Origin of the sequence: Fundicoccus sp. Sow4_H7 (assembly GCF_052115865.1) — a bacterium.
Taxonomy (GTDB): domain Bacteria; phylum Bacillota; class Bacilli; order Lactobacillales; family Aerococcaceae; genus Fundicoccus_A.
Genome location: NZ_JBQKME010000011.1, coordinates 1 through 82,403 on the forward strand (window position 1 = coordinate 1; position 82,403 = coordinate 82,403).

The following is an 82,403-nucleotide window of genomic DNA, read 5'->3' on the forward strand; positions in this document are numbered from 1 at the left end:
TGTTAAAGAAGATGGCCTAATAGAACGAACTAAATTATAGTACAAAAATAAGCCAGTATGCTTGAAACATACTGACCTAGTTTTGTTACCAACATCAAAAATTGAAGAACCAAAATACTAGCGAATATTTATTAATTTATTCGCTAGTTTTTTATTTTATTTAATTAATTATTATCCTAATTTTGTAATAAGGTTCATATGAGCGTCAACCGCTGTTTGTAAGAACGTTACTGTATCTTCACGAACTAATTTACCATTCTCATCAAATAAATCTTGAGAATTTGCTAAGTATACTTCTGGTTGTTGTACAGTTGGCATATTTAAGAAAGCTAATGATTGACGTAAGTGGTGGTTCGCACCAAATCCGCTAATACCAGAAATTGATTGGCTAGCCACTAATGCAGGTTTACCTGACCAAACATTTTCACCCCAAGGACGTGACGCAACGTCTAATGCATTTTTTAATGCAGCTGGAATTGAACGGTTATGTTCTGGTGTTACAAATAAGATTGCATCTTTTTCTGCAACTTTAGCACGAAAATCTTTGTAAACTTGTGGGCTATCTTGATCATAATCTTGGTTATATAATGGTAAGTTTGCAATCTCTAAAAATTCTACCTCTACATCTGATGGGTATAAATCTGCTATTGCTTTTGCTACCATACCTGAGAAACTGTTATTACGGATACTACCTACTACTACACCTAATTTTGTCATATGAAAAACTCCTTTTTCGCTAAATTACAAATATCATTCAAATACTTGTTGTAGTATTATCATACATCATACAATTCCATAAAACAAGAAAAATGTTTCTAATTCTAAATAATTTTTGTTAAGTTTTTATTAAGCCGATTATGCAACTTGATAATCCTATATTACTAGTTTTTATTGAACTTACTTAAATATTCACTAATTATTCTCATTTATTTTTAATAAATCGTTTGACATTTTAATTTACTTTGATATTATTTAACTCAAGTAATAAATTTGGGGGGTAAGATATATGGAAAAGCAGCAAAACATAAAATGTTACTTACATAATATTCAAACTCAATTATATTACTTTAGCTATTTTAGATAGTTTGTATTTACATTCATTGTAGATACAGGCAAAACTCTTCGTTTGTATCTATGATGGCTAAAGCACATTTGCTTGTCCCCAGCCACATAGAATATCATATTCTAAATGGCTGAAGCGTAGATATTTATTTATACACTAACACGCTCATTTAGTATGATATTACTGATTGAGCGTTTTTTTGTTGTTGCTAAGTTACTTGTTAATTAGGAAAGGTGAAGAAAATGTTAAAAAATACTAAAAAAATTTTATTTAGCCTGATAGGAATTATTTGTATATTTTTAAGTTTCAATTTTTTACATCAAACGGTTGAAGCTCAAGATGTTATAACGATTGGTATTTCTGGACAAACGAAACCACTAAATTATTTTGAAGATAATGAACTCACTGGTTTTGAAATTGATATGTTAAATGAAATTAATCAGCGGTTAGATTCCGTCGAGTTTGAATTTGTGACGACAGAATTTGCATCCCTATTTGCTGGACTTGATTCTGGTCAATTTGATATTGTGGCTAATAATCTGGGTGAAAATGATGAGCGCCGTGAGAAATTCTTATTCTCACTCTATCCTTATGTCATTACACATAATGTGATTATCACACAAACTGATCAGGCAGATAATTTAACAATGGAAGATATGGCTGGTATGTCATTTGGTGTTGTAACAGCCTCGCCACAATCGATGTTCCTCGAAGCATGGAACCAAGAAAATCCCGACTTAGCTGTTGATATTCGCTATGTTGATTCTGACCCATCAAATATTATCCGAGATGTGCATAGCGGCCGCTTTGACGCTACCATATACGCGACAACCTACTTAAATGATGTTCAACAAACCTTTGGTATTGAGTTGAAATCTCACTTTATTGAAAATGAGGATGCTATCAATCCTCCGGGATCATACTTAATGTACCGTAAGGAAAATTTAGATTTACGTAACGAAATCGATAAAGTACTTGCCGATATGCGTGAAGATGGTACATTATCAGAAATCTCATTGAAATACTTTGGCCAAGATGACACCGAATTATCACAGGCAATCATCGATAAAAACGATAAGATAAATCGAGTAAATATCACTGAATCAACCCCAGTTGGGGAAGAAAAAGTAGTAACGGTAGGGACATCTGGTCAAACAAAACCGTTAAATTATTTTGAAGATAATAAACTAACTGGTTTCGAAATTGATTTATTAACAGCTATTGACGAACGTTTAGACAACATTACTTTTGAATATGAAATTACAGAATTTGCGTCACTATTTGCAGGTCTAGATTCAGGCCAGTTTGATTTAGTGACGAATAACCTAGGTGAAAATGAAGAACGAAGAGAAAAATTCCTCTTCTCACTTTATCCTTATGTAATTACGCATAATGTCATAATCACCAACACAGAACAAGCTGATGATTTAACGATGGAAGATATGGCAGGCATGTCATTTGGAGTTGTTACAGCCTCTCCTCAATCCATGTTTCTTGAAGCGTGGAATGAAGAAAATCCAGACCTAGCAGTCGATATTCGTTATGTGGATTCAGATCCGTCAAATATTATTCGTGATGTTCATAATGGACGCTTTGATGCAACAATTTATGCAACAACTTACTTAAATGATGTTCAAGAGACATTTGGAATTGAATTAAAATCTCACTTTATTGAAAATGAAGATGCAATAAATCCTCCTGGTTCTTACTTTATTTATAGACAGGATGAAGTAGAATTAAGGGATCAAATGGATGCAGTGATTGCAGAGTTAAGAGAAGATGGAACATTGGCTGCTATTAGCCAAAAATACATGGGACAAGATGATACGCAATTAACGGACGGGATTATCGCACGTAATGATCAATTCGAAGAAGAACGGTTAGCCCAAAGTGATATCGAATCAACGCAATTGGTTAATCAATCTGTATCAAACACTTCGACTACTGATGGTAAAATTTTTGCGCCAGAAATTATTCCAGAAATTTTGCCAACTATTTTAGAAAAATTACCTATTACCTTATTAATGACTTTGGTTTCTATGATTATTGGTTTAGTCTTAGGCTTCCTTATTGCCTTAATTAAGATATACGATATACCTGTCCTAAAACAATTAGCATCAATATTTGTATCCTTTATGCGCGGAACGCCACAATTGGTACAGTTATTCCTAGCATATTATGGTTTCCCATTGATTGTTGCTTGGTTAAATCAACAAATCAATACAAACATTAATGTCAACAACATCCCTGCCCTACTTTATGTCTTTATAGCATTTGGACTTAATGAAGCAGCTTATAATTCGGAAACTATACGTGCTGCTATACTATCTGTTGATAAAAGTGAAATCGAAGCAGCTAAATCCATTGGACTTACGAATCGTCAAACCATGACCCGGATTATTTTACCGTCTGCTATGATTGTCGCTATTCCAAACTTAGGAAATAGCTTAATTAGCTTATTAAAAGGTACATCATTAGCCTTTACTGTTACGGTTATCGATATTATGGGACAAGCACGTATCATTGCCGGAAGTAACTTACGTTTCTTCGAAGCTTATATTGCGGTATCACTCATCTACTGGCTATGTTGTATCGTTATTGAAAACATTGTCAAATGGATTGAGAAAAAATTAAATGTCAACATGATTGATGAAAGCAGTATTCAACATGATGATGATAATTTGATTGTAACGACAGAATCAAAATAGGAGGAGTTCTTTATGTTAAAACTAGAAAACTGGTCCAAAAGTTATGGGAATCACTTAGTATTAGATGATATTAATATTGAAGTACCGACTGGAAATGTCTTAACCATTATTGGTTCGAGTGGATCGGGTAAATCTACCTTGCTCAGAACGATAAACTTCTTGGAAAAACCAAATAAAGGCACCATTCATATAGGAGACATCAACCAAGAAGTGAGCCATATACCTGAAAAAGAGATATTTAAAATTCGCAGACAAACAGCCATGGTTTTTCAAAATTATGCCCTGTTTTCAAAAAAGACTGCTCTTGAAAATGTTATGGAACAATTACTCATGGTTCAAAAGCTCCCTAAAAATGAAGCGAAAGAATTAGCCGAAAATTATTTAGAATTAGTTGGTATGTCTGATAGAGCCAACTACTATCCCAATCGCTTATCGGGTGGTCAACAACAAAGGGTAGGTATTGCACGAGCCTTAGCCATTCAGCCCGAAGTGATTTTGTTCGATGAACCAACCTCAGCCCTAGACCCCGAAATGGTTAGTGGAATACTCGAGTTAATCCATAAAGTAGCTCATCAAAAAACCACGATGATATTGGTGACCCATGAAATGAATTTTGCCAAACAAGTTTCTGACCAAGTTATTTTCTTAGATAAAGGCGTTATTTTAGAACAAGGAACACCTGAACAAATTTTTGACAACCCGCAAATGGAACGTACGCAACAATTTATTCGTGGTTTTGGTGAAACGAGTTTTGCCATTTAATGACTGATAAAAAAATAACAGCTTCTCGCCACTAAAGGTTGAGAAGCTGTTATTTTTAATTTAAATAGGTATCGGCATCTAATATTTGATCAGGAAAACAAAATACATAACCTTGTTCTTTTAAATATGGGATGATGTAATCTAAGGTTTCAACATTTTCGAAATAAATATCATGCATTAAAACAATGGAACGCTGCTTAATTGTATTTATAATCTCATTGATAGTTTGATCTGAGTTTCGGTAATGCCAATCCAAAGAATCAATATTCCAAAAAATAGTTTGTAAGTCAGGAAACATATTTACGACCCGCATGCCACCATTTCCATAAGGCATTCGATAAAGAACTGGCATTTCTCCAGTCGCATTAAAAATAGCATCTTGTGTTCTATTCATTTCATGTCTGACTTCGTCATCCGATATCACACTAAAATTAGCGTGTGAATATGAATGATTACCTATTCTGTGACCTCTATCCAGAATCATTTGACTAATTTCAGGATATTTAACGACCTGACTCCCCAATTGAAAGAAAGTCCCTGGAACATCATGCTTATCCAAAATATCTAATATTGGTAAAGTTGCTTCACTCGGTCCATCATCAAAGGTTAAAGCAATTAAAGGACGATGATCAACTTCAGACCCTAATAGTTGAGCGGCTAGATCTTCATTTGAAAATATCTTATCATTCAAAGTTGTATCTTCATTTACGTAATCAACATTTTCATGGACAACTTCAGTAATTTGTTGAACAATGCCGTCATATTGCTCTTTTAACTCCGGCGTTTGTGGTTGATCTGCAATTTCTTCCAATAATGGTTGAACATTTGTTATTTCCTCCAAGGTCTGATGAATGGACTCAGTCGAAACATTTTGATCTATCTCACTAAAAGTCGAGTCAATCTTTTCAATTGTGGCAAGGGTATTTTCAGCATAGGCATATTTTTCATGCGCAGCTTTTAATAGGCGGTCTTCATTAAGCTTGTCACTATCAAAATAGTTTGGACACTCAAGATTGGATAGCGTTAACTCTGGATTTAGTTGATGATGGTCACTCACTTGATTGCCTACAATCATTGGCTCTTCAGCTGAGTAAATAGTGTTTAAATTTTCAATCATTGTATACTTTTTTTGAACATCATCAATGATACTACTAACTTCGTCGTCTTCTATATCAGAATACTTATTAGCTTTTTCATCGATTAGTTCCTGTGTAATATTGGCAGCAAGAAAATCATGTTGTTCATCAAAATATAATTGATTAATATCAGCTAAAGCATTTGAAATTAAATCTTCTTGTTCAATCGCTTTAACATCATACCATAAGTAAAAAAGCAGTAGTAAGTTAAGCACAATTAATAATAATCCAAAAATATATTTGTTAAGTTTATTCATTGATTTCATTTGCTAACCTTCTTTAATTACATATTTCTAATATATTTCCTTTTTCATCTTAGCATTCACTTGTCATAAATACTATGGAATAAAAAAAACATCATATAAAGTTCTAAAAATATTCATATACAACAATTGGTTGACTAAAATAGACTTAATTGATCTTCATCTGGTAAACCATTCAATACACCGTGTTCAGTTAAATATTCGATGATAGTTTTAGAAACTTTCCCTCTTTTTTGAACATCTTCCTTAGATAGAAATGGGGCTTCTTCTCTAGCTTTAATAATTTGTTGAGCAACAGATATACCTAAGCCAGGAATAGCTCTAAATGGTGGAATCAGAGTGTCCCCTTCAATGATAAAGTTTTCTGCATCTGATTTTTCGAGACTTACCATTTGGAACTTAAACCCTCGTTCAAGCATTTCATTCGCTACTTCTAATACAGTCACTAAGGTTTTTTCTTTTGGAGAAGCGTCTAAACCTTTACCATGAATTTCGCGAATTCTTCTTTTGACCATCTCTTTTCCTTGCGACATAGCAACTAAGTCAAAATCAACGGCACGAACAGAAAAATGAGCTGCATAGTGATATAAAGGATAATGGACTTTAAAGTAAGCAACACGTAAAGCCATTAAAACATAAGCAGTCGCATGAGCTTTCGGGAACATATATTTAATCTTTAGACACGATTCAATATACCATTCAGGCACCTTATGTTCACGCATAATCGCCTGCCAATCATCTGGAATCCCCTTCCCTTTACGGACACTCTCCATAATTTTAAATGCAACACCATCTTCAATACCATAATGTTGTAAAGTAACCATAATATCATCACGACAACCAATTACTTGCGCTAAAGGTGCAATTCCTTTTCGAATCAATTCTTGTGCATTCCCTAACCAAACGTCTGTACCATGAGATAGACCAGAAATTTGAAGTAATTCTGCAAAATTTTTCGGTTTAGACTCGGCTAACATTCCCCTTACAAAGCTTGTTCCAAATTCCGGAACACCTAAGGTCCCTGTTTCAGAAAAAATCTGCTCAGGTGTTACACCTAAAATCTCTGTTCCGCTAAAGATTTTCATAACATCTGGGTCTGTAGGAGGCAGTGTTTTCGGGTCAATGCCACTTAAGTCTTGTAACATACGAATATGGGTCGGATCATCGTGTCCCAGAATATCAAGTTTTAAAACATTATCATGAATCGAGTGGAAATCAAAGTGGGTCGTTTTCCATTCGGAATTAACATCATCAGCAGGATATTGGATAGGTGTAAAATCATAAACATCTAAATAGTCTGGAATAACAATAATTCCACCCGGGTGTTGCCCGGTTGTTTTTTTAACCCCTGTAATTCCTTTAGCTAAACGTTCTTTTTCAGCTTGTGGAATTTGTTGCGGTTCCACTTCTAAATACCCTTTTACATAACCAAAGGCCGTTTTTTCTGCAACAGTTGAGATTGTCCCAGCTCGATAAACATAATCTTCACCAAATAAATCCTTCGTGTAAGCATGAGCTTTTGGTTGATAATCGCCTGAGAAGTTCAAATCAATATCGGGTACTTTATCACCATAAAAACCAAGGAAGGTCTCAAACGGAATATCTTGTCCCTCATTTGATAATATATGACCACACTTAGGACAAGCCTTTTCCTCTAAATCATAACCTGATTTTACACTACCATCAGTGAAAAATTCACTAAATTGACAATGCGTACAATAATAATGCGGAGGTAAGGGATTAACTTCAGTAATACCTGTTAAAGTCGCGACTAAACTAGACCCAACCGAACCACGTGAACCAACCAAATACCCATCTTCATTACTTTTATGAACTAACTTTTGTGAAATCAAATAAATAACTGAGAATCCGTTAGAAATAATACTGTTTAATTCTTTTTCAATTCGATGCTCAACAATCTCAGGAAGTTCTTCCCCATACATTTCATGAGCCTTATCATAACTCAGTTTGCGGATTTCTTCGTCGGAACCTTCAATAATAGGTGTATAAAGTTTAGATTTAATTACTTCAACTTCATCAATTAAATCTGCTATTTTTTGCGTATTTTTGACAACTATTTCATAAGCTTTTTCTTCACCTAGAAAACTAAAATCCTCCAACATTTCATCCGTCGTTCTAAAATGAACTTCTGGCATCTCTAATTTTCGGTTAGCGTTAACTTTCATTGAACGATGCAAGATTTCACGATAAATACTGTCTTTTTCATCGAGATAATGTACATTTCCTGTCGCAACGACTGGTTTATTTTTTTCTTCACCTAAACGAATCATATTTTTAAGAATTTTTTCTAAATCTGCTTCATTACTAATCGTTTCATCCGCTATCAAAGGTTCATATACTGATTTAGGCTGAACTTCGATATAGTCATAATAATCGACTAGCTCAGCAGCTTCTTCGTAACCTTTTTGCATCATGGCAGTAAAGACTTCACCATCGTGACAAGCAGTTCCCACTAAAAGATTTTCTTTGTATTTATTTAATAAGCTACGAGGCACGCGTGGAACACGGTAGAAGTAATCTATATTTGATGCCGAAATAATTTTAAACAAACTTTTGAGTCCTTCTTGGTTTTTAGCTAAAATCGTCACATGAAAAGGACGTGATTGCTTATAACTTCCATTGCGTCCCATTTGATCATTTAATTGATTATGATGCGTCATATTAAAATCATTACGAGCTTGTTCAAGCAACTTCAGTAATATATAACCTGTCGTTTCAGAGTCATAAATAGCTCGGTGATGTTGTTCAAGAACAATATTATAGTGCTTGGCTAAAGTGTTTAAGCGATGAGTTTTTAAATTTGAGTTTACTAACCGTGATAACTCCAAAGTGTCGATCACACCTTCAGTAACTGGATCTAAACCAAGTTGTTTGTAACCTTGGTTGATAAAACCAATATCGAAAGTAGCGTTATGGGCAACCAAAATCGTATCTTTTGAAAATTCTGCAAACTTTGGTAAAACAGCATCGATTGTTGGTGCATCGGCTAACATAGCATCTGTAATACCGGTTAATTCAGTCGTAAAGGCCGCCAAGGGATGGCCAGGATTTACAAAACTTTCAAAACGATCGATAACCTCGCCATCTTTCATTTTTACAGCGGCTAACTCGATAATTTTATCATAAACTGATGATAAACCGGTCGTTTCCACGTCAAAAACCACATAAATAGCATCTTGTAAATCGGTTGGCTGTAAATTAAATGCAATAGGTTCACCATCATTAACCACATTTGCTTCAATACCATATAAAACTTTCACACCGTATTCTTTCCCTGCTGCAAATGCTTCAGGGAAGGCTTGGACCCCAGCATGGTCAGTAATAGCAATGGCTTTATGACCCCATTCGGCTGCTCTTTTCACTAAATCTTTAGCTGAGTTTGTCGCATCCATTGTACTCATTTGCGTATGGGTATGCAGTTCTATTCTTTTATCATTATCTGGAGCCTTATCTATTTTTTTAGCTCGCGATATTTTTCGGATACTCCGTGGTTTAAATTCAAGCTCAGAAGTGTAATAGTCTGGTTGCATATCTCCTTCTAAACGAATCCATTCACCGACATGAAATTGTTCTAAAGATTCTTTTTTGATGCCACGACCAGAAAGTATTTTAACCGTCACAGAACTTGTATAGTCTGTTATTTTCATAATTAAAATAGACATGCCACTTTTTGTCACACGAATTTCCAAATCAAATATATAGCCTTCAATTGTTTGGCGGTACTGGTCGGTGAGTAAATTAACAATTGGCGTAATCGCTGTATGCGGAATATCCTTTCCAATCGGTAGGACTTCATCCATTTCTTCTTGAACTTTTTGTTGACTTTTACGGGCTTCTTGAACTTCCAGAGCCTCAGTCAAGCTTTTTTCTTCTTCTAAACTTTGTCTTTTCTCATGGAATTGTTGCTCTTTTTCTAAAAGTTCTTGATCCACGTAATAGTGAAATTCTAATTCATGAATTCCTACTTGCCCAAGCCTTTTAATAAATAACTCGTGATATTTATTTTGAACTGTATCTACTTGATGTTGTGAAGCTAATCCTACGGATAAAGTTTGGCCTTCTAAATTGTAGTTAGCTTGTATCATGGCAGCTTTTAAAAATGGCTTTTCAGCTGCTAATACTGAATAAATGGCGAACCAGTAGTGCGAAATGACATCAATATCAATCGAATCATTATCAAAGTTCCACCACACCTCAATTTGAGCAATTTCTTCAAAAGCTTTATGAATGTGATGCATAAAAATTTGATAGGCGTCTGGATGAATCCGTTTATTTCCTACTAAATAGAAATGCCATTGATTGGTTTGGGCAAAGACATCGACATGATCAATTTCTATATCTTTTAAATGAGCTAGTATATCTTGATCTGTAATCTGAATGTGTTCTAATAATATTTCAAATAGTTGACGTTGATCAGCCATCTTACTCCTCCTCAACTAAAAAGGATGTCCTTCATTAAGAAGTCATCCTTAAATGTTTTTTAAAATGTTGCAATGAAAGCAAACTCTAGAAAAATGCACGCATAATATCATTCCAAGTAACAGCAATCATAAAGACAAACATGATACCTACCCCAATTAAGGTAATGATACCCTCTTTTTCTTGATCTAAAGGTTTTCCACGAACCGCTTCAATGAGGTTTAATAAGATTTTCCCTCCATCAAGCGCTGGGATTGGTAATAAATTTAATAAACCTATATTGGCACTCAACATAGCTAAAAAGCTAACAATAACAACAAATCCATAATCGACTACTTCGTTTGTCATTTGTGCCATTGCAACAGGACCACCAAATTGATTAATATCAAAGCCATTGGTAATCATACCGCCTAAAACACCTAAAATACTTGTGATAACCCGCCAAGTTTCAGTAAAACCATAGGCAATACGATCGATGAAGCCATTTTTAACTGCAACTGAAACACCAATTTGACCAATTGATTCTCCTGCTTCATTTGTCACTGTATTTACTTGCACAGGGATATCCAATACTTCATCGCCACGTTCTATTTGAAAATTCAATTCTTCTCCCGCGGAAGCTGCAATAAACTGCTGTAAGTCTACCCAACTATCTACTGTTTCATCATTTATCGCTATGACGTGGTCGCCATCTTGTAAACCAGCAGCCTGGGCGGGACTATCTTCAATAACCGTTCCAATAGTACTTGAATTAGATGGAATGCTTGGAACTAAAAAAGCAAATAAAGCAAAAAAGATAATTGAAAGAATAAAATTATTTACTGGACCTGCAATGTTCGTTAAGATTTTATTTCCGACTGATGCAGATTCATAACGACTTTCAATAGGTGCAACCATCACATTCGTACCATCTTCTTCAATAATACGGCAATCTTTCGCAACACTAAAAACTTTTGGTTCGTCATGACCAGGTTGATAAACACGCATGGACATCTCACGAGCTAAATCAACTTCATCGACTTGTGCGGGCATTTCATTTGGTTCTGCTTTTTCACTTGTATTAATGATACTAACTTGGTTGTTCTCATTAAAGGTAAGACCGACTTCCATTCCTGGACGAACATTATCTTCCTCATTTAAGCCAGCAAGACGAACATATCCACCTAAAGGTAACATTCTTATTGTATAAGTTGTACCGTCTTTGCCTTGTTTAGCAAATAATTTTGGCCCCATTCCTAAGGCAAATTCACGGACTAAAATCCCAGCTCGACGTGCAAAGTAAAAGTGTCCAAACTCATGAAAGACGACTATGATAGAAAAAATAATTAAAAATGTAATTAATGTTTGCAAATTTTATAACACCCCTACCTAAAAAAGTTTAACCATATCATTAACATAAAACTAGCAAAAATCGTACTATCAAATCGGTCTAAAACTCCACCATGGCCTGGAATAAGTTTCCCCGAATCTTTAACGCCAAAATGTCGTTTGTAAGCCGATTCAACTAAGTCGCCTAATTGACCGACTAAGGATAAGGCTATCGTTAGAATCCAAACATGGTTTGCTCCACCAAGATTAGGTTTTACGAACCAAACATAAAGTGAACTTACTATAAAAGCCGATACTGTACCGCCAATAAAGCCTTCAACAGTTTTATTTGGACTAATTTCAGGCGCTAATTTTCTTTCACCAAATACCCTTCCAAAAAAATATGCCCCAATATCCGTTGACCAGATAACAGCAAATTGATAAATAATCGTTTTTAAACCCAGATCTCTAATAGATATTAAAAAGCGAAAACCAAAGCCGACATATAAGATACTAAAAACCAAAACGGCAGCATCTTCAAAGTTAAAAGTATTGTGTCGTGCTACCGTTAAAACAAGTAATACGATACAGTAAATATAAAAAATAAATTGTTGGTTACCACTACCTAAAAATTTAAATAAATAATTTTCTGGTAAAATAATAAGAGCTAAAGCCAAGGTAGATAAGACACCAATAATGTTGTTATAATCAATTTGTTTCATACGGGCTAATTCAAATAAACCAATAGCACCGAGCACTAACATAAAATAAGCAAAGTAATGGCCACCAGCCAAGATAAAAGGTAGGAAAACGGCTAGCGCTAATATAGCACTGATAATTCTTATTTTCATATCATCACCTTTTAGCCCTTTACTTTCCCAAAGCGGCGATCACGCTGAATGTAACTTTCAATAGCAGTATCTAAATGACTAGAATCAAAATCAGGCCATAATACGTCTGTAAAATAGAATTCACTATAAGCAGCTTGCCACAGTAAAAAATTACTTAATCGCTGTTCTCCAGAAGTCCGGATTAACAAATCAGGTGCAGCTAATTCTCCATATCTTGCGGTTGTTAAAAAACTTTCGATGAGTTCAGCTGAAATACTTTCAACATCTAATTCATGATGACTGACAGCTTTAGCAATTTCAACGACAGCATCCGTAATTTCTTGTCTTGCCCCATAATTTAAAGCAAAGTTTAGAACCATGCCTTGGCAGTGTTTAGTTCTTTCTGCCGCTGACACCACAATATCATATGTTTTTTGAGGTAAGGCAGTAATATCACCAATCCATTCGACACGAACATCATTTTTGATCAGCTCAGGTAAGAATGAATCGAAGAAATCTTTAGGTAACTTCATTAAATAATTGACTTCATCTTGAGGACGACCCCAATTTTCTGTTGAGAAAGCATAAACCGTCAGAATTTTAATACCTAATTCATTTGCCCGAATGGTTACTTTTTTTATCGTTTCAACACCTTTACGGTGACCTGCGACGCGAGGTAAAAAGCGTTTTTTTGCCCATCTACCATTGCCATCCATAATAATGGCTACATGTTTAGGCACACGTTCTTTATCTATTGCCATAACAATCTCCTTTAATCCTCTGTCATTTATTCTTACTAATTATAACAAAAGCAATCCATGATACCTATTGTTTTCTCAAGAATTAACTTCTTTAGAACATTTTTAATCATTGTCCTAAGAAAAAGCAAAAAGAACATTCAGAATCGCAAACTTTCATCCAACCAGTTAGCTTTTCTAAATGTTCAATTTAGGCTAAAAATTTTAGTTATTTAAAATTTCGTCTTCTTTTACTTTGGTTATTTTTTCAATTTCTGCAATAAAGTCATCGGTTATTTTTTGGATATCGCGTTCGTAATCGCGAACATCATCCGTCGTTAATTCATTATTTTTTTCCATCTTTTTAGCTGTATCAAGAATATCACGTCGGATATTACGGACAGCAATTTTAGCATTTTCTTGTTCTTTACCAACAACTTTAACTAATTCTTCACGACGTTCTTTTGTTAAAGCTGGGATAACAAGTCGAATAACATTGCCATCGTTGGATGGATTAATCCCAATATCACTTTGTAAAATAGCTTTTTCAATATCGCTAAGACTATTTTTATCATAAGGAGTAACCAGTAACATGCGCGCTTCTGGAATTGTGATACTTGCTAATTGGTTTAATGGTGTCGGAATCCCATAATATAAAACATTCACGCGGTCTAATACACTTGCGTTAGCAACGCCTGCACGGATTGTTCCTAATTCTCTTTGATACGCCTCGACTGATTTTTCCATTCTCGAACGAGCGTCTTTTAACAAATTATCTGATGCCATTTTTGTAAATCCTCCTGTGAAATACATTTATACTTAATATTATAACATAAGACATATTCTTACGATAGCCATTAGAAAAATTGTGACTATTACAAAAAAATTTTTAAAACTACTTGCATCTTGAAAATATTTTGCTAAAATAAAACTGATTTAAAAGAAAGACCTCTTTCGAATAAATCACTAAGCTTTGAATTACCTAGAGTAGATAATACTTTTAATGGCCATACGGACAGCCAGGGTCAATGCCGACTTAGCGATATTCGTATCGTGTTGTTATGGATGAAAATCCAGAAGTTTTTGTAAGTTTTTACTTACTTAGATGCATTCATGGAGTCTCATGAATAGTCAACACACTCATATAGAGGATTTACTTTCTTTTATGCGCAGAGAGAAAGTATATAGATGATTGATTATTTTTTTAACTCCTATCTTATAGGAGTTTTTTTGATTTTATGAATAAATCACCATCATAGGAGGTATCACATGAAGAAAAATATCTTTATAAAAAAATTATTTGTTTCCCTAACTACTCTCTCTCTTTTACCTGTAACTAGAATTTTTGCACAAGAATCTGAATCAACATTTGAAAACATTAACCAGTCATACTTAGAAGTGATTGACACAAGCTATGGTTATAATATTGCCATTGAGTTAGGAAAATTTGGCACACATGAAAGCCTAGGCTATCGTCCTGCAGGATCACAAGCAGAACATGATGCAGCAGAGTATTTATTTAATGAAATGGAATCGTTAGGATTGGCTAACGTTTCTAAAGACGTTTTCTCAGTAGATGCATGGACTTTTGAAAAAGCAGATTTAAGCTTTACTGATGTTGATGGCAATGAATACCAAGCCATGTTAGGCGGCTATCAAGTTAATTTTAATACAGAAGGTCCAAAAGAATTTGACATTATTTATGCTGGCAAAGGGACAGAAGCAGAATTAGCTGAATTAGATATCGAAGGGAAATTTTTACTAGTAGACATTAATCAAAGAGAAGAATGGTGGGTAACCTACCCGGCGCTACAAGCAAAATATAAAGGAGCAGCTGGTGTTATCGTTGTCCAAGAAGCTAGCTTTGGAGAAATTAGTCCTGATTCATTAAATGCTAATGATTTTTGTGGGCCAGATGATGCACCTGCTTTTTCAATGTCACAAACTGATGCTAATGCGTTAAAAGAAGTATTAGCAGCCAACGATAATCAAACAACCATAACATTAGATGCTGTTTCTACGGTAGACCAAGATGCAGAAGCTTATAATATTATTGGAGAAATTCCAGGTAAAAATACCGAAGAATCAATTATTATTTCAGCGCATTACGATGCTTATTTTGAGGGCTTCCAAGACAATAGTATTGCAGTCGGTTTAATGCTAGGTATTGCAAAAGCAATGTTAGACAGTGATTATCAACCTGAACGTAATATTATTTTCTTTGCAGTAGCTGCTGAAGAATGGGGAGCAGTTGATACTCGTTACGACTGGTCAAACGGGGCTTACAACCAATTATTCAGTATTCGTCCTGAATGGCAAGATCAAGCAATGTTTAATATTAACTTTGAAATGCCGGCGGTTGATTTCTATGACCACCATCAATTACTAACCGTTACTGAAATGACACCATTTATTCAAACTTTTATTGATCAGTTACCAGAACTCAATGAAGCTTCAGCTAAAGGAGTTGAAATTGTTAGTCCATTAACCACCTGGGCAGATGACTGGTCATTCTCAATTGCAGGTATTCCTTCTGTGCGTAATGATTTTACTGATGCAGACTTTGGTATCACCACTTATCATACTGAATTTGATAACAAAGAAACCTATGACGAAACTATTTTTGAATTTAACCATATGTTATACGGATTGTTAGCTTTACACTATGACCGTACAGCCGTTTTACCTGTTGATTTCAATCAAACATTAAACCTTATGGAAGCATCTATTCAATCAGATGTTTATCAAGATTTTTCTAATGATGAAAATAAAGTTCAAGCATCTGTTGATGATTTGCGTCCATTAATTGATGAATTAAACACCCTAGTTTCAACTCAAAATGAAGCTTATTATCAAGCCTTAAATAATCAACAGTTAGATGAAGCACAAACCATCTACAATGAAACACGAGAATTAAACAAGGGGATTAAATCAATTTACCGTTATGTTCAAGATAATTTTGCTAAATTAACTTGGGAAGATGTTCAAAAATTTCCACATGAATTAGCTGCTAGCAATTTGGAAAACTTGATCCAAAGTAAAACAGCCTTAGAAGATAGCAATCCAAATGTAGCTTTAGATGACCATTTATGGTTAGTTGACAATAACTGGTATGCCTATCATTTTAGCCGTGAAGTTTATGACCATACAACCAATTATGTCATGGAACAAGATGATGAACGTCTGTTCTGGGGTGCTGGTCGTGTCGTAGGACACCTTGATTTATATGATTTAATCAAACAATTACAGCAAAAAGCGAATGATTCAGAAGCTGATTTTTCAGCAGAAATCAACACATTGGATGAAGCAATCACAAGCCAAACTTCACTTTTACAAGAGCTCGTTCAAAAAGAAGTAACCGACTTAGAAACAATTAAAACCATGGTTTCAGAACTTTTGAACTAAAATAAATATCCCTGAAGCAAACGAAATGTGTGCTTTAGGGATATTTTTTATTTGATGGGAAAGTTATAAAATCGATTCAACTCCGCAAAAGTTTCACCCACTGGTGCTTCAATATACAAATCAACATTCAATTGATCAACCGCTAATTTTTCAGTATTAATAATAACAACGCGTCGACCTTTAAACTCATAAATCAGTCGATTGGCTGGAAAAACCGTTAATGAAGTTCCAGCTATTATGAGTAAATCTGATTTTTGAATGGTTGTTTTTGTTTTTTCTAAGTTCTCTGGTTGAACATTTTCACCAAAAAATACAACACCTGGCCTTACAATCCCATTATCGACGTAACATCGAGGCACATTATCTTTATCTCTTTGAAGCTCACTCGGTAAATAAACACGTTGACAATCCATGCAATACCAAGAACGTCCACTTCCATGTAACTCAAGTACCCAGCGGTGGCCTGCTCTTTGGTGTAAACCATCCACATTTTGTGTAATGACCCGGATATCATGCCCACTCTTTTCAAATTCAGCTAACATTTTATGTGCTAGATTCGGTTCAATGATACGTCGTTCAGGTTCTGGTCGATTAAAAAATTCTACCGGATTACTTTGTATATATCGACGATTCATAATCTTTTTGGGATCTTGTCGATTCTCTTCCATTTTGGTGTAGGTTCCTTCACTTGAGCGATAGTCCGGTATACCTGATTCAGTCGAAACACCTGCTCCTCCAAAAAAAGTAATAATCTTTGCTTCTTCAATATATTGTTGCAATCGCTTAAGATGTTTCTCTTTCAAATTTACCCTCCTTTCTCTGCTTCAAATAATAGCTAATCATTCTAATTATAGCCTAGACACAATGTAATGACATCTTTTCGGATTTGAGCATCAAAAAAGGAATTAATCCAAAGTTGAATTAATTCCAATATTTATTAATGACCTTGAACGATAGTACCAATACTTTCACCTAGAACGACACGTTTAATGTTACCAGGTTGGTTTAAATTGAAGACAATTAATGGAATATCATTATCCATACTCAATGAGCTAGCGGTTGAATCCATCACTTTTAATCCTTTAGCAATCACGTCCATATGGCTTAAGTTATCATATTTTACTGCATTAGCATCTAATTTTGGATCAGCATTATAAACACCATCAACATTATTTTTTGCCATTAAGATAACATCTGCATCAATTTCAGCCGCTCTAAGAGCTGCTGTCGTATCGGTCGTAAAGTAAGGATTTCCGGTACCACCAGCAAAAATGACCACACGTTTCTTTTCTAAATGTCTAATGGCACGACGGCGAATAAATGGTTCTGCAATTTGACGCATGTCAACTGAAGTTTGGACACGTGTAGGAACATCGTTGTTCTCAAGAACATCTTGTAAAGCTAAAGCATTCATTACAGTTGCCAACATGCCCATATAATCAGCTTGTGCCCGTTCCATCCCCATCTCTTCACCAATGGTACCACGCCAAATGTTTCCACCACCAACAACGATTGCAATTTCAACGCCTAATTGATAAATTTCTTTGATTTCAGCAACCATTTCTTTGATGACAGTAGGGTTAATCCCAAATCCTTCTTCACCGGCCATAGCTTCACCAGATAATTTTAAAATAATGCGTTTGTATTTAATTTCTTCCATGTCGCTCACTCCTTTGTGTAAATTATGCTTTAAAAAAGCCCCGAAAGGGGCTTAAATTTATCTATTATTTTTTCATTTGAGCGGCTACTTCATCAGCAAAGCTTTCAGAACGTTTTTCCATTCCTTCGCCAACTTCATAACGAACGAATTTCTTAACTTTACCATTGTTTGAGCCTACATACTGAGCGACAGTTTGATCTGCATCTTTAACAAATGGTTGATCGTTTAATGAGATTTCAGATAAGTATTTATTCATACGACCTTTAATCATTTTTTCAACGATATTTGCTGGTTTACCTTCGTTTAAAGCAATTTCAGTTTGGATTTTTTCTTCGTGAGCATATTCTTCGTCTGAAACTTCAGAACGGTCTACATAGCGTGGGTTGATAGCTGCAACGTGCATCGCAACGTCTTTAGCTTTTTCTTCATCAGTATCACCTTCAACTAATGTAAGAACTCCAATACGTCCACCCATGTGTGAATACTCACCAAAAGCATCTGCATCAGATTTTTCAAGGATTTCAAAACGACGTAATGATAATTTTTCACCAATTACGTTTGTTGCTTCTGAAATAATGGTTGAAATTGATTTTCCTTCAACTTCCATTGCTAACGCATCTTCTAAAGTTGCAGGTTTACCTGCAGCAATTGCTTTAACAACATCTGCTACTAATTGTTGGAATTTCTCGTTTTTAGAAACAAAGTCTGTCTCAGAGTTCATTTCGATGATTGCAGCTGTATTACCATCTACATGGCTAGCGGTCATACCTTCTGCAGCAATACGGTCTGCTTTTTTAGCAGCACTTGCTAAACCTTTTTCACGTAAGTAGTCAATTGCTTTATCTTGATCGCCATCTACTTCTACTAAGGCTTTTTTAGCATCCATCATACCAACACCAGTGATATCACGTAATTCTTTTACCATTTTTGCAGTAACTTTAGTCATATTATTGCATCCTCCTTGGTATTTCTCTCTTTAAAAAACTGTCCTAAGTCAGTGGCCAGACTTTTTGAGCCTATGGTTAATCTGAATTAAGACAGTTGACTTATTAAATATACAATATTGTTAATAGTTTAGTGAAGAATTAAGCTTCTGTGATCTCTTCTTCTTCAGTTTCGTTTACTTCAAATAAGTTATCAAAAAATTCTGTATCTGTTACTTCATCTTCTGATTCACTTGCACCTTGATTTGATTCAATAATTGCATCTGCCATTGCAGTTGTAATTAATTTAATCGCACGAATCGCATCATCATTTGAAGGGATAACTACATCAATTTCATCAGGATCACAGTTAGTATCCACCATCGCTACGATAGGGATATTCAATTTGTGTGCTTCTTGAACAGCAATGCGTTCTTTTCTTGGATCTACAATGAAAATAACATCAGGAATTCTTGGCATATCTTTAATTCCGCCAAGGAATTTTTCTAGACGTTCTTGTTCTTTGCGGATTTCTAAAACTTCTTTTTTAGGTAGAACATCAAATGTTCCATCTTCTGCCATTTTTTCGATATTTTTTAGGCGTTTAATACGTCCTTGGATAGTATCCCAGTTAGTTAATAATCCACCTAACCAACGATGGTTAATGTAGTATTGACCTGCACGTTTAGCTTGTTCTTCAATCGCTTGTTGTGCTTGTTTTTTAGTACCAACAAACAATACAACACCTTTGTTAGCTGATGCTTCACGCATATAATTATATGCTTCATCAACTAATTTTACTGTTTTTTGTAAGTCAATAATGTAGATACCGTTACGTTCAGTAAAGATATATTTTTTCATTTTTGGGTTCCAGCGACGTGTTTGGTGTCCGAAATGTACACCAGCTTCTAACAATTGTTTCATTGAAATAACTGCCATGTTTTTTTCCTCCATTTGGTTTTAAATTTTCCTCCGATTATTTCATATAACATTTAGACTCCCGTGAGAAAGCACCCTAAACCTTATCCATAATCGTGTGAATTTGGTTTTTACACCGTTTATAATTGTACATGATTTTTATACGGTTGGCAAGAGCTAACTTTTGATGTTTATGAGTGGGGATTTCCGTTTTAATTGTTACTTAAATACCCCAATCTTTTATTCTCAATTTCTACTTTTATCATCTTGCTTTGTTAGCTAATTTCTTCAGTTGTCAAATCGAGTTCTTCAGCTAAAACAGCTAACAAACCATCAACGAATGCCTCAACTATTTGTAATTGGAATAACAACAAACTCGTTCTGCGCACAAGAAAATCACCTACATCATATACAGCTTCTTCTTCAATACAGTAGATTAAGGCAAGAACTAGATGCAAAGGCAAGCGATATTTATTTAAGTAGTCATTGGCTTTATCTAGATTCTTCAACAAAGCAGATGTATTGCTACCAAACAATTTCACTAGCCACATTGCTTCTTCATTCGCTAAATCCAGTGATTTTAATAGTTCTAATTGCTCATTGATTACTTGGTGATAATCCTCAACTTCAAATTCACCGCCTGAGACTTTTAATGTTGCTGAATCAATAGCAGGGATATTTATTTGATGGTTTAACAGTTGTTCTCTAACAGCTTCCATCACTTCAGTGGCCATTTGGCGAAAATCAGTGAGTTTTCCACCCGCAATCGTAATCATGCCCGAAGGACTGATGCTCAACTGGCTCCCTCTAGATAAATTCGACGGACTGTTATTTTGCTTAAATAAATTCATCTGCAACAAGCTTTGTTCAATTTCAGTACGTGTTTTACGATTTTCTCGATAAGCTGCAAATAATTCATCAAGCGCATTAAAGTTTTCATCATCCACACTTTGACGATGGTTACCATTATAGTCAACGTCTGCGTTTCCTAGAAGCGGACGCAAACCTGCCCAAGAACTTTCAATGTCATTCAACGTAATCCTTGCTTCTGGAAAACGTGTATTGATTATATTAATCAGATAGTCAGCATCTTCTTGAGTTGGTAAAGGTTGGCTTAAATCACCTTGATAATCGGTATCCGTCGTCCCAAAATAAGTCTTACCCCCTTGAGGTAGAACGAAAAGCATCCGTCCGTCTCCTAAGCCGGTATCAAAATAGACTGGTTGTTTCACAGGCAACTTCTCTTGGCTAACGACCAAATGCACCCCTTTTGTTAACCGCATTTGTTCAGGCGTATGATCAACATCATCCAGTTTACGAACAAGATCACTCCAAGGACCAGTTGCATTCACCACAACTTTAGATCTAACAATAAATATCTCTTTTGTTAACTGGTCTTCCACTTTCACGCCATTAATCCGTTCGTCTTTATATACAACATCTATCGCTTTTACATAACTTGCCAAAACGGCTTGGTTTTTGTGGGCCGATTTCAAATGTTCAATGACCAAACGACTATCATTATTGCGGTAGTCTAAATATAGGCCACCACCTATTAATTTATCGTGATTAATATTAGGCAGTAAATCTATCGTTTCTTCTCGGCTTAAAACACGATGTTGCCATTGTCCATCTTTGACTCCTGCGAGATTATCATACAGCTCCATTGCTGTTTCAATTTCTAGCATGGAAAAGGGTGCACCAGCTTCGTCATAAATTGGCATGACCATCATCGATGGAATTGGAATGTGTGGGGCAATTTGTTGTATAACAGCCCGTTCTTTAACCGTTTCGGATACAACATCAATATCAAACTGTTTTAAATAGCGAATTCCGCCATGAACCAATTTTGTAGAACGGCTGCTTGTTCCTTCTGAAAAATCTTGCATTTCAATCAGAGCTGTTTTTAGTCCACTTGCACTTGCTTGGTGTGCAATTCCAGCTCCGGTAATTCCTCCACCAATGATTAAAACATCAAACTCTGTAGCTTTTAAACCTTCAATTGTTTCAACTCGCTGCTTTAGTGAAAAACCCATCCATTAATCTCCTTATTCTGATTGATCATCTTGTACTAACTGAGCATAAAATTCGGTCGCTTTAACGGCTCTCTTCCAACCTTTGATTAATTTTTCACGGTCTATATCTGTCATTTTCGATTCATATTTATCACCGGTAGACACAAATCGCAATAAATCTTCACGGTCTTTCCAAAATCCAATCCCTAATCCGGCTAAATAAGCTGCACCTAGTGACGTTGTTTCTAAATTTTTTGCCCGTGTTAATTTTACTCCCGTTATATCGGCTTGAAATTGCATTAAAAATTCATTCATTGAAGCCCCGCCATCGACACGTAACTCCTTTATTTCTATTTCAGAATCTAAACGCATGGTATCAATAATATCATTTACTTGATAAGCAATTGATTGTAAGGTCGCCTTAGCCAAATCCGCTTTGCTTGTTCCTCTGGTCAGACCAAATAAGGAACCGCGAGCATTTGAATTCCAATATGGTGCTCCTAATCCAGTAAAAGCAGGGACTAGATACACTTGGTCCGTATTACCAGAATGCAAGGCTAAAACTTCAGTTTCCGCCGAATCTTTAATTAATTCTAAACCGTCTCTAAGCCATTGAACCGCACTGCCCGCTACAAAAATCGAACCTTCTAACGCATAAGTGACTTCTCCGTTAATCACATAGGCAATCGTCGTTAATAAATTATGTTGAGATAAATAAATATCTGAACCTAAATTCGCAATAATAAATGACCCTGTTCCATAAGTACTCTTAACCATACCCGGTTCAAAGGCTAGCTGTCCAAACAAAGCAGCTTGTTGGTCGCCTGCCATAGCAGTAATAGGGATTTCATAATCAAAAAACAGATAACTTTTTGTCTTACCTAAATATTCCGAACTTGATTTTACTTCTGGCATCATCGAGCGAGGGATATTTAGTATATTTAAAATATCTTGATCCCAATCTAAAGTATGAATATTAAATAACATCGTCCGCGAAGCGTTGGTGTAATCCGTATTATGAACCTCACCACCTGTTAATTTAAATAATAGCCAGCTATCAATCGTTCCAAAAATTAAATCTCCCGCTTCTGCCTGAGCTTGTGCACCTTCTACATGATCTAAAATCCAACGAATTTTAGTCGCTGAAAAGTAAGCATCAATAACTAAACCTGTTTTATTTTGTATCAGTTCTTGATGCCCCTCTTTAATTAATAGATCAGCAATAGCTGCTGTTTGTCGAGACTGCCAAACAATCGCATTATAAATTGGTTTTCCTGTATGTCGATTCCATACAACCGTTGTCTCCCGTTGATTGGTTATACCAATAGCCAAAATTTGTTTGGGATGAATTTCACTATCAATAAATGCCCCTGCAATCACTTGTTGAACATTATTCCAAATTAGATTTGGATCATGTTCAACCCAGCCAGCTTGAGGATAAAATTGCTTGAACTCTGCTTGACTTTTTCCAACAATCTGTCCATCATGATTGACAATGATAGCGCGCGAACTTGTTGTCCCTTGATCAATTGACATAATGTATTTCTCTGATAAGTTTTTCAAGGCTTCACTCCTCTACTATTTTATGGTTTAATGAGCTTATTACAATGGACGATGGAGGTTTATATGGCAACACTCTTTAATTATCTTCTACGATATAGCGATAAATCATTTGATGAAATGTATTTAAATGAAATTGATGTTCTCTTACTTAATGAATTAAGTTACTTTCCTTTTGACAATTATGTCACCCAAGCCTTTGACCTTGAACAAGCCTTTGGTTTAAGTAAATTATACCAAGTCATTGGACCTAGCTTACCAAGGATGCACCAATTTCAAACCATGATTTTAACTAAATACCGTATTGAATTATTTCAAATAATGGCAAACTCGCCTCGTTATTCTAATATTAAACTGTATGCCTTTCATAATCAAATATCATTAGACATTGAACTACAATTTTCTGCCTTATGTTTTGATATTCCCAATCACTACACACTTGTTTCTTTTAGAGGAACAGACGATTCCATTATTGGGTGGAAAGAAGATGCCTACATGGCTTTTCAACCAACAATCCCTGCACAACAAATGGCTGCTAACTATTTAAACTTAATGCCCACTCAACAAGATAAACCATTAATTCTAAGTGGACATTCGAAAGGCGGCAATCTTGTGGTATTTGCTGCTTCAAAAGCCAAAACTGAATTACAAGAACACATCCAAATCATCTTTTCCTTTGATGGTCCCGGCTTTCAGCCTTTGATTAATATCTCAGAAGATATGCATTTAATAGAAGACCGAGTTGTTCATATTATTCCCGAAGATAGTATCGTCGGCAGAATGTTAGAATATAATATCCCTCCTGTCATCATAAAAAGTAGAAAGACAGCTTTTTCTCAGCATGAACCAATTAATTGGGTTATAGAAGATAATCATTTTCAAGTTATTGAAAAAACTTCTGATTTTAGTCAGCTAGTCGATTTATCCATTAAAGCATGGACAGCCGAGCTAAGTCCTTCTGAAATGAAAGAGTTTGTAGATATTTCGTTTGATTTAATCGATTTAACGAAAATCAAACATCTTGAAGAAATTAATCAAAATAAACTTGGCTTTTTCCGTCATTTACGCTCTCAAATTCATAATTTAGATGAAGACTCTCGCCAAATGATTAAACAAGTCTCATTACGCCTGATACAAATTTTTCGAGACATGTTCAAAGAATACCGCAATGAATCGTTACTCACTATAAAAGACCAAGTCGAACAATGGTTTAAGATAACATAAAAAAAGTCTGGAAAAAGAAGGTGTGTGCTTTATATGTTTGATAGTTGAAGTTCTGAGGGGCATTAAGAACTTTTATTGTCTGTGAACGAAACTCTTCAACAACATTAAAACTCGTTTATGTATGTCAACGGAATGGTTCACTGACATTAAAAACGGTTATTGTATGTGAATGGAACTCTTCAACGACATTAAAACTCGTTTATGTATGTGAACGGAACTCTTCAACGACATTAAAACTCGTTTATGTATGTGAATGGAACTCTTCAACGACATTAAAACTCATTTATGTATGTGAATGGAACTCTTCACTGACTTTAAAACTGGTAATTGTATTTTTTTATCTATTTAGTTGGCAATTAGACAGTTTGCTCGCCAAATTCGTCTAATCAGATGGCAATCGGACGGATTTGTGCACCAATTTCGTCTAATCAGATGGCGTTCGGACGGATTTGACCACCAATTTCGTCTAATCAGATGGCGTTCGGACGGATTTGACCACCAATTTCGTCTAATCAGATGGCGTTCAGACGGATTTGACCACCAATTTCGTCTAATCAGATGGCGTTCAGACGGATTTGTGCACCAATTTCGTCTAATCAGATGGCAATCGGACGGATTGGCACACCAATTTCGTCTAATCAGATGGCGTTCGGACGGATTTGACCACCAATTTCGTCTAATCAGATAGCGTTCGGACGGATTTGTGCACCAATTTCGTCTAATCAGATGGCGTTCGGACGGATTTGTGCACCAATTTCGTCTGATCAGATGGCGTTCGGACGGATTTGAGCACCAATTTCGTCTAATCAGATGGCAATCGGACGGATTAGATAGTCAATTTCGTCACTTTCGTCTATTTAGGTCCTAAATAAACAGTTGGACATGATAAGAGTCAACTTGTTACACTAGTCAACTCTTATATAGAGGATTAGGGACTACGCAACTTATTCAATTTACATAAATTTTTGGACTTGATCGGCAAAAACTCCTTAACCAAATAGCGTTAAACAAAAACACCTTAAATCCTATATAAACAGGGTTTCAAGGTGTTTTTAAATAAAGATTATTTACTTACAAAAGCTAGATTTTACTTTTCTTTACAGCTCTTGGATGATCCATGATTTCACCAATAATTATTCCTTGACGTAAAGTCATGGGATTAATCATTTGATAATGTCTGCGCCGTCTTCTTCCCTTAACTGGCTTTGAAGGAGTTTCCAACGGCATGATACCATCATCTACGACAAAGAAATCAGGTTCTTCTTCTTCCATCTCATTATAATAAGCTTCTACTTCATTGAGCTCTGTTTCAAAATCTCTTGAGTCATAATCAAAATCATCTAATGAATCAAAAGAAGTTTCAGTAGACAGCGATGAAGGTAAATAAGCATCATCCATGGACATTTTCGCTGGCTGCTTTTGTTTAACCTTTTGTTCATTGCGTCTGGTTCTTTTCTTCTTAGGTCTTTCATTATTCCGATTTTGCATTTCTTCTTGAACTTCATTAAGTGATATCGTCAACCGTTCTGCTAAGGCTGATTTTTGACGTTTTTCACTTTGATTGAGATTAGACTCCCAGCTTTGGACAGAAGTGGTTTTGTTTTTTGGTGATCTTTGACGCGCTTCTTTACGGGTCACAACAGGCGTTTTTCGGTTTCTTCCAATCAAGGAACTAATGATGGCTCGAAAGCCGACAAAAAACATCAGAAATATTAAATAGATTAGAAATTCCAATTGCTCACCCCTTTACATTTTTTTTGAGGCGACTTGACTTAATTCTTGTTGGCCATTAATTTAAAATTATTTTACTCTAATTCTTCACCATTTGTTTGTGGAGAATCTTTTGCTATTGAATCGCGCATGGCTGTATCAGACTTAATATTTTCTAAATTATAGTAGTCTAATACACCTAAGTTACCTCTTCTAAATGCTTCAGCTAAAGCTAATGGTACTTCTGATTCTGCTTCAACAACTTTGGCACGCATTCTTTGTACTTCTGCGATCATTTCTTGTTCTTGTGCAACCGCAAATGCACGACGCTCTTCGGCCTTAGCTTGAGCGATTTTCTTATCTGCTACCGCTTGATCAGCTTGTAATTTCGCACCAATATTTCGACCGACATCAACGTCCGCAATATCAATCGATAGGATTTCAAAGGCTGTACCTGAGTCAAGACCTTTTCTTAAAATCGTTTGCGAGATAGAATCTGGATTTTCCAAAACTTCAGTATGATATTTGGCGCTACCTACTGTGGTAACAATCCCTTCACCAACACGGGCAATAATTGTTTCCTCACCTGCACCACCGACTAGACGTTCAATGTTAGCGCGCACGGTAACTTTCGCTTTGGCTTTTACTTCAATACCATTCATCGCGACCCCTGCAATAATAGGCGTTTCAATAACTTTTGGGTTAACTGAGAATTGAACAGCTTCAAAAACATTACGTCCCGCTAAGTCAATCGCTGCAGCTTGTTCAAATTCTAAATCAATATTAGCTCTTTGGGCTGCAATCAACGCGTCAATTACTAGATTGATATTCCCACCCGCTAAATAGTGAGCTTCCAGTTGATCGGTACTAATGACTAAGCCAGCTTTAGTTGCTTTTATCAATGGATTAACAATATGCGATGGAGTTACACGACGTAATCGCATCCCAACTAGATTCCCGATACTCACTTTAGCACCTGAGAAGTAAGCTGTAATCCACAAGCCGACAGGTACGAAACGGAAAAATAATATAATTAAGATTAAAACAACGATCGCTATTATTACAGCAGGTATAATGTTAAAATCAGAAAATGAACTTGAACTAGAATATGAGTTTGAAAACATATTATCCCTCTTTTCTTACATAAATTTTTGATCCTTGTACTCGCTCAACATAAATAGGAGTGTTTGCTGGAATCATATCTTCATTACTAATAACTTCAAAAAATTCATCATTGAAATTTGCGCGTCCAACAGGTCTTAATGATGTAACTGTTACCCCATTTTGATTAACCAAGTAATCTAAAGTCTTACTACTTGTATAACCACTTTCAGTATTCATGGAGGTATTTAAAACAAACTGCGGGCTTAATTGCAACTCCCTACCTAAAGCTAGATTAAGTGCTCCAACAATGAAAATTGATGCTAAAAGCGCAATGGTTGCGATTAAAACGGAGATAAAATCAATGTGAATCAAATATAAAGACGTCACAATAACTACAAAACCAGCTATTCCTGTTATACCAAAATCTGGCACATAAAATTCGACAACAATTAATACAATCCCAAGGACAAAAAGTAAATAAATTAGCCAATTATCTGCTGGAAGACCAAAATACGCTCCAAATGTTATGAGACTGAGTCCAACATAAATGATCGAATATTTAGAAAATGCAGCTGTTGTAATAATAGCTGCTCCTAACATCAGAATAGCAATATTCAAAAACATTTTAACTCCCCCTTTCTACTTCCATTATACCATTACCGTACTTTCTAACATAGAAATAATTGAAATATCAGTCAAAAGTATGATTGTTCTATAAACCTCATTATTTGTTATAAATCCGCATTTTTCTTAGCTAAAAAACTAGCTTTTGTTTTTTCTGCTTTTTCTTCACGTCGATTCATATCAAATTTCATTAATTTATAAATAGTTGCTCCCAATGGCACTCCGATTAACATTCCTGGAATCCCCATAACTCCTCCACCGATGGTTACTGCAATTAATACCCATAAGCCTGGTAAACCTAATGAATTTCCAACGACTTTTGGATAAATAATATTTCCTTCTATTTGTTGTACAATAATAATAAATAATAAAAACATGAAAGCTTGTGTAGGCGATTGAACAATAATCAGTATAAAACCAATTGCCCCTGATAAATAAGCTCCAATTAAAGGTATTAAAGCCGTCACACCTGTCAGCACACCGATCATCGCTGCATATGGCATTTGGAAAATCCACATACCTATTGTAACCATTGAACCTAAAATAAATGCTTCCATTACTTCACCTGTAATAAAATGCTCGAATGATTCATCCGCAACAGATATCACATAGAAAAATTTATTATAGAACGATTCAGAGAAATAAATTCGGATAACGCGTTTAAATTGCGCACCAAGTGTTTCCTTTGAAAACAAAACATAGATTGCAATCATTAGTGATAACAAACCGTTCACAATAAATGAGAATAACGAACCTACTGTTGACAGGGTTGAACCGACTAAGCTGGTTGAAATATTATTCAGTACATTCACAATATTTCGGACCATATTCGACCAATTAATATCTAAGGCATCAATAATCCCATTTAATTGCGGGAAATACTCGCTATATTCATTCGCCCAATCTTCTATTGCTGTAATTAAAACAGGGATGGAGTCAATTAAACCTAAAATAACAGAAACTAACTGTGGTATGATAATACCTGAAATAATGACCAAAACAGTTAAAATTGTGATGATCGCTAATAAAATACTCATTGGCCGACGAAGTTTAATGAGTGTTTGATTTTTTGTTTTAGGAAACCATATTTTCTCAAATCGCATCATTAAAATATTCAGTATATAAGCCAAAACACCACCAATGACTAATGGTAAAGCTACCCTCCAAGCCATCTGTAAAAAGCTTACAACGGTAGTCCAATTTAGGACAGCTAAAAATAATAGCGCTACAAAAACAGTATAACTAATAATCTTTTTATCCTTGTCTGTCATTACTCACTTCCTCTCTAGTGTGCTAATTATAGCATTGACTATAAAAGATTTAAAATAAATTGGTCAGTGATATTTAATTAGAGTAAGATTTCATTTAACTTTCATATCATCTTTAAAGTATCTATAATAGTGTATAACTATGTTTGGAAGTAGGAGAACAAGATGTCAACCATTCTCAAAATGTATTTAACCTTGATGCCGGTTATTTTTGCAGGCATTGCCAATATGGTGTTTTGTAAAAGTGATTTATTTCAATCTTTAGCTTTTCCGATGGATCGTGGAAAAATATTTCTGGACGGAAAAAGACTACTAGGTGATAACAAGACCTGGAAAGGTTTCATAGGAATGATTGCTTTTGGAATAATCTTTCAAATTTTATGGTCATTGCTCTTTCAGCTTATACCACAATTGAATCAATGGCACTATATTTATCCTATTTACGGAAATTATTTTAAACTAAACCTTTATTTAGGATTTTTGTTAGGTTTAGCTTATGTTCTTTTTGAACTTCCCAATAGTTTTATCAAAAGACGTTTAGATATTCCACCTGGGAAAAGTAGCGCTCAAAAGTTTTTAAAAGTGATATTTATTGGGGTGGATCAAGCTGATTCATTAATTGGATGTACACTAGTGATTGCATGTTTTGCTCCATTGACAGTGATTGAATTGTTAGGTTTTATCTTTTTTGGTTCCCTAACTCACCTAATCATTAATAGCTTTCTGTTTTATTTTAAATTAAGACGTAATCGATTTTAGTAAAGGAGGTCTGGACATGATATCAGAATTAAAGCATATTAAGAAACAGGATTCTTTGTTTGGTGGTAAGGTGAACGGACTGGTTCGTTTGCAACAATTAGGCTTTGAAGTGCCGAACGGACTTGTAATGGATGCAGACTTACTAAATGATTATCTATTACAAGCTTTCCCTAATTTTCCAGATGATATTCACCAATACATAGAGCTAGACCCGTCTGAAACCCTAGCACAGCTTGATGCTGTTGCTTTCCCTAATAATATCATCACTGCAATTAATACTTTTTTTGATAAAAATAAAGTTTACATTGTTCGTTCTAGTGGATTATTGGAAGATGGATTAAAAACATCTTTTGCTGGCATCTTTGATTCAATCAGTGATTGTCATTCCCTTGAAGAAATTATGAGTGCCATCAGACAATGCTTAGTTTCTTTGTTCAAAGCTGAAGTCATACAGTATTTCCAAAATAATCGACTTCCTTTTGACCAATTAAAAATGGCGGTTATTATACAAGAACAAATACAAGCAGACATTTCAGGTGTCGCATTTTCAATGAACCCTGTCCAAAACACTGACCAAGAGATGATGATTGAATACATCCACGGATCAAATGAACAATTAGTTCAAGGAAAAGTAACACCTAAAAAAATCAGCTTACTTTGGAACATAATAAATATCCCTACAATTTTTGATTTTCCAATAGAAAAACTCGAAGAACTGCATCAAGTCGTATTAAAACTCAATCAAAATTTTGGTTACCCTATTGATATAGAATTTTGCATTCATGCCGATACTTTATATTTATTACAAGTACGTCCTATCTCTAGCATTTCGTCCATTGTTCCAGAAGGAAGTTGGACTAATGCAAATTTCCGGGACGGAGGTGTAGCTGCTCAACCGATTCCTAATTTAATGTGGTCACTTTACTATGCTTCATGGCAAAAATCACTGAGTTCATTTTTCATTGATAACCAACTTTTAAAGGAAGAAGATGTGCCTGAATTAATGTTGCGTCAGTATGCCTATCCCTATTGGAATATTGGCATTGTGAAATCTGTCATGCAACATATTCCTGGTTTTATTGAAAAAGAATTTGATGAAGAATTAGGAGTACAAAAAAATTACTTGGGTGATGGCAGAAAAAGTTCGATTTCTTTAAGTAGTTTATGGTATAGCATTAAAGTAGCATTCCAATTGAATCAAACAACCAAGCGACATTTTAAGGCTGCCGAGTCAATAAGGGCAGATTTATTGGACAGTTATAGCCTTCATTTAGAGGCCATCAACGCATTATCGGATAAGTCTCCTCGCGAAGCCATTGAACTACTTTGGATCACATTGATTGAAGATGCATATATGGAAGCTGAAAGCACTTATTTTAAGCAAGTATTTATTAATACCGTGCAGTTATCGATGAAAAAGAATTCTCTACTGAAAGTTTTAACGACTGAGCAGTTATTTCAGTTACTAAGTCATATTGGCAATATTTCTCATACAAAGCCAATTGATGCTTTACAAGCTATTCTTCACATCATCCAAGATAACGAAGTTCTTTTAAAGGATTGGAAAAATTGTTCTCCAGAAGAACTTATAAAATGGTTTTCGAGTCATCCTGAACATTCTTTAACACAAGTCTTATTAAATTTTCAAAATGAATTTGGCTATCATTCTCAACGTGAATTATATTTGCTTGAACCATCCTATAGCGAATCTTTAAAACCAATCATTGAAATGATTCAGTGGTATATATCAAATCCAACTAGTCTAGATTTAGAATTGCAAGCAGCTTTCGATCAATCAGACATAAAGCAAATCCTAGAAACGATGGTCAAACCATCAAAAATAAATAAAATCCAAAAGCAAATAATGTATTTACGTCATATGATGTGGTGGCGTGAAGAATTTAAAGATATTTCAACCCGTTATTACCATTTAATTCGTCAAATCAGCTTGAAATTAGGTCAGCGATATCAGTCATTGGGCTACATTAATGACAAAAATGACTTATTCTTTGCCACAAAAGAGAGCACTATTTCCTTTATTAAAAATGCCATCTCCATTGAAGATTTGCAAAGAGAAATAGCCTACAATCAACTATATACCCAGTCCTATCGTCACTTTCAACCTGCAGGCGATCTATTTGAATCGATTCAAACGCCGCACGATAGTGGTAAATTGACCTTAAGTGGCTTAGGTGCAAGTAATGGAATTGTCACTGGAAAAGTTAAAGTCTTGAAGGATGTGAGTGATATCCATTCTTTAGAAGCAGGCGATATTTTAGTAACCACTTTTACGGACACCGGTTGGTCGTATGCCTTTAGTATGATTGCAGGTTTAATTACTGAAACAGGTGGTGTCTTATGTCACGCTTCTATTGTTGCTCGTGAATTTGATATTCCAGGGATTGTTGCTGCAACTGGCGCTTGTTCCCAACTTAAAACAGGCATGACCATTACTATGAATGGAAGTAATGGTGAAATTATTATTCATAATTAAGTAGGTGATTTTATGTTTATAGGTGAAAATGGTAAGTTTGTCATCATTACTTATTTAGGTGTTTTCTTCTCACTGTCAGCCATCGCTTTTGTCTTAAATCAACAGCTGACATTAGCTATGATGGCATTTATTTTAACCGGTATTTGTGATTTGTTCGATGGCAGCTTTGCGAGAATGTTTGATCGAACAGTCGCTGAAGAACAGTTCGGAGTTGAAATTGATTCTCTAAGCGATATGATTAATTTTGTAGCCTTCCCTAGTGTGATGCTACTTTCACAATATTCCGCGTCTTTTTTTTCGTTAATAGTAGTAGTGGTTTATGCTCTTTGTGCCATTAGTCGCTTAGCCCATTTTAATCGCTTGGCTAAAAACGAAGGACCCTCTCATTATTTTGTGGGTATGCCTGTTACTTATAGTGCTTTGTTTTTCCCACTACTTTATTTATTTGATCAATGGGCAAACCTAGGACAGTATCAGTTAATCAGTCATCTAACAGCTTTGGTATTAGGATTTTTATTCATCTTAAATATCCGCATCCCCAAACCGAATCGTTGGGCTTATATCTTCTTTGCCGTTTTAGCTGTATTGACTTTAATTGGTTTAGGTATGGTCCAATGGTAGATATTTATTATCGCGATCGTCAAACGGTTGATCATCCTATTGAGTTTAATTCCGATTTAGTTGAATTATTATATGGGCGTTCTTGGGGACAAAAATTGTTGCCTATTGTGACCCAGCCATTATTTTCAAAGCTCTATAGCTTGATGGATTATTTGCCGATGTCAAAGCGAAAAATTGATTATTTTGTTGAAACTTTTCACATCGATTTGAACCAATATGAACAACAAAAGTATAAGCATTTTGCTGATTTTTTTACAAGAAAATTAAAACCAACTGCCCTTAAATTGCCTTCTTCTTCTGAAGTTATGGCAGTGGCTCAAGCTAAATTACAAGTTTTCACCATTGATAAGTCTTTAACCGTTGAAATTAAAAATCAAACTTATCAACTAACTGAGCTTATTCAAGATAACCAATTAGCGCCTAAGTTTGATGGCGGAATCTTATGTGTTTACCGACTAGCTTTAGAAGATTATCACCGCTATTTAACGGCTGAAAGTGGAAAAATTCTTTTTCAAAAAAATATCACTGGAAAACTTCATTCCGTACGCGAACTAGCACAAACAAAGGCAGCCATCTTCAAAGAAAATAAAAGAGTTGTGACTGCTATTGAAACAGCCCATTTAGGAATAATTTTACAGATGGAAATTGGTGCTTTGCTAGTCGGAAAAATAAATAATTACAAACGCAAACAAGTATATAAAGGGCAAGAAAAAGGATGGTTTTCTCTTGGTGGTTCAACAATTGTCGTGGCTTATCCTGCCAACACCATTCAAATCGATCAAGATATATTGGATTACTCTAAATTAGGTATTGAAACGCAAGTTCAAATTGGCGAAAGGATTGGTAGCTACCATGATTAAAAGACTGCATATTTATTTTAAAGAAATGTATCCACTTATTTCTCGTTTCTTTTTAGCGATTATTTATTTCTTTGAAATCTATTTTCTATTATTACTCAATAAAAATATCTATGATTTCTCCATTGGAATTCAAGAGTGGATTGGCGTACTAACAGTTTTCATTTTTTTAATGGTATTGAGAATTGCGGACGATTTTAAAGATTACGAACATGACAAACGTCTTTTTTCTCATCGCCCCCTGCCTTCTGGTCAGGTTTATAAGAAAGACTTAGCAATTACTTTAGTGTTTGTTGTTGGCTTATCCTTCATATTAAATCTCGTCTTTATGAATAATTTTGCTTGGTATTTATTTTTATTTATTTATGGGACATTAATGTCTTTATGGTTTTTTCAAAAAGATAAGATTCAAAACTCACTTCCATTAGCATTGATTACACATAATCCTGTTATGATGGTATTGAATATTTATATACTTTCATTTGTCTGCTTTAAATACGATCTGCCACTAGTTTCTTGGACAACTTTTTTACTCGCCTTTACCATGTATTTCCAAAGTTTAATTTGGGAAATTTCACGCAAAATTCGAGCCCCCAAAGACGAAACAGAATATGTGACCTATTCACAATTATTTGGTTATGAAAAAGTCACGCGCTTTGTACGAAATTTAACGTTAATCGATATTATGACAAATATTCTCTTACTTTGGAATCTTTCGAAAATCGGTGTGGTGTTTATTGTGCTTAATGTGATTTGGATGATGGTTCAATTTCAACAATTTATTAAAGATCCAAATCATTTTAAATTAGTAGACCGTGTTGAGCGTTATACTTATATTACAGAGATTACGATGGTTGCATCTGTAATTGTTCACTTAATTCAAATGAGGTTAAATTTATGATAAGAGAAGATAAGATAAATTCGTCAAATGGAAACAAAGCATATCATTCGTATATCATGCAAAAAGCTGGTTTAAATGTACCAGCTTTTGCTGTTTTTCGTTATGAATTGTATTCAAAAACTGAAGTAAAGAAACAATTACAAGAATTTCAAGAAAGATATAATAAGCAAGAATTATCTTTAGAGGAACTTAGTCATCAATTAAAATCATTTGCAAAAGTTGCATTTGAAGAAGAAGATATGGATGAAGTATATGCGTATACACAAAGCTTTAGTAAACAAACTTCTTTTGCGATTCGTTCTTCGGCCAATGCCGAAGACCAAGCAAGGCAATCTTTTGCTGGACAGTTTAATACACAGAGTAACGTCAAGCCAGATCAGCTAGAAGTCGCTTTATTAAATACTTTATTATCTTTATATGAGCTATCAGCTCTCAATTATTTTTTAACACAAGCTATCAGCCTTGATGAAATCGAAATGATTGTGATGGTTCAAGAGATGATTGTAGGCGAAATATCAGGTGTGTATTTTACTGCCAATCCACAAGGGATACTCAATGAGCATGTTATTGTTGCCGGCTTTGGTTTAGGGAGTGGCATTGTCGAAGATAAGGTACCAACAAGCATGACAATCTTGCATCCCGATAGAGATGAAAACAAAGACATCCAACCCAATTTAGATGTCGCTTATAGTGAATTAAATCCAAACGCCCCTCATTTGAACCACAATCAAATTACTCAGTTGGTTGATATGGCTTACCAAGTTATGGGCTTGTTTGGGGATTTTTTAGACATAGAATTTACTTTCAAAAACAATAGATTGTATGTTTTACAAGCACGGCAAATTACAACCTTGCCAGAAGGTCCGATATTTATCTTAGATAATAGTAATATTGTTGAATCTTATCCCGGTATCTCGACTCCTTTGACTATTAGTTTTGTGAAAGAAGCCTATCGACAAGTCTTTAGAGGTCTGGCAAAAAGAGTATTGCGACAATCAGATGAACAGATTAATCAATACGATAGCATTTTTTCGAATATGTTGGCAGATGTCAATAGTCGGATCTATTATCAAATTCATAATTGGTATGAACTCTTGCATATGTTACCTTTTTCAAAAAAGATTATTCCTATTTGGCAAGATATGTTGGGCGTTCGTAATCTGGAACAAGTTGCTCCAACCGTTAAGCTGTCTTTTATTGATAAATCACGCGTGATTTTTGGAATAATCCGGGCGTTTGTTAGGTCTCCACGAGCAATGGCCAAATTAGATGATGATTTTATACATATACAACAGCATTTTGAGTCTAACTATTCAAAACAGGCAAGTATAAAAGAGCTGAGAAATTTATTTACAGAAATTAAAACGGCTATTCTCGAACAATGGGATATCACACTCATCAATGACCTTTATGCATTTATATTTACTGGACTTTTAAATAAATCACTTCAGCAACAAGCTGTACCTTCTGAAATTGCTGGCGTTTCACAGATTGAATCCATGAAACCGATGCATGCGTTGAATAAAATTATTGAAGAGATTTCTTTAGAGAAAAATAAAGCTTATCAAGAGAAATTGTTTAATTTAAACGAAGATGAATTAGATGTGTTTTTAGCTAGAGACCAGCATCAGATGACACAAATGATTGTTCATTTTATTGATGAATTTGGCGATCGAGCGCCAGGAGAACTAAAGTTAGAGACCGTAACTTACCGCGTTCAACCTATTAAACTGATTCAAATGATTAAACAACAAACTACTAAACACCTATCCCAGCAGACTAAGTTACCTAACAATATAAAGAAAGATGAAATAAAGCTACCATTCTTAAGTCGCTTTTTTAGAGAACATGCCATACTAGGAATTAAATACCGTGAAAGTTCTCGTATGAATCGAACGAGAATTTATGGAATGGTTCGAACCATATTTTTAACCATTGGTCAAAGATTTGTTGAAGCAAACATACTTGAAGAGGTTAGGGATATTTTTTATTTAACAATGGAAGAAATTTTCTCGATAGATGAAGATTTAAGTGTCAAATTATTGGTTGAGAAAATTAGGGATCGAAAACAACAACTAAAAGTTGACCAGCAACTTCCGGCATTTAATCGACTGGTATTTGTGGGAGAAGTTTTTAACCGCTACCCTTCAACCATCCAAAACATTGACCAAGACGAAGCTTATGAAACGGTATTACAAGGGATAGGCTGTTCAACTGGTAGGATTAAAGCAGAGGTGATTGTGATTAATGATTTGCAAGCAATTGGCGATATTGATGTTCAAGGAAAAATCATTGTAACAACCATGACCGATCCTGGTTGGGTGTATTTATTAACACAGGCCATAGGCATAATTGCTGAAAAAGGGTCACTCTTGTCCCACACTGCCATTATTTCTAGAGAGTTAAAGATACCATCCATTGTCAATGTTAAAAATGTCACGCAAAGACTTAAAACAGGTGAAGTCATTGAAATGGATGGTTTAAGTGGTCAGATTAAAAGAGTCTAAATTTAGCTTTGCATTGGAGGAATCATCAATGGAGATTAAACAAGTTTTTGCAAATACAAAAGAAGCGCTTGATTTTCTTTTGTTGCCGTGGAGATTATATCCGGCAAATGAACGCATGGAATCAACTGCTGAAATTGAAGCACTTTTGGCAGGAACACATGTGCTCAGTCCTACTTTTTCCTTTCAAGCATATATTGCCTATGTTGACCAAGAAGCTGTCATCCGTTCTGCCTTAATCTATAATCGAACAAACAATGAAAGCTTTCTAGGCTTTTTTGAAGCGGTTAACTTACCCCAAGTCATGGAAAAATTTATGGATTTTATTTTTGAGCAAGCTAGATCACTTGGTGCCAAAAAACTTATCGGGCCTGTCAATGGAAGTTTTTGGTTGGGTTATCGAATGAAACTTTCAAATTTTGATTGTGCTCCATTTACTGGCGAGCCTCACAATTTGGATTATTATCCCGATTTATGGCAAACAATTGGTTTTGAATTAGTTGAACAATATCAATCACATTTTTACACACAATCGCCCTTGGGCTTCCAAGCCGAAAGACTTAAAAAACGTTACAGGCATTTTATTGATCGAGGTTACCAATTTGTACATCCTAAAAAAGATGATTGGTCCAAGGTGTCATTGGAAGTCTTTTATTTATTGAAAAAACTTTATGCAGACTTTCCTGTATTTCAATCCATTACTGACAGTCAATTTTCAGAAATTTTTGCCGCCTACAAACAAATTCTTGACTTTTCAATGGTAACTTTAGCTTACTATGAATCCAAACTCGTTGGCTTTTTTATCCCACTCCCCGACTATGGAACGATTGTTTATCAAAAGCTCACGCCACTTAACATCTTTAAAATACTGACACGACGTAAAAAAGCTAAGCGATATATTTTGTTATATTTAGGTGTAGATGCGGATCACCTTGGTTTAGGGTCTGCCCTTTCATATATTGTATTTAAAAATATTAAAAAGAGAAAGGCTTTATCAATCGGAGCTCTTATCCATCAAGGCAAAATTACCAACCATTATGTCAAAGAATTACAAACGGCACATACTGACTATGGACTTTTTGAAATAAAACTTTAAATAACGACCAGCTATTGGAAAGTAATTCATCCAATAGCTGGTCGTTTATGATATTTATTTAATGGCTTCAACGGCAATTTGTACTTTTGCTCCTCGAAGTAGTTGTCCACCAAAAGTAAGACGGGCAGGATAAGGTTCATAAAAATATTCGGCATAAATTGCATTAAATGCATCAAAATCATTCATGTCACTTAGGATCACAGTAGTTTTGACCACATGCGACAGATCCATTTCTTCTTCATGTAAGATTTCATTAATATTGGTCAAACACTGGACCGTTTGTTCCTTTATATCAGCCGCAATCTCATTTGTAACAGGATTTATCGGCAATTGACCTGACACATAAACTATATTACCAGATATAATGGCTTGCGAATATGGACCAATCACTTTTGGTGCTTCATTTGTTTGAATTACTTTTCTTCTACTTCTTGTCATGACAACACTTCTTTCATATATAATTTATTTTTTCTGCTCTCAAGATTCTTTCCATTTCATCTATCGCATCTGTATAATAGCTTCGACCAAATTTATGTAAGTGGACCATTAATAGATATAAACGATAAAATCGTAATCTGAATTCATAGCCAGATTTTAATGGATACTCGGCTTGATAAGCCTCATAAAAATCATGGTTAAATCCACCAAAAACAGTTGTAATCCCAATATCAAATTCACGGTCACCGTATAATGGCGAAGGATCAAATAAAGCAGGCTCTCCATTTTTGAGAAACATAAAATTCCCGCTCCACAAGTCTCCATGTAAAAGTGACGATTCACTTTCATGTTGACTTAAACTTTCTACGATTATTTTTCTGACGTCTTTAAACGTCTCCACATCTTGTCTATTCCACAATCCTTTATCGATTAGTTCTTCATTTAGAACATCTAATCGCTGATTCACAAACAACACAAGCCATGAATTTGTCCATTCATTTTCAAAACAAATACTACCGCCTTGATACGGAAATTCAAAACCAAATTGCTTGTTTTCTTGTTGAATCCGGTGCATCTTAGCTACTAATTTTCCTAAATCTTTTTGACTTCCTTGCCCTTCTTCTAAAAACTCCAACAGTAAATAAGGGTGGTTTTCAATAACACCATGAGCAATTATTTCTGGTGTCCTTATGCCATTGTCAGCAAATAACTCCAAGCCTTTAATTTCAGCTGCATAAAAATCAGTTGTTTGATCAGGTCGTAGCAATAAAAAGTAGGTTTTTTCATTGGATACAACACGATACATATGTTTTGCATTCGCTTGACTCAATGTTTCAATTGAATCAATTGATTGAAGAGGAATATTTTTGAACCATTCATTGTTCAATGAAACCAATCCTTTCTTATGTAATTATAATCTAGAAATCTCTTTCTTAACAAGTTTATTTTTTTATTTTATCATATATTTTGGAATTTATATTATTTGCATCAATAAATAATATAGTTTAAAACTATCATTTGATACCAAAAATACCACTATAAAAACCAAAAAATTCCGAAGCACTCTAAATTGAGTGTCCGGAATTTCATAAAAAATTTTTTTTTTCTAAGCTTTATATTCGTGTAAAATTACTCCTTGAACAACACGGTTGACAGTCCCTGTTGGAGATGGTTTATCTGGATTGTTACCCACTTTTATCGCAGCCAATAAAGACAAGGTTTGAGCAAAAATAACAAATGGTAAGCTCAAGTAGACATCTTCGATATGGCTATATTTTGCATCAAAGTTATATTGTTTGTTATCAATACCTTCGATAGAATCAACGGAAATCGCCACTACTTGACGTGCAATTTGATCATGGTAAACTTCATTGATTAAATCAGCATCGTATTGACGGCTGTATGGATTGCTTGAAACAAAATTAATCACCAATGTATTTTCATCAATTAGAGATTTTGGACCATGACGGAAGCCGAGTGGTGTTTCATACATTGTCGCAATCTTACCAGCTGTTAACTCTAAGATCTTTAATTGCGCTTCGCGAGCTAAACCAAAAAAACCGGCAGACCCTAAATAAATAACTCTATTAAAATCTAAATCAATAATTTCTTGTACGAATGACGCATCTGCTAACATTTGTTGACCCATTTCAATCAAGTCAGAAACAACTTTTTCTTTATCCGTATTGGCATCAAACACTAATAAAGCAGTTAATAACATACAAGTAAAGCTACCTGTCATTGCAAAACCGGCATCATTTGAACGACTAGGTTGCAACAATAACAAGTTCTCAGCATCACCTTCTGCAGCTTTAGCTAACTTCCCTTCAGCAGCACAAGTAATGGTAATTTGATAAAAATCCTTAACCAGTTGCTTAGCTAAGTTAACGGTTGCCACACTTTCAGGTGAATTTCCACTACGAGCAAATGAAACTAAAATTGTTGGGATATCTTCTTGGAAAATATAGTCTGGAGCCGCCACAATATCTGTTGTAGCTACAGCTTGGAAACGAATTTTCTTTTGATCATGAATTTTATTTAAATATGGACTAATTGTTTCCCCAACAAAAGCTGATGTACCTGCTCCTGAAAAAATTACTTGAACAAACTCATGTTTAGCTTGTATTTTTTCTAAATATGTAGTAATTTCTTCGGCTTTGGCTTGATAGTTATCCAATACTTCTTGCCATAATTCAGGTTGCTGCTTAATTTCACGTGTTGTAATTTCTGCACCGAGTTCGGTCAATTGTGCAGTATCCATTTCAAACATGTTATTCCTCCTAATTATTTTTTAAAGCAGAGATATTTATTTGATTAATGAATCACTTCAAAGTCGTTTGTCCAAGGTGTGGCGGTTTCTTTAAGGGCATCATTTAGGGATTCAATATTAGCGCGACCGGTTGTTTGAAGCCACTCAAGAGTTGCCTCTTCGCCCTTTTCAACGTAAACATTGACAGCATCTTTCCATGTTGCACGTCCGCAAAGCACGCCATTGAAAACTGCTCCTGCTTCTTTTGCCAGGCATAATGTTTGATTAAATAACTCCATGCTAACCCCAGCACTTAAGAAAATATATGGAATGTGAGTCGCATCACTTTGTTCTTTAAAGTATGCCATGGCTTCTTCACGCGTGTAGACTGGTTCTTGCCCTTCTTTTGTATAACCTTGAACAAAGTTCATATTAACAGGTACTTCCACTTTTAAGACATCAACTTGGTATTTTTCTTTCGAAAATTCTTTCATTGCAGCAATAACTTTGGCTGGTTTAACTTTCGCAAAAGCTTCACCTTTTTCGTTGTCGCCATTGGCATCATAGGTTAAAATCTCTAAGAAAAATGGCATGTCAAGTGCTTTACATTCTTGCCCCAAACGTTCCATGTAAACATGCTTAAACTCATTGATTGCTTCATCTTCATCTGCATCATAATATAAAAGGAATTTAACAGAATCTGCTCCGGCTTCTTTAAGACGATAAACAGACCATTCCGTTAATAAATCAGGTAAACGTCCAACTTCAGTAGCATCGTAACCTGTTTTTTCATAAGCAACTAGTAAGCCAGCTGACGCATCTCTAAGTTCTGCAGCAGGTAAACCATATTCTGGATCAAGTAAAATTGAACTTGCGTATTTAGTTAGTTCTGCAGAAACTAATTTTTTGAATTCTACAATCGTTTCTTCTGGATCCGTTACATTGGCGCCTTCTGCTAACATTTTCTTTAAAGAACCACGTTGATCGATTGCTAATGCAGCAATAACATTTTGTTCATTTGATAAGCGTTTGATTGCTTCAAGTTTTTCTGCTGATAATTTCACTTTACCCAAAATAATTCCAACTTTCTTTAGATTATTATTCACAACTGGTAGTAACCACTTTAATTATAAAAGATATTCATAGAAAGTCAATGGTCGTTATTCATTCACTGAGTGATTAGTTTCGATTGATATGAACCATCCGATAAGAAAATTTATCTGCTCGGGCAATACTCTTGGTGTATTCAATCAATTCGTTTTTAGAACTATAAGCTTTACGCGTTATTTCCAGCACAGGACTATCTGCAGTAATTTCAAGGTGGTCTGCAGCTTCATTTGTAGCAAGATTAGCAAAAATTTCTTCCTCAGCTTGTTTGATGACAGTCTGATAATCTTCACGCAAAATATCGTACAAGGCACGACTTTCAAAATCTTGATCGATTAAGCCAGGAAACATTTTCCTTACTAAAAAGGTCTCTTCAATCATCATCGGTATTTCATCAGCCAAGCGTTTACGATACAAATAAATAATTTTATCACCCTCTTGTGCTGGTAAGAAAGCTGCCAGTTCTTCATTGCAAAGAATAATTTTTTTCGCAATGATTTCTGTTTGAGGTTGCCTGCCGAGAGCTTTCATATGTTCGGTAAAGCTATACATAGACCCAATATTGATGGCTTGTTGAAAATGATCAGTGATCATACTTCCTATTCCAGGTCTTGCTTTGATATAGCCTAGTTCTTCAAGCTGTTTCAATGCTAACCGAACCGTGGTCCGACTAATTTGATATTGTTCCGCAATTTTTCGCTCAGACGGTAAATAATCACCAGCTTGTAAATGTTGATTAATATATTGAATCAGCTGTTCACTTAATTGTATATAAATAGGTTTTTCAGTCATAAGACCCCTCCAGTCATTTTCGATAATCCAATCATAGTGTCAATTAGCTCAACTTACAAGTTCTTCTTTCAAATCTTTTTAATAAATATCTCTGACCATGTAAAAACACAGTACCATTTAATAGCACTGTGTTGATATAGAGGTATTTATTTAAAATTAGTGTTCATTTGGATCATCAATCGCATCTTGGTGCGTTTCATGAACTGTGCCCGCTAAATGATCAGGACCTGCATATACGGTATATAATTTTAAAGGTTCGCCTGAATTATTTTCGACATTATGCCAAACATCTGCTGGAACAAAAATCGCATCATCAGCATAAACTTCTTGAGTAAAATCTAAATTGTCTTCCGTTGGCCCCATTTTACAAATCCCTTGACCACTAACGATGTGAAGAAATTGATCGATACCTTCATGAATCTCCAAGCCAATATCATCACCAGGTTGGATTGTCATAGTGGTTACTTGAAGTTTTTCACCTGTCCAAAGGGTTGTACGATAATTATTATTCTCAACGGCTAGCTTGTCAATATTCACAACATAAGGTTCTTTACCATGGTCTTTGTGCTCAACATTTTCTGACATAAATAATCTCCTCTTTCTTTATAATGGATCTAATTATATTATAATCCTTTTGACTAGGGATGCCAGTTAAATGGTTTAGTTTAGAAAATTATTTTGATATTTTTCAAAGCCAGTCTGATCTATTTCCGCTTGATTAAATACCTCTGCATATTGCCATCTTCCGGCTTTATTATCTAAAGCACCAGGGACAATTTCATATGCTAACAGAGCATCCGCTGGCACAAATCCTAAAGCTTGATAATATTCCGGATGCCCCGTAATAATAATGGCTTTGTGTCCTAAGGTTTGTGCTTTGAAAATTGTTTCAGCAATGAGTTGCTTACCAATTCCTTGTTTTTGGTAATTCGGATCAACACTGAGTGGACCAAATACAATGACTGGCGTTTTTGTTTGATCGTTATGAATAATATCACCATGTGAGTACATAATATGACCGATTGGCTCCTCGTTCTTTAAGATGAGCCAATCTAATTCTGGAATATAGGCTGCATCTTGTCGCATAAGGTGAGCTAAATAATGTTCTCTTGTCCCAGTTCTCCCTTCAAGGACAACTGGTTGAAAGGTACGATAAATAAGTTCTTCGATGGCTTGATTATCTTCTGCTTTTGCTTGCCGAATCGTCATTGTCAAAGAAAAATGCTCCTTTTTGGTGGTTTGGATTGAATTTTATTTGGTAAAAAGTATTGGAAATTTGATGTGTAAAGATAGTTTTCGGCATATAGCTTGTTGGATCTGCTTAATAGAGAGCTCTTTAAGCAGATAATCTGAATTATGTGCCGAATGAAGAGCTCATTAGGCATATAACTCAGAGGATATGCCAGGGAATGGCTGTCCATGGTATATAATCCAGAAGATGTGCCAGGGAACAGCTATCCAAGGCATATAATCCAGAAGATGTGCCAGGGAACGGCTATCCAGGGCATATAACTCAGAGGATATGCCAGGGAACAGCTCTCCATGGCATATAATACAAAAGATGTGCCAGGGAAAGAGGATGTTTGACAGTTTTTTACAATTATTTGCCAATCAATGAAGCCGCTGGCCAACTTTCCCCAATTCCTGGCCACTTAACGGCCCATCGGGCCAACTTCTCGCATTTCCTGGATAAACTCTTTACCCCACCACATCTATCCATCCCAATTCCCAACACAATCCTAAATATCCAATTCAATTAAAATCGGTGTGTGGTCTTGACGTGTTCCAGAATCAATCATTTCTGACTTGATGACTTTATCTCCCAAGCGTTCACTTACTAGTGCATAGTCGATTCTCCAACCGGAGTTATTTATTTTGCTGGTTTTTACGCGTTGAGCCCACCAAGTATAGACGCCTTCAACATCTCCATGTAAGTGTCTGAAGCTATCAATGAAGCCAGCGTCTAATAAATTGCTAAAGCCGGCACGTTCTTCGTCTGTAAAGCCAGCTGAAAAATGGTTGCGGTCTGGGTGCGCCAGGTCAATTTCTTTATGGGCAACGTTGAAATCTCCAACCGCAACGACTGGCTTGGTTTTATCTAATTCACTTAAATAATTGCTATATAAAATATCCCATTGTTGACGATCAGCTAAACGGACCAAAGCGTCACCTACATTCGGTGAATAAACCTGTGTTACATAAAGATTTTCCAATTCTAAGGTTAACAAACGTCCTTCAAAATCCATAGTAGTTGGTGCTTCGATTTGAGGTGCGGTAGGCGTTACATCCAAACCTTCTCGCACTAAAAACATTGTCCCAGCGTAGCCTTTACGAGCAGGTTCAACCGAACTACGCCAAAATACCGAATAATTCGCAAATATTTCTTCTAATTTGGCTATATGTGCTTTTGTTGGACCTTTTGCCGATAATTTTGTTTCTTGTATGGCGATAATGTCTGCTTGATGTGCTTGAATGGTATACAAAACATCTCGCGATAACAAAGCACGAGCAGAATCGCTGGTTAAGGCTGCATTTAATGAATCAATATTCCAAGATATAATTTTCATGAAATTCTCCCATCTTTTCTTTATAATTTTATTATCGCATAAAAAAGATGACTTTCAATCAATGCGATATTTATTTAAGAAGTTTTTTTCATCTAGTAATTAAATTTATTCTCAATTATAATCAAGTTTAATGATGATTGATTATTGGAGGCACTTAATGGAAACCGAACATGTAGAGTCAACCGCTTTTAGTAAATTTTATGAAAAATATGTGATGAGAGATACTCAAATAGCCATATATTTCTTTTATTTCATTGGAATTCTTTTCATTCTTTTTGCATTATTAGTGAATAGTCCTCAAGAAATTTGGAATGGTTTTTGGAAAATCATGGTATCACCTTCTAGCTTAATTACCGATTATTTTGAAGTCGGTGGTGTGGGTGCAACTTTTGTGAATGCTGCGATCGTCTTATTACTGAGCACATTTTATGTTCACCGCTATACGAAATGGATTACAGGTCCCATTAGTGCAGCTTTATTTACTATTTTAGGATTTGCATTTTTTGGAAAAAATATCTTTAATACCATCCCGATTATGTTTGGTTCGATTCTTTATAGCAAATTTGTCGATCAAAACCACAATCGAGCATTACTAACCAGTTTGTTTGCAACAGCACTTGGACCAGTCGTCAGTTTGATTAGTTTTGGACAAGATATTCCTTTTTATTTTTCCATTCCAATCGCTTACGCAGTTGGACTCCTCATTGGTTTTATTATAACCCCAGTCGCATCCGCTTTTTTACGGTTCCACCAAGGCTATAATTTATACAATATCGGTTTTACAGCTGGAGTTCTTGGTATGCTGATTGCTAGTGTCATGCGAGCATTTGGATTGTTTGTCGACACAGTGAGCGCGACTTACATCGCTCCAACTCTTGGCGTAAATATCTTTTTCTTTGTATTTAATTTAATGCTCATAGGATTAGGCTGGCTTGGAAATAGAAAGACAAAAACATCTTATCGTGATTTGTTGGATAGCCAAGGTGTTTTAATTAGTGACTTTGTCCAATCTCATAGTGCAGGTTTGGCCATAATGAATGCTGGTATTCTTGGACTAATCAGCATGGCTTATGTCCTTGCAGTGGGCGGAATTATTGAAGGGCCGGTCATTGGCGGGATTCTCACCGTCATTGGGTTTGGACTTTTTGGAAAACATCCGCGAAATGTCATTCCAGTTATCGCTGGTGTTTATGTCACACAAGTGTTAATGCATACCGAATCACCCGCATCCAACTCAGCTTTATTAGCAGCCTTATTTGGAACCACTGTTGCGCCTATCTCAGGTAAATTCGGTCCATTGGCTGGCTTTATTGCTGGCGGGCTTCATGCATCACTGGTGCAATTTACTGGATTTGTTCATGCAGGTGTCAATCTTTATAATAATGGTTTTGCTGGCGGATTTGTTGCTGCTTCGCTCGCACCCATTTTCGAAATGATTCAAGAAAGGAAGAAAGATCATGCCACGCGAAATAAAAAAAATTAAAAATATTGTGAGTGAACTCCTCGACTATTTTCTCAATGAAAATATCACTGATATCAATGTTCGAGTCCAACTACTTGATCAGGAAACACAAATAACGCTAACTGCCCAAACCACTCAACTACCTGAAAACATTGACACCATCATCCATAAAATAAATACCACCCGCCATCCTGAAGTGGAGGATTACTACGATGATTTATTAGGAATACGCGACAACCAATTAGATTTAGAAGTTTTAGCAACGGTAGTGGATTCGGCTAAGGTTCAATTTGAAAACAATATAATGACTTTTACCGTTATAAGAAAAATCAAATAAATAAAAGCTGAACTTCGGACTCGTTTGTGTAGTGCACCCCGAAAGTTCAGCTTTATTTAGTTCCCCTGCTCTTCTATCCAATTTTCAACATCTTCTTGATAAAAATCATCCACCATAATTTGCGAACCCTCAATCAGCAAAACTTGATCCTCAACTAAATCATACAGTCTTTGATTAATTTGATTCACAAATGCATTCAAGAATAAACCATGTTCTTCACAAAAAGCTTCAGCTTCAAATAAATCTAAACCATTGTTACTGACAATCATTTGAAGGAAAACAAGCTGAATCTCTCCATCATCATCAGTATTTACAGTTCCAGTTAATACAGGCATTTCTTCTTCATTTTTTGCTTTTTCTTCCAATACCACTTCAACGACATCATCTTCATTTTCATCCCCAACAAAATCAGTAATCATATCAACTATTTGGGTTAATTCTTGTTGTGAAGTAGATATTTTTTCAAAATTCAATTCAATTTTCTTAGGCTCGACTACTTTTTCAGCTTTAGCCATTTTTTTAGCAAGAGCTAATTCAGCCGCTACGCGCTCTTTTATTTTATCAACAACAGCTTTATTAAATCGTTTTTCTATATTTTCAAGATCAGCTTGAACTTTAATTTCTCTAAGTCCATATTTTTTGCGAATGGTATTTTCCGCATATTTTATCAGTGAACTAATAAAATAATAATGTTTATCTTCTTCATAGGGCCGAACTGCCGTAAGTCGTATCTTGTTAATAAATTGATTACGGGCTTTATTAGGTGTTGGACCTGCTTCATCTGATAAAGCATCAAAAATTATCGTCCACATATCAAAATATAAAGTCAAAATATCATTTTTATAAGGCCCTTCCCAAATTTTCGTGGTCCTTGTTTTTGTGGCAAATAAAACTCTTTCTTGTGAGTGGCTTAAGTTATTTTCTTCGCGATAAGACTGATCTAAGTCCCACCATAATGGTTTTAATTCTGCTGGTGAAAGACGGAATAATTTCTTTAATGTATCGCTCGGTTCTCCTAAAAAGGTGAAAAATACATCGGTTTCTCTCTTTAATAAATCACGCTCTTTTTTACCTAAGCGATAGTTCAACATGCCTACTTCTGAATATAACTCTGTTTCATGTATACTGCCAAATTGTTTGATCACTCTAGTCCTTGCAAAAGCATGGATGGCTTGCAAAAAACGTCGAATTTCATAACTATTCCAAGCAAAACTACGAATGTAGTTCATAAAGGTAGTATTTTCTCTTTTAAAATGCTGATCGAGTATATGAATATAATGCAAATACAATTGATCGACAAGTTGTTCAAATTCTTTATTACCGCGATATCGATCAGTAAAGTAATCATGATTAACATAAGCCAACCAATTTTCTTCCTTTACTTTACGTTTTCTTGTAGGGATTGGCTCAGCTTGATCAAAAGTCACATCGATAATGTCTTCTATATTTTTGCTTAACCAGTTTTTTATCGCTTGATAATTTATCATTTTCATTTTTATCACCTGTCTTTCAAATGTGGCTGTGTTATTTAATTGACATTATACTCTGTAAAAGATTAAAATCACATCATTTATGCGATATATGGATCACCTTTTAAAAACTCATTCACTTCTTCTAAAGCAAGAGATTCATTGATGACATATTCAATCAATAAATCCTTAGGAACCAACTTTTGATATTTTAAATAAGCCGTTTCTGCTTGCAAAATAAAATCATTATGTTTAAAATAATTCACCCAGTCCGCACGGCTCACTTCAGCTTGACTGGCTTGTTCAAGTGCCTGACGAATCTCTTCTCCAGAAATAAAGACTGAACTACTTCCTTGTTTAAAGGTCCGACCGGTCACTAAATTTAATAAATAAACTAGAGTTCGATTAGCTTTTGATCCTAAGAAGCTAACTAACCATGGGTCACCATTATCGGTAAGATGGAAATAAAATCCATCTCTTTTAATAACGGATGCTGCCATCATTTCAAAAGTTTGCTGGATGCTTGGATCATATTCGCTCCAATCAGCTGACAATAACAATTCTTTCATCCGTTGGCGTATAAGCGAAGAGGTATCGAGTCGATCTTTAGATTCAAAATAGGCTTCCCCTTTATGTGCAGGAATGACATGTACTTGCTTTTTGCCAATGTCTATCCATAAAATTTGCCAAACTTTACCACTTAATAATATATTATCACCGTTAGTTAACCCAGGTTCAACAGCAATCGTTCCGATGTTTTTCAAGTCATGGTAAACACTCAATTCAGGTTCGGTTGAAAACTGGGTATAAAATTCAGCCATTCGTAACATTGGTTGAGCTGCATTTCCCGAAATAAATTCAAAGTTATCCATTTCTTCAAGATATTCTTTCTTAATCATGCTTTCTACTAAATACTCTAAATCATTTTCCTCAATATGACGCCATAAATTTCCTCGACTCAAATGTTCCTTCAAAGCTCCCAACGTCAAACCATTGTGTTCGATAACCAAGGAAATGATTTGATGAGCTAAGACATCATAGGGTTGTTCTATTTGTGGATTACTATCCAAAAGACCTTCTTCGAGTAATTGAATGGCCGCAATGCCTTGAAGTAATTCCCAGCCTTCATGAGCAATAAACCGTAATTTATTCACTCCCGTTCGACGTCCTGACCGGCCAAGACGTTGTGATAATGTAGACACATTAGGTGGCGGTCCATATTGGATAATACTATCAACTGAACCAATATCAATCCCTAATTCTAAAGTTGACGTACAGCAAATGGTAAATTTGCGGCCACGACTTTCTTTTGCAAACTGTTCTGCAAAGAGCCGTGTATCCTTTGGTAAAGAGGCATGATGAACAAAGAAACTAGCTTGATTTTGTTTGTTTTTCTCAGCCAGTCGATTAAGCGAAGAACCAATTTCTTCCACTTTATTACGACTATTTGGAAAAACTAACATGGCCTCAGCTTGTGCAGCATTGTAAATAACGTCAATTCCTTTAAAAAAAGAAGATTCATCACTTTTTTGTTTAGGAAAATAGAAAATTTCATGTTCACGTTCATTTTGCCCACGGTCTACAATAATCGATGTTTCTCGATTATTTTGAAAAAACAACTTAGTTCGCATAAAGTCTTCTCGATTTAAAGTAGCTGATAAACCAACACAACGGGGTTGTTTCGTCATATAAAATGACAAACGATTCATTAACGACATGACTTGTATGCCACGGTTTTCGCCTAAAAAACTATGAATTTCATCAATGATAATCCATTCTGTCTTAGCGAAAAGATGGCGAGCTTCATGAGGGCGGTTGACTAACATCGCCTCAATCGATTCAGGTGTGATTAAAACAATCCCATTTGGGTGTTTCACTAATTCTTTTTTCTTCGTTTGATTCGCTTCGCCATGCCAACTTGTCACACTGATTTCTAAATCTTGACACATTTGCATCAGACGCTTGAATTGATCATTGATTAAAGCAATTAAAGGTGAAATATATAAAATTTTCACGCCATCGTGCCAATTTTCAATTTGATTGATGGCGGGCAAAAAAGCTGCTTCAGTTTTACCTGAAGCAGTTGGGGCTGCGAGTATGAAATTATTATCACTTTCTTGACTAAAAATAATCGCTTTTTTCTGTATCGGTCGTAATTCCTGCCAACCACTATCATAAATATATTCACGTAAAGACCGATTTAATAAGGAAAATGCATCTGCCATTAAAACACCTCAATTTGATCGTCATCCGTATTGGCTGCATCTTTTTGAACAGGGGCAGCAACAGAGCCAAACTTATCTTGTAAAGCATCAGATACTGTAATAGTTGGATTTTGACGCATCAAATCCAACAATTCAATAAAATCTTTAATCACCGCACGTGGGGTTAAAAATTCGTCTGCACCGGGACGATTCAATTGAATTTCCATATATTGCACAATTTCGGCTTCAGTTAAACTTACATTAGATTTATAATTTACTTGGTAAATCTGAATTAAATTAGATAGTAAAGTATAAATTTCTTCATTGGTCAATGGTTTCAGAGGTAAAGTTGTCCGATTTGTATTCAATAAATCCGAATCCATTCGCTCTTCGAGACCTAAACGCCCTTGTAAAGCACCATACGAAGCCATGCCACGCACATTATTATAAACCGTCTTGCGTGTTGCACCTAAATTGACAAACAAAGCTCGAGCAACATCAGCCTTACATTCATTATAAATATTCAAAATCCGCTCATAATTGCGTTCCCGCGAAACACTGTTAGACAATTTATAAATATTAACTGCCTCATCCAAATTCACTACAAACCCACTATAGCCAATCCCAATAAATAATTCTGACATGGTTTTTATGGCATCATACCAATTATCATCGCGAATAATACGATTAATACCTAGCGCTTGCTTACTTTCAGTCATCGTACGAATATCGCCTCTTAACCAACGAATCGCTTGTAACATTTGCTGTCTATCTTTATGAATTAATCCTCGATAATATTGAATAATGGCTTGGCCAAACTCAAAAGATAAAGCAACCGATTGAAATTTCGCAAAAGTATCTAAAATAATATTTTCTATTTCAGAGCTATATTTATCGTCCATAATGTCGGCTTGGCTAAGGTGATATTTATTAGAAAGATCTTGGATAATCTGCATAATCCATTCCTCAACAATGGTATTAAGCACATTCCCATTTTGGGCAGATTTGGTGACTAATTTATCCATAATTTCAGTATATAAAGCAACAGCACTCCCGTCAGTAGCGTAAAGACGTCGATTCGGTGTTAGATCAACGGTTGAACTGACGAAGTTTTTCTGCTGGGCTAAATTTTGAATAGTCTGCAACATAAAGCTTTTCCCACTACCAAAATCTCCCACCCAAATTCGCAAATCACTGCTACCTTGACTAACATCTTCTAAAGTTTGAATGACTTCTTCTACTTCATGACGACGCCCAACAAGCAAGTATTGGACGCCTCGTTTAGGCACAACACCTGCTTCTAACGCTTTAATGATACTATCTGCATCTTTACGGTTAACCGACACCACCATTAGGTCCACTCCTTCATCTACATATACTGCAATTGTATCATAATATCATGCTACAACCAAACGTTTGTTCGCTATATTAACCGATGTTTTAAAATAATAAATTGATTGCTGAAATGGCAGTTAGGATAATAATGAGATATTTATAGCTGGACTCATTAATATGTTTAATTAACCAAATGCCGATTAAAGCGCCAATTCCAATAAAAGGAATCAAAATTAATGTATAAGACATTGTTTCCCACGTAATGGTTCCCCATAAAAAGACATGAAATGGAACCTTTAGTAAATTAATGATCAAGAAAAACCAAGCAGTTGTTCCAATCATGGTATTTTTATTTAAGTTTTGGGCTAAAATATAAACATTAAATATTGGACCTGAAGCATTTCCAACCATTGATGAAAAGCCGCTGGTAATACCGACCAGTTGCGTTAACCAAAGATTGTCTGGCAACTCAACGGCTTTCTTTTGTAATTGACGAATAATTAGTAAAGCTAAGCAAAATAAAACAATGATGCCCATAATAAATTTGAACTGCTGATCATTCAAATAATTACCGACCAATGCTCCTAGGATAATACCAGTGACTGAAGCAGGCATGAGTTTTAAAATGTCCTTTAATCTTCCTTCTTTACCATATTGATAAACCGCTGCTATATCGCCGACGATAAGCATGGGTAACATGATCCCTGCAGAAGCTTTCCCGCCAAACATTGTAGCTAAAATCGCGACCGCTGGCATGGTAGCTCCTTGAATCCCTGCTTTAGAAAAACCCACAATTAAGGCCACTACAACTAGCATCAACCATTCACTTATATTTAATCCCATCAATAAATATCACCTCAATGAATCTTTTTATTATTCAACTGCCGATTCTAATGCTTTATTCACTGCACTTGTGATGACCTTTGTAGAAGCTGTAGCAGAAGTAACAACATCAATCTGATAAGAATTTTCTTCAATAATCTTGTTCACAATATGTTCGCCAACTTCTTCATAAGTTGTTACATGGTCGACAAATTCAATATTTTTGATTTTATGATCTTCCACTTCAACATCGATTTCAACTTTTAAAAGTAAGGTATCGACTCTTCCTCTATAAATCCCATCAGCAACATCTGCCATATCGATGTTAGTATAGTTAATGGAGCGATACTGCCATTGAAATATAATAAATATCGATGCCATCATAATAATTAAAACGCTTAATGAAGCAACCACAACTCTAAACATTTTTTTATCGTACAATCTTTTCTCTCCTTATAAAATCTATTCATTATCAAATTGTAGACTATTCTACATATTATTAAAAGCCTTAAAAAGCGTTTTGTTGAAAAGACATCAAAAAAGAGGCTGACAATTTGAATTATCAGCCTCACTAATATTAATTTATTTAAGCATGCGTCTCATTATAAATTTGATTTAATGCTTTTTCGAAAACGGTTACGGGCTGTGCACCAGGCACCCCATATTGGTTGTTAAACACAAAGAATGGTACACCTTGAATACCAATTTGATTGGCGGTCATGACATCTTGTTGAACTTGGTTCAAGTTAATCGCTGGATTATCCAAAATTGAACGAACAGCGCCTTCCTCTAAACCAACAGTTTTACTTAATTCTACTAAGGTTTCATGATCACTTAAAACTAAACCTTCTTCAAAAACGGCTTTATACAAACGGTTGAAGAAATCAATTCCCTTACCTTCATTAGTAGCATATTGAAAAACACGATGTGCATCAAGTGTATTTGACTCTTGTATAATATCAAAATTAAAATCTAATCCACTATCTTTTGCCATTTTAGTTATTTGACCAAAAGAAGCGCGCATTTCATCCGCTGAAACGCCTTTTTTAGCCGCCAAAGTTTCGACATAAGATTTACCTGGAATATGTTCTGCTGTTGGATCTAATTGGTAACTCTTATACTCAATTTCTACTTCATCACGGTGCTCAAATTTATCTAAAGCATCCTTTAAATTCGTTGTTCCAATGTAGCAAAAAGGACAGACGAAATCAGACCAAATCGTTATTTTCATTATTATTGTCCCCCTCGCTTAATTTTTCTTCCTTATTTAATTCTATGGGTCCACAAATACCTGTCTCAATATCACACGTGTAAGCCATAGATTCAGTAGTATCTATAAATTCAAATATTTTCATTGTTTTATTTTCAGTCGTCATATGATTCATTCCTTTCATAGCGCACTATATCTATTACACTACATTCTAATGTGTATTGGAATGAATTCACTTAATTAAAAGGTTGCTTTACCACCAATAATCGTTAAATCTGGATAATCTTCCATTCCTGCAATAATTGGCTTTGCTTTATTAATCAATTGTCGAAATACATCCATTTGCAAAGATGCTTGATGGGCCGCAGCATCTTCCCAAACTTCATAGGCGAAAACTTTGTCAGGCTCATCTTCATTCACACCAACGATATAGCAATAGCAGTTGTCGACCGCCAACATTCCCTCTGCATCCTCTAATAAATATCTCTGTAATTCTTCGCCTTTGCCTGGAGTTGCTGTAGTACTTCTATTCACTGCATATCTTTGCATCGTGATTGACTCCTAATTTTTTTAAATATCATTGACCAAATAATCAATCAATACATATTTAATATCATTATAGGAAACTGCTTCAGGCAAGGCAATTTTGACGGCTGAAAGTGAATCTATCCCAACCTTTTGGAATTGTTGCTTAATCTGTCGTTTGACTGATGACGATATTTCAGCCTTAAATTCCTCTAACTCCCCTTCTTCAGCTGCTTTTTGTAGATGATTTAATATAGTCCCTTCTGTTATTCCTATTTCAATCGCAATCTCGTATGGAGTTAAACCTTCGTTAGCTAAGGTTAAACTTTGTTTAAATGAAGCTGGTTCACTCGCACGACCTTGGTCAGTATCGAGATATTTATTTGATGGGGTTGAACTTAAGAAATTTTCAATGGCGGGCAGGAAATGTCCGGCATATTTTTCAGCTTTAACTGTACCGACACCTTCGACTTGTAGAAATTCAGCATAAGAACGTGGCATCGAACTAGCCATGTCCTCAAGAGATTTGTTTGAAAAGACGATGTAAGCCGGTACCGACTCGGCTTTAGCAAGGTCAGCACGAACTTGACGTAATTTTTCAAATAAGTCTTGATTAACAGCGTTTTGACTGCGACTGATTGAGGTTCGACTGCTCGTTTCAGCTTGGTATTGACGTTGTTTAATCGTCAATTTGGCCTCGCCCTTGATAATCGCTTTGGCACTTTCCTTTACAAAAAGACCTCGATGTTCAGTTAAACCTATATAATCATGGGCTACCAGCGCTGAAATAATATCACGAATTTGCTGTGTCGAATAATTAGCCATCAAACCATAGGTCGAGAGTTGATCAAAACGATTTTCTAAAACACGTTGATTTTTGCTCCCCCGTAAAACATCAATAATCATGGTTGAACCATAGTGATATTTCATTCTCAACATACAAGAAAGAATCATTTGACCTTCTTTGGTTACATCAGTAAATTTGACCGGGTTCACACAATTCGAGCAGTTTCCACATGGCATTGTGGGCTGTTCGCCAAAATACCTCAAGGTGAAATTGCGTAAGCAACCTGTAAAATTAGCATATTGAATCATAATATCCAAACGTTGTTGCGAAAGTTCATCATTGCTTTGAGCAATCAAAAATTTATTTGTCATAATATCTTGCGCTTTATATAACAAAAGCGCTTCAGATGGTAACGAGTCACGTCCAGACCGACCGGCTTCTTGATAGTAACTTTCAAGGTCTTTAGGCAGGTTGAAATGGATAACTTTCCTAACATCAGTCTTATCAATCCCCATTCCAAAGGCATTTGTCGCCACAATTAAATTCGTCTCATCATTAATAAATGCATCTTGAGCCTTCAATCGTTCGTCATTCGACATCCCGGCATGGTAACGCCCCACTGCATAGCCATTTTTCCGCAAATCATCATAGAGTTTATCGACGCGTTTGCGCGTATTAGCATAAATGATGATAGCTTCATTGTGGTTGATCAATTGATATAAAGTCGACATCCGATTAGCAGGTTCCAAGACGGAAAATTTAATGTTTGGTCGATCGAATGAATTAATAAATACCTTCGGTTTTTCCAATTGCAATTGCGCAACAATATCTTCTTGTACCAACTTAGTCGCTGTTGCAGTAAAGGCTGCTACAACCGGACGTGTCGGTAATTGTTGGACAAATTGATTGATATTTCGATAACTCGGCCTAAAATCAAAGCCCCATTGCGACACACAGTGAGCCTCATCAACGGCTACCATGGAGATATTTTGTCGGCTTAAATAGTCTGTAAAACCATTGTTTTCTAGCCGTTCCGGCGCAACATACAATAATTTTAAAGCTCTTTGATTTAACTGAGTAATTATATTCTGAAAATCTTCTTCTGAAATGGTGGAATTTAAATAAGCAGCCGCAATCCCTTGTTGTTGCAATGTATCCACTTGATCTTTCATTAAAGAAATTAAAGGTGAAACAACGACAGTTAACCCTGGCATAACCAGTGCAGGTAACTGGTAACAAATCGATTTACCTCCACCCGTTGGCAAAACACCTAAACTATCTTGTTGGGACAACAAAGTCGTAATTATTTCTTTTTGACCTGGTCTAAAGTGACTGTAGCCAAAATATTGCTGTAAAACGGATTCTAAACTTCTTGGCACTTCGTCACTCCTCCTATCAATTCATTAGCTATTGGTATTATAACACGTTCCCTAAAAACTGAAAATGACGCCTTAACTTAAGTCAATGCGCCATTTATCATAATTTAATATGATTGATTTAACAAAATAATCGGAGGGATAAAAATGAAAACTTCTTTTTCTAACCGTCAACTTAGCCTCATCCTCGGAGTCACACTAATCCTTATGGCAATCACATCTGGAGTCGCTTTCGGCAGCCTCCATCCAATGATTTTCACTTCCAACAGCTTCAATTTTTAAGCAAGCCATCTTTTAACACTAGAAATTTTTCTTTGGCTAATTGTCCTCATCTTAGACATTATCGTCACTTGGGCACTTCATTTGCTTCTCCAACAAACAAACCATGCCCTTTCCCTTCTCGCCAGCCTTTTCCGTCAGCTTTCTCATTTAAATTCTCAACCTAATAAATATCTCTGCTGCCAGCCAAACGATCGAATTGCTCTAAAAAATTTCAACCTTGTTTGGTCATTTGGCCTAATCCTATTTGGATTTCACTTAATCTTAGTTGGTTTTATCAGTTTAAAAGTGATATTTATTCTAAAAGTCCTTGCCTATTTGGTGATATTAGCAGGAATTTCCTATTGTCTCGTTCATTCATTTGATTCAAGTAGTCCTTCTGTTGAATCCGTGGCAATCCTCGTTGAAAATGTTTTAACCTTACTCGTGATTATCGGTGAACTTGGTTTATGCTTGTGGCTAATATTCAAAGGGCGTTGATAGACGCTTTTTAATCCGACTCAGTGACTCAACCGTAATCCCTAAATAAGAAGCTAATTGATGCTAAGGAACACGCTCAACTAAGTCAGGTTGTTCTTCTAGCAAATTCAAATACCTCTCTTGTGGAGACAGAGTAACAAAGGTTGCTTTGTCTTCTTGACTTGCCATTAAATTTTCTTACATAAATGAATGTGTAAGATTAACGAGAGTAGGATACTTTTCAAACATCGCCGACTCACTAAAGAAATCTCCAACGAGTAAGACCGAATCTTCTGTGCAGGCTAATGAATAGTCTGAAGGAATCCTTAGTGTGTAACTTCTATAAATCATCGCAGTATCAAATTCAGTAAAAAAATTAATCGTCTGCTCTTTACCATCTTCATCAATGGCATATTGACGAACACAACCTTTTAAAACAAAATAACAATCATCAGAAACTTCGCCCTGTTCAAGTAAAATCGTTCCTTTTAGATAATCTCTAACATCCAAATCATGCCTAGTTCTTTAACTTCGTCGGCTGATAAATTTAAATTACTCAAAAATTGATGTAATAATGGATTCATGATAGCCCTCCAAGAATCTTCCGTTACTAAACAGGGAGAAAATGCTGTGCTGAATTAATCTATTGCAATTTTAATGACCGCTTTTTTGTAGGTCATTGGCGTCACAATATGGCGTCCTGCTTTATGCCCATCCCATGGAAATAAAACATAAGCTGTTCCGGCTGTAATTGAAAATGGATGGTCGCTTGGACCTGTGAAAAATGTAATATCTTTATTTTCATCATAAGCGACCGTTTCGGTTAACGCCTCAATTGGACTCCAATATAACAACTCATTGCCTTCCAACAAAATTTGGATGTCTAGGTACTTTTGATGAGCCTCGTATTCACCGAAATCTGCCGCTAATGTCTCCCCTTCAACAAAAAAGTAAAAACCATTGTCAAATGGATACTGCTGACCTACTTCATAATTTTGCTGAGTTAAAACAGTTTGCAGAACACCGTCTATCTTTTTATAAATATCTGGATACTGTTTCAAATGCTCAATATGATCTAAAATCATTTTAACCCCCCCTTAAATAAATATCTCTCAACTTGCTAAATTCATCATAAAGCAGTTCAGATTTCTAAGCAATATAATTTTATTTTAAGAGGTGCTTTATGTATGCAAATAACGAATTTAAGATTGTAAAGGTGGAATAATATGTAAAATTAGCTAACGCTTAATTTTGTAATGTCGGATGCTATTAAGGCAATGATTTTTTATCATGATGTATTTGATGGCATTGTAGGAGATGTCTATGATTTCCCAAATCGTAAAGGTGAAAATGAAGCAAATATTAAAGTCGGACATGTTAATTTACGCTTTATCGATGAAAATAAAAATTACGAATGTTTCCATCCTAAAAAGAATGAAGTCGATTCAATTTGGTTACAAATAACAGTAGATAATGTAGAAGAAGTTCTTGAAAAAGCACATCCACAATGTTCAATCGTGACTCAAGAAATCGCTGAATTCATGGGGACAAAACATGCGATTATTTTGGATCCGTTCGGTTATACTTGGACAATCAACCAAATAATTGATGAAATTTCATTGGAAGAACGTTACGCTAAATATCAAGAAATGCAAGCGGAGATGGAGTAAGTAATGTTAGAATAAACCAAAGCCCAAATAAAATTATTTTGGGACAAGTCGGTCAATTAGGATTCTGATTGACATTAACAACTGTTATTGTCGGTCAACGCCCGTCTTCACCGATATTAAACACGGTTATTGATTTATTGCCTTTCTTTAGCCAGAAAAAACTATTTTAAGCTTCACTCGATGCCAATTGAGGAGAAAAGTAACTTTGTTTTAGCCGTAACAGTTAATAATTTTAAAAAAAACACACCATAATAAAAACAGAAACCACTCACTCCCAAATGAGCTCGTGATTTCTGTTTTTTATTATTTATTTAAGAGATGCTTGGTCCTTTTACTTCACGTAGGAAACCGAATGTATCTATACCTAATTCATCATCATGCTGGCGGTGAATGGGAATGTCTAAAATATTTAAGACGATTTCACAGGTTACACCAATTTGTGCTTCGATTAAGTGGCCACCAATAACTGAATAATCCGAACGACCTAGTGTAATGTGTATATGTGAATGTAGCTTATTATCTAATTGTGTTAGAAAGCCTGTTAAATTAAGCACTTCAAACATTTCATTAAACTGCTGTGTGCGATATTCTTTTGTTTCGATATCAAAAAAGGCGATATTGGCAATATCTACCGCACCTAATCCTGTTATACTGGCTGATTTGACATTTTCTTTTTCAGCAATCGCCAGCAAACTTTCCATCACACGATCACCTTTATCTAAACGAACTACAATATGTTTTTCATGTTTTTTATATTCCATTAAATAAGCCTCATTTCATTATTGATAGGTTGGCCCACGTAAAATATTAATGGTTGTTGTGAAACTCATTGATTCATCAATCACATATTCCGAATAAATTTCACCAATTTTTGGAGCATAATAATATCGTTGTACTTCACCGGTTTCAAAGGTTGATTCGATAACGACAACATTGTAGTAAGTGATGTCTTCTAATTCAAATTCGGCAAGAATATCCGTCACGACATAATCTTGATCCGCCTTGTAGCCACGTGAAAAAGTTGTCCCAACTTCTAAACTAGCCGGTAAGAATAATGCTTCGATGCCATCCGTTGCATCTTCAGAATAACGAAAGTCATTTTGCTCATAGGATTCAGGGAAATAAGCGAGTTCATAAATACCATCTTCTCTTATCTGATAAACATAGGAGACAGTAGTACCGGTGTTATCCACGCTAATTTGATAAATCCCTGCTTCGTCTGGCGCATAGTCAAAATAAGATTTATAAGGTACAAACTCATTACCTTCGCCACTGTAATCATAAAATTGATAATATAAGCCAGGGGCATAGTCCAGTCCAGAAACGGCGTCTTGTGCTGTGACAGATGTTAGTTGTCCATTCATTGTGATTGTTAATAAAATTAGCCATACAAGCTGGAAATATTTTTTTATTATCTTTGTCATATACTTTTCTTCCTCTCTTTTAATTAAGCAGTTTCCATAATATAATTGTACTTTAATATCAATATATTTTCAAAAGTTATGAATACAAAAAGTCGAACCCCATACTATAAAAATACAGAATCCGATTTAAGTTCATACTTTTTATTCGCCACTAAACATCCAAGATATCCCAAAAGGATCTCTAAGCATTCCAAATAATTCCGTCCACTCCGTAGATCAAAAGGTCATCGTTTCTTCACAACCTAATTTTTCCGCATGGTCAAAGAAATCTTTTACTTTTTGAACTTCTGCTTCATCGTTTAAATCAAATACAAAACTAAGGTTACTCCCTTCGTGATCAACTGGCGTATTATTCCAAGTGTCAGAAAGGAAAATGATGTTCTCGAATATTTCAATACTTGCATTCATGGCAAACTTTGATGGGTCAAGATGTTAGGACGTTCTGCTTCGGTCATATCTGCGAATATTTCATCGAAAGCAAGTAAGACTTGAACATTTTCTGCACCAAGCTTTTTGTAAAACTCAAGCACATCAAGTGTGTTAGGGAAATTTATATAAGGGACTAATTTCACCACAAACCTCCTATTATTGACCAAGCGTCGATTGACGCTTTGATAATGCCATCATTTTATCAAACTTACTACTAAAGTCACTTTGAAACAGAGATATTTATTTTATGGTTTGAAAAAGTCCTAAGTAATAAGAACACACACCTAAAATACTCATAACGATACAAAAGAATAAGCCGTGTTGAACGGTATAAGTATTAATGAGCCAACCACCAATAAAACTTCCAGCGACTGCACCCAGCGTATGGGCGGTCGTAATCAGCGACTGCCCTTTGACCTTGTCGGTTGCTTCCATTTGGCTATTTGTATAATAAACGGATGCCACTATATAGATCCCAAAAGCAAAAGGCTGTAAGAGCTGAGCCCCATAAATCCCTAAAATTGAGGGCGTCAAAAAGGTTAAGGTCGTTTTAATCGCAAAAAATATCGCTGCTGTCATCATGAGTTGATTAATTGAAAAACGACGGTTGATTCGAGAAAACATAATTAAAATGGGGACTTCTGCGATTGCGGAAAGGCCCATCGCAAAGCCCATGTTTTCAGTTGTTCCACCAAGTTTTTCGACAATTTGAATCATAAAAAGGTTAATAAAATTATGGCCAATAAAAAAACAGAATGAGCCAAATACAATATATTTAAAATGGGGATATTTATTAAAAAAAGGCTCTTTAGCGGGTTGTAGCGCAACATCCAGTGGATTTAATTTAATATCTTGCGAGCGCTGTGCAAATAATGACTTTAGAACGGTCTGATATAAAATCGTGAGTAGCGTGAGGTAAATAAGGTAACCTAGAATCGCGACATAAATAACAGCTTGGGTTCCCAGTTTATTAACTAAAATCCCTAGCCCCGTTGATGTAACTGCAAAAGACGCACTTTGAAATGCACGAAAAGCGCCATAATTAATTTTAAAATGATTATTCATCAAGTAAACACCAATCGCACTTAAAAAAGGCAACAGAGTCACTTGAAACATTAAGAGCAACATATAAAAAACGGCCACAAGCGTCACGATGCGGTTAGCAAGCAAAACACCCACTAATAACAGCAAACTAGGAATGACAATCATCAGATTCACATGCCAAAGGTTGAGTTTAATACTCTTATCCACTTTATCCGCCAGCCAAGGTTGAATAAAACTGGCGATTAGATTCGCGGTTGACGTGATCAAGCCAATCATAAAATCATCCAGGCCTTGAGCCAGCAAAAATACCGAGCTATAAGCCGAAATCGAACCCACCACCACATCATAACTTCCCATCATGCCACCATAATTGATATTGATCCTCTTCATCAACTTCCTCCTACATATTCACTACTGCCTATCATACTAATTCGTGCCATGAATAACAACAACCCCAAGCAAAATAAATATCCCTGCCTTTCTTGCTGTGTGAAAAGCAGAGATATTTATTTGAGGGGTTTTAATTGTCAAGACGAAGGAACATGGCGTTAATGGCTACGATAACGGTTGAAAGTGACATTAGAATGGCGCCGACGGCAGGTGAAATGGTGATGCCAATCGGTGCTAGCAGGCCTGCGGCTAAAGGAATCGCGATGAAGTTATAACCTGCACCCCAAATTAAGTTTTCTTTCATTTTGCGATTGGTTTTGGTTGCTAGTTCTAGAAAGGCTTCGATATCAGACGGATTCGATTGAGTTAGGATAACGTCGGCGGAATCGAGAGCGACTTGAGTTCCGGCACCAATCGCGATACCTACATCAGCAAGCGCAAGTGATGGCGCATCGTTGACACCATCTCCGACCATAATGATTGTTTTGTTTTGATTTTTAAGGTCTTCAATTAGTTTGTATTTGTCTTGCGGCGACTGGTTGGCACGGTATTCAATTCCAAGTTCTTGTGCCACTTCTTCGGCGGCTGCCTCATTGTCTCCGGTTGCCATGATGGCTTGTATGTTATGATTTTTGAGTGTTTGAATCAGGTCACGACTGGATTCTTTTAGCTCATCACCAAGTGCAACAATCGCAATGGCTTGATTATTTTCAGTAAGAACACTGATCGTTGAGCCGGTTGGGCGATTAAAGTCGATGGATTTGTTATAAGTTTTTTCACTAATTAGGGCATATTCTTTGCCATTGGCAGTTCCTTTAACACCTGCACCTGAGATATTTTCAGTGTCGTCAAAATGAGTTGGTGCGATTTGTTGTTCGCTAGCATATTGTACAATGGATTGAGCAATTGGGTGACTAGACCCGGCTTCAATTCCTGCCATAATCGCTGTGACTTCTTCTTTTGAGTATTGGTCAGTTGTTGATGCTAGTTCTAAAACTTTGAATTCGCCTGTTGTTAACGTACCTGTTTTATCTAAAATCATCACGTTGGCATTGTCAGCTAATTCTAAGACTTCGCGGTCTTTCACTAATAACCCTCGACTTGCACCGAGTGATGTTGAACGTGCGACAACTAAAGGAATCGCTAAGCCTAAAGCATGTGGACATGCGATGACAAGAGTCGTCACCGTATAACTAATGGCCGTTTGTAAATCTGCCACGATGGTCCAAACGATGAATGTGATTATTGCCACAGCTACCGCAATATAGAATAACCAACCGGCAACTTTTTGAGCAAGTCCTTCCGCTCGCGAGGGCTGATTTTGTGCCTGCGCAATTAAATCTTGTACTTGGGAAACGAATGAACTGTCCCCTGTTTCTGTGACTTCGATAGTGAGTGTTCCATCACCGTTTGTTGAACCTCCGATAACTTTATCATTCGGCTCTTTGGTAATTGGCTTTGATTCCCCTGTAAGAAGTGCTTCATTGACGCGTGATTGGCCACTAATGATTTTTCCATCGGCAGGGATATTTTCTCCAGCTTGCACACGCACTTTGTCGCCAATTTTGAGGTCTGCGACAGGTTTCATTTCAGTTGTACCATCTTCCAGCACAACATGCGCATCTTTTGGAACTAATGCAGCTAGCGACGCCTGCGCATCCCCCGCATCCCCGACCGCTTTCATTTCAATCCAATGTCCAAGAAGCATAATTAAAATCAGCGAAGCAAATTCAAAGAAAAAGTCCATGACATGTTCGCCCGTCGTATAGCGCGCAATCACTGCATAAATACTATACACATAGGACACACTAATCCCCATCGTTACCAACGCCATCATCCCCGGCGCTTTCTGCTTAAACTCGTCCACCGCCCCTTGATAAAACGGCTTCCCTCCATAAATAAATAACACTGTCGCAAAGACCGCAACGATGATATCCGAATATGGAAAAGTAAATTGAAATGGCAACGTCAGCCCCATCATCGGTGATAAAATCATAATCGGAATCGCCAAAGGCAGCGACTTTAAGAAAATTCCTTTAAAATTCCCGTGGTGGTGGTGATGATGATTGTGGCCGCTGTGGTCGTGATGATCGTGATGATCGTGATGATTGTGATTTTCATGGTGTTTATGTTCGTGACTATGATGTGTACTTGTATTCTTTTTATGTTCTCCCATAATAAATACCTCCAAATTCATCGTTAACATTTGTAACTATATATAATATATCATTTGCGGTTACATTTGTAAACGTAAATATCTTAAATAATCAAATTTTTTTTTAATGGTATTTATTTTTCTATAATAAGTTACTTTGAATCATATAGCCCTCATTCATTTTCGTTTCAAGTGATACTGATATCACTCGTTTTGATGTCGAGTGATACTGATATCACTCGTTTTGATGTCGAGTGATATTTATATCACTCGTTCTGATGTCGAGTGATACTGATATCACTCGTTTTGATGTCGAGTGATATTTATATCACTCGTTCTGATGTCGAGTGATACTGATATCACTCGTTCTGATTTCGAGTGATACTGATATCACTCGTTTTGATGTCGAGTGATATTTATATCACTCGTTCTGATGTCGAGTGATATTTATATCACTCGTTCTGATGTCGAGTGATATCTATATCACTCGTTTTATCTTTAGCTTTCTTTTTTTATTCCTAAATTTCTCTTATCTATATATCTAAATTTTATGTTTAAGAATTGATATTCAAAACTATTAATTGGGTTGATAAATGACCCTTTTGAAGAGCTAACCTCGAAATATTTCTTTAAAATTTTATTCACTCTATAATACTTCACCTGCCCACCAAACAAGCTTAACACTTCGCTGGTTTTCAAATTCTTATATGGAAATAAAACACCATACCCACAAATCGTCCGCAATATGGCTTTTTCAGAAGCCTCTGTACTTCCGCATGCATGACAACAAACATGGAACCGAACAACCTCGGTATTAAAACTCCTACAAAGATAACAATAAATTCCTTTACGCAAACTTTCAAAACGGTCATCCGTAATTGACTTCAAACGTAAATTTTTTTCCGTCCACGACAACAACCATTGCGCTTCCCTTTCTATATTCACGGTATCATCAATAAATATCGTGCAATCTTCTGCCAACTCCTGCAAATACCGCTTTAACTTCGCTCGTTTCAAATACAAAGCGGAATCAGCGCCAACGATTTCGACACTATCCGATTCATTAATGAACAACAGTTTTCCCACCAGCTCACCTCGACTTCCACTTGACCGGTGAATGTTTTTAAAAATTTCCATCGTTCGCTTCAACTGCGCAAAATCATCTCGCGCTTTTGGCCTTCCATTGACAAGCCACTTTCCATCGCGATATTCATAATCCGAATCATAATTTTTCACCTCAAACACCCACCAGCCAAGCTGCGTAATCAACAACAAATCCACTTGAATCTCACCAAAATCATGATTAAAGGTCAAATCATTTAGCAACTGCCACTCACTTTTTTTATAGTCTGAGATCAACTGAAACGCCTCTAACTCTCCTTCAAAACCAACCCTTCGAATAAATAACTCTTTTTCTTCCGTAGGGCTTAAACGACCACGTGATTGCAACTCTTCCAATAATTGGTGCTCCTGTGATTTTCTCATTCTCAAAACGGAATCCTCCTTTTTTACCCTTTACTCATATATACGTAAAAAATCACGAATTCCATTATTACAAATTAAAAAACTACCAAAAATTTGGTAGTTTACAGTGATATTTAATTTTGGATTGATGAATGGAGGTTTAATAAGTCCAATTGTAAGGAGCGATTCGACAAAGCTATATGATTAAATTCTAGCTTCAAGGTCTCATCCTGAGTTTTAATTTTGACTCTTTTCATTGCGAGCCCTGAAATGGTGACCGAGCGAATATCGGAAACTGGAATCACTCGATGCTTGATTTCTTCAAAGGATACGTTCATTTTAACAAGGTTTAATTTCTCGTTGTCTAGAATATCGACGTAATAACCAGAACCCTTCAATCAGCCAACAAATTCCGCATAACCTATTGAAGCTGAAGCATCAGCATATTTTGCTTTTATCGCTAAAATAGCTTCCTTGGCAATCATAATTTTAATATTCAATAGTACTTTTTTCGTCTAATAGTAGTGATATTTATTTGGCGAGGGTTGAAAATCGTTCGACAATGGCCCTTTGGAAAGCGCCATTACCCACAGCCAGGGGTTTAAAAATCAATTTAATTGTGTCGTCAGCCGTTTGAATTTTGACTTTTTTGATGATGAAGCCTGAAATTTTTATCGATTGGACATCCGATAAAGGAATTACATCGTGTTCAATTTCCTCGAAGGAGAGGTTCATTTTAACTAAGGTAATTTTTTCATCATCAAGTATAACCGTATAGTAACCAAAGCGCATGGCGGCACCGTCTTCAGCGTATGCAGCCGTTGCAGTGTTATCGGAATATTTTTCCACAACAGCTAAAATATCATCTTCTGTAATTCTAAATTTCATATTCAACACCTCTTTCTACCTTAACTTTAAAGGAAAATGCATGCGGTGTCTAATGATTAAGCTTATCATCGGCAATTCGTTTGAATGGTAATTTTTGCTTGTAAACATAAAACATCAGTCCTAATAGTGCTAGCAAGAAAATTGGCAATAAAGCCACGTGGATATGATTCGCAATTAATCCAAATAATGGTGGCATGAGCATGGTACCAACATAGGCACTTGCCATTTGGACACCAATAATGGCTTGTGACAAATCGGCGCCAAAATAATCAGGTGTCGAATGAATAATAGCTGGATAAATCGGCGCACAACCAAGACCAATCAAGACAAATCCAACCACTGATAAAACAGTTCCATAAGGAATCAACAATGCAATAATGCCAATTAAAATTACATTGATGCCGATTTTTATCATATCATCATCGGTAAACTTTATGGTGACAAATCCACCAATAGCGCGTCCAACTGTGATCCCAATAAAAAACATACTTGCATAAGTTGCGGCTGCTTCTTCATGGACATTTTTATATATATTTAAATAAGTACTTGCCCATAAACTTGTCGTCGCTTCAATTCCACAATAACATAAAAAAGAAATCAAAGATTCTTTCGCAGACGGTAGCCGTATAATCTGTTTTAGGCTCAATGATGGAGTATCCAGATGATCAGATTCGCCCTGTTCATTTTTGCCGTTTTTCCTTCTATCATTCCAAAGAGGTAATGACAGGAAGAGCACTGTCGTCAATACAAACTGAAAAATTGCAATATATAAATACCCTGTATTCCAAGTCCCACCTATGGTCAACACATAACCTAAAATAGCTGGACCTAGTGAAGCCCCTACTCCCCAAGAACAGTGAAGCCAACTCATATGGCTACTTGGGAAATTCAAAGCCGCATAATTATTAATCGACGCATCAACACTTCCAGCACCCAGTCCGTATGGAATCGCCCATAAACAAAGCTGCCAATAAGCATGCGAAATCGAAAAACCATACAAAGCCACGGCAGTTAAAAGCACGCTAATAGCTGTAACTTTCCCTGTCCCCAACCACTTTGTCAAACGATCACTTTGTAAACTCGAAATAATCGTCCCAAAAGCAATAATCATCGAAATCCCACCTGCAAAAGAAACTGGCACTTCAAATTCCATATACATCGTCGGCCAAGCCGCTCCCAACAAAGCATCTGGCAAACCTAAAGAAACAAATGCCACATAAATAATTGCTAATAATAAACTAAACATACGCCACCCTTTTCATCCTCAATTAATAATCCTAGTTATTATAAACCATTTAATTAAGGAAGTTAAGTAAATACTAAAACAATTATCCTTGCGCCCATTCTTCCCGCAAAATCCCCATACGAATGGAATCGTAGTACTCCCCATTGTAAAATCGTACCTTGCGAAGCCTCGCTTCCAATGTCATTCCCAACTTCTCACCCACACGCATCATTCGCGCATTCCCCGACCAGGTCGTAAACCCAACCCGAGCCACATCTAAATTCTCAAACAAATAATCCATCCACAATCTCATTGCCCGATATCCTAAGCCAAAATTCCAATTGTTTGACTCATACAAAACGATCCCCATCTCCAACCAATACTTCCCTTCGTCTTCCCAATAATAAGAAACTGTCCCTACAAATTTATCATCCACAACTACTGCCCAAAACCGTGGATGATTCACCCAAGAACTCGCACCCTTTAAAAACTCCTCATATGACTTTTGCTCATGCGAAAAATAAGGCGCATCCCACTCCTTCCACTCAGGCCAGGCCTCCTTAAACACCAACTCCCAAAACCGCTCCAAATCCCCTGCTTCGATCGGCCGCAAGACCATATCCTTATCCCTTAACATAAAATCCCCCATTTCCCTTCCATAATACCACCCCTCTAAATAAATATCACTGCTAGTTTCACTATAAATTGGAATTTCAAGAAATGTTTGCTTCTAGAATTAATTAGATAAGTTTTGTGCAAGCAAACGTTTGCTTTGAAATCGAGCTAAACCGAGTTTGATTAAAATGAGATCCAATTCTCTGCCCTCATTGATTCGTTGACCGACTAGAAATTCAGCAATCTCTGTTATTCGGTATATGTTTAGTTCGGATGTGCCAGTTGACGTGCTATCTGGTACATTTGCAACTCTATTGTGCCACTTAGACTAGTCAAAGTTACACACGCTTATACCACCGATTATTAAAATCAAATTATTTGTACTTTCCACTAAGTATTGTCATAATTATCTTGCAACAATATGTTAGGAGGACATGACAATGCCTTGGAATATGAAAGATTATCCCGCTTCGATGAAAAACTTTGAGCCCCTATTACGTAAAAAAATGATTGATATGGCAAATGCTATGTTGGCCAACGGTTATGATGACGACCAAGCCATACCTATTGCTATTTCACAAGCTAAGGAATGGTTTGAAAATGCTACAACAAAAGAAAAAGAAGAATTCGAAAAAGAAGCCAATCCACAGAAAAACGATCAACATGAACAATCGGGCAATCCAGATTTACTCGATGAAGATGTAGAAGTATTTTTTAAAGAAGATAAATGGCAGGTAAAAACAAAGAAAGCAGAACGTGCTGATCAAACTTTCGATACCAAAGCCGAAGCTATCAAACGAGCTAAAGAAATCGCAGAAAATAAAGATACAGACGTTATTAGTTACACAAAAGATGGCAAAAAACAGTCATAAAAATAAGCAGTCCAGCATCACTGGACTGCTTTTCTCACTTAACATTTATTTATCTAAAATCGCAACCGCTCGTACCGGTGATCCGTCCAATCCAACTAATGCCAATGGCAGACCGACAAACAAAAATTTCTCTCCCTTAGGTAATTGATCCAAATTCACCAAATCGGTATAAGTGACAATCCCCATTCCCAACAACTCGCGTTCCAAGGCTACACTTAAATCCCCCGCCACAAACAATGGTTTAGCAGCAACAATCCGCTCCAGAACAGGCAGATCAACAAACGCATCAAATAACAATCCTATCCCAATAGGAAAGACTGCATCATCCACGTCCACTAATTGTGCTGAACCTATAAAATGATCTAAGGAAATGGCATCAATTGAAGGAGCTCCTTCATGCATATGAGAAAATGCATCAACGTGTGTTCCCGTATGCGAGCCCATCTCCATACGATGAACCTGCCAACTATGTGTATCAAAATCCACATGCTTTTCAAACTTCACTTCTGGGTCAGCAGGATAGACAGGCATATTCGTATAGATTTTTTTCGTTAAATCGATTATTTTCACTATTTGACTCCTAGCAGAGATGTTTATTTAAAGGGGTTTTTAAAATAAATACGTTTTTTCGTTGGCCGTTTGTAAAGTCCCGATAAAGGGATTGGATGGGATTTTAAGTGGTTTTGCGCGACTTGAATGGTTTGTTCAGCATGCCCAAATACAAATGTGGCCGTTGAACTTACCGGAAAATTATAATGAATATTCGCCAATGCAATGGAAAGTCCGGCTTGCTGGCGCCGCATTAAGCTCAAGGAACGGTTAATCACATCATTGGTACGCGTAGCGGCTTTGATATACTTTTTCGGTTCAAGACCTGTTGAAATCACATATTCAATTTGCCCCTCAGGTGCTCGCTTGAACAAATTCGCCGGTGAATTTAGTAGCAGACCACCGTCAACCAATTGATAACCGCCAAGCGATGTCGGCTGAATCACAAAGGGATAAGAACTGGAGGCCAGGCATGCATCCACGACTGAAATATCTTCCGGATAAAATTCAATTTCTTCAGGATTATCAATAAATTGACTCGCATCATTTGAAAAAACGACCAATTTTCCACTAATTAAATCCGTAGCCGTTATCGCAATCGGCATTGTTAAATCAGACAACATCACCTCACGATATAAAGGATGGATGTCCGCGATCACTTCTTTTATTTTATCCATGGCCACAAAACCGGTGGAGTAATTCAACACCAACAGGCTGGTCACGATTTGACGCTTCTTAAAAATTTCACTTTCAGCTATTAAGCGATCTGTTTCGATAACCAAATCTTTTACTTCGGCTGCCGTTAAACCATAGGCAACTCCCGCTGCAATAAAGGCACCCATTGAAGTTCCAGCAACAGAGGAAATGGCTAAGTTCTTACGCTCTAATTCCTCTAAAATTGCCACTTCAGCAAAGCTTTTTGCCCCTCCACCAGAAAAACTTAAACCGATTGTTTTAGCTGTTAATCTATCTTTTCTATCCATTCAACCACCTCAGTAAGATATATTAGCATAAATTGTTAGCTGTTTAATCCTACCTAAGTCAGATTTGAAAGACTTTTAACATCATTTAAAAAAATAAAAATATCTTTATACGTCCGCCAGCAAACTTTCATAGAATTCTTCGCTCTCCAAAAATGTCTTAAACTGCGTCTGATACATTTGCTTATAAAGGCTATCTTGTTCCAACAACTCAAGGTGGGTCCCAACTTCTGCTACACGCCCCTTGTCTAAAACCAGAATTTCATCAGCATTCATAATCGTCGATAAACGATGGGCAATGACTAAGGTCGTCCGCTCCTTCATCAAAGGCTCCAAAGCTTCTTGGATTAGCTGCTCTGAAATAGAATCCAAACTCGAAGTCGCTTCATCTAGCAACAAAATTTTCGGATTTTTCAAGATCACACGTGCAATCGACACCCGTTGCTTTTCACCACCCGATAACTTCGTCCCACGGTTCCCCACGACCGTCTCATATCCATCCGGCAAACTCATAATAAAATCATGAATATTGGCCGCACGACAGGCTTCCACCAACTCTGTATCCGTAGCATCTGCCTTGGCATACAACAAATTCTCCTTAATCGACGCATTAAACAAGTAAGTCTCCTGCGTGACCATGCCAATTTGTTGCCGTAAAAATTCCAAATCCAAATCCTTTATCGAAACCCCATCTAAATAAATATCTCCGCCTTTACTATCATACAAACGTGGAATCAAATTAAATAAGGTTGACTTACCTGCACCGGAATGTCCAACAATCGCTAATGTCTTGCCTGCCTCAACACTAAAACTTACCCCTTTAATAATCGGTTTATTCGGCTGATAATCAAAATAAACATCATTAAAGGTCAAATTACCTTTAAAATCATCAATTACAATTGGATTTTCCACTTCTTCAATCTCAACTGATAAGTCTAAATAATCAAAAATTCTTGTAAATAAAGCAAGGGAACGGACAAATTCAATTTGAACATCCAATAAATTCATGAGAGGACGATATAATCGCATCATTAAACTGACCATAATCGTAATATCCCCAATCGTTAGATTGGTATGGCCTCTTTTTAAAATCAAAAATCCACCAATTAAATACAAGACCATTGGTCCTAACTCAACCAGTGTAAAAGCGACCATTCTAAAGAAGCTTCCTAACGTCCGCTCTTTAATTTTTAAAGCTGACAGATCATCATTAATTTTTCCAAATCGCTTGTGTTCACTTTCTTCCTTCGTAAATAACTTAACCAACTGTTGTCCACTCACGCTCAAGGTTTCATTCACGACCTCATTAGCCTGATCGTTCATTTGTTGCGTTTCTGTTGTCAAAGCCCATCTCTTCTTCCCTACTAATTTAATTGGAATTACTAAAAGAGGGACAACTAATAAACTCACAACCGCCAAAATCCAATTCATACGAAACATCACCACAATCGATGTCAGCAAAACCGCCACATTTGAAATAGTTTGCGTAAATGTGCCCGTTATAACCGACTCAACTCCAGCAATATCACTGGTCATTCGCGTCACAATTTCCCCTTGCTTGCGTGAAGTGAAGAAACTTTGCGGCATCTTTTGTAAATGTGCATACATTTGATTTCTCAAATCTTTCGCAATATTTTGTGACAACCAAGCACTCAAGTAAACTTGCATTAAACTAATCAAACTAGATGCAAATAAAACACCAACTGATAAAGCAATTAATACTACTAAACGATCGAAGTCCTCTGCAATAAAACCTTCATCTATAATTTTCCCCGACAAAACCGAAGGAAAAATGCCCAAAACCGAAGAAAAAAGTATGATTGCAATAATGACTAGTAGTTGCCACAAATACGGTCTGATATAAGAAAATATTCGCTCCAATAAAACGCGATTAATTTCCGGTGGTGATGCCTGAATTTCCTTATCTAATGCTCGATTATTTACTCCTCGCATCTTATCAACAACCTCTCTTAATAAATATCTCTGCTATAACGACCAGCTAGTATTTTCTTCCATTATTTCATGAATGGTATCCAAAATTCTGCCAAAGGCTTGAAAATCACTTTCATCTAACGTACTTTTTAATTTTTCCAAATCCTGTAATTTTTTATTTTGAGTGTTTATAACATATTCTCTGCCTGGATCAGTAATTGTTACATTGATATGACGGCGATCCTTGGTTGAAATATGACGGTTAATGAAACCTTCTTCTTCTAAACTATTTAATATGGTTGTAATTCTTGGAGTGGATACATTCATCACTTTGCCTAATTCACTCGGGATAACATTATCATGTGTTTGTAAATACGATAAAATTAAATATTTACTGCGGCTTCCTCTTGGCTCTGTTCTGCTTGCGCGTTGTTTGAGTTTTAACTGATGGACTTTTTTAGCTAAATCACTGACAGTAAATTCTTTATCAGATTTCAAACTATCACATCCTTAATAATTAACTTACATTAACTATTATACATTGTTAACGATATGATTTCTATCCATCTCGAGTCTGATTTAATCAGAATACTAGCTACTTTGAGGATTATTTATTATAGTTGACTTAACTTTAAAGGAGGTCTTGTATGTTAACAATTGCTTATATTGGTAATGGCAAAAGTACTAATCGCTATCACTTGCCTTTTTCAATGCTGCTCAAGGATAAAATTAAGATTAAATCAATTTATTCAAGAAGCGGGAAAAGTCAGTGGCCAGCGATTGATGGGATTATTTATACGTCTGATATCAGTGATATTTATTTAGATGATTCGATTGATTTAGTGGTCATAACTACATCGAATGCGTCGCATTTTTCTTTAGCTAAAGAGGCTTTAGAACATGGAAAACATGTTTTGTTGGAAAAACCTTTTACACAAACTTATGAGGAAGCCAAAAGCTTGTTTGACTTGGCAAAAAGTAGAAATTTGTTTATCCAATGTTACCAAAATCGTCGCTTTGATTCGGACTTTTTAACCGTACAAAAAGTGATTGAATCGGGGAAGCTGGGGGATTTGTTAGAGCTTGAAATGCATTTTGATTATTTTAGGTCGGAAACGCCTGAACAAAGCACTTTTTCTGCCATTGATAGTTTCTTGTATGGGCATGGGTGTCATACTTTGGATCAAGTGATTGGGTATTTTGGGAAACCAGATAAGGTTCATTCAGATGTGCGTCAGTTATTGGGTAGCGGGAAAATGAATGATTATTTTGATTTGGATTTATATTATGGCGCTTTAAAAGTTTCCGTGAAGTCAAGTTATTTTAGAATCAAAGCCCGTCCAAGTTTTATTGTTTATGGGAAAAAAGGGATGTTTGTTAAGGAAACAAAAGACCGACAAGAAGAACATTTGAAGCAATTTTATATGCCTGATAATGAAGACTTTGGGGTGGATACGCCAGAACATTATGGAACGCTGACATATATAAGTGATGATGGTGTCTATCATGAAGAAAAGATAGTTTCTGAAATTGGTGATTACAGCCGCATTTACGAAGGCGTTTATCAATCCATCGTTCATGGTGCAGAAAAGGTTGTAAAAGATGAAGATAGCTTGATTCAAATTGCCATACTTGAAGAGGCCATGCAAGGCTTAATTGACAAAGAGACGCTGTAAAAGCGTCTCTTTGTGTTGTTTAGTTGTGAGCTCAGTCATTTTTTTCTATTGCGGATGGTGCGAAGTTTGTAATTAGATCGAGTAAGTCCTAGAAATTGTGTAAATTGATTGAGCTGACGTAAGCATGAAGTAGTCAATCATTCCTCAAAGAATACCAAAAAAAATCTTTTATTGCTACGACGAGTTTTATCTTTAGTCACGTTCTTTCACGTTTTTTAAATATTTTTATGGACTTTATCCTATTTCAAACGAACGCGCACTAACCGCTCGGATGAAACCACTTTTTCAAACGAGCGCGAGACTGCCGCTCGGATGAAACCACTTTTTCAAACGAGCGCGAGACTGCCGCTCGGATAAAACCACTTTTTCAAACGAACGCGAGACTGCCGCTCGGATGAAACCACCTTTTCATACGAGCGCGAGACTGCCGCTCGGATGAAATCACCTTTTCATACGAGCGCGAGACTGCCGCTCGGATGAAATCACCTTTTCAAACGAGCGCGAACCAACCGATCGGATGAAAACACCATTTCATACGACCGCGAACTAACCGCTCGGATGAAACACATATTTCATACGACCGCGAACTAACCGCTCGGATGAAACACATATTTCATACGAGCGCGAGACTGCCGCTCGGATGAAATCACCTTTTCATACGAGCGCGAGACTGCCGCTCGGTATTCCTAATTTTTCAACTGTCAGTCCTACTTCCCGATTTTTTGCAGCGAGTTCGTTAATTCTTTTTAAACTTGCAATCATTCTCATGCTCCTGTATATTTATTTGTTTTGTTTATTCATCCTATCTTTAGGATATACATAGTCTAACGTTAGGATATGAGTTTTTCTAGCGGTCGTTTGAATGTTATTTATTTTGCGTCTATATACACAATTAAGATGATAACAGTGATATTTATTTGATATAATAGTTGTCGAATAACTTATCAATTCTGGAGTGAATCTATTTGAAGGAATTATGGAAATATTTTGAAAAGAATGATCATGATATCAGCATCGATGAATGTGGTATTCAAACTTTTTTTCCAGGGCAAACTTATAATTACAATACCTATCAAAATTTTATCATTCATTACATTGAATCGGGTCGAGGCGTTTATGAGCATAATGGTGAGCGCCATGAATTAACGGCCGGTCAAGGTTTTATCATTCGCAAAGGAACCAAGGTCCGCTACTATGCCGATGACAGTGACCCTTGGAAATATTATTGGGTAGGTTTGAACGGTCGACATTTAGATGACTATATGAAACTCACAACTTTGCTTAGTAATTTTTTTATTCAGTTCCCAGAAAACAATCAGTCCAGTCAAATCATTAAAGAAATATGTCATTTCACCCGTGACAACTCTGAAACTGCCAACAATATGGTCTGGTACAAATACAAGCTATACGAACTACTTTTGGCTTTAACTAATGAGTTTCGCGATAAAAATCATTCACTCGAGTTACCGCAACGCAACTATGAGGAAATTGCCTTAGAATATATCCAATCCAATTACACAAAGCGCATGACCATCACCGACGTTGCTGACCACATTGGGATTAGCCGCAGCTATCTCTATCGCCTGTTCAAACATAAATACGAACTCTCTCCGCAAGAATATTTACAAAACAAACGCATGAAAAAAGCCCAAACCCTCCTTAAAAATAAATATCTCAGCATCAAAGAAATTGCTCATGCGGTTGGCTATGAGAATCAATTACTCTTCTCCAAAAATTTCAAAAAGAAATTTGGCATGAGCCCGACCGATTATCGTTCAAGTGTTGAATTGGAATAAGAAAAAAGCCTCCCAAAGTTAGCGATTGATACTAACTTTGGGAGGCTACTTGTTTTTTTGCTAAGTAGACAGCAATCTGACGAGAAAGCTGCTTAGTTTCAGTTGATTGAGCGGCGATTTGACGGAAATTCCACTTAGGTTCGGTTGCTCGGCCTACGATCTGACGGAATTGATGCTTAGTTTCGTCTACTCAGCCTACGATCTGACGGAATTGATGCTTTGTTTCGTCTGCTCAGCCTGCTATCTGACGAAAATGATGCTTAGTTTCGTCTGATCGACCTGCTATCTGACGGAATTGATGCTTTGTTTCGTCTGATCCAGCTACAATCTGACGAAAATGATGCTTAGTTTCGTCTGATCGGTCCACTCCAATTACCACAGTGATATTTATTTTAAAAGGAATGAAAGGTTAAATGCAAAGGATTCGTCGTTGAAGCGGAATTCTTCGGCCAACTGAGGTCCGCAAGCATTACTTCCTAACCCACTTTGTTTAACATCTAGGTGCAGGTAAGTTGTGTCTTCAACTTCAAGCTTATCGCGGTGCGGGACGTTTGTTAATTGCTCTGTTGAGTAATTGGACACATTAAATGAGAATGTATCTTCGCCTGCAAAAGCAAGGGTTGTTTGATTATTCCCGAGGCTCAATTCTTTAACTAAATTATGACTACCGTTTTCTTGCGGAGTGACATATGGCTCGTAGAAGTCAGCCACAACGCCATCAAAAGCAGCAAGATAGCTTGCATAACGTTTGTCTTCATAACTTTCAAACGGGCCGTTCCCGTAGTAATGCACATGATCAAAGTCTTTAGACAATGGTAATAATAAAGCAAAACGTGGTAAGAATGGCATTATAGGATTAACATGTCCATTTAAGTCTAAATTAATGATTCCATTCGAACTCACCGTCCACTTCGCTTCAAAATCAACGATATTTTGGCGTGAAACAGAATTTATGACACCTTTAAATGTTAATTGGTGGCCATCCTTCGTTTCATTAGATGAAAATTCGTGAATGCGTGTCACTGCGCGATCATAATTAGCTTTATGCCATTCTCTCCTGATATTACGATCGTTATCAATTGGTGCGCGCCAAATGGTCCATGAACCGGCTTGCGTTAATAAATCTTGTCCGCCACGATTGATTTGGCTAATGGCTCCATTACGTTTGCTAAACGATACATGATCATCACCGACGTGTACAACAAAGTCACTTAAAGTTTCTTCTACTTTAACTTCTTTCGTATCATTTGCTTCTAGAATATCTGATTCAAATTCCTTTAAGATTACTTGATCAAAACCGAGTTCAGCACCAGTATAGTCCGCTGCATTTGTCATGCGTGTAACAAAACGCAAGCTAGCGGTCTCATCGGAAGGCAAGTCTACTTTAATGGTTGACTGTCTAGTTGGTTCGATATCAAAGTCTGAAATGGCAGTTGTTTCTACCAAATATCCCTTTTCATCATAAAACTCAACTTCCAAAGTTACTTTTTCTTTGGCATGAACAAAATCATATAAGCTCTTGAAAGTAAATTCCATTGTGTCAGTATTAGCTTCAGTTAATAGGACACGTCTAAAGATTTGACGATGTTCTAACACAGCCGTATGGGGTTTGCGGTCTGGATAGACAAGTCCATCCATACAGAAATTCCCTGCATGCGGGTATTCACCATGATCGCCACCATAACGATAAACCGCTTCTTTATCTGTCCCACGGTTTAGGTTAACCGCATGGTCTGCCCACTCCCAAACAAACGCTCCAATAAATTCATCTTTCGTCATCATATAGTCGTAATATTCTTTAATATCACCTGGACCATTCCCCATCGCATGGATGTACTCACATAAAATAAATGGGCGATCAATGCCATCTTTAAAGTACAAGTCTTCAATTTCTGCCACAGATGGATACATACGACTGTACATATCAATGAATTCATCATTAAAATCAATCGAGCGATCACGGTACCAATAGGCTTCATAGTGCAGTGGGCGGTTAGGATCTAGTTCACGAGCATGACGCAACATATTTTCTATGCCAATCCCGTAACCCGACTCGTTTCCAGCTGACCACATAATAATAGAAGAATAATTATAAAACGGCACAATGCTTGCATCCATCCGATCAACAAAACCTTCTGAAAATTCCGGATCATCTGCCATCATATTGTAGTTAGCATTGCCACCAACGCCATATAAATCAACCACACCATGTGTTTCCACATCTGCTTCACTCATCACATAAAAGCCCATGCGATCAGTCAATTCGTAAAACTCAGCTGTTTTTGGATAGTGAGCGGTTCGAATCGAGTTGAAATTATACAATTTCATTTGTTCCAAATCATAGATTTGATCCGCTAAAGTAACCGTCGCTCCCGTATTTGGGTTCGTATCATGATGGTTTACCCCAACTAGTTTAATTGAATGATGGTTAATAAATAACTGCTTATCTTTAATTTCAACTTTACGTAAACCAACTTCCTGACGATAAAACTCGTCCCCTGCTTGAATCACTAACAGATACAAATGAGGTTGCTCCGCATTCCATAATAATGGCTGGTCAATTGTAAACTCAGCAATCCCACTAGTTGCGATTTCTCGCTCTTCAACTAAAGAGCCATTAGGATCAAACAAACTTACCTTAACCGTTTCAACATCCTGAGCAGCTAAGATATTTATTTGAATGGACGCTTGTGTTAGGTCTTCAGCAACATCTGGTGTCACATTAAAGTGGTTCAGACGTTGAGCTTGGCGTTTTACTAAATAGACATCACGGTAAATTCCACTATATCTAAATTTATCCTGATCTTCGTAATAAGTCCCATCACTCCATTGGACAACTAAAACCGTTAACTGATTGCTGCCTTCTTTTAACGCAGCCGTTATATCAAACTCTTGATTACTGTGAGATATTTGCGAATAGCCAATAAATTGATCATTGACCCATACATAAAAGGCAGAATCGACACCTTCAAAGTTTAAATGATAATCAACGCCCTCTTCTAAACTTGAAATGTCAAGTGTGCGTTTATACAAACCTGCTGGATTATCATATGGCACAAATGGTGGATCATATGGAATCGGATATTCCGTATTCGTATATTGAATTTGTCCATAACCATGCAATTGCCATCCACTTGGCACTGGAATTTGGTCAAATTCTAACTTTTGACTGATTTCTGGCAGCCAATATTCCTGGTCAATGAGACGCACATTTTCAAAATAGTGAAAATCCCAGCTACCATTTAAATCAGTATATAAATCAGACTCACGCCGATTTAAGGTAGTTTTAGCTGCCTCAAATGAAGAAAATGGCACATAATAATTACGTCGAGCCAAAGTATTAACATGAAGTGTTTTTAAATCTTCAAAATAATTGGTTAAAAGCATTTTTTCAAGCTCCTTTTATTCCTTTTTATCATAAACAGAACGAACCACACGACAAGGATTGCCAAAAGCCACAACATTTGGCGGAACATCCTTTGTAACAATACTACCTGCACCAATCACACTATTTTCACCAATCGTTACCCCACCAAAAACAACCACATTTGCCCCTAACCACACATTATCTTCAATCACAATCGGACGATTAAACTGCAATGATTTACGTCTTAAATCAGGTTCAATCGGATGACTAGCCGTCGTTAAAACAGCATTCGGCCCAAATTTAACAAAATCACCAATCGTAATATCCGCATCATCCACTAACGACATATTAAAATTAGCATAAAAATTATTCCCTAAAGTCGTATTGGAACCCCAATTAGCATTAAAAGGCGTTTCAATCGTGATATTTTCACCCGTTTTCGCAAAAATTTGCTTAATCAATTCCTGGCGTTTTTCCCGTTCAATCACCGGCGTATGATTATAATCATAAACCAGCTGATTCACCTTCACCTGCTCCGCCAACAAATCCGCCTCACCCGGATCATAAATTTCACCCGATTTCATCTTCTCATAAATATCCATAAACTAACCCACTCCTTCTTCAAAATAAATATCTCTGCTGTAACAAAAAGCCTTCTGCTTGTGCAAAGATTTTCTACCTCTATCTAAATAAATATCATTGCGATTAAACACTTTGTTCATGTCAATCACTTAATATAATGATACCGTATTCAAATACTTTAATAAATGAAATAATGTGAACTCTTTTCATGATTTTATGCAACAAAAAGACATATAAAATTGTCCTAGCATTGCATCCTTTCCAGTGTTGTGTTTGCTATATTAAATATTGTTAGCAATAAAGGTGCTGTATTTATTTGGTGGCAAAATTAGATGAAGATCTTATTTACGAAATTTTAGCAGTTGTCGATCAAATTCCTATCTGCAAAGTCAGTACTTATGGCCAAATCGCACAGTATATTGGGCGAGATAAAAACGCACACTTAATCGGCAAAGTTTAAGTCAAGCAAAATTATATGGCAACTTTCCCTGCCATCGTGTCGTCAACCATGCCGGCCGACTTGCGCCACACTTGCCCCAACAAAAAGAACGATTGTTAATTGAAGGCGTGACCTTTAAAAACAACAATCATGTGGATGTTAAGCAGCATTTGTGGGAAATATAAAAATTGGATTTGTTAGCTTGTAGATTTATTTTGCTGGAGGCGTTTTTTAGAAACGCAGGGAAGTAATTCGGTTTGAGGGGTACGCGTTTGGTGAACGCAGGGAAGTATTTCGGTCTGAGGGGTACGCGTTTGGTGAACGCAGGGAAGTAATTCGGTTTGAGGGGTACGCGTTTGGTGAACGCAGGGAAGTATTTCGGTCTGAGGGGTACGCGTTTGGTGAACGCAGGGAAGTAATTCGGTTTGAGGGGTACGCGTTTGGTGAACGCAGGGAAGTATTTCGGTCTGAGGGGTACGCGTTTGGTGAACGCAGGGAAGTAATTCGGTTTGAGGGGTACGCGTTTGGTGAACGCAGGGAAGTATTTCGGTCTGAGGGGTACGCGTTTGGTGAACGCAGGGAAGTAATTCGGTTTGAGG

Annotated in this window: 71 protein-coding genes and 1 pseudogene; 19 read left to right on the forward strand and 53 right to left on the reverse strand. The window is 36.2% G+C overall.

All coding sequences use genetic code 11. The features are described 5' to 3' along the window. Positions 1-171: 171 nt before the first annotated feature. Entirely contained in the window at positions 172-717 is a 546-nt protein-coding gene (locus ACTQ54_RS09925; RefSeq protein WP_441756451.1) for an NADPH-dependent FMN reductase, read from the reverse strand. Positions 718-1,305: 588 nt separating this feature from the next. On the opposite strand from ACTQ54_RS09925, the gene ACTQ54_RS09930 reads away from it, so the two are divergent. Then, on the forward strand, positions 1,306-3,771 hold the full coding sequence (locus ACTQ54_RS09930) for an ABC transporter substrate-binding protein/permease (RefSeq protein ID WP_441756453.1): 2,466 nt from the start codon (positions 1,306-1,308) through the stop codon (positions 3,769-3,771). A gap of 12 nt (positions 3,772-3,783) precedes the next feature. Next, on the forward strand, positions 3,784-4,533 hold the full coding sequence (locus tag ACTQ54_RS09935) for an amino acid ABC transporter ATP-binding protein (protein WP_441756455.1): 750 nt from the start codon (positions 3,784-3,786) through the stop codon (positions 4,531-4,533). A gap of 55 nt (positions 4,534-4,588) precedes the next feature. Here ACTQ54_RS09935 and ACTQ54_RS09940 read toward each other — a convergent pair whose 3' ends face one another. From ACTQ54_RS09940 to frr, 6 genes are all read right to left on the reverse strand, one after another. Next, positions 4,589-5,935, reverse strand: a complete 1,347-nt coding sequence (locus ACTQ54_RS09940; RefSeq protein WP_441756457.1) for a polysaccharide deacetylase family protein — start codon at positions 5,933-5,935, stop codon at positions 4,589-4,591. A 134-nt stretch (positions 5,936-6,069) separates the two neighbouring features. Further along, a complete protein-coding gene (locus ACTQ54_RS09945) occupies positions 6,070-10,374 on the reverse strand; it encodes a PolC-type DNA polymerase III (protein WP_441756459.1) in 4,305 nt (1,434 codons plus the stop codon). 85 nt (positions 10,375-10,459) lie between these two features. Continuing rightward, positions 10,460-11,722 (reverse strand): RIP metalloprotease RseP, encoded by a 1,263-nt coding sequence (rseP, locus tag ACTQ54_RS09950; RefSeq protein WP_441756461.1) that lies wholly within the window; start codon positions 11,720-11,722, stop codon positions 10,460-10,462. A 14-nt stretch (positions 11,723-11,736) separates the two neighbouring features. Then, positions 11,737-12,531, reverse strand: coding sequence for a phosphatidate cytidylyltransferase (locus ACTQ54_RS09955; RefSeq protein ID WP_441756463.1), 795 nt, complete (start codon positions 12,529-12,531; stop codon positions 11,737-11,739). Between the two features lie 11 nt (positions 12,532-12,542). After that, the gene (locus tag ACTQ54_RS09960; protein ID WP_441756465.1) at positions 12,543-13,271 is read right to left on the reverse strand and encodes an isoprenyl transferase; all 729 of its coding nucleotides are present in this window, start codon (positions 13,269-13,271) and stop codon (positions 12,543-12,545) included. A 201-nt stretch (positions 13,272-13,472) separates the two neighbouring features. Further along, the gene (gene frr / locus ACTQ54_RS09965) at positions 13,473-14,033 is read right to left on the reverse strand and encodes a ribosome recycling factor (protein WP_441756467.1); all 561 of its coding nucleotides are present in this window, start codon (positions 14,031-14,033) and stop codon (positions 13,473-13,475) included. Positions 14,034-14,516: 483 nt separating this feature from the next. Here frr and ACTQ54_RS09970 point away from each other — a divergent pair, with 483 nt between their 5' ends. Continuing rightward, the gene (locus ACTQ54_RS09970; protein WP_441756469.1) at positions 14,517-16,652 is read left to right on the forward strand and encodes a M28 family peptidase; all 2,136 of its coding nucleotides are present in this window, start codon (positions 14,517-14,519) and stop codon (positions 16,650-16,652) included. A 47-nt stretch (positions 16,653-16,699) separates the two neighbouring features. On the opposite strand, the gene ACTQ54_RS09975 is transcribed toward ACTQ54_RS09970, so the two are convergent. The 6 genes from ACTQ54_RS09975 to glpK all read right to left on the reverse strand — a co-directional run bounded on the left by ACTQ54_RS09975 (position 16,700) and on the right by glpK (position 23,704). Next, positions 16,700-17,455 (reverse strand): NAD-dependent protein deacylase, encoded by a 756-nt coding sequence (locus ACTQ54_RS09975; protein ID WP_441756471.1) that lies wholly within the window; start codon positions 17,453-17,455, stop codon positions 16,700-16,702. 134 nt (positions 17,456-17,589) lie between these two features. Then, complete coding sequence (pyrH, locus tag ACTQ54_RS09980; protein WP_441756473.1) at positions 17,590-18,312, reverse strand: UMP kinase; 723 nt, start codon at positions 18,310-18,312, stop codon at positions 17,590-17,592. A 64-nt stretch (positions 18,313-18,376) separates the two neighbouring features. Beyond that, positions 18,377-19,258, reverse strand: a complete 882-nt coding sequence (tsf, locus tag ACTQ54_RS09985) for a translation elongation factor Ts (protein WP_441756475.1) — start codon at positions 19,256-19,258, stop codon at positions 18,377-18,379. A gap of 139 nt (positions 19,259-19,397) precedes the next feature. Beyond that, positions 19,398-20,174 carry a 30S ribosomal protein S2 gene (gene rpsB / locus ACTQ54_RS09990; protein WP_441756476.1) on the reverse strand — a complete coding sequence of 259 codons (777 nt, stop codon included), beginning with the start codon at positions 20,172-20,174 and terminating at the stop codon, positions 19,398-19,400. A gap of 254 nt (positions 20,175-20,428) precedes the next feature. Beyond that, complete coding sequence (locus ACTQ54_RS09995; protein WP_441756478.1) at positions 20,429-22,189, reverse strand: FAD-dependent oxidoreductase; 1,761 nt, start codon at positions 22,187-22,189, stop codon at positions 20,429-20,431. Between the two features lie 12 nt (positions 22,190-22,201). Then, a complete protein-coding gene (glpK, locus tag ACTQ54_RS10000; RefSeq protein WP_441756577.1) occupies positions 22,202-23,704 on the reverse strand; it encodes a glycerol kinase GlpK in 1,503 nt (500 codons plus the stop codon). A 90-nt stretch (positions 23,705-23,794) separates the two neighbouring features. Here glpK and ACTQ54_RS10005 point away from each other — a divergent pair, with 90 nt between their 5' ends. Further along, complete coding sequence (locus ACTQ54_RS10005) at positions 23,795-24,952, forward strand: Mbeg1-like protein (RefSeq protein ID WP_441756480.1); 1,158 nt, start codon at positions 23,795-23,797, stop codon at positions 24,950-24,952. A 1,080-nt stretch (positions 24,953-26,032) separates the two neighbouring features. Here ACTQ54_RS10005 and ACTQ54_RS10010 read toward each other — a convergent pair. From ACTQ54_RS10010 to ACTQ54_RS10025, 4 genes are all read right to left on the reverse strand, one after another. Next, positions 26,033-26,686 (reverse strand): hypothetical protein, encoded by a 654-nt coding sequence (locus ACTQ54_RS10010; RefSeq protein ID WP_441756482.1) that lies wholly within the window; start codon positions 26,684-26,686, stop codon positions 26,033-26,035. A gap of 71 nt (positions 26,687-26,757) precedes the next feature. Continuing rightward, a complete protein-coding gene (floA, locus tag ACTQ54_RS10015; protein WP_441756483.1) occupies positions 26,758-27,786 on the reverse strand; it encodes a flotillin-like protein FloA in 1,029 nt (342 codons plus the stop codon). Position 27,787: 1 nt separating this feature from the next. Further along, positions 27,788-28,390: an NfeD family protein gene (locus tag ACTQ54_RS10020; RefSeq protein WP_441756485.1), complete on the reverse strand. Its 603-nt coding sequence runs from the start codon at positions 28,388-28,390 to the stop codon at positions 27,788-27,790. A gap of 107 nt (positions 28,391-28,497) precedes the next feature. Next, positions 28,498-29,661, reverse strand: a complete 1,164-nt coding sequence (locus tag ACTQ54_RS10025) for an AI-2E family transporter (RefSeq protein WP_441756487.1) — start codon at positions 29,659-29,661, stop codon at positions 28,498-28,500. Positions 29,662-29,823: 162 nt separating this feature from the next. Here ACTQ54_RS10025 and ACTQ54_RS10030 point away from each other — a divergent pair, with 162 nt between their 5' ends. From ACTQ54_RS10030 to ACTQ54_RS10060, 7 genes are read left to right on the forward strand one after another with little or no spacing between them, the layout of a single operon-like run. After that, positions 29,824-30,417, forward strand: coding sequence for a CDP-archaeol synthase (locus ACTQ54_RS10030; RefSeq protein ID WP_441756489.1), 594 nt, complete (start codon positions 29,824-29,826; stop codon positions 30,415-30,417). A gap of 16 nt (positions 30,418-30,433) precedes the next feature. Further along, positions 30,434-32,911 (forward strand): PEP/pyruvate-binding domain-containing protein, encoded by a 2,478-nt coding sequence (locus ACTQ54_RS10035; RefSeq protein ID WP_441756491.1) that lies wholly within the window; start codon positions 30,434-30,436, stop codon positions 32,909-32,911. A gap of 12 nt (positions 32,912-32,923) precedes the next feature. After that, the gene (locus ACTQ54_RS10040) at positions 32,924-33,532 is read left to right on the forward strand and encodes a CDP-alcohol phosphatidyltransferase family protein (RefSeq protein ID WP_441756493.1); all 609 of its coding nucleotides are present in this window, start codon (positions 32,924-32,926) and stop codon (positions 33,530-33,532) included. Continuing rightward, positions 33,526-34,392 (forward strand): phosphatidylserine decarboxylase, encoded by an 867-nt coding sequence (locus ACTQ54_RS10045; RefSeq protein ID WP_441756495.1) that lies wholly within the window; start codon positions 33,526-33,528, stop codon positions 34,390-34,392. The genes ACTQ54_RS10040 and ACTQ54_RS10045 overlap by 7 nt, the downstream gene beginning before the upstream one ends. After that, positions 34,385-35,290, forward strand: a complete 906-nt coding sequence (locus ACTQ54_RS10050) for a prenyltransferase (RefSeq protein WP_441756497.1) — start codon at positions 34,385-34,387, stop codon at positions 35,288-35,290. The genes ACTQ54_RS10045 and ACTQ54_RS10050 overlap by 8 nt, the downstream gene beginning before the upstream one ends. Further along, positions 35,287-37,797: a phosphoenolpyruvate synthase gene (locus ACTQ54_RS10055; protein WP_441756499.1), complete on the forward strand. Its 2,511-nt coding sequence runs from the start codon at positions 35,287-35,289 to the stop codon at positions 37,795-37,797. The genes ACTQ54_RS10050 and ACTQ54_RS10055 overlap by 4 nt, the downstream gene beginning before the upstream one ends. 28 nt (positions 37,798-37,825) lie before the next feature. Next, the gene (locus ACTQ54_RS10060; protein ID WP_441756501.1) at positions 37,826-38,890 is read left to right on the forward strand and encodes a hypothetical protein; all 1,065 of its coding nucleotides are present in this window, start codon (positions 37,826-37,828) and stop codon (positions 38,888-38,890) included. A gap of 54 nt (positions 38,891-38,944) precedes the next feature. Here the strand turns inward: ACTQ54_RS10060 and ACTQ54_RS10065 are convergent, their stop codons facing one another. From ACTQ54_RS10065 to ACTQ54_RS10100, 8 genes are all read right to left on the reverse strand, one after another. Continuing rightward, positions 38,945-39,328, reverse strand: coding sequence for a Rid family detoxifying hydrolase (locus ACTQ54_RS10065; protein ID WP_441756503.1), 384 nt, complete (start codon positions 39,326-39,328; stop codon positions 38,945-38,947). 13 nt (positions 39,329-39,341) lie between these two features. Continuing rightward, a complete protein-coding gene (locus tag ACTQ54_RS10070) occupies positions 39,342-40,214 on the reverse strand; it encodes a fructosamine kinase family protein (RefSeq protein ID WP_441756505.1) in 873 nt (290 codons plus the stop codon). Positions 40,215-40,433: 219 nt separating this feature from the next. Beyond that, complete coding sequence (locus ACTQ54_RS10075; RefSeq protein ID WP_441756506.1) at positions 40,434-41,597, reverse strand: SIS domain-containing protein; 1,164 nt, start codon at positions 41,595-41,597, stop codon at positions 40,434-40,436. A gap of 44 nt (positions 41,598-41,641) precedes the next feature. Then, positions 41,642-42,649, reverse strand: a complete 1,008-nt coding sequence (gene lacD, locus ACTQ54_RS10080) for a tagatose-bisphosphate aldolase (RefSeq protein WP_441756579.1) — start codon at positions 42,647-42,649, stop codon at positions 41,642-41,644. Between the two features lie 106 nt (positions 42,650-42,755). Beyond that, entirely contained in the window at positions 42,756-43,475 is a 720-nt protein-coding gene (locus tag ACTQ54_RS10085) for a GntR family transcriptional regulator (RefSeq protein ID WP_441756508.1), read from the reverse strand. Between the two features lie 156 nt (positions 43,476-43,631). After that, positions 43,632-44,060, reverse strand: a complete 429-nt coding sequence (locus ACTQ54_RS10090) for a cupin domain-containing protein (RefSeq protein ID WP_441756510.1) — start codon at positions 44,058-44,060, stop codon at positions 43,632-43,634. 75 nt (positions 44,061-44,135) lie between these two features. Beyond that, complete coding sequence (locus tag ACTQ54_RS10095; RefSeq protein ID WP_441756581.1) at positions 44,136-44,684, reverse strand: GNAT family N-acetyltransferase; 549 nt, start codon at positions 44,682-44,684, stop codon at positions 44,136-44,138. Between the two features lie 530 nt (positions 44,685-45,214). Beyond that, a complete protein-coding gene (locus tag ACTQ54_RS10100) occupies positions 45,215-46,042 on the reverse strand; it encodes an exodeoxyribonuclease III (protein WP_441756512.1) in 828 nt (275 codons plus the stop codon). A gap of 157 nt (positions 46,043-46,199) precedes the next feature. Between ACTQ54_RS10100 and ACTQ54_RS10105 the strand changes: the two genes are divergently transcribed. Together ACTQ54_RS10105 and ACTQ54_RS10110 are read left to right on the forward strand one after the other, a co-directional pair. Further along, positions 46,200-47,525 (forward strand): DUF1576 domain-containing protein, encoded by a 1,326-nt coding sequence (locus ACTQ54_RS10105; RefSeq protein WP_441756514.1) that lies wholly within the window; start codon positions 46,200-46,202, stop codon positions 47,523-47,525. Continuing rightward, the gene (locus ACTQ54_RS10110; RefSeq protein ID WP_441756515.1) at positions 47,500-47,841 is read left to right on the forward strand and encodes a hypothetical protein; all 342 of its coding nucleotides are present in this window, start codon (positions 47,500-47,502) and stop codon (positions 47,839-47,841) included. The genes ACTQ54_RS10105 and ACTQ54_RS10110 overlap by 26 nt, the downstream gene beginning before the upstream one ends. A 56-nt stretch (positions 47,842-47,897) precedes the next feature. Here the strand turns inward: ACTQ54_RS10110 and ACTQ54_RS10115 are convergent, their stop codons facing one another. The 9 genes from ACTQ54_RS10115 to recQ form a co-directional block, all read right to left on the reverse strand. Further along, a complete protein-coding gene (locus ACTQ54_RS10115) occupies positions 47,898-49,334 on the reverse strand; it encodes a tellurite resistance TerB C-terminal domain-containing protein (RefSeq protein ID WP_441756517.1) in 1,437 nt (478 codons plus the stop codon). 77 nt (positions 49,335-49,411) lie between these two features. Continuing rightward, the gene (locus ACTQ54_RS10120) at positions 49,412-51,535 is read right to left on the reverse strand and encodes a DEAD/DEAH box helicase (protein WP_441756519.1); all 2,124 of its coding nucleotides are present in this window, start codon (positions 51,533-51,535) and stop codon (positions 49,412-49,414) included. After that, positions 51,535-52,866 carry a BREX system ATP-binding domain-containing protein gene (locus ACTQ54_RS10125; RefSeq protein ID WP_441756521.1) on the reverse strand — a complete coding sequence of 444 codons (1,332 nt, stop codon included), beginning with the start codon at positions 52,864-52,866 and terminating at the stop codon, positions 51,535-51,537. The genes ACTQ54_RS10120 and ACTQ54_RS10125 overlap by 1 nt, the downstream gene beginning before the upstream one ends. An 88-nt stretch (positions 52,867-52,954) precedes the next feature. Beyond that, positions 52,955-53,692, reverse strand: a complete 738-nt coding sequence (locus ACTQ54_RS10130; protein WP_441756523.1) for a sulfite exporter TauE/SafE family protein — start codon at positions 53,690-53,692, stop codon at positions 52,955-52,957. Between the two features lie 30 nt (positions 53,693-53,722). After that, positions 53,723-54,112 carry an FMN-binding protein gene (locus ACTQ54_RS10135; protein WP_441756525.1) on the reverse strand — a complete coding sequence of 130 codons (390 nt, stop codon included), beginning with the start codon at positions 54,110-54,112 and terminating at the stop codon, positions 53,723-53,725. A 145-nt stretch (positions 54,113-54,257) separates the two neighbouring features. Continuing rightward, complete coding sequence (locus tag ACTQ54_RS10140; RefSeq protein WP_441756527.1) at positions 54,258-54,902, reverse strand: DsbA family oxidoreductase; 645 nt, start codon at positions 54,900-54,902, stop codon at positions 54,258-54,260. Beyond that, on the reverse strand, positions 54,880-55,047 hold the full coding sequence (locus tag ACTQ54_RS10145) for a hypothetical protein (protein WP_441756529.1): 168 nt from the start codon (positions 55,045-55,047) through the stop codon (positions 54,880-54,882). Before ACTQ54_RS10145 ends, ACTQ54_RS10140 begins: the two co-directional genes overlap by 23 nt. 74 nt (positions 55,048-55,121) lie before the next feature. Continuing rightward, positions 55,122-55,430: a putative quinol monooxygenase gene (locus tag ACTQ54_RS10150; protein ID WP_441756531.1), complete on the reverse strand. Its 309-nt coding sequence runs from the start codon at positions 55,428-55,430 to the stop codon at positions 55,122-55,124. A gap of 21 nt (positions 55,431-55,451) precedes the next feature. Beyond that, positions 55,452-57,572: a DNA helicase RecQ gene (gene recQ / locus ACTQ54_RS10155; protein ID WP_441756533.1), complete on the reverse strand. Its 2,121-nt coding sequence runs from the start codon at positions 57,570-57,572 to the stop codon at positions 55,452-55,454. Positions 57,573-57,932: 360 nt separating this feature from the next. Between recQ and ACTQ54_RS10160 the strand changes: the two genes are divergently transcribed. Continuing rightward, a complete protein-coding gene (locus ACTQ54_RS10160; RefSeq protein WP_441756535.1) occupies positions 57,933-58,328 on the forward strand; it encodes a DUF4386 domain-containing protein in 396 nt (131 codons plus the stop codon). Between the two features lie 177 nt (positions 58,329-58,505). On the opposite strand, the gene ACTQ54_RS10165 is transcribed toward ACTQ54_RS10160, so the two are convergent. Continuing rightward, positions 58,506-58,817, reverse strand: a complete 312-nt coding sequence (locus ACTQ54_RS10165) for a Crp/Fnr family transcriptional regulator (protein WP_441756537.1) — start codon at positions 58,815-58,817, stop codon at positions 58,506-58,508. A 128-nt stretch (positions 58,818-58,945) separates the two neighbouring features. Next, positions 58,946-59,392, reverse strand: a complete 447-nt coding sequence (locus ACTQ54_RS10170) for a YhcH/YjgK/YiaL family protein (RefSeq protein ID WP_441756539.1) — start codon at positions 59,390-59,392, stop codon at positions 58,946-58,948. A 171-nt stretch (positions 59,393-59,563) separates the two neighbouring features. On the opposite strand from ACTQ54_RS10170, the gene ACTQ54_RS10175 reads away from it, so the two are divergent. Continuing rightward, positions 59,564-59,977 (forward strand): VOC family protein, encoded by a 414-nt coding sequence (locus ACTQ54_RS10175; RefSeq protein WP_441756540.1) that lies wholly within the window; start codon positions 59,564-59,566, stop codon positions 59,975-59,977. Between the two features lie 311 nt (positions 59,978-60,288). On the opposite strand, the gene ACTQ54_RS10180 is transcribed toward ACTQ54_RS10175, so the two are convergent. The 10 genes from ACTQ54_RS10180 to ACTQ54_RS10225 all read right to left on the reverse strand — a co-directional run bounded on the left by ACTQ54_RS10180 (position 60,289) and on the right by ACTQ54_RS10225 (position 69,633). Continuing rightward, a complete protein-coding gene (locus ACTQ54_RS10180; protein WP_441756542.1) occupies positions 60,289-60,738 on the reverse strand; it encodes a PPC domain-containing DNA-binding protein in 450 nt (149 codons plus the stop codon). Between the two features lie 18 nt (positions 60,739-60,756). Continuing rightward, positions 60,757-61,401: a hypothetical protein gene (locus ACTQ54_RS10185; RefSeq protein ID WP_441756544.1), complete on the reverse strand. Its 645-nt coding sequence runs from the start codon at positions 61,399-61,401 to the stop codon at positions 60,757-60,759. A 216-nt stretch (positions 61,402-61,617) separates the two neighbouring features. Continuing rightward, positions 61,618-61,809 carry a hypothetical protein gene (locus ACTQ54_RS10190; protein WP_441756546.1) on the reverse strand — a complete coding sequence of 64 codons (192 nt, stop codon included), beginning with the start codon at positions 61,807-61,809 and terminating at the stop codon, positions 61,618-61,620. Then, on the reverse strand, positions 61,806-61,973 hold the full coding sequence (locus ACTQ54_RS10195; protein ID WP_441756548.1) for a hypothetical protein: 168 nt from the start codon (positions 61,971-61,973) through the stop codon (positions 61,806-61,808). Before ACTQ54_RS10195 ends, ACTQ54_RS10190 begins: the two co-directional genes overlap by 4 nt. Positions 61,974-62,070: 97 nt before the next feature. After that, entirely contained in the window at positions 62,071-63,264 is a 1,194-nt protein-coding gene (locus ACTQ54_RS10200) for an MFS transporter (protein ID WP_441756550.1), read from the reverse strand. A gap of 130 nt (positions 63,265-63,394) precedes the next feature. Then, positions 63,395-65,440 carry a heavy metal translocating P-type ATPase gene (locus ACTQ54_RS10205; RefSeq protein WP_441756552.1) on the reverse strand — a complete coding sequence of 682 codons (2,046 nt, stop codon included), beginning with the start codon at positions 65,438-65,440 and terminating at the stop codon, positions 63,395-63,397. Between the two features lie 477 nt (positions 65,441-65,917). Beyond that, on the reverse strand, positions 65,918-66,904 hold the full coding sequence (locus ACTQ54_RS10210; protein ID WP_441756583.1) for a nuclease-related domain-containing protein: 987 nt from the start codon (positions 66,902-66,904) through the stop codon (positions 65,918-65,920). A 510-nt stretch (positions 66,905-67,414) separates the two neighbouring features. Beyond that, positions 67,415-67,771, reverse strand: coding sequence for a hypothetical protein (locus tag ACTQ54_RS10215; protein WP_441756554.1), 357 nt, complete (start codon positions 67,769-67,771; stop codon positions 67,415-67,417). A 49-nt stretch (positions 67,772-67,820) separates the two neighbouring features. Further along, positions 67,821-69,017 (reverse strand): MFS transporter, encoded by a 1,197-nt coding sequence (locus ACTQ54_RS10220; protein WP_441756556.1) that lies wholly within the window; start codon positions 69,015-69,017, stop codon positions 67,821-67,823. 82 nt (positions 69,018-69,099) lie between these two features. Further along, the gene (locus ACTQ54_RS10225; RefSeq protein ID WP_441756557.1) at positions 69,100-69,633 is read right to left on the reverse strand and encodes a GNAT family N-acetyltransferase; all 534 of its coding nucleotides are present in this window, start codon (positions 69,631-69,633) and stop codon (positions 69,100-69,102) included. 418 nt (positions 69,634-70,051) lie between these two features. Between ACTQ54_RS10225 and ACTQ54_RS10230 the strand changes: the two genes are divergently transcribed. Beyond that, positions 70,052-70,483 (forward strand): DUF2188 domain-containing protein, encoded by a 432-nt coding sequence (locus tag ACTQ54_RS10230; RefSeq protein ID WP_441756559.1) that lies wholly within the window; start codon positions 70,052-70,054, stop codon positions 70,481-70,483. Positions 70,484-70,528: 45 nt separating this feature from the next. Here the strand turns inward: ACTQ54_RS10230 and ACTQ54_RS10235 are convergent, their stop codons facing one another. From ACTQ54_RS10235 to ACTQ54_RS10250, 4 genes are all read right to left on the reverse strand, one after another. Next, positions 70,529-71,053, reverse strand: a complete 525-nt coding sequence (locus ACTQ54_RS10235; protein WP_441756560.1) for a cyclase family protein — start codon at positions 71,051-71,053, stop codon at positions 70,529-70,531. Positions 71,054-71,076: 23 nt separating this feature from the next. Then, positions 71,077-72,015: a patatin-like phospholipase family protein gene (locus tag ACTQ54_RS10240; RefSeq protein ID WP_441756562.1), complete on the reverse strand. Its 939-nt coding sequence runs from the start codon at positions 72,013-72,015 to the stop codon at positions 71,077-71,079. A gap of 105 nt (positions 72,016-72,120) precedes the next feature. Continuing rightward, a complete protein-coding gene (locus tag ACTQ54_RS10245; protein ID WP_441756564.1) occupies positions 72,121-73,965 on the reverse strand; it encodes an ABC transporter ATP-binding protein in 1,845 nt (614 codons plus the stop codon). 33 nt (positions 73,966-73,998) lie between these two features. Next, a complete protein-coding gene (locus ACTQ54_RS10250; protein ID WP_441756566.1) occupies positions 73,999-74,442 on the reverse strand; it encodes a MarR family winged helix-turn-helix transcriptional regulator in 444 nt (147 codons plus the stop codon). Between the two features lie 149 nt (positions 74,443-74,591). On the opposite strand from ACTQ54_RS10250, the gene ACTQ54_RS10255 reads away from it, so the two are divergent. Together ACTQ54_RS10255 and ACTQ54_RS10260 are read left to right on the forward strand one after the other, a co-directional pair. Then, positions 74,592-75,620: a Gfo/Idh/MocA family oxidoreductase gene (locus ACTQ54_RS10255; protein WP_441756568.1), complete on the forward strand. Its 1,029-nt coding sequence runs from the start codon at positions 74,592-74,594 to the stop codon at positions 75,618-75,620. A gap of 965 nt (positions 75,621-76,585) precedes the next feature. Further along, positions 76,586-77,416 (forward strand): AraC family transcriptional regulator, encoded by an 831-nt coding sequence (locus ACTQ54_RS10260; protein ID WP_441756570.1) that lies wholly within the window; start codon positions 76,586-76,588, stop codon positions 77,414-77,416. Between the two features lie 232 nt (positions 77,417-77,648). Here the strand turns inward: ACTQ54_RS10260 and ACTQ54_RS10265 are convergent, their stop codons facing one another. Genes ACTQ54_RS10265 through ACTQ54_RS10275 form a run of 3 tightly spaced genes read right to left on the reverse strand, consistent with a single transcriptional unit; the run spans position 77,649 to position 81,385 of the window. After that, the gene (locus ACTQ54_RS10265) at positions 77,649-77,783 is read right to left on the reverse strand and encodes a hypothetical protein (protein ID WP_441756572.1); all 135 of its coding nucleotides are present in this window, start codon (positions 77,781-77,783) and stop codon (positions 77,649-77,651) included. A 20-nt stretch (positions 77,784-77,803) separates the two neighbouring features. After that, complete coding sequence (locus tag ACTQ54_RS10270; protein WP_441756574.1) at positions 77,804-80,803, reverse strand: glycoside hydrolase family 2 TIM barrel-domain containing protein; 3,000 nt, start codon at positions 80,801-80,803, stop codon at positions 77,804-77,806. 15 nt (positions 80,804-80,818) lie between these two features. Beyond that, entirely contained in the window at positions 80,819-81,385 is a 567-nt protein-coding gene (locus tag ACTQ54_RS10275; RefSeq protein ID WP_441756575.1) for a sugar O-acetyltransferase, read from the reverse strand. A 296-nt stretch (positions 81,386-81,681) separates the two neighbouring features. On the opposite strand from ACTQ54_RS10275, the pseudogene ACTQ54_RS10280 reads away from it, so the two are divergent. Continuing rightward, positions 81,682-81,989, forward strand: a pseudogene (locus ACTQ54_RS10280) (MGMT family protein). The last annotated feature ends 414 nt before the right edge of the window (positions 81,990-82,403 follow it).

What these genes read in the sequence shown, in the direction of transcription:
- ACTQ54_RS09925 (WP_441756451.1), bottom strand. Translation starts at nt 717, where the DNA reads ATGACAAAATTAGGTGTAGTAGTAGGTAGTATCCGTAATAACAGTTTC.
- ACTQ54_RS09930 (WP_441756453.1), top strand. Translation starts at nt 1,306, where the DNA reads ATGTTAAAAAATACTAAAAAAATTTTATTTAGCCTGATAGGAATTATT.
- ACTQ54_RS09935 (WP_441756455.1), top strand. Translation starts at nt 3,784, where the DNA reads ATGTTAAAACTAGAAAACTGGTCCAAAAGTTATGGGAATCACTTAGTA.
- ACTQ54_RS09940 (WP_441756457.1), bottom strand. Translation starts at nt 5,935, where the DNA reads ATGAAATCAATGAATAAACTTAACAAATATATTTTTGGATTATTATTA.
- ACTQ54_RS09945 (WP_441756459.1), bottom strand. Translation starts at nt 10,374, where the DNA reads ATGGCTGATCAACGTCAACTATTTGAAATATTATTAGAACACATTCAG.
- ACTQ54_RS09955 (WP_441756463.1), bottom strand. Translation starts at nt 12,531, where the DNA reads ATGAAAATAAGAATTATCAGTGCTATATTAGCGCTAGCCGTTTTCCTA.
- ACTQ54_RS09960 (WP_441756465.1), bottom strand. Translation starts at nt 13,271, where the DNA reads ATGGCAATAGATAAAGAACGTGTGCCTAAACATGTAGCCATTATTATG.
- frr (WP_441756467.1), bottom strand. Translation starts at nt 14,033, where the DNA reads ATGGCATCAGATAATTTGTTAAAAGACGCTCGTTCGAGAATGGAAAAA.
- ACTQ54_RS09970 (WP_441756469.1), top strand. Translation starts at nt 14,517, where the DNA reads ATGAAGAAAAATATCTTTATAAAAAAATTATTTGTTTCCCTAACTACT.
- pyrH (WP_441756473.1), bottom strand. Translation starts at nt 18,312, where the DNA reads ATGGAAGAAATTAAATACAAACGCATTATTTTAAAATTATCTGGTGAA.
- tsf (WP_441756475.1), bottom strand. Translation starts at nt 19,258, where the DNA reads ATGACTAAAGTTACTGCAAAAATGGTAAAAGAATTACGTGATATCACT.
- rpsB (WP_441756476.1), bottom strand. Translation starts at nt 20,174, where the DNA reads ATGGCAGTTATTTCAATGAAACAATTGTTAGAAGCTGGTGTACATTTC.
- ACTQ54_RS09995 (WP_441756478.1), bottom strand. Translation starts at nt 22,189, where the DNA reads ATGGGTTTTTCACTAAAGCAGCGAGTTGAAACAATTGAAGGTTTAAAA.
- glpK (WP_441756577.1), bottom strand. Translation starts at nt 23,704, where the DNA reads ATGTCAATTGATCAAGGGACAACAAGTTCGCGCGCTATCATTGTCAAT.
- ACTQ54_RS10005 (WP_441756480.1), top strand. Translation starts at nt 23,795, where the DNA reads ATGGCAACACTCTTTAATTATCTTCTACGATATAGCGATAAATCATTT.
- floA (WP_441756483.1), bottom strand. Translation starts at nt 27,786, where the DNA reads ATGTTTTCAAACTCATATTCTAGTTCAAGTTCATTTTCTGATTTTAAC.
- ACTQ54_RS10020 (WP_441756485.1), bottom strand. Translation starts at nt 28,390, where the DNA reads ATGTTTTTGAATATTGCTATTCTGATGTTAGGAGCAGCTATTATTACA.
- ACTQ54_RS10025 (WP_441756487.1), bottom strand. Translation starts at nt 29,661, where the DNA reads ATGACAGACAAGGATAAAAAGATTATTAGTTATACTGTTTTTGTAGCG.
- ACTQ54_RS10030 (WP_441756489.1), top strand. Translation starts at nt 29,824, where the DNA reads ATGTCAACCATTCTCAAAATGTATTTAACCTTGATGCCGGTTATTTTT.
- ACTQ54_RS10035 (WP_441756491.1), top strand. Translation starts at nt 30,434, where the DNA reads ATGATATCAGAATTAAAGCATATTAAGAAACAGGATTCTTTGTTTGGT.
- ACTQ54_RS10040 (WP_441756493.1), top strand. Translation starts at nt 32,924, where the DNA reads ATGTTTATAGGTGAAAATGGTAAGTTTGTCATCATTACTTATTTAGGT.
- ACTQ54_RS10045 (WP_441756495.1), top strand. Translation starts at nt 33,526, where the DNA reads ATGGTAGATATTTATTATCGCGATCGTCAAACGGTTGATCATCCTATT.
- ACTQ54_RS10050 (WP_441756497.1), top strand. Translation starts at nt 34,385, where the DNA reads ATGATTAAAAGACTGCATATTTATTTTAAAGAAATGTATCCACTTATT.
- ACTQ54_RS10055 (WP_441756499.1), top strand. Translation starts at nt 35,287, where the DNA reads ATGATAAGAGAAGATAAGATAAATTCGTCAAATGGAAACAAAGCATAT.
- ACTQ54_RS10060 (WP_441756501.1), top strand. Translation starts at nt 37,826, where the DNA reads ATGGAGATTAAACAAGTTTTTGCAAATACAAAAGAAGCGCTTGATTTT.
- ACTQ54_RS10065 (WP_441756503.1), bottom strand. Translation starts at nt 39,328, where the DNA reads ATGACAAGAAGTAGAAGAAAAGTAATTCAAACAAATGAAGCACCAAAA.
- ACTQ54_RS10075 (WP_441756506.1), bottom strand. Translation starts at nt 41,597, where the DNA reads ATGTTTGAAATGGATACTGCACAATTGACCGAACTCGGTGCAGAAATT.
- ACTQ54_RS10085 (WP_441756508.1), bottom strand. Translation starts at nt 43,475, where the DNA reads ATGACTGAAAAACCTATTTATATACAATTAAGTGAACAGCTGATTCAA.
- ACTQ54_RS10090 (WP_441756510.1), bottom strand. Translation starts at nt 44,060, where the DNA reads ATGTCAGAAAATGTTGAGCACAAAGACCATGGTAAAGAACCTTATGTT.
- ACTQ54_RS10095 (WP_441756581.1), bottom strand. Translation starts at nt 44,684, where the DNA reads ATGACGATTCGGCAAGCAAAAGCAGAAGATAATCAAGCCATCGAAGAA.
- ACTQ54_RS10100 (WP_441756512.1), bottom strand. Translation starts at nt 46,042, where the DNA reads ATGAAAATTATATCTTGGAATATTGATTCATTAAATGCAGCCTTAACC.
- ACTQ54_RS10105 (WP_441756514.1), top strand. Translation starts at nt 46,200, where the DNA reads ATGGAAACCGAACATGTAGAGTCAACCGCTTTTAGTAAATTTTATGAA.
- ACTQ54_RS10110 (WP_441756515.1), top strand. Translation starts at nt 47,500, where the DNA reads ATGCCACGCGAAATAAAAAAAATTAAAAATATTGTGAGTGAACTCCTC.
- ACTQ54_RS10115 (WP_441756517.1), bottom strand. Translation starts at nt 49,334, where the DNA reads ATGAAAATGATAAATTATCAAGCGATAAAAAACTGGTTAAGCAAAAAT.
- ACTQ54_RS10120 (WP_441756519.1), bottom strand. Translation starts at nt 51,535, where the DNA reads ATGGCAGATGCATTTTCCTTATTAAATCGGTCTTTACGTGAATATATT.
- ACTQ54_RS10125 (WP_441756521.1), bottom strand. Translation starts at nt 52,866, where the DNA reads ATGGTGGTGTCGGTTAACCGTAAAGATGCAGATAGTATCATTAAAGCG.
- ACTQ54_RS10130 (WP_441756523.1), bottom strand. Translation starts at nt 53,692, where the DNA reads ATGGGATTAAATATAAGTGAATGGTTGATGCTAGTTGTAGTGGCCTTA.
- ACTQ54_RS10140 (WP_441756527.1), bottom strand. Translation starts at nt 54,902, where the DNA reads ATGAAAATAACGATTTGGTCTGATTTCGTCTGTCCTTTTTGCTACATT.
- ACTQ54_RS10145 (WP_441756529.1), bottom strand. Translation starts at nt 55,047, where the DNA reads ATGACGACTGAAAATAAAACAATGAAAATATTTGAATTTATAGATACT.
- ACTQ54_RS10150 (WP_441756531.1), bottom strand. Translation starts at nt 55,430, where the DNA reads ATGCAAAGATATGCAGTGAATAGAAGTACTACAGCAACTCCAGGCAAA.
- ACTQ54_RS10170 (WP_441756539.1), bottom strand. Translation starts at nt 59,392, where the DNA reads ATGATTTTAGATCATATTGAGCATTTGAAACAGTATCCAGATATTTAT.
- ACTQ54_RS10175 (WP_441756540.1), top strand. Translation starts at nt 59,564, where the DNA reads ATGTCGGATGCTATTAAGGCAATGATTTTTTATCATGATGTATTTGAT.
- ACTQ54_RS10180 (WP_441756542.1), bottom strand. Translation starts at nt 60,738, where the DNA reads ATGGAATATAAAAAACATGAAAAACATATTGTAGTTCGTTTAGATAAA.
- ACTQ54_RS10185 (WP_441756544.1), bottom strand. Translation starts at nt 61,401, where the DNA reads ATGACAAAGATAATAAAAAAATATTTCCAGCTTGTATGGCTAATTTTA.
- ACTQ54_RS10190 (WP_441756546.1), bottom strand. Translation starts at nt 61,809, where the DNA reads ATGAATGCAAGTATTGAAATATTCGAGAACATCATTTTCCTTTCTGAC.
- ACTQ54_RS10200 (WP_441756550.1), bottom strand. Translation starts at nt 63,264, where the DNA reads ATGAAGAGGATCAATATCAATTATGGTGGCATGATGGGAAGTTATGAT.
- ACTQ54_RS10205 (WP_441756552.1), bottom strand. Translation starts at nt 65,440, where the DNA reads ATGGGAGAACATAAAAAGAATACAAGTACACATCATAGTCACGAACAT.
- ACTQ54_RS10210 (WP_441756583.1), bottom strand. Translation starts at nt 66,904, where the DNA reads ATGAGAAAATCACAGGAGCACCAATTATTGGAAGAGTTGCAATCACGT.
- ACTQ54_RS10215 (WP_441756554.1), bottom strand. Translation starts at nt 67,771, where the DNA reads ATGAAATTTAGAATTACAGAAGATGATATTTTAGCTGTTGTGGAAAAA.
- ACTQ54_RS10220 (WP_441756556.1), bottom strand. Translation starts at nt 69,017, where the DNA reads ATGTTTAGTTTATTATTAGCAATTATTTATGTGGCATTTGTTTCTTTA.
- ACTQ54_RS10225 (WP_441756557.1), bottom strand. Translation starts at nt 69,633, where the DNA reads ATGTTAAGGGATAAGGATATGGTCTTGCGGCCGATCGAAGCAGGGGAT.
- ACTQ54_RS10230 (WP_441756559.1), top strand. Translation starts at nt 70,052, where the DNA reads ATGCCTTGGAATATGAAAGATTATCCCGCTTCGATGAAAAACTTTGAG.
- ACTQ54_RS10240 (WP_441756562.1), bottom strand. Translation starts at nt 72,015, where the DNA reads ATGGATAGAAAAGATAGATTAACAGCTAAAACAATCGGTTTAAGTTTT.
- ACTQ54_RS10245 (WP_441756564.1), bottom strand. Translation starts at nt 73,965, where the DNA reads ATGCGAGGAGTAAATAATCGAGCATTAGATAAGGAAATTCAGGCATCA.
- ACTQ54_RS10255 (WP_441756568.1), top strand. Translation starts at nt 74,592, where the DNA reads ATGTTAACAATTGCTTATATTGGTAATGGCAAAAGTACTAATCGCTAT.
- ACTQ54_RS10270 (WP_441756574.1), bottom strand. Translation starts at nt 80,803, where the DNA reads ATGCTTTTAACCAATTATTTTGAAGATTTAAAAACACTTCATGTTAAT.
- ACTQ54_RS10275 (WP_441756575.1), bottom strand. Translation starts at nt 81,385, where the DNA reads ATGGATATTTATGAGAAGATGAAATCGGGTGAAATTTATGATCCGGGT.